Here is a 115,343-nt window from a genome sequence, read left to right as displayed (position 1 = left end):
TGGCAGGACAAGGACGCCCGCATCGCCGAGCTGAAGCGCAGCGTCTGATCGGCGCGGCGGGAGCGGGACGGCGCGGCCTGTTACACTTCGCGCCCGCCCTCCCCGCCAGGTTCGTCCCGTGACCACCGCCTTCGCCTCCCTGTCGCTGTCCGCCGCCATGCGCGACAACCTCGCCGCCCTCGGCTATGCCGAGATGACGCCGATCCAGGCCGCCAGCCTGCCGCTGATCCTCAAGGGCCGCGACCTGATCGCCCAGGCCAAGACCGGCAGCGGCAAGACTGCGGCCTTCGGCATCGGCCTGCTGCACCCGCTCAATCCACGCTTCTTCGGCTGCCAGGCGCTGGTGCTGTGCCCGACCCGCGAGCTGGCCGACCAGGTAGCCAAGGAACTGCGGCGCCTGGCCCGCGCATCGGACAACATCAAGATCCTGACCCTCTGCGGCGGCGTGCCCTTCGGCCCTCAGATCGGCTCGCTGGAGCATGGCGCCCACGTAGTCGTCGGCACCCCGGGACGCATCCAGGAACACTTGCGCAAGGGCACCCTGAAGCTCGACGGCCTCAACACCCTGGTGCTGGACGAAGCCGACCGCATGCTCGACATGGGCTTCTTCGACAGCATCGCCGAAGTCATCGAGCAGACCCCGGCGCGCCGCCAGACCCTGCTGTTCTCCGCCACCTACCCGGCCGGTATCGAGCAGCTGGCCGCGCGCTTCCTGCGTGATCCCGAGCGGGTGCAGGTGGAGGCTCTGCACGACGACGGTCAGATCGAGCAGCGCTTCTACGAGATCGACGGCAAGCAGCGCATGGAGGCGGTGATCCGCCTGCTGCGCCACTTCCGCAAGCAGCCGGCGGTAGCCTTCTGTGCCACCCGCCAGCAGTGCGACGAGCTGGCGGCGATTCTCGAGGCGGAGAAGATTTCCGCCGCCGCCCTGCACGGCGACCTGGAGCAGCGCGACCGCGATCAGGTGCTGACCCTGTTCGCCAACCGCAGCCTGAGCGTGCTGGTGGCCACCGACGTGGCCGCCCGCGGCCTGGACATCGCCGGTCTGGAGCTGGTGATCAACGTCGAGCTGGCGCGTGACGCCCAGGTGCATATCCACCGCATCGGCCGCAGCGGCCGCGCCGGCGAGAAGGGCCTGGCCGTGAGCCTGGTAGCCCCCAGCGAGGCCAGTCGCGCCCAGGCCATCGAGGACCTGCAGGGCAGCCCGCTGACCTGGCAGCTGCTCGGCGAACTGAAGGACAAGGGCGAGCCGCTGCTGCCGCCGATGCACAGCCTGTGTCTGGCCGCCGGGCGCAAGGACAAGCTGCGCCCCGGCGACATCCTCGGTGCGCTGACCGGCGATGCCGGCATCCCCGGCGACAAGGTCGGCAAGATCGCCATCTTCGATTACCAGGCCTACGTTGCGGTGGATCGCGACCTCGCCAAGCAGGCCATGCAGCGCCTGCAGAGCGGCAAGATCAAGGGCCGCGCGGTGCGCGTGCGGATGCTCTGAGGTCCTGCCCCTCTCCCTCAGGGAAAGGGTTGGGATGAGGAAGCTAGACCGCCGCAGGATGCCAAAGCCGAAGGCCGGGGTGATCTATCAACACGCCACTCCCTCACCGTCCTTCGGGCGCCCTCTCCGAAGGGAGAGGGAATCGCTCGCTAATCGCCGCTGGCCAGACCATGGCGCTGGAAGATACGCCGGTAGCCTCCGTCCGCACGCATCGCCGCGATATTGGCGTTGAACTCGCGGACGATCTGCTGGTGCATCGGGTGGCTACGGCGCACCAGAATGTGCAGGCCGTTCTCGCTCAGCGGCACCTCGACGAACTCTATTGCATCGCGCACCTCGCGCAGGTCGCGATTGAGGTGGTACTGCGCCACCAGCTCGTCTTCCAGGGTCAGCTGCACCCGCCCGGCGGCCAGCATGCGCGCGCCCATGGCGAACTCCAGCACCGGCACCTTGCTCAACCCCTGGGCGGCATCGAAGGCCGCGTCGTAGCTGTAGCCACGCACCACGGCAATGCTGTGCGGCTTCAGGCTATCCAGCCCGTCGTACTCGATGGGCATGCCGGCGCGGCGCAGGAAGCGGATGCGGTTGACCAGATAGGGATCGGAGAACAGCCCGAACTGGGTGCGCTCGGCGCTGTACCAGGCGGCCACGATCACGTCGTAGTCGCCCTGCTGCAGACCACGCAGCACCCGCGCCCAGGGCACCTCGACGTATTCGGTGGTATGCCCGGCACGCTGCAGCGCCGTGCTCACCAGGTCGGCAGCCAGGCCGTTGTTGGGCAGACGCTGATCGGTGAAGGGAGGCCAGGAGTCACCAGTAAGCCGCAGGTGCTCGGCCACCGCCGGCTCTCCCAGGAGCAGGGCGACCAGCAGCGCGATACCAGGGAACCGATTCATGCCCGACTTCCGACTACGAGGGACCTCCTAAGACTAGCCATCTCCCGGCTCACTCGCGCGACTGTCCGGCGGCGGGCGTGCAAGCGCTCACAACCCGCTCCCTGCATGCCCCTCCGCTGTGCGCCGCTCACCAATTCCGGGCGTTGCTGAAGACGCTGGCAGCAGGAAACCAGCCAAATGCGCTCCGTAATAAAACTGGCACACCTCATGCTTAGTATCAGGTAACTCCAGTTTTGGGGACCTTGGTACAGGCAGGCCGGGGAATCCCCTCTTTTACACCCCAGGCAAAAAGGCCGCCCCAGAGGCGGCCTTTTTGCTTTCCGAGACCCTGTTTCCGGACCTGGAGCCATTCAGGAGGCGGCAGCGCAGCACTTCGGCCGGGGATTTACTGCCGAATCGCTTCCTGACGGCACGTTCAGTTCTGGTGCAGGCCGCACCGATGCTGGTCAGCGATACAGCTCGCGGCGGAAGATCAGCGGGGTCGCACCCTTGTACGTACCGAAGCTGGCAAGACCACGCGCCTCGGTGCGACTCACGCCGTCCCAGGGATAGCGCAACCACGCCGCAGCGGTGTCGAAACGGGCCTGCACGCTACCGTCATTGCCGGCTCCGGGGGCACTGAGCGATATGTTCCAGCGGCCCGCCGCAATTTGCCCTGTCGTTGGCGTCGTCTCGCCCGCCGCCAGGTTGCCGTTGTAGCCGTCCAACGCCGCAGTGCCCAGCACGGTACAGGTATCCCCGGTTTCAGGCTGGAAGCTGCCGCCGGCGACGTTCTGCCAAGTCTCCAGCGTCACCGGCAGGCTCAAGCTCTGCAACTCCGAGCCGCTGGCATTGCCGATGCGCAGACGTCCCAGACGTATTTCGCTGCCGCCGAAATCGAAGCTGTAGGCATTGCAGACCGAGCCGCCGGCCATATAGCAGGCGCCATCGGCATCGGTCAGCGCTGCGATTGAGAACCCCTGCCTGATAGCGGCAGCCACGGGATAATCGTTGCCTTCTGGAAGAGTGACTGGATTGGTCAAGCCATATACCAGCTGCTCGCCTGCCCAGGAGAAGGTCTTAAGACCGTCCCCACCGGGGACGGTATCGATGACTGAAGTAGTCAATGTTCCTTGACTGGTCAGCCGCGCATTCAACCCGCTGCGCCCACTGATCACCGAAACATAGGCGTCACGCGCTGGGGTTGGCAGACGCCAGAAGCCGCCTCGGTCATAGTTCTGCGTAACCTGGCCCTGTCGGTTGTAGCCCGTTACCGTAAGCCTCGGCTCCTGACTGGTCGCGAAGCTGATCGACTGCCCCTGGTAACTGAATCCTCCGCAACTTGGCGTCAGCGCGGCCCCGCCGGACAATCCCAGGTATGCAGGGATGAAGCGTCCGACCCGGCCGCTTTGGCTTGACGCATGCGCCATCGAGGCTCCCAGGTATGTCGGGGGCGTTGCCGTCAGCCGGAACACACCCACCTCGGCTATGGAGCGGGAAATCGTTGTCGGTGCGTTGGGCGCACCGCTGGCGGCAAGCGGATGGTTGTACCTGTAGGGATCGGGGGTGGCGATATCGGCCCCGAGGATGCTGGCGACCCTGCCACCGACTGGCTCCAGAATCGCCAATCCCAAGGGCACGGAGGTCTGCTGATAGTTGGGCGTTCCCTCTATGGGGTTTGGCGGAACACTCTTGTCCCAGCAGATATTGTCCGCCAGCAAGGGTGGCGCCGCGTCGGTCTGGCTGGTCCAGATCACCGGCCGGATCTGCACGCCGAACAGGTCTCCCGCCCTGACATTGGCGAAGACTGGAGAGCTCGCCGAATAATCAGTCCCGGCCTGAGATCCCGTCATGATGCATAAGCCGTAGGGTCTACTGACGAACTGGTCGGTGCCGGTTATCAGCGGGTTCGCCGGGATATCGACGAGAGAAGCATTCAGCGTCATCAGCCCGGCATCGTTGTAGCGCACTTTCGGCTTCGGAGAGACCGTACTAGTTGCATCGAAATACAGACTGAACGTGGTCGGCGTGGCCGATGCGGCAGTGGCTACGGTCGTAGTGGTAATGGCGGTTCCGTTGATCACTACCGACTTGGTGCCTGTGGTCGGATCGCTGTAGGTCGCATTGAGGCGCACATCGCGAGTCACCCTATCGAAACTCGGCACACAGACCGCCGCGTTATCCGACTTGCGCACGGCCTGGATGGTAGCCTCTGCCTCCTTGCCGGCAATCAGGTCAGGCACAGTGATCAGGAAACCTGTGTCGGCGAACGTGATCTTGCAGCCACTGGTTGAACAGACCCTCTGACTCAGGGGGCGGACAGCCGGGATAGAACTCGACTCGCCGACCGTGACTTCCCCAGCCGCGCTGCGTAACTGTGCAGTCGCAGTGCCTCCGGAGAAGGTCAGAACGTTCCCACTCGAGATGGAGGCAGGAGCAGTTGCCGTCCAGGCAGCCGTCGGACTCAAAGTCACGATCACTGGATCGGTGTAGAGACTTGAGCAACTCGCGTTCTGACAGGCTTTGATAGTCACCGACTGCGGATTGCAAGTAAGCGCACTACCGGAATAGATGTACTCGAAGTGGTCTACCTGCTGCCCCACCGGATTCATCCGGTTAGCACATATCTGGAAGTCATCCAACTCGTGGATGTTGTTGGAGCCCCCGGTAGAGCCGGTCACCGACATGAAAAAGTCACTCGGCAAGTCTGCTTGTCCTGCCTGCGCCTGCGCATCAAAGGTCGGAATCAGTGTCACGAAACCAGATCCCGTATTGCGCTCGACCGTCACCATGGTCTTGCCAGTGGTCCGACTGTCGAGGGTGATGCGATAGGTATGCCCTGGACCTACGGCGGTGCTGGTGGAGTCGACCCCGGGGCTGAGATTGGCAGCAGTTCCCGACAGGTAGCGATAACCCGTCGTGCCTGCCCCGGAGCCACGAATCGATACCGAGTCCTGCCGCGCACCCGGGCCGCCGTTGCGAGTTTCCGTAGGGTTGGAGAAATTGCCGAATTCGTCCAGCGCGATTCCCAGCCAGCCGCCGGCAAACCCGCTGGTACCGTTCAGTTGCGCATAGCCCAGGGAGCCGCCATAGCCTCCGGGCTGCGGCGTCACCCCCGCGTCGGAGAACGTCACAGCGATACCATCGGCGCCGCTGCCGTTGTAGGCGTAGTACTTGAATTGCACCTGGACGAAGTTGTCGACTGCCGGAAGCAGACGCTGGAAGGTCGCGCCAGTGGCAACGTTCCCCGAGTTGTCGGTCAGGCGCAGGCGGTTGCTGATGATTCGTGGCACACCGAATGAGCCATTGCGGCTGGTCACGGCCCAGTCGTCGCTCCCCAGAGCACTACGGTTGTAGTTGTCCGTGAAACAGGTTGGTGTGGGTACCGCCTTGCACGCATTGGCAGGAGTCGAGTTGGGCAGGCAGGTACCGGTAACCGTGCTCGGGCTGTTGACGTAAATGGTCGAGTAATTAGGCGCTGTGAAGTCGCCGTAGGCCGTGGTGTTATTGAGGTTGACTGCTCCGCTTTGCGTGGTCACCGTCACCAAGGTGCCAGAGCTGCCCAACGTACTATTGGTAAAGGTTGCCGTACTGGCACCCGTTAGGGTGCCGCTGGTCATGGTCACTCCATTGAAGTTGGCGGCATTGTTGGCAGCATAGAAATCGCCCTGAATGGTGCCGCCGGTAATGCTCAATCCTGCAGAGTCCGAGCGTGCACCCGCCTGAAGGTTGGTGCCGCTGGTCGTAACCTGGCAGCAGCCGCTGCGAACCAACCCTGTGACACTGCCGCCGCCAAGGCTAACTGAGCCGTTAGTGCTGGTCAGCGTTCCGCCGAACGTGGTGCCGTTGATCGATGTAAGGTTACTGGAAGACTGCAGGTTGCCCGCCACGCTGCCAGCGTTGAAGTCCGCCGTTCCAGTAGTCGTCACGCTACTGCCGAAACTGGTTCCGGTGGCACTTAACGAGCTGCTGATATTCGCCGCGCCAGTGATGCTGCTGTTGGTCAGGTTATTCTGACCGCTGCTGGTCAGGGTGCCGCTGACCGACGTGCCATTGAGGGTGATGGAGCCGCTGTTGGACTGCAACGAGCCGTTAAGCGTTGTGCCCGCCAACGAGATGGCTCCGCTGCCGGACGTCACTGAACCATTGATGGTATTTGTCCCCGTTGCAGTGACGGTGCTGTAGTCCGTGCGCAGTGAGATGTTCTTGGCTGCAGTACCGATGGTATTGCCCACCAGGGTGAACCCACCAGTTGCCACAATGGTTATGCTGTCGAGCGGCTCGAGAAAGGCCGTCGACACTATCACCACATCTCCGGCGCCCAGCACTACCCTCCCACTACAGGCGTAGGTGCTGCCGCTGTTGCTCCAACTGCCGCTCTGGCAGGGCGGCGGATTGTGAGTGGAGAACCAGCCCTGGCCGAATGTATAGGTGGCAGCCTGCACCAGCCCCGGTAGCAGCAGACAGAAGAACATAAGCATCAGGCGCGAAAAGCGGAATCGCTGCGTGACCATCGCTATCTCTCGACTACTGCAGTCAATTGTCGGAAGGCATAGTCAGGGCGCCCTCCGGGCGCACCATTCTGTGCCGTGGCGGTAAAACGAAAAATGGTGATGGCCGTACCCTGCTCGTTGGTATAGCCGGAACTGGTGCAGGCGACCACCACGGCGAAGTCGCTCAGGTTGCCACCCGCCAGACTGGGATTGCCTGCAGCACAATTACCAGCATTTATAGCCTGAGTGATGCCCCAGTCCAGGCCTGACCTCGCGGCCTGATAGGCTCGCGCCTGCTGGATGGCCAGGCTGTTGGTGCCATGCTGAGCAGACGACAAGCGAGACATAGCGGCGATCACCAGCGCCACCACGATGATCAGGAACATGGCGGCCACCAGACCGAAGCCGGCCTGTCGACGGATCATGGATTCAGGGCGCATTGTCGACGTGGACCTGTTGCATCAGTTGCACGCTCTCGCCGGCCTGGCTGAGCTGCAGATTGAGGGCGAGCAACCCGGAGCGCTGGGTGCTGCCGGACTGGTAAACGAAACCGCAGCTAGCGACGTTGGCCGCAACCGGCTGCGGGTTGGAGCCCGCAGGCGGCGTATTCGGAATCGCCCCCAGCAGTTGGTTGTAGCTGTAGCGCAGCAACTGGCCGCCGCTGCAGCGATAGCCCACAACCGTCTGTGCCAGATAGAGACGCCGCTGCGGCGAAGCGAAAGTGAACTGGAAACCGCTGGCCGGGAGGTTGCCCAGAATGATCTGGCTCTCTCCCGCCGGAGCGGCATTGACCACGTTGAAGGTAGTGCCAGTAGGGGTGATCACCCCTGGATTACCCCCACCCCAGACGTTACTGCCCGGCTCAGGGACCCCACCCGACACGGCGCCAACGTTGTACAGCACCATCCAGTTGGCGCCGGCCGGATTGATGCCGGCATCCAACACCTGCACGCTGTCGCAGCGCCCACCAACAGTCGAGCTGCCACAGCTACCGGCGGCAGCGGTGGAGAAGCTCAGCCCCTCGCCGCCGGCTCGGTTGGGCCGATAACGCGCCGCGCTATGAATCAGCAACAGCTCCACCGCTTGTCCATTGGCCGAGACACGCAGTGAATTCGGAATGGCAAGACGCACATCGCGGCTCATGCGATTCAGCGCACCGGCGGCCTGATCCACCAGGATCGCCCGCCGGCTTTGGCCGGCAAAGCCCTCAAGCGGCCGCGACAGGACGGTGCTGATCATCAGCGCCACCAGCCCGGACAAGGCAATGACCATCACCAGTTCGACCAGTGTGAATCCACGGAGGCGCGACATCAGTATCGCGTCCTGTAGCTGCCAAGCTGCAGCGTCTGGCCGGCTGGATCGGTCACGGTTACCTGCACGTAGAGCGCATTGGCCGCAGCCAAGCCGGCCCAGGCCTGGGGCGCGACCGACACCTGTACGCGATAGCCCGCTAGCGCGGCGATGGACTGGCCACGAGCATCGCGAGCACCATTGTCATTGACGCCGTTATAGTCGCAGACGTTGTCGTAAGTGGCCCGACTGGCCGGGGGTGCCGGACATACCGCATTGCTCGGGTCGAGAAACGGCTGCAGCAGGACTTCTTCCAGATAAGCTTCGGCAATCGCCAGACTTTGCTGCCGCAACAGCGGGTCGGCAGAGCGCCCTGTAATGGCCGCCATGGCACTGAAAAGCGCGGCAGCGGCGATGCCGACAATCACGATTGTGATCACCAGCTCGATGAGGGTCATACCTGCCTGGCGCCTCATTGCACCATGCCTGTAGCTGCCGTCACATTGACGGAGAAACTGCCGATCGTGGCAGAGGCGGCCGCCGATGGTCGACCCTGCGAATCAAAAACCACTGGAAAACTGCTACCCGTGACAGCAATACCACTGGGTAACGCCTTGGCATAAGGAGCCTGACCATCAGGCGACTGCACTGCAGAGGTATATGCGCCGCTGGTACACGACGCTGCTTGTTGCACACTGTAACCCGCTGCCCCCAGATTCACTTGGATCAGACAGCCGCTGGCCACTGCCAGCTTCTGTCCGTAGCGCACGGCGGCCAATGCCTCTTCGTAATACAAGCGCTCGTCGAACACCTGCCTATTGAAGAAACGCGGCCCCACCACAACAGCGAGGATGCCGATGATGACGATCACCATCACCAACTCGACCAAGGTGAAGCCGCGCATGGGCTTAGTTGCAGTTAGCTGCGGTCAGCGCGCTCTCGGTTATGGTCGGAGCAGTGTCGGCCGCGGCCATCTTGTAGCTGAACGAGCACGCAGTCTTGTTCTTGGCCTGAACCTCGAAAGTATCGGCAGTGGTGGTGACGAAGGTGAAGTCGGTAGCACTCAGCTGTGCTGCTGCACCAATGCCGGCCGTTGTCGGCGCCGGATACTTGTTCACCATGGTGATGTTCGTACCCTCCAAGTTCACCGCGGCGTTAGCTGCGAGATTCTGAGCGAGAGAAGCGGAATGAGCGATGGCCGACGCCGACTTGACCGATCCCAGAGCGCCTTGCATGGCCGCAAGACGCGCGTTGCCTGACAGGTCTGCAAATCGCGGCAAAGCAAATGCCGCCAGAATGCCCAGAATCACGATGACCATGATCAGCTCGATCAGGGTGAAACCACTTTGTTGTTTTTTCATTTCTTCATATCCCCGGTTTGGATTATTCGGTGAAGACCGTGTTCACGGTGCCGTTGGTGGATTCGTAAGTGATGGTGTCGTTGCCGCCGTCCGCCTGATAGGTGTAGACGCAGTCATTACCACTACTGGTGGCGACATAGTCGATGCCGGTGCCGGCGGCAGCAGCGACGGTCGGAGCCGAACCCTGCAACAGGGCCGACCACAGCTGGACGCAGTTGAGCGCCCCTCCGGTCCCCAGAGGCCAGCCAGACGCGTTCACGTCGACCGTGCCGTCACCGAAACCTGCGACATTCGTGTTCGGATTAGCCACGCCCTTGCTGCGATTCACTTCCCACTGCGAACGTACCAGCACCACCGCCGAGGCCAGCGCTCCACCGGCGCCTTCCACCGCAGAGCGATGGGCATCCTTGGTGGCGTTCATGAAGCGTGGCAACGCCACCGCGGCAAGGATGCCGAGAATGACGATCACCACCACCAGTTCGATCAGGGTAAAGCCTTTGCTGTTCTTCATCTTTCTTCCTCTGTGACTCAAAACCCTTGCGCGGCCAATTCCACGGCAGGGACCGCTTCAAGCTCCAGGGCAAAGGCGCCTCGACCGGATTGTGACGCAGTCGGCATTCCTTCGGGAACTGCCAACAACCTCCAGGCGCGCACCTCACTCCCCTCCCTTGTCCATCCGTCGGCGAACCTGGGTCGATACAGCACCCAGGCCTGGTTCTGCAGCCAGTACCAGCAGCCATTCTGCGGCTCGCCGTCTGCGGCCAGCTCGCCGCAGTAGTTGTCCTGCTGCCAACGCAGCAGCACGAACGGATTCCTCTTTCTCCAGGCCTCGTCCAGCACCCGGTCCTTCGCCATCTGTTCCGCCGCCAGGCTGCTCAGGCTGGCGGCCAAATGTTCGCGGGTGGCCTGCATGGCCCGCTCCTCGCTGACCTCGGCGATCTTCCAGCCAAGCGCCAGCACCACGCCCACCAGCATGACCAGCGCCAGCCCCCAACCGAACAGCCGCGAGCGCCGCACCCAATAGTCGGCCTCGTAGTCCGGGCTCATCCGCCGCCCTTGGCCGCCGATGCCAGCTCCCACATGGGCAGGAACACGCCCAGGGCCAGGATCAGCACCATCACGCCCATGGCCACGATCAGGATCGGCTCGATGGCAGAAGCTAATTGTTTGAGGTCGTAATCGACCTCCTGTTCATAGAAGTCGGCGACCTCGATGAACAGGTCGTCCAGCGCGCCGGTCTCCTCGCCCACCGCCATCATCTGCAGCACCAGCGGGGTGAACAGGCCGCTGGCCGACGCCGTGCGGGTCAGCGCCTCGCCACGTTCCACGCCCTCGCGCATGCCGAGGATGGCTTGGCCGATATGCCGATTGCCGACGCTTGCGCTGTTGATCGACAGGGTCTGCAGCAGCGGCACGCCGGCCTTGTACATCATGGCGAAGGTGCGAGTGAAACGAGCCAGGGCGATGCGCTCGAAGATGCCACCCACTATCGGCAGGCGCAGCTTGATGCGATCCCAGCGCAGCGCGCCGTCATCGGTCTCGATCCACTTAAAGAAGGCGTAGAGCGCGCCGCCGAACAGGATCGCCAGCAACCACCAGAAGTCCTGGAAGAACTGCGAAGTGCCGATCAGCACCCGGGTCGGCCAGGGCAGGTCGGCCTTGAACTGTTCGAATACCTTGGCGAAGGCCGGGATGACGAACAGGTTGATCACCACCAGGGCCACGCCCATGGCGGCGAGCACGAACAGCGGATAACGGGTGGCCTGCTTGATGCGCTTGCGCGTCTCGCGCTCCAGCTCCAGATAGCTGGACAGCTGGCGGAAGGCCTGGTCGAGCTGGCCGGTGTTCTCGCCGACGCTGATCATGCTGATGAACAGGGTGTTGAACACCTTCGGGTGGGTATGCAGGGCCATGGCCATGCTCATGCCACCCTCGAGATCGGAGCGCACCGCCTGTAGCACTTCGCGGAAGTACTGATTGCGATGCGATTCGGCCAGACCGCCGATGGCGCGGATGATCGGCACACCGGCCTTGCTCAGGCTGTACATCTGCCGGCAGAAGATGATCAATTCTTCGAGATCGACGCTCTTGCGCCGCAGCTTTTCGCGCAGGCTGGCGAACACATCCTCGCCGGTCTGTTCGGCCTGTTCCTCGATGGTTAGCGGCGTGATCTTCTGCGCCAGCAGATCGCTGGCCACACTGTCGCTGCTGGCGCCCTGCAGGGTGCCAACGACCTTGCCACCCTGGGCATCGCGCCCGGTGTAGCGGAACTGGCTCACGCCTCAACCCTCATCACACCAGCACCTCGTCGGTGAGGGTGGCGCAGACCTTGAGCACCTCCTCCACACTGGTGACGCCGGCCAGCGCATAGTCCAGCGCACAGGCGGCCAGCGGACGATAGTTCGCACTGGCCTTGGCCGCCTCGGCGAAGCCCTGGGGATCGTTGCGCCGTAGCGCGGCGATCATGCCCTCGTCCATCTCCAGCAGTTCATAGACACCCAGGCGCCCGGAGTAGCCGGTGTTGTGGCACTGGTGGCAACCAGCACCGTGCTTGAAGGTACGGCCGGCCAGGGAAGTGCCGTTCAGGGCCTCCAGCCACGCCAGCTGTTGCGGCTGCGGCTGGTGGTCTTCCATGCAGTTCTCGCACACCCGACGCACCAGGCGCTGGGCCAGCACGGCGTTTAGCGAGGTGGCGACGAGGAATGGCTCGGCGCCCATGTCGATCAGGCGCATGGCTGAGGTCAGGGCGTCGTTGGTGTGCAGGGTCGACAGCACCAGGTGACCGGTGAGTGCGGCGCGCAAACCGATCTCGGCGGTTTCCTGATCGCGCATCTCGCCAATCAGCACGATGTCCGGGTCCTGGCGCAGGGCGGCGCGCAGTACGCGGGCGAAGGTCAGTTCGATCTTGGTGTTGACCTGCACCTGATTGATCCGCGGCAGGCGGTATTCCACCGGGTCTTCCACGGTGATGATCTTCTTCTCCGGGCTGTTCAGCTCGGCGAGGCCAGCGTACAGAGTGGTGGTCTTGCCCGAACCGGTGGGGCCGGTGACCAGCACCAGGCCGAACGGCCGCTGCAGCAGGCGACGGAAGCGCGCCAGCATGTCCGGCGGCATGCCGCCAGCGTCCAGGTTGGAGATGCCGGCGCTCTGGTCGAGCAGACGCATCACCACCGACTCGCCGAACTGCACGGGCATGGTCGACACCCGCACATCGATGTTGCGGTTCTTCACCCGGATATTGAAGCGGCCGTCCTGCGGTAGGCGCTTCTCGGAAATATCCAGGCCGGACATGATCTTCAGACGCATGACTAGTGCCGAGGCGATGCGCTGCTCCTTCATCACCTGCTCGTTGAGCACGCCGTCGATACGCTGGCGGATACGCACCACGCCCTCGTCCGGCTCGATGTGGATGTCCGACGCCTTCATCTGCACGGCGTCTTCGAACAGGGTCTGCAGCAGGCGCACCACCGGTGCGTCGCTGACGTTGTCGGCACCGAGCTTGGAGAGGTCGAAATCGCTGTCCTGCAGCTCGCCCTCCAGCTCGCCGGCGATCGAGGCGATCTCGCTGGTACGCCGATAGACCAGGTCGAGGGTGGCCAGCAGCTCCGCCTCGCGCACCACGGCCGGGTGCACGCGGGTCTTGAGGATGCGCTCCATCTCGTCGAGGGCGAACAGGTCGAGCGCGTCGGACATGCCGACCAGCACGCCGCCACCCTCGCGGGATAGGACGATGGCGCGGAAACGCCGGGCCATGGCCTCCGGCAGGGTCTGCACCAGTTGCTGGTCGAATTTGAAGTGCTTGAGTTCGATGAAGGGAATCTTCAGCTGCTCGGACAGCGCGGTGAGCAGCTTGACCTCGGCGACGAAGCCCATGTCGACCACGGTGCGGCCGAGCTTGGAGCCGGTACGCTTCTGCTCCTGCAGCGCCAGCTGCAGCTGGGTGTCGCTGATCAGGCCGGCCTGCACCAGCAGGTCGCCCAGGCGCACCTTGCGCTGACGTACGTCTTCAGTCATCCCCGACCTCCCAGCGCCGCGGCGCGTTCGCTGGCGAAGCGTCGGGCGCTCTCGTCCAGCCCCAGCCCCTGCAGGGCCAGGCGATAGTGACGGGCAGCCTCGGCCGACTGGTCGAGCTGCTCCAGAGCGATGGCCAGGCCCAGCTGCCAGGTGGACTGGCTGGGGCGCAGGGCAACCATCTGCCGGTAAAGCGCGGCGCTCTCCTGCCATTGCCCGGTCTGCTGGTAACTGGCGGCCAGCAGCGCGTGATAGGTCGGTTCCTGAGCCAGGGCCGGGGCGTTCTGTTCCAAGGTCGCCACGGCGCCCTTGGTGTCGCCGCCCTGCAACTGGGCGCGGGCCAGCAACAGGCGCAACTCGCTGTCGTAGGGCATTTGCGCCAGCTGCGCCGGCAGCCAGCCGAGCAGGCGCTGCTGCTGACCGTCGGCGAGGTAGGCGCGGGCCAGCCAGCGCAGCACTTCCGGGTCGCGCCCGCGGCTCTTCTGCAATTCCTCTAGCTCGGCGATGGCCTTGGCGTAGTCGCCGGCCTGGATCGCCTGACGCGCCTTGGCCAGGCCGTCCGGCCGATAGGGCTGGATCTTCACTTCAGGCGGACCGCTGGGCAGCTCGGCCGGCGGAGGCGCGGCGATCTGCTCGGGAGCATTGGCGGCCGGTACCGGCGCGGTGGCCCAGGCTGGGAGTGCCGGCTCACCCGGTTCCTCGCTGGCCGGAGCCGCGGCGGGCAGCTGATCCAGCGCCACTTCGTTTTCCGCCGGCACGGCGGGTTCGCTCAGCGGCACCTCGACCCACAGCAGCCAGCGATCACCGGCCGGCTCCATGCGATCGCTCACCTGCAGCCCCTCACCGAGGCCGACCAACAGTACCTGGACATCCGGCCCCTGTGCCTCGACCCGCCAGGACAGGCTGCGCCCATCGCGCTGCACGCGGCCGGACTGAGCCGCGCCGGCCAGCTGCACACCGGGCAGGCGCAGGCTGACCGCGCCACTCTCCTCGGTGCGCTGGTAGGGCACCGAGCGCTCCAGCAGCAGTTGCAGGGTCAGGCTGCGGCCGTTGTTCTGCGGCAGCACTTCGAGCAGGCGCGGTGCGGCGACCGCTGGCACGGCAGGCGCCTCCTCGCGCTTGGGCATCACGCCGCCCCAGGGAATCTGGCCATTGACCACCCGGCCGATCATCACGCCGATCAGCACGGCAATCAGCATTACCGCCAGGAACCAGATGGAGCCGCGGCGCAGGCGTTCGCTACGCTCGCGACGCGCGGCACCGGCTTCATCCACCGCCTGCAAGCCTTCCAGGGCCAGGCGTTCGGTGGGCGCGGCGCGGCGCTCTTCGAGATCACGCAGCATGTCGTTGACCAGGCTCATGGCAGCAACTCCCGCCACTGGCTGAGCCAGGGCCAGGCACCCACCGCCGCCAGCAGCGACAGGCTCACCGCGGCCAGGCCCCAACCCAGCCAGGCCGGGCGCCGCCGCAGGAATGGTTGCGCGCCTTCGGTATCCAGCTGTGCCCGGCGCACGTGCTCGGCACCGACCTGGCGACGGCCCTCGCCGAAGGCCACCATCAGCGCCTTGTGCGCGAGGATGTTGATCAGCCGCGGGATGCCGCCGCTACCACGCACCAGATGGCGGATGGCACGCGGGCCGAACAGCGGCTCGCCGCGATAACCGGCCACGGCCAGGCGTTCGTTGAGGTAGCGGGTACAGTCCTTCACATCCAGCGGGCGCAGCTGGTAGGAAAAAGTGATGCGCTGGCGTAGTTGGCGGAACTCGTCACGGGCCAGGGTGGCGTCCAGTTCCGGCTGGCCGAATAGCACCACCTGCAGCAGCTTGGCCTGCTCGGTCTCCAGGTTGGTCAGCAGACGCAGGGCCTCCAGGGTAGCGGTCGGCAGCGCCTGGGCCTCATCGATCAGCACCACGGTGCTGCGCCCCTCCGCGGCCAGCTGGATCAGCCGGCAGTGCAGGGCATCCAGCACGGCCTGGGCATCCAGCTCCTCGATATTCTCGATCAGCAGCTCGCGGGCCAGGGCCTGGCGCAGCCCGACCGGGCTCATGCCCGGGTTGGGCAGGTAGGCCAGCTGGTAACGCTCGCCATCCAGCTCATTGAGCAGGGCGCGGCACAGCAGCGTCTTGCCGGTGCCGACTTCGCCGGTCACCTTGATAAAGCCCTCACCCTCGCCCAGGGCCACGCGCAGCAGGTTGAGGCACGCCTGATAGGGCGCCAGCTGCACCAGGAAGCCGGTGTTGGGCGTCAGCGCGAAGGGTTTCTCGCGCAGACCGAAGAAGGCCTCATACATCGCCTTACCTCAGCTCCTTGAAGGTTTCCGCGCTGCGCTTGATCTCCTCGAGCCAGACGTCCTCGCTGACCACCTGCGGACGCATGAGAATCACCAGCTCACTCTTTTCCAGGGCCTTGCGCTGCTGCTTGAACAGGTTGCCGACGATCGGCAGGGTGCTGGCCCAGGGCACTTCGGCGTCGGTGTTCTGATTGTTGTTCTGCAGCAGGCCACCGATCACCACCACCTGGCCGCTGCGGGCACGCACGATGGAGTCGGACTGGCGCGAGGTGGACAGCGCCAGCGGCAGGTTGAAGACGTTGTCCTCGCCGAGGACGATGGTCTTGTTCTGGTCCACCACGCGGCTAACGGTCGGCCGCACGTGCAGGGTGACCACGTCGTTCTGGTCGATCTGCGGGGTCACGTCCAGCGAGATGCCGGAGAAGAACGGCGTCAGGGTCACGTCCTGGGTCGGCTGGGTAACGCCGGCGACGGTGGTGGTAGAGCTGTTGGACGAGACCTCGGTGACGAAGAACTCGTCGGTACCGACCTTGATCACAGCCTTCTGGTTGTTCAGCGTGGAGATGCGCGGGCTGGACAGCACGCGCACCTCGCCCTGGGTCTGCAGCAACTGGATCAGCCCGGTGAAGTCGCCGAAGCTGAGCACCGTGCTGAACACGCCATCGATGTTGTTCGGGCCGTCGATGGTGTCGCCATCGATACCCGCACTGACGTCACCGCCGATCTTTTCCCAGCTGATGCCGGCCTGGAAGCCGTCGTTCAGCTGCACCTCGAGGATCTTGGTCTCCAACACCACCTGGCGCTGCAGGTTGCGCTGGGCCTGTTCGAGGAAGCGCACGACGTTTTCCTGGTCGGCGCTGTTGGCGCGCACCACCAGCAGGCTGGCCTGCGGATTGACCACCACGCTGTTGCCCTCCTCGCCGCCGACTATGGCCTGCACCACGCCCTCGACTTCCTTCCAGAAGTCGACGTTGCTGGTGGTCACTACCTTGCTGGCGTTGAGGGTGGTCACCGAACGATCGCTGCTGGAGCTGCCGCCATCGTCGCTGGAGCTGGAGTCGCTCTCGGTGCTTTCCACCTGGCCGGAGCTGACCCGGGTGTCCGACTCGCCCAGGCGCTGCAGGTTGAGGTAGTTGAGGTCGTAGCTGCGGGTGACCACCTTGTTCGGCAGGATCTGGTAGCCGTAGCTGGTGCGACGGTAGTCATAGCCGTAGCTGTCGCGCACGGCGGCCAGGACTTCTTCCAGGGTGACCCGGCGCAGGCTGAAGGTGATGGTGCCGGTCACTTCGGGATGCACCACCAGGTTCTGCCCGGCACCTTCCATCAGGCTGAGGAAGAACTCGCGGGCCGGCATGTCCTTGGCGGCCACGTCGAAGCGCGGGCCACTGCTGAAGCTGGTACTGCTGGTCAGCGGCGGGATCAGGGCGGCCTGCACGGCGGGCGGCGGCGCCACCTTGCCCTGGGCCTGCTGCAGGCTCTCGTCGAGCAGCTTGCCGCTTTGCTCGTAGAGCTGCTTGTCGCCATCGATGAAGGTCTGGCAGGCGCTGAGCAGGCATGCCAGGCCTAGCAGCAGGCCTCGTTTCGGCAGTATCGGAGTCATGGGCATCATCGGCTCGGCTTCATAACGGGTTCGGCCAGGCGCAGCAATTCACGCTGCCCCTGGCGCTCGATCAATACGGAATGCGGATGGATGGCCAGTACGCGCAGGCCGGCGTGTTCTTCGCCGACGCGCAGGCTCTGGCCATCGATGACCGCGCGGCTGCCCTGGGCGCCGCGCAGGATGGCCTGCAGGACCAACGCGGCAGGCGCCTCGGCGGCGCTGCTGGCCGGGCGCAGATTGGCCGGCGGCTGGGTCGGATCGACCGCCGCCTGGACCGCGGCGCAGCCCAGCAGCAGACTGAGGAACAAGGCTCTAGACACCGACCCATCCTGCCTTGCGGCTCAAGGTGAAGAGTTTCAGGCTGATCTGCGCGCGGCTCGGGCCGGCCTCGCCGACCTCGTAGTCGAGGCTGTCCCAGTTCAGCTTCCAGCCGCTCTGCTGCACGGCCTGCAGGTACTGCAGCAGGTCGAAGTAACCGCCCTCCAGCTGAAGTACCAGGCCGTGACGGTAGAGGGTGGCCGGCAACGGCGCCGGGGCCTCAACGGCCTGACCGGGAATGGCCACCGGCTGGCTGGCGTCGGGCAGCTGCACGGGCTCGCTGAAGCTGCGCATGCCCACCAGGCTCAACCCCTGCTGGGCCTGCAGCAGGCTCTCCAGCACCGATTTCATCTTCTCCGGTGTCACCAGCTCGGCGGTGCTGGTGTCGATCTGGCGGATCAGCTCCTCGCGGCTGGCCGAGGCCGCCAGCAAAGCGCTGCGATAGGGAATGTTGGGGTCGGCAGCGAGCCGGGCCTGCAGGTCGGCGATGCCGCTCTGCGCCTCGGCGACGCGCCCATTGGCGAGCTGGACGGCTGCCTCACGGCTGGCCAGGCGAGCGGCCAGTGGGTCGCCGACCAGCAGCAGGTAGAGCATGCCCAGCACCGCAATACCGACGCCATAGGTCAGCCATTGCTCACGAGCGGCCATGCCCTGCCAGCGTTGCAGCCACTTATTCATCGTCCTTCTCCTGATCGGCGGGCCGCGAGGACAGGTCGAAGTCGAGCAACTGGTCCTCGCCGCGCTGCACATCCAGGCGCGCGAACTCGCGCCCCTTGAATACCGGGCTGCGTCCCAGGGCATCCAGGTATTGCGGTAACAGTTGCTGGTTTTGACTGCGTCCCTGCAGGCGCAGTTGCAGGCCACCGTCCTGCAGATGAATGCCGTTGAGCCACAGGCCGCCCTGCGGGTGATGCTCGGCCAGTGCCGTGAGCGGTGCGACGAAGCCTGCGCTCTGCTGCTCCGAGAGCACCCTCAGATAGGCGATCAGGCGCTGCAGCTGGCGATTGCCCGTCTCGCTGGCCGCCAGCTCGCCGGGCAGGCGATCGTCCAGCTGCGGCTCGACGAAGCTGGACTTGGCTGCCGCCAGCAGCGTCTCCTGCTCTTGGGCTGCCGCCTCGGCGGCGGCCAGACTCTGCCCGCCCCGATGCAGCTGCCAGCCCTGCCAGGCGGCGTGCAGCAGGCAGAGCAGCACCAGTACGCCCAGACCGAGCAGCATCTGTGCCTTCTGCGGGCCGGCACGACGCTGGCGCTCGAGCTGATAGAGGTTGAGGTTCTGCATCAGAGAACCTCCTGGCGCAGGGCGGCACCGACCGCCGCCATGCAGTAGGCCTGCTGGGAGTCATCCAGCTCGGCGCTGGCCTGGCCGGGGAAGAGTTCGCGCAGGTCCAGCGCCTGCAGCTTGACCGCCAGGCCGGCAGTCAGCGCCTGCAGCGCCGCAGCGCCGTTGCGCTTGGCCGGCAGCAACAGCAGGCGGTTGATATAGCCCTTGCCCAGCTGGCTCTCGAAGTAGTCGAGCGAGCGCTGGATCTCCAGGGTCACGGCGCCGTAATCGCCGCTGGCCTTTTCCAGGCCCTGTTCGATGCGGCGCGCCATATACAGGTCCGCGCCGTTCTGCACGCAGATCAGGCCTTCGCTGGAACGCAGGCGCAGCAGGGCGATATTCATGCCCTCGGCCCCGGCCAGCAGGCCGAGGTTGCGGAAAGCCATCTCGGTGACATCGATGCTGCGCAGTTCCAGCCCGGCCTGGCCGATCAGATCGCCCCAGGCCTGCATGCGCGCCCGGCCCAGCACGGCGCAGTAGGCCATGCGCGAGCGACCGCGATAGGCGTCGTCGGGCAGGGTGAAGGCATCCACCACCACCTGTTCAAGGGATTCGGCGATCAGGTCCTTGACCCGCCAGCGCATGGCATCGCGCAGCTCTTCGACGGGCACGTCGGGGGCGTCGAGCAGGAGCATCTGGTAGGTGGCCGGGTGCAGCACAAGGTTGACCGCCATGCCGGCGAGGCCGCGTTCGGCCACCAGGCTTCTCAGCACGGCAGGCTGCTCGGCCGGCGCGGCCGGATGGAACAGGCAGTCGAGCAGACGCGGCGCCTCACCGGGCATGCGCTGGACCCGCGCCAGGGCGATGCCCTCAGGACCGGTCTCGATACCCAGTAATCCGTCCGCTGTCTTTCTTTTTCTCGCGAACCACACCAACTGCGATGTCCCCCTGCGTCCTGCCGTCGCTTGCCCTGCATGGGCGAGTCGCGTCAGGTGCATTGTAGAATGGTGGCTACAGACCTATCTGAGCCCGATCAATGTTCCATGTCGTCCTGTTCCAGCCGGAGATCCCACCGAATACCGGCAACATCATCCGCCTGTGCGCCAACACCGGCTGCCACCTGCACCTGATCGAACCACTGGGTTTCGACCTGGATGACAAGCGCCTGCGCCGCGCCGGCCTGGACTACCACGAATACGCGACATTAAAACGCCATCATTCGTTGGACGACTGTATCACAGCCATCCGCCCCGACAGAATATTGGCATTCACCACTAAAGCTAGTCACAGCTACGCGCAAATGGAATACCAAGCGGGCGATATGCTGCTGTTCGGCCCGGAAAGCCGCGGCCTGCCTGCCGAAGTGCTGGCGCAGATTCCCGACGAACAGCGCCTGCGCATGCCGATGCGGCCGCAGTGTCGCAGCCTGAATCTGTCCAACGCGGTGGCCGTGGTGGTCTATGAAGGCTGGCGCCAGCTGGATTTCACCGGCTCCTGAAACGAAAAAGCCGCCTCGCGGCGGCTCTTCGCATGCGACGCCGATCAGGCCTGCTCGGTGGCCTGTTGCTGGCGCTGCAGCTCCTGGGCGTACAGGGCGTCGAAGTTCACCGGCGACAGCATCAGGGCCGGGAACGAGCCGCGGATCACCAGACTGTCCAGCGCCTCGCGGGCGTAGGGGAACAGGATGTTCGGGCAGAACGCGCCGAGGGTGTGGCTCATGGACGCGGCGTCCAGGCCCTTGATCAGGAAGATGCCGGCCTGCTGCACTTCGGCGATGAAGGCGATCTCTTCACCGGTCTTCACGGTCACCGAGAGGGTCAGCACCACTTCGTGGAAGTCGCCGTCCAGGTGCTTCTGCTTGGTGTTGAGATCCAGAGCGACGCTCGGCGCCCACTCCTGACGGAAGATTTCCGGGCTCTTCGGCGCTTCGAAGGACAGGTCCTTCACATAGATGCGCTGCAGGGAGAACTGTGGGCCTTCGTTGCCGTTGCTTGCTGCTGCTTGTTCGGTCATGGCGATTCTTCTTGTTTCGGGTTTCTGAAAGGGTTCAGGCGCCGAGCAGGGCGTCGAGCTTGCCGGCGCGCTCCAGGGCAAAGAGGTCATCACAGCCACCGACATGGGTCGCGCCGATCCAGATCTGCGGCACCGAGGTGCGCCCGGCCTTGCGTGTCATCTCGGCACGGACCTGCGGCTGGCCGTCCACGCTGATCTCGCGGAACGCCACACCCTTGCCGCTGAGCAACTGCTTGGCGCGGATGCAGTAGGGACACCAGGCGCTGGAATAGACGACCACCTCGTTCATGTCACTTGACTACCGGCAGGTTGTCGCTGCGCCAGCTGGCGATGCCGCCACCCAGCTTGGCCGCCGTAAAGCCGGCTTTCTTCAGGTCGCGAGCGACACTGCCGGCATGCTGGCCCATGGCGTCGACCACGATGATGGTCTTGGCCTTGTGCTTCTCCAGTTCGGCGATACGGCTGGCGACCTTGTCGAACGGGATATTCAGGGCATCGACGATATGACCGCCGGCGAAATCCTTGCTGTTGCGAATGTCCAGCACCACACCCTCGTCGCGGTTGACCAGCGCGGTCAGCTCGCGGCTGGACAGGCTCTGCCCGCCCTTGCGCAGCTCGGTGACCAGCAGCAGCACCGCCAGCACGACGAAGCAGCCGGCCAATGCATAGTGGTTAGTGGCAAATTCAATCAGTTGGGCCAACATCGGGAGGTTCCAAAGCCTTAAAATGGCGGCCAGTATACACAGCACGCCCATCGGGCCAAGCCCCGCCCGGCGGTGACGCGGCGGGCTTCCGCCGCTAAAATGCGCGACCTTTTTTGATCATCCATAGCGAGCCAGCTTTCATGAGCGCCACGCCCAAACCCCTGGTCCTGATCATCCTCGACGGCTTCGGCCACAGCGACAACCCCGAGTACAACGCCATCCACGCGGCCAACACACCGGTCTACGACCGCCTGCGCGCCACCTATCCGCACGGTCTGATCTCCGGCAGCGGTATGGACGTGGGTCTGCCGGACGGGCAGATGGGCAACTCCGAGGTCGGCCACATGAACCTCGGCGCCGGCCGCGTGGTGTACCAGGACTTCACCCGGGTGACCAAGGCGATCCGCGACGGCGAGTTCTTCGAGAATGCCGAGATCAATGCCGCGGTGGACAAGGCGGTCGGCGCCGGCAAGGCCGTGCATATCCTCGGCCTGCTGTCCGACGGCGGCGTGCACAGCCACCAGGACCATCTGGTCGCCATGGCCGAACTGGCCGCAAAACGCGGTGCCGAGAAGATCTACCTGCACGCCTTCCTCGACGGCCGCGACACGCCGCCCAAGAGCGCCCAGCCCTCCATCGAGCTGCTCGACGCTACCTTCGCCAAACTCGGCAAGGGCCGCATCGCCAGCCTCACCGGCCGCTACTTCGCCATGGACCGCGACAACCGCTGGGACCGCGTCGAGCAGGCCTACCACCTGATCGTCGAAGGCCAGGGCCAGTTCAATGCCGCCAGCGCCGTGGAAGGCCTGCAGGCCGCCTACGCCCGCGACGAGAGCGACGAATTCGTCAAGGCCACCACCATCGGCGAGCCGGTGAAGGTCGAAGACGGCGACGCCGTGGTGTTCATGAACTTCCGCGCCGACCGCGCCCGCGAGCTGACCCGCGCCTTTGTCGAGGCCGACTTCAAGGAATTCGAGCGCAAGCGTGTGCCGCAACTGGCCGGCTTCGTCATGCTCACCCAGTACGCGGCGAGCATCCCGGCGCCCAGCGCCTACAAGCCGGAGCCGCTGACCAACGTGCTCGGCGAGTACCTGGCCAACAACGGCAAGACCCAGCTGCGCATCGCCGAGACCGAGAAGTACGCCCACGTCACCTTCTTCTTCTCCGGCGGCCGCGAAGAGCCCTTCGCCGGTGAAGAGCGCATCCTCATCCCGTCGCCGAACGTCGCCACCTATGACCTCAAGCCGGAGATGAGTGCGCCGGAAGTCACCGACAAGATCGTCGACGCCATCGAGCACCAGCGCTTCGACGTGATCATCGTCAACTACGCCAACGGCGACATGGTCGGCCACACCGGCGTGTTCACCGCCGCCGTGGCCGCCGTCGAAACCCTGGACACCTGCGTCGGCCGCATCGTCGCGGCGCTGGACAAGGTCGGCGGCGAAGCGCTGATCACCGCCGACCACGGCAACGTCGAACAGATGGAAGACGAGTGCACCGGCCAGGCGCACACCGCCCACACCTGCGAGCCGGTACCCTTCATCTATGTCGGCAAGCGTGCCGCGACCATCCGCGCCGGTGGCGTACTGGCCGACGTGGCGCCGACTCTGCTGACCCTGATGGGCATGCCGGTGCCGGCGGAGATGACCGGCAAGACCATAGTCGAACTGCAATAACCCGGAGCAATCCGTGAAGCGCTCGCCGGCTGCCGCCGGCGGGCGTTTTTTTTGCCCGGCGCCACGGGCATACTAGGCCCCTTCCCCGCCCCAGGTGCCGCATCGCCCATGTTCCGCGCCCTCACTCTCGTCCTCCTGTCCTGCTTGCTCGCTCCGGCCTTCGCCGACGAGAAGGCAGAAACCCAGAAGCAGCTGGAAGCCGCCCGCACCGACGTGGCCGAGCTGAAGAAGCTGCTGGAGAAGCTGCAGCAGGAGAAATCCGGCGTGCAGAAGGAGCTCAAGCGCACCGAGAAAGAAATGGGCGGCCTGGAGAAGCAGGTCAAGGGCCTGGAGGGGGAGCTGAAGAAGAGCGAGGAGGAGCTCAAGCGCCTCGACAAGGAGAAAAAAAAACTCCAGCAGTCGCGCCTTGAACAGCAACAGCTGATCGCCATCCAGGCCCGCGCCGCTTACCAGAGTGGCCAGCAGGAGCCGCTGCGCCTGTTGCTCAACCAGCAGCAACCGGAACAGTTCGCGCGCACCCTCACCTACTACGACTACCTCGGCAAGGCGCGCCTGGAGCAGCTGAGCACCTTCAACGAAACCCTGCGCCAGTTGGCCAACGTGGAAGCCGATATCGCCAACCAGCAGAACCAACTGCTGGAGCAGAAGGGCGCACTGGACAGCCGCCGCGAGGCCCTCGCCACCGTGCGCAAGGAGCGACAGGCCGCCCTGGCCAAGCTGAACAAGGAGTACGGCGCCGGCGACCGCAAGCTCAAGGCACGCGAGCAGCAACAGATCGAGCTCGCCCGTGTTCTCAAGACCATCGAGGAAACCCTGGCCCGTCAGGCCCGCGAAGCCGAAGAAGCTCGCCGTCTGGCCGCCCTGGAAGAACAGCAGGCACGCAATCCCAACAGCAAGCCACTGCCACTGGGCCCTGCGGTCTCCAGCGACGGCGCCGGCTTCGGCGGGCCCTTCGCCAAGGCCAAGGGCAAGCTGCCCTGGCCGGTCAATGGCCGGCTGGTGGCGCGCTTCGGCTCCACCCGCGATGGCGATTCCCGGGCCAAATGGGACGGCGTCATGATCGGCGCCAGCGCCGGTAGCCAGGTGCATGCAGTGCACGGCGGGCGCGTGGTGTTCGCCGACTGGTTGCGCGGCGCCGGCCTTCTGGTCATCCTCGACCACGGTAATGGCTACCTGAGCCTGTACGGCCACAATCAGAGCCTGTTGAAGGATGCCGGCGACATCGTCAAAGCCGGCGAGGCCATCGCCACGGTCGGCACCAGCGGTGGCCAGGACACCCCGGCGCTGTATTTCGCCATTCGCCAGCAGGGTCGCCCGAGCGATCCGGCGCAATGGTGCCGCGCCCAGGGATGACAGCCTTAGCCTGTCAGCGCCTCATTACATTGGGAGTTCACATGCAGCAATTCCGTCGTCTCACCCCCCTCGCCCTGGCTCTTGGCCTGCTGCTCGGCAGCCCCGCCGCACTGGCCGCCGAAGCTGCCGAGGCGCCTGCCGCCGCGGTCAACGGCAAGGCGCCGCTGCCGCTGGAAGAGCTGCGCACCTTCGCCGAGGTGATGGACCGCATCAAGGCCGCCTATGTAGAGCCGGTGGACGACAAGACCCTGCTGGAAAACGCCATCAAGGGCATGCTCAGCAACCTCGACCCGCACTCCGCCTACCTGGAGCCGGAGGCCTTCGCCGAGCTGCAGGAGAGCACCAGCGGCGAGTTCGGCGGCCTCGGCATCGAGGTCGGCACCGAAGACGGCTTCATCAAGGTGGTCTCGCCGATCGACGACACCCCCGCCTCCAAGGCCGGCATCCAGCCGGGCGACCTGATCGTCAAGATCGATGGCCAGCCGACCAAGGGCCTGTCGCTGATGGAAGCGGTGGACAAGATGCGCGGCAAGGCCGGCAGCAAGATCAACCTGACCCTGGTACGCGAGGGCGGCCGCCCATTCGACGTCGAGCTGACCCGCGCGGTGATCAAGGTCAAGAGCGTGAAGAGCCAGCTGCTGGAAGACGGCTACGGCCTGATCCGCATCACCCAGTTCCAGGTCAACACCGGCGAGGAAGTCGGCAAGGCCCTGGCCAAGCTGCGCAAGGACAACGGCAAGAAACTGCGCGGCCTGGTGCTGGACCTGCGCAACAACCCCGGCGGCGTGCTGCAGGCCGCGGTGGAAGTCTCCGACCACTTCCTCAAGAAGGGCCTGATCGTCTACACCGAGGGCCGCATCGCCAACTCCGAGCTGCGCTTCAACGCCGATCCGTCCGACGCCAGCGAAGGCGTGCCGCTGGTGGTGCTGATCAACGGCGGCAGCGCCTCGGCCTCGGAGATCGTCGCCGGCGCCCTGCAGGACCACAAGCGCGGCGTGCTGATGGGCACCGACAGCTTCGGCAAGGGCTCGGTGCAGACCGTGCTGCCGCTGAACAATGACCGTGCCCTGAAGCTCACCACTGCCCTGTACTTCACCCCGAACGGCCGCTCCATCCAGGCCCAGGGCATCGTGCCGGACATCGAAGTGGCGCGTGCCAAGCTGACCCGCGAAGAAGGAGGCGAGCTGATCAAGGAAGCCGATCTGGCCGGCCACCTGGGCAACGGCAACGGCGGCGCGGACAAGCCCAGCAATGACAAGAAGAAGCACGATCCACGTCCACAGGACGACGACTATCAGCTGAGCCAGGCGCTCAACCTGCTGAAAGGCCTGAGCGTCACCCGCGGCGATTGATGCCGCCTGTGGCAATAAAAAACCCGGGCAAGCCCGGGTTTTTCATGTGCGCAGAACTTACTGCACGTAGCTCTGGAAGATCTGGTCGACCTTGCCGCTGGCGCGCAGATCATCCAGCGCCTTCTGCAGGCGCTCGACTACCTCGTCCGGGGTTTCCGGGTTCAGGGCCAGGTACAGCTGGGCGCTGTCGAAACGCAGGACGGTCTTCAGTCCGGTGATGCCTTCCTGCTTAGCCAGGTAGCGGCCGGCGGGATCGCCAGTGGCCCACAGGTCGATCTTGCCTTCCTGCAGCTTGTGCGCGTTCTCCTGGTCGCGGAACGAGCTGACCGGCTCCAGGCCCTGCTTGATCAGATGCTCCTCGATGGCGTCGCCCTTATAAGCACCGACGCGGTAGGACTTGGCCTGCTCCAGGCTGATCAGGTTGATAGTGCTATCGGCCTTGGCCAGCATGACCCAGTCGTCCGGGCCGATGGGGCCGACCCACTTGAACAGCTTCTCGCGCTCCGGCAGCTTGGCCATCACGAACGCGCCGTTGTTGGGCGTTTCCAGGGCCATCTTGTAGACCCGGGCCCACGGGAAGCGCAGGGTCATGGTGTACGGGATGCCGGCCGCCTTGAAGGTTTCGCGCACCACGTCCACGGCGATGCCGGTGAGGTTCTCCTCACGGGCGAAATTCTTGCCGTTGGTCGCCATGTTGTAGGGCGGGAAGTTCTCGGTTTGCAGCACCACCTTGTAGTCGGCGGGCAGCTCGGCTCGCGCCAGGGTGGACAACAGCAGGCCCATGCCCAGCAACACCATGGTCAGTCGCTTCAACAACATATCCGGATCCTTGACAGTCGGGAGAGGCGGGAGAGCATGCGCCCTCCGGTGCCCGCAAGGCGGCTGAGGCCACGGGGCGGCAGAAGGTTAGCACGAACCGGGAAGCAGTGGCGGTGTGCCGCCACTGCTAGGCGGAAGGGCGCCAGTGGCGCCCGGAAGGCTTACAGATAGTTGTTGGTGATCTCGTCGACGAAGCCTTCGCCGCGCAGCTCATCCAGGGCCTTCTGCAGGCGCTCGACCACCTCGTCCGGGGTCTCCTTGTTCAGCGCCAGGAACAGCTCGGCACTGTTGAAGCGCAGCACCACCTGCAGGCCGCTGGCGCCTTCCTGCTTGGCCAGGTAACGGCCGACCGGATCGGTAGTGGCCCACAGGTCGATCTTGCCGCTCATCAACTTGGCCACGTTCTCCTGGTCGCGCAGGGAGTTGATCGGGGTCAGGCCCTTGCTCTCAAGATGCTGGCTGACGGCGTCGTTCTTGTAGGCGCCGACATTGTACTTGCGCGCCTCTTCCAGGTTGTTGACCTTGATCGTGCTACCCGGCGCGGCGAGCAGTACCCACTCGCTCTTGGCCAGCGGGCCGACCCACTTGAACAGCGGCTTGCGCTCTTCGGTGAAGGTGGTGGAGAACAGCCCGTAGTTGGCCTTGTCCAGAGTCAGGCGATAGATGCGGTCCCAGGGGAAGCGAAGGCTCAGGTTGTAGCCAATGCCGGCACGCTTGAACATCTCGCGCACGATATCGGCGCTGATGCCATCGATGCTGTCGTCACGGGCGAAGTTCTTGTCGTCGATGGCCATGTTGAACGGCGGGAAATTCTCCGTCAGCAGGACCACCTTGTAGTCTTCGGAGATTTCGGCTCGTGCGCCGCCGGCCAGTATCAGCAGGCCGAGAAACAGCCCCTTGTGCAGATATTTCAACATTGCAGTACAGCTCCAGAGTTATGGTTGTTTGGGCGACTTCTCTGCAAGTGGCCGACCACGGGCGTTGCACCCTGGGCGGCTCCGACCGGCACACTGACCGGCGCAGTTGGAAGCGCGCATAGTGCCACGCCATCGACCAACTACGTTGAACTGCGTCACGCCGGCCGTCGCCGAGGAATCGCTCGCGGCGCAAAGGCACGCAAGAAGCGAACCAACCCCGGGACGGCGGTTGAGCATGTCAGGTGGTTGCTTGATCAGTACTTCTGGGCGATGGCCTGCAGCTCACCCTCGCTGCGCAGCTGCTCGAGGGCGGTGCGCAGCTTGTCCACGGTGGCGTCCGGCGTCTGCTTGTTGAGCGCCAGGTAGAGGTCGCCACGACCGAAGGTCAGGACCACGCGGAAGTCCTTGTAGCCCTGCTGGCGGGCCAGGTACTGGCCGGCGATCGACGAGGTTACCCACAGGTCGATCTGACCCTCGGCCAGGCGCACCGGGTTCTCCTTGTCGTACAGCGACTGCTGCACGTCCAAGCCGGCCTCGACCACCTTCTCGCTGGGCGCGTCACCCTTGTAGCCACCCAGCCGGTACTGCTTGGCCTGGTCCAGGCTACTCAGCTGGATCGACGAATCGCCACGGGCGAGCAGCACCCAGTCTTCGCTGGCGATGGGTCCGACCCACTTGAACAGCTCTTCACGCTCCGCCGTACGCGCCACCGAGAACAAGCCGTAGCCGGCATCCTTGAGCGCCTGGTTGTAGACCCGCTCCCAGGGGAAGCGGAGAATCTGCTGGCACTCGATGGCCGCGCGCTGGCAGACCAGACGCATGGTCTCGGAGTTGATGCCATTGATGCCCTCGTCGCGGGCGAAGTTGCCGCCACTGACGGCCATGTTGAAGGGTGGAAGATTTTCCGTGAGCAGCACCAGCGACTCGGCACGCGCCTGGGTGGTGCCGACCAACAGCAGGAACAGGGCCAGCATCCTTGGGAACAACATAGAAACTCCTTGCAGATAGGGGCGTTCGCGAGCGCGAACTGACCCGGGCATTTTAGCCGTCCCCCTTGCAGGTGGTTAACGACTCCCGCACAGCCGCCGATGAAGGGCCTGCAGCATGCCCATTCTCGGCCGATAATGGCATCATGCCGCGAATGATCGAGTGACCACCCCGCCCCTATGCGCTTACGCCTTGACCCTACCCGTGATATCGATGCCGCCTTGTTGCGGTACCGCAGCCTGTTCTGGGTAATCGCCCTGTTCAGCGGCGTGATCAATCTGCTGACCGTGGTGCCGGCTATCTACATGATGCAGGTGTTCGACCGGGTGATGGCCAGCCGCAACGAGATGACCCTGCTGCTGCTGACCCTGCTCGCGCTGGGCCTGTTCCTGCTCAGCTCGCTGGTGGAATGGATACGCGGCCAGGTGATGATCAAGATGAGCGTCGGCATCGATCTCGATCTCGGCGAGCGCCTGTTCGGCGTGGCCTTCCAGAAGAGTCTGAAGGAGCACAACGCCAACCCGGCGCAGGTGCTCAGCGATCTCAATGCCCTGCGCCAGTTCCTCACCGGCTCGGCGCTGATCTCCCTGCTCGACCTGCCGTGGATGCCGATCTTCCTCATCGTCACCGGCCTGCTGCACCCCTGGCTTGGCCTGTTCACCCTGCTGGGCGCGCTGATCCTGTTCTGCCTGGCGATCTGGAACGAGCACGCCACCCGCAAGGGCCTGGACGAAGCCAACCAGATCTCCGTGCACTCGGCCAAGTACGTCAACAGCACCATGCAGAACGCCGAAGTGATCCAGGCCATGGGCATGCTCAGTAACCTGCAGAAGCGCTGGGCCGGCCTGCAGCAGCGCCTGATCGGCGCGCAGACCGCGGCCAGCGATCAGGCCGCGCGCATTTCCACCATCACCCGCCTGGTGCGCACCGCCTGGCAGTCCCTGGCGATGGGCGTCGCCATGCTGCTGATCCTCGAAGGGCAAATCACCGGCGGGGTGATGATGGCCGCCGGCTTCCTGATCAGCAAAGCCATGCTGCCGGCCGAACAGGCCATCAGCTCCTGGAAGCAGCTGGACAACGCCAAGGCCAGCTATCGCCGCCTGTGCCAGCTGCTCGAAGAATTCCCGCGCAAGGCCGAGCGCATGAGCCTGCCGGACCCGACCGGCGCCATCCGCATCGAACGCCTGGTGGTGACTCCGCCGGGCAGCAAGCGCCCGGCGGCCAACGGCATCGACCTGGCGCTGAACAAGGGCGAAGTGCTGGCGGTGATCGGCCCCAGCGCTTCGGGCAAGTCGTCCCTGGCCCGCGCCATGGTCGGTGTGTGGCCATCCAGCTATGGCTCCGTGCGCCTGGACGGCGCCGAGATAAGCCAATGGGACCCCGAGGCCCTGGGCCCGCATATCGGCTACCTGCCGCAGGATATCGAGCTGTTCGACGGCACCGTGGCGGAGAACATCTCGCGCTTCGGCGAGACCGACTCGGCCAAGGTCATCGAGGCCGCCACCCTGGCCGGTATCCACCAGATGGTGCTGCGCTTCCCGCAGGGCTACGACACCCCGCTGGGCCCGGGCGGCCTCGGCCTGTCCGGCGGTCAGAAGCAGCGCATCGCCCTGGCCCGCGCGCTGTACGGCAAGCCGGCGCTGGTGGTACTGGACGAGCCCAACTCCAACCTCGACGACGCCGGCGAAGCTGCTCTGGTCGCCGCCATCGACGCCCTGCGCAAGCATGGCTCCACCGTGGTGCTGGTGACCCACAGGCCAAGCGTGCTGGCCGTGGTCGACAAACTGCTGGTGCTGCAGGAAGGCACGCAGAAGATGTTCGGCCCGCGCGACCAGGTCCTCAAGGCGCTGCTGCCGGCCAATGCCCAGCCCAACGCCACTTCCAGCACCCAGACGAGCTGATCCATGTCCGCAGCCCCACCCAAGCCACCACTACCGGCCGATATCCGCGACGCCGCCAGGACCGCCAAACTCGGCATGTGGATCATCGCCGTCGGCCTCGGCGGCTTCCTCATCTGGGCCGCCCTGGCGCCCCTGGCCCAGGGCGTCGCCGGCAATGGTACGGTGGTGGTGGCTGGCGAGCGCAAGACCGTACAGGCCCTGGCCGGCGGTGCAGTGGAGGATATCCTGGTGCGCGAGGGCGACCGGGTACAGGCCGGCCAGCTACTGGTTCAGCTCAACACGGTGCAGGCCCAGTCACAGCTGGAAGTCGCCCTCGGCCAGTGGTTCTCCGCCCGCGCCAGCGAAGCGCGCCTGAGCGCCGAGCGCCATGGTCTGGAAAGCATCGTCTGGCCTGATGACCTACGGGCACGTGCCGACGACCCTCGGGCCAAGCGCAACATGGAACTCCAGGGCACGCTGTTCGAGACCCGCCGCGCCGAGCTGACCAGCCGCCAGCAGATCCTCGGCAACCAGGCCGCCTCGCTGCAGGAACAGTTGCGCGCCTACGAACAGATCAAGAACCACCTGGACACCCAGCTCGACTATCAGCGCCAGGAGCTGGCCGGCCTGCGCCAGCTGGCAGCGGAAGGCTACGTGCCGCGCAACCGCCTGTTCGAGGCCGAGCGCAACTCGGCGCAGCTCAGCGCCCAGCTGACTTCCGGCGTCGCCGATATCGGCAAGACCCGGCAGAGCATCGCCGAGAGCAAACTGCAGGCCCTGCAACTGCAGCAGAGTTTTCGCATCGAGGCCGAGTCGCAACTGGCTAGCGTCGCCGCCGAGGCCTCCAGCCTGGGCGAACGGATCAAGGCCCTGGAATTCGAGGTGAACAACGCTGCCATCCGCGCACCGGTGGCCGGCCAGGTGATCGGCCTGTCGGTGCACACCGAAGGCGGCGTGATTCCCGCCGCGCAGCCGTTGATGGACATAGTCCCGCTCGGCTCGGCATGGATCGTCAAGGCCAAGTTCGAACCCGTGGTGGCCGACCGCCTGAAGATCGGATTACCGGTCAACCTGCGCTTCTCGTCGCTGACCAGTGCAACTCTGCCGGTGGTCGAAGGCAAGGTACTGACCGTGTCCGGCGACCAGTTGCTGGACGAGCAAACCGGCCTGCCCTACTTTGCCGTCGAGGTCGAGGTCGGCCCCGAGGCCGTGGCCAAACTGCTGGCCCACGGCCTGGAGGTGAAGCCCGGGATGCAGACCGAAGTGCTGGTACAGACCGGTGAGCGCACCTTTCTCAACTACCTGCTCAGCCCGCTGGAAAAACGCATCCGCGGCGCCCTGAAGGAAGAATGAGCATGCGTCTGGCCCTCGCCCTGTGCGCCCTGCTGAGCCTGCCGGCCCTGGCCCAGGAGGCGCCTCCGCTGTCGCTGCTGGATGCCTACGACAACGCGCTGTACAACGACCCCACCTTCCAGGTCGCCACCGCCGACTTCCAGGCCAGCCAGCAGGAAGAGGCCATCGGCCTGGCGCCGCTGCTACCGCAGCTGGGCGCCAGCGGCCGCTACGGCAGCACCCGCCAGCTCAGCGGCCGCGACCTCGACGGCAGCAACGAGGACCCGCGCTTTACCAGCACCGGCCTCAGCCTGAGCGCCCGGCAGATCCTCTACGACCGAGCCCGGGCTGCCTACTACACCCAGGCCAAGGCCCGCGGCAGGCTGGGCGAGTCGATCTACGACGACGCCTTCCAGGAGCTGTTCCCGCGGGTGGTCGAGGCCTACTTCGAGGTGGCCCGGCAGGAGAACGAGCTGAGCCTGAGCCAGCAACAGAAGATAGCCATCGAGGGTCTGGTCAAGCAGACCCGGCGCCTGTTCGAGGTGGGCGACGGCACCATCACCGATACCGAGGAGGCCCAAGCCCGCCTGGACCTGGTCAAGGCCCAGGAGATCGAGGCCAGCGCCCGCCTGCAAGCGGCCCTGCACGCCCTCGGCGGGCGCACCGGCACGCCGGTCGAGCGCATCGCCGCGATGCGCGAGGAGCTGCCGGCCGCGGCACCGCTGCGGGAGGAAGAAGATCTGATCTTCTGGCAGCAGCAGGCACGCACCGCCGCGCCGCGCCTGGACGCGCGGCGCGACTCGGTGGCGGTGGCCGAGGCCGAGCTGCGCGCGCAACGGGCCGGGCACTACCCCAGCCTGTCGCTGGTCGGCGAGCTGAATCATTCCGATCGCGACGACCTGGCCGACGACTTCCGCCGCCAGTCCAGCTCCTACCTGGGCCTGTCGCTGGATGTGCCGCTGTACGCCGGCGGCGGAGTGAATGCCTCGTCGCGCAAGTCGCAGTTCGCCCTGTCCAGCGCCCAGGCCCAGCTGGACGACGAGACCCGTCAGCTGTCCGAGGACATCGAGCGCAACTACCTTGGCGTGGTCAGCGGCTATGCCAAGTGCAAGGCCCTACAGACCGCCGTGCACTCCAACCAGCGCGCTCTCGAATCCGCCGAGAAGGGCTACCAGGCCGGTGTGCGTTCGACGGTGGATATCCTCAATGCCCAGCAGACCCTGTTCATGGCGCGCCGCGACCTGCTCAACAGCAAGCTGCTGATGCTGCAGAGCCTGGTGACCCTGCACGCGCGCAGCGGGCTGATGCACCGCGGCGTGCTGCAGCAGGTGGAGGCGCTGTTCTAGTTCTAGCCAGGCTCCGGCCTAAACGCCCGGCACGTAGCTGCGCTCGCCGCTCTTCACCAGCAGATTGAGCTGGCCGGTGTGGCGGCTAAGCCAGTCACCGTTGCTGCTCGGCAGGCGGCGCAGCTGGCGCAGCAGGTAGTAGCTGCCCAGGCGCTCGGCGCAGAACGCCCACACACGAGCCTGCACGTCAGGCCGCTGGGTCGGGTGCAGCTCCACGCAGCGCCGCACCACCGCCTCGACGGCAGAGATGTGCGGCAGCCAGAAGTCCGCCGGCAGCACGCCCAGCTCGATGCCGCCGGGGAAGAAGATCTTCTCGTCGAAGAAGGGAATCACTTCCTGGCGATCCAGCACACCGAGCTCCACCGCCACCGCGGTGAAACGCAGCAGGTCCTCGACGTGGTGCACGTCCTTGTACTGATACAGATAGCCGTGGTTGACCCCGTTGAGGGTGAACTGGCCCGGCTTGCCGATCAGGTAGTCGGAAGCCTGCGGCAGCATCTGCTCGCTGAGCACCTGGCGGTCGATCTGCTCAGTCGAGAGCACATCCATCACCTGGTAGTTGTCGGCCTGCACGCCGATGCGCTCGCGGGTCATGAACTTGCGGTACTGGCAGATGCCCACATGCGTCACACCGGGGCGCTGCAGCAGCAGGTTCTTCAGGGCGAAGGCGCCGGCGATCGAGCCCAGTACCGGGTGATGGGGCTCCCACTCAGGCGCCAGGTCGCGCAGGTTTAGACGCCCCGGCCCCTGGGCCTCGCCCATGTAGATGGGGGTGACGTAGTCCGGATAGTCCACTTCCAGCGGCACATGAGTCAGGCAGGCATAGAGCACCGAGGACGGATTTCCGCTCACGACCGAGCCCCCTTGGCACCCAGCAACGCCTCTTCGAAGCTGCGCACGAAGCGCGGCATGTCGAACAGCAGCGAGGTCTCGCGCCCCTGCTGCAGACGCTGGCGCAGGCCGCGCAGCTGCTCCGGATCACGGGCCAGTTCGATAGCACGGCGCTCGTAGTCGGCCAGGTTGTCGGTGATCAGCTCCGGCAGTTCGAGGGCAGTGAGCAGGCTGCCGGCCATGCGCGAGGCGAAGGTGCGCCCTGAGCGGGTCAGCACCGGCAGGCCCATCCACAGCGCGTCGTTGGCCGTGGTGCCGCCATTGAACGGGTAGGCATCGAGGAACAGGTCGGCGGTGGTGTAGCGCGCCAGATACAACTCCGGCGCCACCCGCGGGGCAAACACCAGGCGCTCGGCGGCCACGCCATGGCGCTCGGCGCAGGCGATCAGGTTGGCCTGCGACCACTGGTTGTCGGCCAGCAGCCAGAACAGGCTGTCCGGCACGGCGGCGAGGATGCGCATCCAGCAGGAGAACACTTCCTCGTTGAACTTGTAGTTGTTGTTGAAGCAGCAGAATACGAAGCGATCATCCGGCAGACCGCACTCGGCGCGGCTCGGCAGAGGTGCCACCGGGCGCTGGCGGTCGCTGCACTGGAACACCGGCAGGTACAGCGGCTTCTCGCTGTAGAAGGGCTTCTCGTCTTCCGGGATCAGGTAGCGGTCGGCGATCACATAGTCGACGCAGGGCAGCCCGGTCGGCCCCGGGAAGCCCAGGTAGGTGAGCTGCAGCGGCGCCGGGCGGTAGGCCAGGATGTTGGCCCGGGCGCCCGAGGTGAGCCCCTGCAGATCGACCAGGATATCGATCTCGTGCTGGCGGATCAGCTGGGCGGCACTGGCGTCGTCCAAACCACCGATGGGAATGAAATGATCCATGGCCGCCTTCACCCGCGCGCGCAGCGCCGAGCCGTCCTCGCGGCTCCAGCAGAAGCCGTAGACCTCGAAACGCTCACGGTCGAGCAGCTCGAACAGCTCCACCGTCAGCAACGAGACGGCGTGCAGACAGAAGTCCGAGGACAGGAAGGCGATGCGCGTGCGGCCGTGGGTATAGCCACCGGCCGGCGCCAGTTCCGGCACCCGCTGATCGATGCGCTCGGCGACGAAGTGCATGGCGGTGGCCAACTGCAGGCCCGGGTCATCGCTGGCCGAGAGCATGGCCAGTGGCGAGGTGGCCTTGAGCAGGTCGCCTCGTGATAACCCCTTGGGCGGCACGAACACCGGCCATTCGCACTGCTTCTGGCGCAGATGCACCCAGTGCTGGATTACCTTGGGCTGGTCCGGGTCCACTTGCAGGCTGGCCCGCAGCTTCTCCTCCGCCGAATGCAGCTGGCGGATCTCCTCCATCAGCCGGCCCATGGCGTTGAGCACCATGACGTACAGCTCGTGATTGAGCTCCGGTCCCACCAACGGGTGGTCGAGCATCGACTGCCAGATGGTCAGAGCATTCTCCGGGCGCCCCTGGCGCTCGATCACCGCGCCCAGGTTGAACCAGGCCTGGGTGAAGTCCGGCTTGCGCTGGATCGCCCCGCGATAGGCCTGCTCGGCAGCCGGCAGCTGTTCCAGTTGTGACAGTGTCACCCCCAGATTGAACTGCACGATGTAGTCGGCACTGGAGGTGCAGTGGCCCAGCCAGGTCTGGTACAGGCGCACCACGTCGGCCGGACGGCGAGCCTGACCGAGGCGTTCGGCCACGGCGATCAGCTGCATCGGTTCCAGCGCGGCTTTTTCGGCGAACTGCAGCGCGGTCAGTAGGGCGACGTCGAGATTGGAGCTTTCGAGAGGGTTGGCGGACATGCAGACGCCTTATCGGAATGGGTGGCACAGCAACCCCACGGTGGCGCCTATGGCGTCACCGTGAGGCATGCTCCAGCAGCTACTCAGGAGTAGAAGCTGGTGTGCACGTTGCTGGCAACCAGCAGCTGGATATCGCCGTCGTTGTACACGTCATAGCTGGTGCCGTCGACCTGTACGCTGCCCGCAGCCTGCCACTGCTCGGCGGAACCGGCGATCTGCACGCTGTCGTTGGCATCACCGCTGACAACCAGCTGCACCGGCTGCGAGGCACCCAGACCGGTGGTGTCCACCAGGCCGACCTGGCCGAAGTGGCTGATGCTTTCCGCATCCAGCTTCAGCGTGCTGGCGTGGCCGGCATCGGCGCCCAAGTCGATACGGCTCAGGCTGTGCACGCTGATCGACTGGTAGTCGAGCTGGGTCAGGTCGATGTCCTGGCCGGCCTCACCACTGCGGAACCAGGCGTCGACGATGCTGTGCACCTCGCCGTCGACGGTCTGGTAGCTGCCGTGCAAGCCGATCCAGTTGCCGTTGTTCAGCTCGCTGGTCTGCTGCGCCTCCAGGTTGATGCTGGCAATACCCAGGCTCGACAGGCTGTACAGCTCGCCACCCTGGCTCACGCCATCCTTGTTGGCATCCATCCACACCCGCAGCGAGGCGAAGGCCTCGTCGCCAGCATCGATGCGGCCATCATGGTTGCTGTCCAGCTCGGCCAGAGCGGCGAAGCCGTCCGGCGCTCTGCTGCCATCACCCAGAACGGTGGCAGTACCGAACAGCTCGCGGCCGTCATTGATAGTGCCATCGTTATTGCGATCCAGCGCCAGCAGGCCATCACCCTCACCGACCCAACCGGTCTGGTCGAGATCGCTGTCGCCGTCGATATCGAAGTGGGTGTTGGCCGCCCAGTGCAGGGTCTGCACACCGTCGCCGTTCAGATCGAGGATCAGCGGCGAAGTGGTCAGCACTGCCAGCTGGTCGGTGCTCATGGCCGCCAGCTGCGACGCCGTGAAGGCGTCCGCTTGGGTCATGCTCAGCCCCGTCAGCTGGTCGGTGGTCAGCGCGGCGATATCCGCCACGTCGATGGCCGCCAGTTGCGCGGTGTTGAACTGGGCGAAGTCACCGGCCTCGATGGCACCGATCTGTGCCGAGGTCAGCGCTACCACATCGGAGGTTTCCAGGGCGCCGATCTGGTCGCTAGTCATCGCGGCGATCTGATCGGTGGTCAGCGCCTTGATCTGCGACGTGGTCAGGGCCTGGATCTGCGCAGTGGTCAGCGCCGGGATCTGATCGGTGGTCAGGGCCGACAGGTCGGAGTTCTGCATCGCCTGGATCTGTGCGGTTGTCAGCGCCGCCAGGTCCGCAGTCTCCAGCGCGGCCACCTGGGCGGTGGTCAGGCCGTAAACCTGCGAGGCAGTCATCGCCTGGATCTGCGCCGTGGTCAGGGCCTCGATCTGGGCGGTGGTCAGCGCTGCCAGATCGGAGATCTGCATGGCCTGGATCTGCGCGGTGGTCAGCGCCGCCACCTGGACCAAGGTCAGCGCCTCGGCCTGGGCAGTAGTCAGCGAGACGATCTGCGAGGTGGTCAGCGCCTGCACCTGGCCGACAGTCAGGGCCTGGATCTGGGCGGTGCTCAGTGCCGCCAGATCGGAGCCCTGGATGGCCTGGACCTGGGCGGTGCTCAACGAGGCCAGATCACCGACCTCCATGGCCGCGAACTGGTCACTGGTCAGGGCGACGATCTGCGCCGTGGTCAGCGCCTGCGCCTGGGCCACGGTCAGGGCGACGATCTGGTCGGTGGTCAGCACCGCCACGTCAGCACCCTGCATGGCCGCCACCTGCTCAGTGGTCAGCGCCTGCAGCTGATCGGTGGTCAGCGCCTGCACCTGGGCAGTGGTCAGCTTGACCACCTGGTCGGTGGTCAGCGCGCCGACCTGGGTGACGGTCAGCTCCACCAACTGAGCGGTGCTCAGCAGCGCCAGGTCGGTGGCGTCGATGGCACGGATCTGGTCGGTGCTCAGGGCAGCCAGGTCAGCGGTTTCCAATGCCTCGACCTGAGCGCTGGTCAGGCCCTTGATCTGCGCCGTGGTCAGCGCCTGGAACTGGTCGCTGGTCAGGTTGCGGATCTGCGCCGTGGTCAGCGCCGCGATATCGCGGGTCTCCATGGCCTGCAGCTGGTCGGTGGTCAGCGCCTGGATCTGGTCGCTGGTCAGCGCCGCCGCCTGGGCGGTGGTGAGACCGATGATCGCCAGGGTGGACAGCGAGGCCAGGTCGCCGACCTGCATCTGTACCAGCTGGGTGGTACTCAGCGCCGCCAGCTGGGCGGAACCGAGTGCACCGGCCTGGGCACTGGTCAGCGCCACAATCTGCGCGGTGGTCAGCGCGGCCACGTCGGCGGTTTCCAGAGCGGCGATCTGCGCGGTGGTCAACTCAGCGAAGTCGGCCACTTCCAGCGCGGCCACCTGAGCGGTGGTCAGCGCCTGCACCTGGGCGGTGGTCAGCGCGGCGACCTGATCGCTGCCGAGGGCGACGATCTGCGCAGTGGTCAGCGCCGCCAGGTCAGTGGTCTTGATGGAGACCAGCTGATCGGTGGTCAGCGCGGCGACCTGGGCAGTGGTCAGCGCAGCTGCCTGCTCGGCGTTCAGGCCTTGCAGGGTAGCCGTAGTGATGGCCACCAGATCGGCCGTCTCGATGCGGGTCAGCTGAGCCGTGGTCAGGGCCGCCAGCTGGGCAGAGGTCAGAGCCTCGGCCTGCTCGGTGGTTAGAGCCACGATCTGCGCACTGGTCAGCACCGCCACGTCGCGGGTCTGCAGAGCCTGGATCTGCGCCGTGCTGAGCAGGGCGAAGTCGGCGGCGTCCAGAGCCGGAACCTGATCGGTGGTCAGCGCGACGATCTGCGCAGTGGTCAGAGCTTGCACCTGGTCACTGGTCAGCGCCGCGATTTGTGCGGTATTGAGCACGGCCAGATCGCGAGTCTCCATGGCACGGATCTGCGCGGTGGTCAGGGCCGCCAGATCGGCGGTTTCCAAGGCCTGGAACTGGGTGGTGGTCAGCGCCTGGACCTGGGCAGTGGTCAGCGCCGCCACCTGCTCGGTGGTCAGGGCGACGATCTGCGCGGTGGTCAGGCCGCTGATATCGGCCGTCTCGATCGCACGAATCTGCACAGTGTTGAGCAGAGCCAGATCGGCAGTCTCCAGCTGCGACAGCTGGGTCTTGGTCATGGCCTGGATCTGCTCGGCGGTCAGCACCTTCACCTGATCGCTGGTCAGGGCCACCAGTTGGGCACTGGTCAGGGCTGCGACGTCCTGCGCCTCCATGCCAGCCACCTGGGCCGTGGTCAGGGCCTGGATGTCGGCGGTCTCCAGTGCAGCCACCTGGGCCGGGCTCAGGGCCTGAATCTGGTCGTTGCTCAGCGCCCGCACCTGGGCAGTGGTCAGGGCGACGATCTGCGCAGTGCTCAGCGCCGCCATCTGATTCAGCTGCAGGCCGGCCAACTGGGCACTGCTGAGCAGGGCCAGGTCGGCGGTTTCCAGGGCGCGCACCTGGGCGGTGGTCAGCGCACCGATCTGATCCTGGGTGAGTGCCTGTACCTGGGCCGAAGTCAGCTGCGGGATCACGGTGGTGGACAGTGCGGCCAGGTCCTGCGGCTCCAGCGCGGCGATCTGTGCGGTGGTCAGGTTGATCAGCTGGGTCGCGGTCAGCGCGGCCACCTGAGCACTGGACAGTAGCTGGATCTGGTCGACGGTCAGCGCGGCGATATCCGCGGTCTCCATCAGCACGATCTGGTCGGTGGTCAGGGCTGCCAGCTGTTCGAACACCAGCGCCTTCACCTGGGCGGTGGTCAGCGCCACCAGCTGAGCGGCACTCAGGGACTGGATGCTAGCGGTGCTCAGCGCGGCGATCTGCGCAGCCGACAGACTGGCGAACTGGGTGGTGCTCAGCGCGCCGGTCTGCAGCGTGGTCAGAGCCCCTACCTGCTCTTCGGTCAGGGCCGCGATATCCGCGGTGGCCAGAGCCTCGATCTGGGTGGTGGTGAGCTTGCTGATCTGCGCCGCCGAGAAGCCGTTGGCGAACTGCGTCGGCGTCAGCGCGACAATCTGCGCGGTCGTCAGCGCCTGCACCTGAGCACTGCTCAGCGCGTCGAGCTGATTCACCGTCAGGGCAGCCACGTCCTCGGTGCTCAGCGCCTTGATCTGCGCGGTGCTCAGGGCTACGACCTGTGCATCGGTCAGGGCGGCAACCTGCACGCTGGTTAGCGCCGTGATCTGCTCGTTGGTCAGAGCCTGCAGGTCCTCGGTCTCGATGGTCGCGATCTGATCGGCGCTCAGCGCGGCAAGATCGGCGGTTTCCATGGAGCGGATCTGCGCCGTGGTCAGCGCGGCGATCTGCACCTCGGTCAGCGCGGCGATCTGCGCCGTGGTCAGACCCTGAATCTGCGCTGCACTGAGGGCGGCGATCTGCTCGGTACTGAGCCCGGCGATGCGGCCGGCACTCAGAGCGGCCAGGTCGGCCACCTCGAGTGCGCGAATCTGCGCGGTGCTCAGGGCGTCGATCTGGCTATCGGTCAGCGCCGCGGCCTGCGCCGTGGTCAGCGCCACCAGTTGAGTATTGCTCAGCGCCGCGACGTCCTGGCTTTCCAGCGCAGCGATCTGCGCGGTGGTCATGTTGGCAATCTGCGCGGTGGTCAACGCCTGCATCTGCGCGGTGGTCAGCGCCTGTACCTGGGCACTGGTCATCGCCGCGATGTCCTGCGTCTCCATGATGCGAATCTGCCGGGTGGTCAGGGCCTCGATCTGAGCGGTGGTCAACGCCGGCACGTTGTCGGTGGTGAGCGAGTTGATGAACTCGATCTCGGCCGCAGTGAGTGCCTCCGGATCGAGCGCAGCCAGCTGCTCGTCATTGAGCGCGGCGAGCTGCGCGCTGGAAAGCGCAGCAGCCTGCTCCGTGGTGAGCTCGGCCAGTTGCTCCGGCGTCATGGCGGCAAGATCTGCCGTCTCCAGGGCGACGATCTGGCTGCTGGTCAGCGCAGCGACCTGGGCCAGGGTCAGGTTGGCCGCCTGGGCGGTAGTCAGGCCGACGATTGCGGCAGTGGACAGCGCCGCAAAATCCGCAACTTGCAAGGCGGCGACCTGGTCTGCACTGAGCGCAGCGATCTGCGCGCCAGTCAGCGCGGCAGCCTGGGCAGTGGTCAGGGCGGCCAGTTGCACATCGCTAAGCGCGGCAAAGTCGACGGTCTGCAGAGCCGCTACCTGGGCGGTGGTCAGAGCCGCAATCTGCGATACAGACAGCAACTCGATCTGAGCCGTGGTCAGGGCAACCACCTGAGCGGTACTCAGCGCGGCAACCTGCGCCGTGCTCAGAGCAGCCACTTGTGCAGCGCTCAGAACCGCGATGTCGGCGGTCTCCAGGGCACGTACCTGGGCGGTGGTCAGAGCGGCCAGATCGGCCACCTCAAGGGCGGCTACCTGGGCGGTGGTCAGAGCGACTATCTGGTCGGTGGTCAGAACAGCACTCTGGGTCGGGGTCAGGGCCACTACCTGCTCGGTGCTCAGCGCAGCGATATCGGCAGTTTCCAAGGCACGTACCTGGGCGGTGGTCAATGCCGCCACCTGCTCGCCAGTCAGTGCCCGCACCTGATCAGTACCCAGAGCAACGATCTGGGCCGTACTCATCGCTTGCAGATCACCGCTTTGCAGGGCAGCTACCTGAGCGGTGGTCAGCGCCGCTACCTGGGCGGTGGTCAATGCTGCCGTCTGCGCCGAGGTGAGCGCGGCAACCTGCTGTTGGCTCAGGGCCACCAGATCGGCGGTCTCCAGGGCGCGGATCTGCGTGGTGCTCATGGCGGCCAGATCGGCCGTCTGTAGCGCAGCCACCTGGGCCGAACTGAGACCGACCACCTGGGCGGTACTCAGGGCGGCGACCTGATCGCTAGTCAGCGCCACCACCTGAGCGGTGCTTAGAGCCTGAATGCTGGCCGTCGACAGTGCGGCAACGTGGGCGGTACCCAGCGCAGCAATCTGCTCGACGCTCAGAGCACGAACCTGGGCGGTGCTCAGTGCCTGCAGCTGGGCGTTGGTCAGCGAGGCCAGGTCGGCGGTCTCGATGGCCGCCACCTGGGCGGTGGTCAGCGCCACCATTTGGGCGGTGCTCAGCTTGGCCAGTTGAGCGCCACTCAGCGCGGCGATCTGCTCGACCGTGAGGGCTGCCAGATCGGCGGTTTCCAGCGCCGCTAGCTGCGCACTGGTCAGAACCGCCACGTCCGCGATTTCGAGAGCCGAGACCTGGGAGCTGGTCAGGGCGACTATCTGTGCAGTGGTCAGGGCTTGGACCTGCGCCGTGGTCAGTGCAGCCAGCTGGTCGCTGGTCAGGACCGCCACATCGGCAGTTTCCAGAGAGCGAACCTGGGAGGTGCTCAGGGCAGCGACCTGAGCCTGGGTCAGGGCACGCACCTGGGCGGTGGTCAGCGCTACCAGCTGCGCGGCGCTCAGAGCCTGCACGTCCGCCACGTCCAGAGCAGCAACCTGGATGGTGGTCAGCGCAGCCAGCTGAGCGGTAGTCAGTGCCGCAACCTGGGCGCTGGTCAATGCGACGATCTGGTCGGCGCTGAGCGCCACGAGATCGGCCGTTTCAAGGGCGGCGACCTGCGCAGTGGTGAGCGCAGCGACCTGGGCATCACTGAGGGCGCCGATCTGAGCCACGGTCAGGCTGGGAATAACCAGCGCACTGATAGCGGCCAGGTCGGCGGTTTCCAGGGCGGCGATCTGGTCGATGGTCAGAGCAGCCAGCTGAGCGGAGGTCAGCGCCGCAGCCTGGGCGGTGCTCAACGCAACGATCTGTGCTGCGGTCAGGGCAGCCACATCGGCTGGTTGCATGGCTTGAATCTGCGCAGTGGTCAGCGCAGCGACCTGGTCGGTGGTCAGAGACTCGACCTGGGAAGTGGTGAGCGCCACCAGTTGGGCCGAAGTCAGGGCCTGGATCTGCGATGCGCTCAACTTGTTCAGTTGGTTACCGCTGAGCGCGGCCAGATCGGCAGTCTCGATCGCCTTGATCTGCGCAGCGGTAAGCGCCTGCAGCTGGCTGCTGGTCAGCGCGACCAGTTGCGCCGAGCTCAGAGCCACTATCTGGGCGGTTCCCAGAGTAGCCAGATCGGCGGTTTCCAGCGCGCTCATCTGGGCCGGCGACAGGGCGGCCACCTGAGCAGTGGTCAATGCCGCCACCTGGGCAGTGGTCAACGCAACCAACTGATCATTGGTCAGGGCAAACAGGTCCGCGGCATCGATCGCGCGGATCTGTGCGGTACTCAGTACATGCAGGTCCGCCGTACTCAGGGCAGCCAGCTGATCGCTGGTCAGTGCGGCGATCTGCGAGGTCGTCAGAGCTGCCGCCTGGGCGGTGGTCAGCACGGCGATCTGCGCGACCTGCAATGCTGCGATGTCGGCGGTTTCCAGTTTGGCAATCTGGCTGGCGCTGAGCGCCACCACATCGGCGGTTTCCAATGCCGCAATCTGGGCGGTGGTCAGCGCCTGCAGCTGAGCGCTGGTCAGCGCAGCCACCTGGGCAGTCGTCAGCGCCTCGATCTGATCGGTACGCAACGCGGCTAGGTCGGCGGTTTCCAGGGCCACCAATTGGGCGGTGGTCAGCGCCTGGATATCGGCAAGCTCAAACGCCTGGATCTGCGCCGAGGTCAGCGCCACCAGCTGCGCAGTGCTCAGGGCCTGGATCTGGGCCGTGGTCAGCGCAGCGATCTGCTCGGCAGTCAGCACTGCCACGTCGGCGGTTTCGATGGCACGGACCTGGGCCGTGGTCAGCGCAGCGATCTGCGCCGCACCCAGAGCCTGGATCTGCGCAGAGGTGAGCGCGACTATCTGCTCGGTGCTCAGTGCACGCAGGTCGGCGCTCTCCAGCGCGGCGATCTGGCCGGCGGTGAGTTTGCTGATCTGTGCGGTGGTCAGCGCGGCGACCTGGGCAGTGCTCAGGGCGGCGATCTGGGCATCGGTCAGGGCAGCCAGATCGGCGGTCTCCAGCGCACGGATCTGCGCGGTGCTGAGCGCAGCCAGATCGGCAACTTCCAGCGCGGCCACCTGAGCGGTGGTCAGAGCCTGGATTTGGGCCGTGGTCAGGGCGGAGACCTGCAGACCGGTGAAGGCGGCCACCTGATCGGGAGTCAGCGCGGCAACATCGGCGGTCTCCAGGGCCCGCAGCTGCAGGGTGGTCAGCGCCGGAATCTGCTCCAGCGTCAACGCCTGCATCTGCAGCGTGGTCAGCGCAACGATCTGGGCCGTGGTCAGATTGACCAGATCGGCGGTCTGCAGGGCCGCGATCTGGGCAGTCGGCAGGCTGGCGATCTGGGCGGTGGTCAGCGCAGTCGGCTGCGAGCCACTCAGGGCGAGCACCTGTTCCTGGCTCAGGGCGGCCAGATCCGCGGTCTCCAGCGCCGCGATCTGGGCGCTGGTCAGCTGGGTGATCTGGGTGGTGGTCAGGGCCTGGATCTGCGCGGTGGTCAGCGCAACGATTTGGGCCGTGGTCAGCGCCCGCAGGTCACTGCTTTCCAGAGCGGCGATCTGGGTCTGGGTCAGGCTAGCGACCTGAACACTGCTCAGCGCAACCACTTGCTCATTAGTCAGCGCCTGGATCTGGGCAGTAGTCAGAGCGGTCAGGTCGACGGTTTCCAGTGCGCGAATCTGCGCAGTCGTCAGTGCCTGAACCTGGCTGCCGGTCAATGCGGCCACTTGCTGGCTGGTCAGCGCAGCGATCTGTACGGTAGTCAGTGTCACCAGTTGAGCGGTGCTGAGTGCAGCGATCTGCTCGGTAGTGAGTGCGGCCAGATCCTCAGTCTGCAGGGCCTGCAGCTGGATGCTGCCCAAGCCCGCCAGATCCGCCACCTCGATAGCGGCCACCTGGGCGGTGGTCAGCGCCACCACCTGAGCCGTGCCAAGCGCAGAGATCTGATCCTGGGTCAGTGCAGCCACCTGATCGGTGGTCAGCGCAGCCAGGTCCTCGGTGGCGAACGCACGAACCTGCGCAGTGGTCAGCGCCTGCAGCTGGTCGGCATTCAATGCCCGTACCTGCGCAGTGGTCAGGGCCACTATCTGGGCGGTGCCGAGCGCCTCGACCTGGGTGGTCGACAGGGCGGCAATACGGTCAGTAGCGAGAACGGCAAGATCGGCGGTCTCCAAGGCGCGGACTTGAGCGGTGCTCAAGACGGCAATCTGGTCGACCGTCAGCGCCGCGGCCTGGGCGGTGGTGAGGGCCACCAGCTGGGCAGCACTCAGACCGGCGATGTCGCCGTCCTCCAGCGCGACTACCTGCGCCGTAGTCAAGGCCGCAATCTGGGCAGTCTTCATGGCGGCGATCTGGGCCGTTGTCAGAGCCTGCAACTGGTCGGTGCTAAGAGCGACCAAGTCCTGAGTCTCGATGGCGGCGACCTGCACGCCACTCAGCGCGTCGAGCTGCTCAGCCGACAGCGCACGCACCTGGGCGCTGGTCAGCGCGGCAATCTGCGCGGTGGTCAGCGCAGCGACCTGCGCGGTGTCGAGGCCGGCGATCTGAGCCGTACGCAGCGCAGCCACATCCTCGGTTTCCATCGCACGAATCTGCGAGGTGCTCAGCGCCGCAAGCTGGCCGAGCGTCAGCGCAGAAACCTGTGCGGTGGTCAGCGCGACGATCCGGGTATTGCTCAGGGCAGCCACGTCCGTCGCATCGAGTGCCACGATCTGAGCAGTGCTCAAGGCAGCCACCTGGACCGCGCTCAAGGCGGCAACCTGATCAGCAGAAAGGGCCGCGACCTGGGCAGTACTCAGGCCGGCCAACCCGGCTGTGCTCAACGATCCCATCTGGGCAACGGTCAACGCCCCTACCTGCTCGATGCTCAGGGCAGCCAGCTGTGCCGAAGACAGCGCGGAGACGCTGATGGTGGTGAGCCTGGACAGGTCTGCAGTTTCCATCGCTGCCAGCTGCACGGTGCTCAGGGAAGCCACCTGCGCCGAAGTGAGGCCTCTCACCTGCCCCTGGGTCAGCGCCACGATCTGCTCGGTGCTCAGGGCAGCCAGATCGGACGCATCAAGAGCGGCAATCTGATCAGAGGTAAGTGCCGCGATCTGCGCGGTGTTCAATGCCGCCATCTGCACCGAGCTGAAGCCGGCGAGGGTCGACGGTGCAACGGCGGCCAGATCGGCCGGATCGAATGCCGCAATCTGTGCAGTGCTGAGGGCCGCCATCTGAGCACTGGTCAACGCCGGTACCTGATTCTCGGTCAGCGCGGCAATCTGTGCGGTGGTCAGAGCCTGAGTCTGGGCGACGGTCAGACCGGCAATGGCTGCGCTGGTCAGCGCCGCCAGGTCCTGCACTTCCAGTGCGCGAATCTGGTCGGTGGTCAGCGCCGCCAGTTGGGCAGAACGCAGGGCGACGACCTGATCTTCAGTCAGCGCGGCAATCTGCGCCGTGCTCATGGCGCGAATATCGGCAGTCTCCAGGGCACCCAGCTGGTCGGATACCAGGGTGGCCACCTGCTCGGTGGTGAGTGCGGCAACCTGCGCGGTATTCAATGCAACGATCTGTGCAGTGCCGAGCAGAGCGAGATCCTCAGCATCCAGCGCAACCACCTGAGCAGTACTCAGGCTGGCCACCTGGGCAGAGCTGAGCGAGGCCACCTGGGCTCCGGTCAGAGCCTGCACCTGCTCGTTAGTCAGGGCTTGAACCTGGGCACTGGTCAGGTTGCGAATGACTGCAGTGGACAGCTGTTGCAGATCAGACGTCTCGATGGCCGCGATCTGCGCGCTGTTGAGCGCGGCGAGCTGACCGGAGCTCAGAGCCGCCATCTGCTCGTTGGTCAGCGCCACAATCTGCGCGGTACCCAGCGCAGCAATATCCTGGCTATCCAGCGCAGCGATCTGGGCACTGGTTAGTGCCGGCAGCTGGTCGCTGGTCAGTGCAGCAACCTGATCGCTGGTCAGCGCCTTGATGCTGGCCGTGGAGAGAAGGATAAGGTCATCGACTTCCAGCGCCGCGATCTGGGCACTGGTCAGTGCTGCAATCTGGGCGGTGGTCAGTGCCACTACCTGCGCGGTGGTCAGTGCCTGGATCTGCTCGGCACTCAGGGCCCGCAGGTCAACGCTCTCCAGGGCTCTGATCTGCGCGGTGGTCAGCACCTCGACCTGCTCGGTACCTAGGGCAGCAACCTGTGCCGTGCCCAAGGCAACAACCTGCGCCGTACTCAGGGCCCGTAGTTGGGCACTGCTCAATGCCAGCAGTTGCTCCTGGCTCAGAACAGAAATGTCCACGGTATCCAGGGCTGAGACCTGAGCGGTACCCAGCGCGGCAACCTGGTCGCTGGTAAGGGCTGCCACCTGGACGGAGCTCAGGGCCTTGATCGCGTCGGTGGTCAGTTGCTGCAGATCCGCCGTTTCAATGGCAGCAACCTGCTCGGCATTGAGCAAGCCAATCTGTTGCGAACTGAGCGCCTTGAGCTGAGCACTGGTCAGCGCGGCGATCTGCTCCGAGGTCAGTCCCTGGATCTGCGAACTGAGCAGAGCCGCGATACTGGCAGTGGCCAGCACTGCCAGGTCAGCCGTCTCCAGAGCCGCCAGTTGGGCAACCGTCAGTGCACGAATCTGCGTGCTGGACAGGGCTGCGGCCTGCTCCGTGGTAAGCGCAGCCAGCTGCTCCTCGCCGAGGGCGCGCAACTGCGCGGTCGACAGCACCCTGAGGGCTGCCAGCCCCAGACCAGCAATATCTTCTGCCTCCAGCGCAGCCATTTGAGCGGTAGTCAGACTGACGATCTGCGCGCTGGTCAGCGCCGCGACCTGGGCACTGCTCAAGGCAGCAATCTGGTCTTCGCTGAGGGCGGCAAGATCGGCCGACTCGAGGGCGGCCACCTGGGCGGTGCCGAGCGCCGCCACCTGGGTGGTGGTCAGCTCTGCGACCTGACTGGAGGTCAGTGCCTTGATCTGCAAGGCGGAAAGCTTGGTCAGATCCACGGTCTGCAGCGAAGCGATCTGCTCCGGCGTCATGCTGGCGATCTGCGTCGTGGTCAGCGCCATCACCTGCGCAGTGGTCAGCGCGGCAATCTGGGCGCTATCGAGCACGACAAGATCGCTAGTCTGCAGGGCGGCAATCTGGGCAGTGGTCAGAGCAGCGACCTGGGCAGCGCTCAGCGCCGCGACTTGGGTGTTGGTCAGGCTGACGATGGCCGCCGTGCTGAGAGCCGCCAGATCCTGAGTCTCAATCGCTGCGACCTGGCTGGTAAGCAGCTTGGATATCTGGTCGGTGGTCAGGGCTGCCACCTGGCTGGAACTGAGGCTGGCGATCTGCGCAGAGTTGAGCTGACGCAGATCGGCGGTTTCGATGGCACGTACTTGCGCGGTAGTCAGCGCAGCCAGTTGAGCGGTCTTCAGCGTAGCGAAATGGGCACTGGTCAGCGCGGCGACGTCGGCGGTCTGCAGGGCGCGAATCTGCGCCGTATCCAACGCGGCCACCTGTGCGGTGGTCATGGCCTTGAAGTCTTCGCTTTCCAGGGCGGTGATCTGTGCCGTACTGAGCGCTGCAACCTGGGCACTGGTAAGGGCGGCGACCTGCTTGCTGGTCAGGGCAGTGACCTGTGCAGAGCTCAGGGCTGCGATCTGCGAGGTGCTGAAGGCGGCGACCTGGGCAGTGGTGAGCGCCACCACATCGGCGGTCTCCAGGGCGACGATCTGGGCAGAGCCCAGCGCAGCGAACTGGGCGGAACTCAGTGCCTGCATCTGGGCGGTGCTCAGTGCCTTCACCTGAGCAGCAGTCAGAGCCTGCATCTGGGTGGTGGTAAGCGCCGCGACCTGGGCCGGGCTGAGCGCGGCGACCTGAGTGGCAGATAGCTTACTGATTGCCGTGGCATTAAGGGCAGCGAGGTCCGCAGCCTCGAGTGCACGGATCTGGACGGTGGTCAGAGCCACCACCTGCGAGCTGTCCAGCGCAGCCGCCTGAGAGGTAGTCAGCGCCACAACCTGGGCGGTGGTCAACGCCGGCACGTCCGCGACCTCGATTGCACGAATCTGCGCAGTGGTCAGCGCCGCCAGCTGGGCATTGGTCAGCTTGGATACCTGGGCGGTGCTCAGTGCCTTGACCGCCTCGTTGGAAAGAGCACGGATATCGACGGTCTCGATAGCGCGAATCTGGGCGGTGGACATTGCGGCGACCTGGGTAGTCGACAATGCCGCAACGTGCGCGGTGTTCCAGGCAGCGATCTGGGCGGTGGTCAGCGCCTGAATGTTGGCAGTGGTCAGCGCGCCGATCTGGCGGGCAACCAGCTGCGACGCGCTCAAGGGCGAAGTCAGGGCACTGATCTGCGCAGTGGTCATGGCGACCAGCTGAGGAATGGTCAGCGACGCGACCTGGGGCGCCGTCAGCGCGCCCATCTGCGCCGCGGTCATGACCTTGATATCACCTGTTTCGATGGCCTTGATTTGCGCCACGGTCAGGTTATCCACCTGCGAAACCGCGATGCTGGCGATCTGCGAGCTGCTCATGCCGGCGATGACCGAGGTGGACAATGCCGCCAGGTCGGCCGTTTCCAGCACGCCGATCTGGGAGGTCTTCAGGCCCGCGATCTGGGTCGAGGTCAATGCCGCGGCCTGAGCGGTGGTCAGCGCAGTCAGCTGGCTGTTCGTCAGGCCTGCCATCTGGGAACTGGTCAGGCCCTTGAGGGCCGCCGTCGACAGCGCTGCGAAATCGGCCGCCTCCAAAGCGCTCAGCTTGCTGGTCGGCAGAGCCGCGATCTGGGCGGAGGTCAGCGCTGCTGCCTGGGCGGGGCTAAGCGCCACGAGCTGCGCAGGGGTCATTGCAGCGACATCCGCCGGCTCCAAGGCAGCGACCTGGGCAGTGGTCAGAGCAGCCAGCTGTGCGGTGGTCAGCGCGGCTACCTGTGAGGTGCCAAGCGCCTTCAGGGCAGCGATGGAAACACTGGGAATATCGGCCGGGGCAATCGCCTGGATCTGCGTCGTGCTCAATGCCGCGATCTGCACCGCAGTGATTGCACCTACCTGCGCAGCGCTAAGCAGGTCGATATCGGCGGCGCTCAGCGCCTTGAAGTCCCCTGCCTCCATGCTGGCGATCTGAGCGGTGGTCAATGCCTGCAACTGTGCATTGGTCAGGGCAACGACCTGAGCACTGGTCAGGCCAACGATGGCAGCCGCCGAAAGTTTGGCGATATCGGCCACTTCCAGAGCGGCGATCTGCGCGGTGGTCATGGCACCGACCTGCGGACCTGTCAGTGCCGCAGCCTGAGCGGTGGTCAGCGCGGCCAACTGGGCGTTGGTCAGTGCGCGGATCTGGGTGGTTGTCAGCCCGGCGATGGTGGCCGAGGCGAGTGCAGGCAGATCGGCAGCATCGATGGCCTGAATCTGCGCGGTGGACAACACGGCAATCTGTCCGGCGGTAAGCGCACCGATCTGCGCCGATGTCAGCGCTGCGATGCTGGCAGAGCTGAGGGCCGCCACATCAACGGCGTCCATGGCACGAATCTGCGCCGATGTCAGCGCAGCCACCTGTGCGTTGGTCAGAGCCTGGACTTGAGCGGTACTCAGGCCCTTGATGGCGGTGGTGTTGATAGCCGCGAAGTCGGCGACTTCGATGGCCGCCACACTAGCAGTAGCCAGCGACGCCAGTTGAGTTGCATTCATCGCCTGAGCTTGCGCAGTGGTCATGGCCACCAGCTGGGCAGCGCTCAGCTTGGAGAACTGGGCACTGCTCAGGGCGGCGAAAGCAGCCGTGCTCAGGGAGGCAATATCGGCAACCTCCAGGGCCTGGATCTGGGCAGTGGACAGCGCCAGCACCTGGGCGGAAGTCAAGGCAGCGACCTGGCTGCCGCTCAGCGCAGCGACATGCGCATTGGTCAGGGCTCGGACATCAGCAGTTTCGAGACGCTGTATCTGCGCGGTATTCAGTGCCTGCACCTGGCCCACGCTCAGCGCAGCAATTTGTGCAGTGGTGAAACCAATGATGGCAGCAGTCGACAGGGCAGAGACGTCAGCAACCTCCATCGCCTGGATCTGCGAAACACTGAGACTGCCCAGCTGAGCCGCGGACAGCTTGCCGATCTGTAGCGTGGTCAGCGCCTGGATTTGCGCCGTGCTCAAGGCAGCCATATGGGCGGTATTCAGCGCCGCCACGGCAGCCGTGCCCAGAGAGGAGATATCGGTGCCTAGGGCAGCCACCTTGGCAGGGCTCAGCGCCACTACCTGGGTAGCGCTCAGCGACGCGACCTGCCCGGCGCTCAAGGCGGACAGCTGGGCGGTACCGAGTGCGGAGAAATCGGCTGCCTCCATTTTCTGCAGTTGTGCGGTGGTCAGCGCGGCTGCCTGGGTGGCGGTCAGTGCGGCGGCCTGGGCAGTCGTCAGTCCTACTATCTGCGCGGTGGTCAACACGGCAGTCTGGCCGGCATCCAGGGCAGAAACCTGGACGGTGGTGAGCGCAGCGAAATCGGCTACTTGCATGGCCTGCAGCTGGGCACTGTCGAGCGCCTGGATGCTCTCAGTGGAGAGCACCTGAATCTGGGCGGTGGTGAAGGCGACCATCTGCGCCGTGCTCATGCCCGCGATATCTTCGGTGGTCAGCGCGGCGATGGTTGCGGTCGGCAGTGCGGCAACCTGGGCGGTAGTGAGGCCAGTGAAGATGCTGCTCATTTGTTTTTGTACCTGCACAGAGTGGAGAGCCGCCTCAGCCCTGCCACCCAGGCATGCCGTCGCGGAAATAGAGAAACCCGTTTGTATAGTGGCGGCAGAATCCCCTAAACCTTGAGACCAGGGGAAAGAACCTTTCGGAATTGAATTGCTTCAGATGCCGAATTTTTGACAACGTTTTTCCGCCGCCACGCCTAGCATGCTGGCAGAAAGCCATTTTGACTATAGCCGTTTAGCCGAAGAAGCGCTCAACAGAAGAGATAGAAGCGTTGGCCAGTAAAAGACCGAAACGTTCTAGGTGAAATTACCCAGCATCCATCAGTAGCCGTCTCGTGGGGCGCATTGCACGCCCCAGTCACATCTATACGGGTCAGCGCACCACGATGCCGCGGCTGGCCAGGTAGGCCTTGGCTTCCGGCACGCTGTATTCGCCGAAGTGGAAGATGCTGGCGGCCAGCACCGCATCCGCCTTGCCTTCGAGGATGCCCGCGGCCAGGTGTTCCAGGTTGCCGACGCCGCCGGAGGCGATCACCGGGATGCCCACCATCTCGCTGATGGCGCGGGTCACACCCAGGTCGTAGCCGCTCTTCACGCCGTCCTGGTCCATGCTGGTCAGCAAGATCTCGCCGGCGCCGAGGTCTTCCATCTTCTTCGCCCAGAGCACGGCGTCCAGGCCGGTCGGCTTACGCCCGCCATGGGTGAAGATTTCCCAGCGGCCCGGCTCGCCCGGCGCAGAGACGCGCTTGGCGTCGATGGCGACGACGATGCACTGGGAGCCGAAACGATCGGCGGCCTCGCCGACGAATTCCGGATTGAACACCGCAGCGGTGTTGATCGAGACCTTGTCCGCGCCGGCATTGAGCAGGTTGCGGATGTCCTGCACGGTACGCACGCCACCACCAACTGTGAGCGGGATGAATACCTGGCTGGCCATGCGCTCCACCGTATGCAGCGTGGTGTCGCGGCCGTCGACGCTGGCGGTGATGTCGAGGAAGGTGATCTCGTCGGCGCCCTGCTCATTGTAGCGGCGGGCGATTTCCACCGGGTCGCCGGCGTCGCGGATGTTCTCGAACTGGACACCCTTGACCACGCGGCCGTTGTCCACGTCGAGGCAGGGGATGATGCGCTTTGCCAGTGCCATGCTATAGCTCCGTCGACTTACTCGACCTTGTTCTTCAGGTCGCAGATGGCCTGGGCCTCGGCCACGTCCAGGGTGCCTTCGTAGATCGCGCGACCGGTGATGGCGCCGATGATGCCGCGATTGTTGGTGTCCAGCAGGGCCTGGATGTCGCCGATGTTGTGGATGCCGCCGGAGGCGATCACCGGGATGCGGCTGGCGTTGGCCAGAGCCACGGTCGCCGGGATGTTGCAGCCCTGCATCATGCCGTCTTTGGCGATGTCGGTATAAACGATGGCGGACACGCCGTCGGCCTCGAAGCGCTTGGCCAGGTCGGTGGCCTGCACGGTCGATACCTCGGCCCAGCCGTCGGTGGCGACGAAGCCGTCCTTGGCGTCCAGGCCGACGATGACCTTGCCCGGGAAAGCCTTGCAGGCATCGGTGACGAACTGCGGATCTTTCACCGCCTTGGTGCCGATGATCACGTAGCTGACGCCGGCCTTGACGTAGTGCTCGATGGTTTCCAGGGTGCGGATGCCGCCGCCGATCTGGATCGGCAGGTTCGGGTAGCGCTTGGCGATGGCGGTGACCACTTCACCGTTGACCGGCTGGCCTTCGAAGGCGCCATTCAGGTCGACCAGGTGCAGACGGCGGCAGCCGCCCTCGACCCACTTGGCGGCCATGCTCACCGGATCGTCGGAGAACACCGTGGAGTCTTCCATGCGGCCCTGGCGCAGACGTACGCAGGCGCCGTCCTTGAGATCGATAGCGGGGATAATCAGCATCGGTTGAACCTGCTCAAGTCGTGAATTCGGTGAAGGGTCAGCTCTTCTCGAGCGCCCACAGGTCACTCTCCAGGCTGGCGAAGCGGTCGGACAGCACCGCCTGCACATCGGAGATCGCCTTGTTGTAGTAGTGCGGGGCAATGTCGCGGCTGATCAGGTCGAGCACTTCCTGCACCTCGAACGAGCCCAGCTCGAGCTCGAAGCGGTCTTCCAGAAAACGCCCCAACACCTGCAATGCCGCCTGCTGCTGAGCACCTTCGAGCTCCAGCTGCGCAGTCTTCTTGCCCCGGCTCATTTACCTGCGGCCATCCCAGGTGACGAAGTTCTGCAGCAGCTGCAGGCCATGGGTATGGCTCTTCTCCGGGTGGAACTGCACGGCGAAACGCGAGCCGTCGGCCAGCGCCGCAGCGAAATCCTTGCCGTAATGGCCGCCACCGACCACTTGCGCCGGGTTGCCGGCCTCGATGTAGTAGCTGTGCACGAAGTAGAAGCGGCCGTGGTTCGGAATCTCGTGCCACAGCGGGTGGTCGACCACCTGGGCCACTTCGTTCCAGCCCATGTGCGGCACTTTCAGGTGCTCGCCGCCTTCATGCAGGTCCTTGCCGAAGAAGCGCACCTGGCCGGGGAACAGGCCGATGCAATTGACACCACCGTTCTCCTCGCTGCGCTCCAGCAGGGCCTGCATGCCGACGCAGATACCGAGGAACGGGCGATCCTGGCTGACTTCGCGCACCAGGCTGTCGAAGCCCAGGCGCTTGATCTCGGCCATGCAGTCGCGGATCGCGCCGACGCCGGGAAACACCACGCGGTCGGCCTCGCGGATCACAGCGGCGTCGCTGGTGACGATCACTCGCCCGCCGCCAACGTGCTCCAAAGCCTTGGCCACCGAGTGCAGGTTGCCCATGCCGTAGTCGATGACGGCAACCGTCTGCATCAGAGCACGCCCTTGGTCGACGGCATCTGCCCGGCCATGCGCGGGTCCAGCTCGACGGCCATGCGCAGGGCGCGACCGAAGGCCTTGAACACCGTCTCTATCTGGTGGTGGGTATTGGTGCCACGCAGGTTATCGATGTGCAGGCTGACCAAGGCATGATTGACGAAGCCCTGGAAGAACTCCTGGAACAGGTCCACGTCGAAGCCACCGACCACCGCGCGGGTGAAGGGCAAGTGCATCTGCAGGCCCGGGCGACCGGAGAAGTCGATCACCACGCGCGACAGCGCTTCGTCCAGCGGCACGTAGGAATGGCCGTAGCGGGTCATGCCCTTCTTGTCGCCCACGGCCTTGGTGAAGGCCTGGCCGAGGGTGATGCCGACGTCTTCCACGGTGTGGTGGTCGTCGATGTGCAGGTCGCCCTTGCACTGGATGTCCAGATCAATCAGCCCGTGACGGGCGATCTGATCGAGCATGTGCTCGAGGAATGGCACGCCAATATCGAACTTGGCCTTGCCAGTACCATCCAGGTTGATCGAGACCTTGATCTGGGTCTCCAGGGTGTTGCGCTCGACGGATGCCGTACGTTCGGCCATCACCAGCTCCCGAAAGTGCCTGTGGAAAAGGCGGCCATTATAGGCGGGCCGTGGCTTGGACGGCTACCGGCGGTGGTCGGGGTCGTGGCTATCGGCGCGATTGAGCTGGCTTTACACTGCGCAGCCTGCTCTTGCGAGGAAGTTCGTCATGCCCGTTCTGGTCGAAATCGTCAGCCGCCCGTCCGCCCAGGACCACACCGACCTGGGCAAGGTCTACGCCGACGCGCCGGACTGGCTGCTGGAGCCCTACACCAGCGTCGACGCCCTGCTCGCCGACGGCATCGGCAGCGGCAAGCTGATCGCCGGGCGCTTCAACGATCGCCTGCTGGGCGCCGCCCTGCTGCAGCGCGGCGAGACGCACTGGCGCCTGTCGCACCTGTGCGTGCGCAAGCTCACCCGCAAGCGCGGCGTGGCCCGGCGCATCCTCGACGAAGCCAGGCGCCTGGCAACCGAGGCCGGCAAGCCGCTGCACCTGGCCGCTCCCAAGGATCACCTGGAGAGCCAGGCCCTGGCCGCGCGCACCGGCCTGCCGCTGGACAATCTGTAAGACCTAGGACGCCTGCGCCACCTGCGGCCGCGCCGCCAGCCACACCAGCCATAGCAGGCTGGCCAGGCAGATACCGGCCAGGCCCAGCCCCAGTGCCAGCTGCTGCTGCGCCAGCCACAGCACCCAGGCCAGCGCCGCGCCCGCCATCAGCACCTGACGCCCCGCCTCCACCTTCCACAAGGCGCGCCTGCCCTCGAACAGCAGGCCCAGGCCAACGCACCCTGCCAGCACCAGCGGCACCAGCAGCAGCGCGTGCCACAGCTCGGCGCGCTTGACCGCCGCCAGATAGCTCAGGGCCATGGCGTTGATCACCACGAACTGGATAAAGGCGTACCACTTCAGGCTCGCCGGATAGACGCAGTCGAACTTGTCCGCGCCCATCTTCGGCCAAGGACGCTCGGCCACGTCCGCCGGGCGCCAGCCGGTGGGCATCCACCACAGGCGCAGCTTGTCCCACCAGGAGCGTGTCGCCATGGCGTCGGCCCACAGCAGGCGCCACCAGGAGAACTGCAGGCGGATCGGGTCGAAGGTGCGCACCGGGGTGGTCACGCCGTAGCGCACCGGCTCGTCCTCGTCGGCATAGGTGCCGAACAGGCGGTCCCAGATCAGGAAGACGCCGCCGTGGTTCTTGTCGATGTAGCGGTCGTTCTGCCCGTGATGCACGCGGTGGTTGGTCGGCGTGACCATAAACCACTCCAGCACGCCCAACCGGCCGATATGCTGTGAATGAATCCAGAACTGGTACACCAGCTGCGCGCCGAGCAACACCAGGAACAGCGGCAACGGCAGACCGAGTAGCGCCAGCGGCAGGTAGAAAGGCCAGTCGAAGGCGGTCTGGAAGGCACCCTTGCGCAGCGCGGTGGACAGATTGAAGTCCTCGCTGGAATGGTGCGGCTGGTGTGCGCCCCACAGCAGGTTGTAGCGGTGCAGGCTGCGGTGCGCCCAGTAGAAGCAGAAATCCACGGCGATGAAGCCGAGCAGCCAGGTCCAGGGCGAGGCCGGATCTAGCGTCCACAGCCGCACATGCTCGTACAGCCAGGCATAGGGAATCACCAGCAGCAGGCGCAGCGGCCCCTCCAGCAGCACGCGCAGCACCGCGGTGTTGATGCTGGTGGTAGCGTCTGCCAGGCGATAGGTGTGGCGGCCGCTCCAGCGCTCATAGGCGAGCTCCAGCAGCATCAGCAGGATATACAACGGCACGGCCATCACCACGATATTCATCACCACCTCACAGGCGAATCCTTGTTGTTATGCTGGCAGCCTAACCCCGGAACGCCGGCGGCGGATGGGCCGTCGCTGCCAAAACGGCTTTCCCCGCGCGCCATCGCAGGCACGCGCCGCAGGGGAACCGCTCGTCGACTGGGTCATCCAACCCCCTGCCACGCATGGCGCTCGCCGCGCCACACGGCGGCGGTATACTCCCGCCCCTATATAAAAGAACCCCACACAAGGACTGGTCCATGAAAGCCATTGGCAAAATCCTGGGTCTGGTATTTCTCGGGCTGCTGCTGATCATCGTCGGCCTCGGCTTCGCCCTGACCCACCTGTTCGACCCCAACGACTACAAGGACGAGATCCAGCAACTGGCCCGCGACAAGGCCAACCTCGAGCTGAAGCTCAATGGCGACATCGGCTGGAGCCTGTTCCCCTGGCTCGGCCTGGAGCTGACCGACGCCACCCTGGCCAGCGCCGACACCCCGGACAAGCCCTTCGCCGACCTGCGCCTGCTCGGCCTGTCCGTGCGCGTGCTGCCGCTGCTGTACCAGGAAGTGCAGATGAGCGACATCCGCGTCGATGGCCTCAACCTGACCTTGCAGCGCGACGAAAAAGGCCGCGGCAACTGGGAAGGCGTCGGCCAGCCGGCCAAGCCCGCGCCCAGCGAACCAGCGCCAAGCGCAGCGAACGAGCCTAGCGACACCACCGCGCAGACCAGCGACGAGAGCGGCAAGCCGGTCAAGCTGGACATCGACAGCCTGACCATCAGCACGTCGCGCATCGACTACCACGACGCCAAGAGCGGCAAGCAGTTCAGCGCCGAGGGCATCGAGCTGTCCACCGGCGCCATCCGCGAGGGCGCCGACATCCCGATCAAGCTGCTGGCCTTCCTCGGCACCAACCAGCCGGTAATGCGTGCCAAGACCGAGCTGCAGGGCCTGCTGCGCTTCGACCGCGGCCTCAAGCGCTACCAGCTGCAGGACCTCAAGCTGGCCGGTGAAGCCTCCGGCGAGCCACTCAACGGCAAGACTCTGACCTTCTCCAGCCAGGGCCAGCTGCTGCTCGACCAGTCCGCCCAGGTGGCCGAATGGACCGGCATCAAGCTCTCCGCCAACCAGCTGCGCGCCCTCGGCGAGCTGAAACTGCGCGACCTGGACAAGACCGCCCAGCTGGAAGGCAATCTGTCGCTGGCGCAGTTCAACCTGCGCGAATTCCTCGACGGCATCGGCATCGCCCTGCCCGCCATGCGCGACGGCAGCACCCTGAAGAGCCTCGAGATGTCTGCCCGCCTGGCCGGCACGCCGAGCAGCGTCAACTTCAACGACCTCAGCCTGAAGCTCGACGACAGCGCCTTCACCGGCACCCTGGCGGTCAGCGACTTTGCCAAACAGGCCCTGCGCGTGCAGCTCAAGGGCGACAAGCTCGACCTCGACCGCTACCTGCCGCCCGAGAACAAGGACGCCGACTCCGGCGCGGCACGCAAGGGTGAAGTCAAGGAGGCCGTGGCCGCCGCCGGCAAGAGCGGCACCTCGCAACTGCCCAGCGCGCCGACCCAGCAGGCCTGGAGCAGCACGCCGCTGCTGCCGCTGGAGACCGTGCGCAAGCTCGACATCGAGGCCGCCATCAGCCTCGGCCAGCTGACTTTGAGCAAGCTGCCAGTCGAGGACGCGCGCATCAACCTGACCGCCAAGGGCGGTGTGATCGACCTCAAGGAGCTGCGCGGCGATCTGTACGGCGGCGAATTCGCCGTGCGCTCGCAGCTCGACGCCCGCCAGGCCATCCCGCTGCTGACCGCCAACAAGCAGCTCAAGCGCATCCCCGTCGAGAAGCTGATTGAGGCTCGCGGCGAGAAAGCGCCGGTCCGCGGCCAACTCGACCTGAGCGCCGACGTGCGCACCCAGGGCAACAGCGAGAAGGCTTGGATCGACGCCCTCAACGGCACCGCCCGTTTCAGCCTGAGCGACGGCGTGCTGGTCGACGCAAACCTCGAACAGCAGCTGTGCCAGGGCATCGCCACCCTCAACCGCAAATCCTTGTCCGGCGAGCCGCGCGGCAAGGACACCCCGTTCGAGGAGCTGCACGGCAACCTGAAATTTACCAACGGCGTAGCCAGCAACCCGGACCTCAAGGCACGCATTCCCGGCCTGACGGTGAACGGCGACGGCGATCTCGACCTGCGCGTGCTGGGCATGGACTACCGCGTCGGCATTGTCATCGAGGGCGACAAGGGCGCCATGCCGGACCCGGCCTGCCAGGTCAACGAACGCTATGTCGGCCTGGAATGGCCACTGCGCTGCCGCGGCCCGCTGGAACTGGGCGCCAAGGCCTGCCGCCTGGACAAGGACGGCCTCGGCAAGATCGCCGCCAAGCTGGCCGGCGACAAGCTCAACCAGAAGCTGGAAGAAAAGCTCGGCGACAAGGTCAGCCCGGAACTCAAGGACGCACTGAAGGGCCTGTTCAACCGATGAGCCCCGAGCAGTTCAATGGCGCCGTGCTGGCCTGGTATGACGTGCACGGCCGCAAGGACCTACCCTGGCAACAGGGCATCACCCCCTACCGGGTGTGGGTCTCCGAGATCATGCTGCAGCAGACCCAAGTCAGCACCGTGCTCGGCTACTTCGACCGCTTCATGGACGCTCTGCCCACGGTAGAAGCGCTAGCCGCGGCGCCGGAAGACGAGGTGCTGCACCTGTGGACCGGCCTCGGCTACTACACCCGCGCGCGCAACCTGCACAAGGCGGCGAAGACGGTGGTGGAGCAGCATGGTGGCGAGTTCCCGCGCTCGGTCGAGCAGCTCGCCGAACTGCCCGGCATCGGTCGCTCCACCGCCGGCGCCATCGCCAGCCTGAGCATGGGCCTGCGCGCGCCGATCCTCGACGGCAACGTCAAACGCGTACTGGCCCGCTACAAGGCCCAGCACGGCTACCCGGGCGAACCCAAAGTGGCCGACCAGCTGTGGCAACTAGCCGAACAGCTGACCCCGCATGAGAGGGTCAACAACTACACCCAGGCGATGATGGACCTGGGCGCCACCCTCTGCACTCGCAGCAAGCCGAGCTGCCTACTGTGCCCAGTGCGTGATGGCTGCCGCGCGCACCTGCTCGGCCGCGAGACCGACTTCCCCGAATCCAAGCCACGCAAGGCGCTGCCGCAGAAGCGCACGCTGATGCCGCTGCTGGCCAACCACGAAGGCGCCATCCTGCTCTACCGCCGCCCCTCCAGCGGCCTGTGGGGCGGTCTGTGGAGCCTGCCGGAGCTGGATGATCTGGCCGGCCTCGCGCCACTGGCCAGCCAGCACTCGCTACGCCTCGGCGAGCCGCGCGAACTGGCCGGGCTGACCCATACTTTCAGCCACTTCCAGCTGGCCATCGAGCCCTGGCTGGTGCCCGCCGAGCAGGCCAGCCCCGTCGTGGCCGAGGGCGACTGGCTCTGGTATAACCTCGCCAGCCCGCCGCGCCTGGGCCTGGCCGCCCCGGTGAAGAAGCTCCTCAAGCGAGCCGCGGAAGCACTGAATGCAGGAGAAATCTCATGAGCCGTACCATCCATTGCCGCAAGTTCAACGAAGACCTGCCCGGCCTCGATCGCCCGCCCTACCCCGGCGCCAAGGGTGAGGACATCTACAACAACGTGTCGAAGAAAGCCTGGGACGAGTGGCAGGCGCACCAGACCATGCTGATCAACGAGCGCCGGCTGAACATGATGAATGCCGAGGACCGCAAGTTCCTCCAGGCCGAGATGGACAAGTTCCTCTCCGGCGAGGACTACGCCAAGGCCGACGGCTACGTGCCACCGAGCGCCTGATGCGGATGCGGGCCGGAAACGGCCCGCGTCACCCCGAAAACTCGTAACCGCCCGTCTGTACTGAAATTTTTTTAATCCTCTGGCTTGACACTGTCCGGCCAAATCCGTTTAATTGCGCCCCGTTGCCCAGATAGCTCAGTTGGTAGAGCAGGGGATTGAAAATCCCCGTGTCGGCGGTTCGACTCCGTCTCTGGGCACCAAAATATAGAAACCCCTGATTCCGCAAGGTCTCAGGGGTTTTTGCTATCTACGGCGCAGGAACCGCGCCCATGCTTCGGCGAGTGGAGCCCAGATGGAATTCATCCAGCTTGTCATCGACTTCATCCTGCACATCGACCGCCACCTGGCGGAACTGACCGCCGCCTACGGGCCGTGGATCTACGGCATCCTGTTCCTGATCATCTTCTGCGAGACCGGCCTGGTGGTGACGCCCTTCCTGCCCGGCGACTCGCTGCTGTTCGTCGCCGGCGCCATTGCCACCCAGGACGCGATGAACGTGCACATCATGGTGCCGCTGCTGATCATCGCCGCCGTCCTCGGCGACGCGGTGAACTACAGCATCGGCCGCTTCTTCGGCGCCAAGCTGTTCGCCAACACGGACTCGAAGATCTTCCGCCGCCGCTACCTGGAAGTGACCGAGGCCTTCTACGACAAGCACGGCGGCAAGACGATCATCCTCGCCCGCTTCGTACCCATCGTGCGCACCTTCGCCCCCTTCGTCGCCGGCATGGGCCACATGCCCTACCGCCGCTTCGCCACCTACAACGTGATAGGTGCGGTCGTCTGGGTCACGCTGTTCAGCTATGCCGGCTACTTCTTCGGCAACCTGCCGGTGGTGCAGAGCAACCTGCACTACCTGATCGTGGCGATCATCTTCGTCTCGATCCTGCCAGGAGTAATAGAAATATTCCGCCAGAAAGCCAAATCCAGCATTAACAGCCCACGCCACTAACCATCAATCGATAGTCAGGAAGGAACCATGGCAATAATCAACGGAACAACTAGCAATGACATTCTTGCTGGCTCTTTACAATCCGATGAGTTTGTTGGCGGACAAGGCAGTGACACTATCACCGGAGGCCCTGGCACTGACATCGCCCACTATAGCGGAGTTTCCTCTGACTATAGTTTTACATGGGAAAATGGCTATCTAGTCAGCACCGATATCAATCTAGCCGATGGCGACGACGGCACAGACAAGCTCACGGGGATTGAGCAGTTAAAGTTCCTTGACACCACCCTCAACGTGAAAGCTGGCGGAGTCACTCTAGTAAACACGACCACCGCTGAAAATCAGCAGATGGCCAACATCATAACGCTCTCCGATGGAGGCCGCGTAATCGCTTGGAGCGGCCAAGGCCGGGACGATGCCAACGGTATATATATACAGCGTTATGACGCCGCCGACATTCCAATCGGAGGCGAGGTACTTGTAAACACCACCACTATCTTTACCCAGAAGTCTCCCGCCCTAGCGCCAATGCCAGGCGGCGGCTGGTTAGTTGCCTGGGTTGGCGACAGCACAGCCAATAGCAACGACATCTATCTGCAACGCTACAATGTCGATGGAAGCCCAAACGGCACCGAAACCCGGGTGAACTCCCACTTGCAAGGAAACCAAGAATTCCCACAGATAACTATCCTATCAGATGGGGGATGGGTAGTTTCTTGGCAAGGGTGGGACCAAAATTCCAACTGGAACACCTTCTTCCAGAGATATGATTCAAACGGAATCGCTCTCGGAAGCGAGTTTCAACTGAACAGCGCCACCACCGCTTACAACGCAACTAATACGGCTTTGCAAGATGGAGGCTGGCTGACAGCCTGGTACGAGAGGAACTCCATTCACACCCAGCGCTATGATGCAGATGGAAATAAGATAAATAGCGAGGCAATAGTAAGCGGAACAACCCCAACTCCCACCATCTATGAGCCCTCCGCGATTACGCTCCCCGATGGGGGCTGGCTAATTGCGTGGTGGACCGGGGTAGACCCAACAACAACCCAACCCAAGCTTTATACCCAACGATATAATGCAGACGGTAATTCGATAGGCAGCGCAACGCTTTGCGCGACAGGCTCGATGATGGAGGGCGCACCTACAAGCCTTGCCTCCCTTGCAGACGGAGGCTGGGTAATAGCCTGGGAGGATGCCTACCCCAATAGAATCGTTCTCCAACATTACAATGAAGATGGCGACCTATTAGGCAGCCCAATAGCTTTAAACCCCCAAAATATATTGGTTCACAGCCCTAGCGTATCTGCACTACCAGACGGAGGCTGGATTGTGACATGGCAATCTGGAGATCCCAGCACTGCACATCAAACCCTGTATTACGGTGAAATTTATAGCCAACGCTATGATGCGTCAGGGCAGCCTCAATTGGCAGAAATCCAAGGAGATCATGGAGCAAACAGCATCACGGGCAACGGAGATATAACGCTAGCAGGAGGCTTAGGAGATGACACCTATACGATAATTGACAATCGCACACAAATCCTGGAGCTATCCAATGAAGGGCTTGATACAGTTCTATCTTATGCTCGCGACCACACGCTATATTTGAATGTCGAGAATGGCCGAATTCTTGCCAGCGGTGCGGCCAACCTAGCAGGCAATGACCTTAATAATACTATTTACGCGAGCACCGACGACAATATATTGAATGGAGGCTCAGGCATAGACACAGTCTCTTATATAGGCTCCAATAGCGCTATATCTGCAGACCTTTACATCACCTCGACTCAATCGACTGGCGGCTCCGGCTTTGACACTCTTATCTCCATCGAGAATCTGATCGGCTCCAACTATAACGACAGACTCTACGGCGACTCAGCTGAAAATTGCTTGATTGGCCATATGGGCGACGATGTTTTAAATGGTCAAGCGGGCGCAGACAATATGATCGGCGGCGATGGATCTGACACCTACTACGTTGACCACATTAACGATGTAGCCGACGAAACCAATGCCGACCTCAGCATTGGCGGCATAGATATTGTCTACAGTTACGCCACCAACTATAGCCTCGGCGCCAACATCGAAAATGGACGCATCATAGCTACCGACGCGTCCAATCTCACCGGAAATAATCTCAATAACATTCTCTACGCAGGAATGAATAACAACATCCTGATTGGTGGCAGCGGCACAGATACGGTCTCCTACCAAGATGCTGATAGCGCAATCACTGCAAGCCTGGCTATCACCTCCACGCAAGCAACAGGCGGGTCCGGCTTGGACACCCTAAGCGACATCGAAAATCTGACCGGCTCCCACTACAACGACAAGCTGACCGGCAATTCCGCCAGTAACAAGCTCAGCGGCGGCCTCGGAAATGACACTCTTGATGGAGGAGTTGGCGCAGACAGCTTGATCGGCGGCGATGGCTCAGATACCTACTGCATAGACCACGCCAGCGATGAGACTATCGAGACAACTAGTGACGCCAGTATTGGCGGCACTGACATCGTGTACAGTTACCTGACCAATCACACCTTGGGCAACAATATAGAGAACGGGCGTATCGCGACAAATGATAGCGCCAACCTCACAGGCAACAGCCTCGGCAATATTCTCTACGCCGGCGCCGGCAACAATACTCTCAACGGTGGAAACGGTACCGATACCGCGACTTATGTTTACGCCACCAGCGCAGTAACTATCAGTCTGGCAATAGCCACGGCGCAGCTTACTGGCGGATCAGGGGCCGACACTCTAATAGCCATTGAAAATCTAAGTGGCTCTACCTATAACGACAACCTGACCGGCAACTCTACCAATAACAGGCTAATCGGCGATCGTGGCAATGACACCCTTAACGGGGGAGCCGGCGCGGACACTATGATAGGCGGCGATGGCTCAGACGCTTACTTTATCGACAATATCGGCGATGCAGTAAGTGAGATTAACGCAGACAAAACTGTCGGCGGGACCGATCTTATATTGAGCTACCTTAACAGCTATACTTTGGGAGCGAATATCGAAAACGGGCGAATTCTTGCATCAAGCTCAGCCAACATCACTGGTAACGACCTCGATAACGTGCTAACTTCCGGCATCGGGAGCAATATATTGAATGGCGGTAGCGGACAGGATACCGCCTCTTATATTTACTCCAGCAGCGCCATTACAATAAATCTTTCCAGCGCAACAGCTCAGGCCACTGGCGGCTCTGGCTCTGACACGCTGATATCTATCGAAAGCCTTATAGGCTCCAATTACAATGACATCTTGGTCGGCAATACCTCTAATAACATATTGAATGGAGGTTTAGGCAACGACACATTGAATGGAGGCACTGGCGCCGACTCCATGGTTGGTGGCGATGGTTCAGATACGTACTACGTAGAAAATGCCGGTGATGTCGTCAGCGAAACTAATGCGAATATCACCCAGGGAGGCACCGATACAGTTTTTAGTTATCTCGCCAACTGCACTCTAGGCACCAATATAGAGAACGGCCGGGTCCTATCGGTTGTTTCGTCCAATTTGATTGGCAATGGACTGAACAACACACTAAGTGCAGGCATCGGCAACAACATACTGAACGGCGGAAGCGGCACTGATACCGTCTCCTATAGCTATGCTAGTAGTGCCGTTACGGTGGACCTATCCAACACCAGCATCCAGACTACCGGGGGCTCGGGCTCAGACACCCTGATATCAATCGAAGACCTTGTTGGATCTGGCTACAACGATACTTTAACGGGGAGCGCGGGCAACAACGCGCTGTACGGCGGAGCTGGTAATGACCGTTTGACCGGCGGCGGGGGGAAAGACTTCCTAGTCGGTGGCGCTGGCAACGATACTTTCGCTTTCAGCACCTTGTCAGATAGCGGGATAACCAGCACAAGCTGGGACGTCATCCATGACTTCCTGAGCGGTACCGACAAGATTGACCTGTCCAAGCTGGATGCCAATACCGCCGCCAGCGGTGACAACGCCTTCACCCAAGTGATAGGCAGCACTGCCGCCTTCACGGCAGCAGGTCAGCTGAAGCTGAATGGCGGAGTGCTTTACGGCAACATCGACACAGACGCAGACGCCGAGTTCGCCATCCAGCTGGTCGGCGTCACCAGCGCCTCACTGGCCGATTTCATCGCCTGAGTCCAGCCGGGGAGGCCACCCTCCCCGTCTGGCAGCCGTATCTGGTTAGCCCCAGCCAGCGGTGCAATACTCTGGGGAGCGTCGAGTCGGCGCGCCGCCGAGGGTAATCAGTGATGACAGCCAGTTCTACGGTGGGGCATAGCCCACTCTTTGCAGGAACCGGCCTGCACACGCGGCTCACCCATGCCGGGGTAACCCTGCGCGAGGTGACGCAGGCTTCCGAGCTGCAGCCCGACAGCCTGGAAGTGCTGCTGCTGGATGCCAGTCTCCTGCGCGCCGACGATCTGAGCGCCTGGCAGGCCTGCGGCGCCAGCCTGGTGGCCTTCGATGCGCCGGCCGGGGTGCTGCCGCTGCCGTCCGCCGCCAGCGAGGACGAGCTGATCGCCCTGCTCGGCTTCGCCGCCGAGCAGTTCCGCCTCAAGCAGAAGACCGACCAGTTGGCCGCTGCTCTGCAGAACAAGGATGGCGACCTGCAGAAGCTGGTCGATGTCGGCCTCGCCCTGTCCGCCGAGAAGGACCTGGAGCGCCTGCTGAGCAAGATCCTCACCGAGGGCCGGCGTCTGTCCAACAGCGATGCCGCCTCGCTGTTCCTGGTGGACAAGAAGGGCGACCAGCCCCAGCTGCTGTTCAAGCTGACCCAGAACAGCTCGATGCCGACCCGCTTCCAGGAACAGCGCATGCCGCTGACCAAGGCCTCGATCGCCGGCTACGTGGCGCTGACCAGCACCGAGCTCAACATCGTCGACGCCTACGCCATTCCCAGCGACGCTCCCTACCGCTTCAACCGCTCGTTCGACATGCAGGTGGGCTACCGCACCATGTCGCTTCTGGCGATCCCCATGCTCAACCACCGCCACGAGGTGGTCGGGGTGCTGGAGTTCATCAACTGCCAGAACGTCCAGGGCGCGGTGATCGCCTTCGACGAGGTGATGGCCGCCTCGCTGCGCGCCCTGGCCAGCCAGGCCGCGGTGGCCATCGAGAACCGCCAGCTGCTGGACGACATCAGCCAGTTGTTCGACGGCTTCGTGCAGGCCTCGGTGTTCGCCATCGAGCAGCGCGACCCCACCTCCGCCGGTCACTCGTTCCGTGTCGCCGACCTGTGCATCGCCCTCGCCCGCCAGCTGCCCATGGCGCCGCAGGCCCACCTGCGCAACCAGGCACTGGGCGACGAAAGCCTGCGCGAGCTGCGTTACGCCGCACTGCTGCATGACTTCGGCAAGGTCGGCGTGCGTGAGCATGTGCTGACCAAGGCCAAGAAGCTGCCGGAGCCGGTGATCGACAACCTGCGTTACCGGGTGGCGCTGGCCAAGGAGAGCCTGCAGAACCAGACCCTACGCCGCATGCTGCAGGCCTATCGGCAGTACGGCGCGCTGGACGAGCAACTGCGCCTGCAGTGGGAGACCGAACTTGCTATCGAGTGTGAGCGCCTGGACCAGTACCTGCGCGACATCCTCAAGGCCAACGAGCCGAGCGTACTGACCGAGGGCGACTTCCATCACCTGCAGGAAATCCAGGGCCATGTGGTGAAGAACCACGACGACAGCCTGATCGGCCTGCTCTCGGAGAGCGAATTCTGCGCCCTGGCCATCCGTCGCGGCAGCCTGACTCAGGAGGAGCGCGCGGAGATCGAGCGCCACGTGGTGCACACCCGCGACTTCCTCAAGCTGATTCCCTGGACCCCTGCCCTGCAGGGCATCCCGGAAATCGCCGCGGCACACCACGAGAAGCTCGACGGCAGCGGCTATCCCAAGGGCCTGGCCGGCGAGCAGATTCCTTGCGGCTCGCGGATCATGACCATCTGCGACATCTACGACGCGCTGACCGCCTCGGACCGCCCCTACAAGCCGGCGGTACCGGTGGAGCACGCCCTCGACATCCTGCAATCGGAAGTGAAGAGCGGCCTGCTGGACGGCGACCTGGTCAAGGTGTTCATCGACTCGCGCTGCTACCTCAACCCGACGCAGACACCCGCCCTGGCGGCACCTGCTACGCCGCAGAGCAGTGCGCCGGTGTATGCCCATCACGTCTGCGACTACGAGCCCTGCGACAAGCACCCGCATTGAAAAAGGGCGGCTCATGGCCGCCCTTTTTCATCCTTACTTGGCCGACAGGGCCTTCTGGTAACGCGGCTCCAGGGTCTGCTGGCTGCCGCCGACGGCGGCCTTGTCCAGGTACAGGTAGGTAGGCTCCAGCTGCTTCAGGCGGTCGCCGATATTCGGGTGCACCTTGAGGAAGGTCACCAGGGTGGCGTCGTCCTGCTTCATGGTGCCCAGCCCCTGCAGCACGTTGGCCAGGCCGTAAGGGTCGTAGCCGGCGCGGGCGGCTATCACCGCGCCCATCTCGTCCGCCTCGTACTCGTCGCCGCGATCCAGGCCACGGGTATAGAGGTTAGTCACTAGCTGGTCGAACTTCTGAGTGGAGGCCGGATCGGTGCTGGTCGGGGCGCTGGAACTGGCCTGGCTGGCCTGCAGGGCGAAGCGCGAGACGTTGGCCAGCAGGCCGGCACCGGCCTTCTGCTTGATCGCCTCCAGATGGTGCTTCTGCACCACGTGCGCCACCTCGTGGGCCAGCACGCCAGCCAGTTCGGCTTCACTATTCATCTGCACCAGCATGCCGCTGGTGATGAACACGTAGCCGCCAGGCGCCGCATAAGCGCCGACCACGCTGCTGTCGAGCACGCCGAAGCGCCAGGGCAGGTCGGGACGCTCGCTGTTCAGGGCAACCCAGCGACCGACCTGGTTGACGTAGGCCTGCACGCCGGCGTTGTCCAGCAGCGGTGCCTGCTTGAGCAGCAGCTCGGCGGTGCTGGCACCGATCACCAGCTCTTCGTCCTGGGTCTTCTCGCCCATGTCGCTGAGGTTGCGCCCGGCGCTGGCCAGGGGCGACAGGTCGACACCTTGGATCTGTACACCCTCGAGGGCCTGCAGGTTCTCGCAGGCAGGCAGTGCAGCGCAGATGGCAGCGAGCAGGGCGGTACGGCAAACAATCTTGTGCATGACTCGGCTCCGGCTCACTGGGGATAGGCGATGGATTGGCTGCGCAGGCCGCCCTGCTGGGCGAAGGCGCGGGCGCTGCCCGGGGTCACCGCATAGCGGTCGAGCTGCTGCAGGGACAGACTGCCGGAGCCACCGCCAGTGCCGCCGACCTGGTCGTCGCTGATGCCACGCACGCCGGTGGCCACGCCACTGGCCGGTTCCACCGCGGTGCTGCCTTCCAGCAGCGAGCCGATATTGCCGCCCTTGGCACCGACGGACTTGTCGAAACGCACCGCCAGCAGCGCCACCCAGCCTTGCTGGCCGGCGCCGGTCTGCACCTGGTACCAGCCACCCTGGCGCTTGAGGATGCTCACGCGAGTCTGCGCCGGCAGCTGTTGCAGCACGGCGGCACTGGCCGCGCCGCCATCGCGCAGCGCCGTGGCCTCGACGGTGATGCCGCTGCGCACTTCGGCCAGCGCCACGGCGCTGCCCAGCCAGCCCGCCAGAATCAGCAGGGCAGCGGTAAGGGTACTTCTCATAACGTCTTTCTCCTGGGTTCGAAGAGGGTCACCGGCTCGACACGGCCCTTCACCTGGAAGTCGCCGTGAGGAATGAAATCGAAGGCATCGCCGCAGGCCTGCATGGTGGCGGCCGATACCAGCAGGCGCGCACGGCCCTTGGTCAGCCCCTCGATGCGGCTGGCCAGGTTCACCGTGTCGCCAATGGCAGTGTAGTCATAGCGCTTGCTGGTCCCGACCATGCCGACCACCGCCGGTCCGGTGTGCAGGCCGATGCCGATGTCGAAGTCCGGGTGGTCGAAGTCGCGCTGGTAGCGTTCGACGTTGTCGATCATCTCCAGCGCCGCATTGACCGCGTCCACCGCCTGGTTGGGGTTGTCCTGCGGCGCGCCCCAGAAGGCCATGATGGCGTCGCCAATGAACTTGTCGAGGGTCGCGCGGTGCTTGAACAGCACATCCACCTGGCCGCCGAAGTAGTTCTCCAGGATCTGCATGATCTCCTGGGCACTGTGCCGCTCGGACATGGTGGTGAAGTTGCGGATGTCCGAGAACAGCACCGTGAGCTGGCACTCGCGGCTGCTCAGCAGCGCCTGCGGGTCCTCGCGGGCCACCAGCTGGGCCACCACCTGCGGGTCGAGGAAGCGGCTGAACATGCTGATGGTGTTGGACAGCTGCTGGCGCCGGCGCCGGTAGAACACCGCCAGGGCCAGGGCCAGCAGCAGCCACAGCGCCAGCAGGCTGGGCAGCACATTGAGCAGCACACCCTGCAGTATCAATAGATAGGAGCCGAGCAGCAGCGCCAGGCTCGCGCCCAGGGTCAGCAGGCTGGCCGGCAGCAGGCGCTCGCGCAGCAGCAACAGCTGCAGGCCGAGCAACAGGGCGATGCCCAGCAGCGCCATGGACCAGGCCGGCGCCGCCTGCAGCTGCTGGCCGTTGAGCAGGTTGTCGATGCCGGTGGCGAGGATGAACACTGCCGGATAGAGATCGTCCAGCGGCGTGCGGCGCAGGTCGTAGAGGCCGGCGGCGGTGGTGCCGATCACCACGATCTTGCCGGCGAAGTAGCCGGCGGGCAGCTGGCCGGCCTCGCCACGCGCCTGGGCCAGAGCCGCGGCGAAGGGAATGCGCGGATAGGGCACCCGCGCCTCGCTGCCCCAGTCGAGCAGGAAACTGTCGGCGGCCGGCAGTACCACGCCGCGATCCTGAGCTACCCGCGCCGGCAGCGACGGCATGCGCCAGTCGCCGAAGCGTCTATAGATGTCATAACGGCGGCCGACGCCGTCGGCGTCCTGGGTGAAGTTGATGGTGCCGGTCTTCCAGTGCGCGGGGTCGACGGCACGGGGCAGCAACAGCACGCCGCGCTGCTGTGGATCACCGCCCGGCAGCAGGCCGGTACGCGGCGGGTAGTCGGCCAGCAACGGCGCCTTGGCCGGGTCGCTGGCCTGCTGCTGCAGGGCGGCCAGGTAGACCCTGTCGCTGCCGGCCAGCACTTCGCCGAAATAGGCGTCGGCATCGGGGTGGAAGCGGTCGGCCTCGCTGAACAGTACGTCGAACACCACCGCCTCGGCCTTCTGCGCCAACAGGTGCTCGAGCAGCTCGGCATGCACCGAACGCGGCCAGGGCCACTTGCCCGCCTCGCCGACCAGGGCCTGCAGACTGGTGTCGTCGATGTCGACCACGACGATGCGCGGGTCGGGCGTCTGCTGCGCGGCGCGCTGGCGGATCAGCCAGTCGCCGTGGGCGTTGCTCCAGCGCTGCACCGGCGTCCACAGGTGCAGCAGCGGCACCAGCAACAGAACCAGGGCGCAGACCAGCCACAGGCTGGCCCGAAAGGCCCTGGATGACTGCGGCGCCTGCGACATGAAGGAACTCCCTGGAGATTGGTCGAGCTCGACCCGATCCCCTGGGGAGCTGCGCAGACTCTAGCAAGAAGCGCCCCACCCTGGCCATTCGCCAGCGCGCCGCGCCCTTCACCTGGCCGGGGTGCTCCAGTACACTGCGCGCCGCCCGGCCGACGCCCTGCGCGGTCATGCACTCGAAGCCCGACCATGTCTCGGGCTTTTTGTTTGGGCGACACACAACTGTCACGATGCGACACCGCGCCACGACCACGGTTGGCGGGGCCGGAACCCGGCTTGGCGCTCCGCTGACGCTATGCTAGGTTCAGCCGCACGCTAGGAAGGCGGCCAGCAGCCGGAGCGCATCCGCATAACAAGAGGACACCCCATGGCCGAGGCAACGCCCGCGCTGGAAATCCGCAACCTGCACAAACGCTACGGCGAACTCGAAGTGCTCAAGGGCATTTCGCTGACCGCCCGCGACGGCGACGTGATCTCCATCCTCGGCTCCTCCGGGTCCGGCAAGTCGACCTTCCTGCGCTGCATCAACCTGCTGGAAAACCCGCACCAGGGCCAGATCCTGGTGGCCGGCGAAGAACTCAAGCTGAAGGCCGCGAAGAACGGCGACCTGATCGCCGCCGACAACAAGCAGATCAATCGCCTGCGCAGCGAGATCGGCTTCGTGTTCCAGAATTTCAACCTGTGGCCGCACATGACCATCCTCGACAACATCATCGAGGCTCCCCGTCGCGTGCTCGGCCAGAGCCGTGCCGAGGCCACCGAGGTGGCGGAGGCGCTGCTGGCCAAGGTCGGTATCGCCGACAAGCGCCACGCCTACCCGAATCAGCTCTCCGGCGGCCAGCAGCAGCGCGCCGCCATCGCCCGCACCCTGGCCATGCAGCCCAAGGTGATCCTGTTCGACGAGCCGACTTCGGCCCTCGATCCGGAAATGGTACAGGAAGTGCTTAACGTGATCCGCGCGCTCGCCGATGAAGGCCGCACCATGCTGCTGGTCACCCATGAAATGAATTTCGCCCGGCAGGTGTCCAGCGAAGTGGTATTCCTTCACCAGGGTCTGGTGGAGGAACAGGGGTCGCCCGAGCAGGTCTTCACCAACCCGCAATCGGCACGCTGTAAACAATTCATGTCCAGCAATCACTAACGGAGCAACACGCATGCAGAACTATAAGAAGATCCTGCTGGCCGCCGTCGCCACCCTGGCCTTCGGCACCCAGGCAGTCGCCGCGGACAAACTGAAGATCGGCACCGAAGGCGCCTACCCGCCCTTCAACCTGATCGACGCCAGCGGCAAGGTCGGCGGCTTCGACGTGGAAATCGCCCAGGCCCTGTGCGCCAAGATGGGCGCCGAGTGCGAAGTGGTCACCTCCGACTGGGACGGCATCATCCCGGCCCTGAACGCCAAGAAGTTCGACTTCCTCGCCGCCTCCATGTCGATCACCGAAGAGCGCAAGCAGGCGGTGGACTTCACCGAACCCTACTACACCAACAAGCTGCAGTTCATCGCCCCGAAAAGCAGCGACCTGAAGGCCGACAAGGCCAGCCTGAAAGGCAAGGTCATCGGTGCCCAGCGCGCCACCATCGCCGGTACCTGGCTGGAAGACAACCTGGCCGACACCGTCGAGATCAAGCTGTACGACACCCAGGAAAACGCCTACCTCGACCTGTCCTCGGGCCGCCTCGACGGCGTGCTGGCCGACAAGTTCGTCAACTGGGAATGGCTGAAGAGCGACGCCGGCAAGGACTTCGAGTTCAAGGGCGAGCCGGTGTTCGACAACGACAAGATCGCCATCGCCGTGCGCAAGGGCGACCCGCTGCGCGAGAAGCTGAACACCGCGCTGAAGGCCATCGTCGAAGACGGCACCTACAAGCAGATCAACGACAAGTACTTCCCGTTCAGCATCTACTGATGCGTCCGACCGCCGCCGCCCACGGGCGGCGGCCGTCATTCTGCAGTAGCCTCCCATGACCCTCGATCTGCACGGCTTCGGCCCCGCCCTCGCCGCCGGCACGCTGGTGACCATCCAGCTGGCCCTGTCCGCCCTGGCCCTCGGCCTGGTACTCGGGCTGCTCGGCGCCCTGGCCAAGACTTCCCCGAACAAGTTCCTGCAGGGACTTGGCGGTATCTATTCGACCATCGTTCGTGGCATCCCCGAACTGCTCTGGGTGCTGCTGATCTATTTCGGCACCGTCCAGGGCCTGGCCGCCCTCGGTGAATTCCTCGGCGTCGGCAGCCTCGAGCTGAACCCCTTCGCCGCCGGCACCATCGCCCTCGGCCTGTGCTTCGGCGCCTACGCCACCGAAGTGTTCCGCGGCGCCATCCTGGCCATTCCCAAGGGCCACCGCGAGGCCGGCATGGCCCTCGGCATGTCCAAGGGCCGCATCCTGTGGAAGCTGATCCTGCCGCAGATGTGGCGCATCGCCCTTCCCGGCCTGGGCAACCTGTTCATGATCCTGATGAAGGACACCGCCCTGGTCTCGGTCATCGGCCTTGAGGAAATCATGCGCCGCTCGCAGATCGCCGTGACCTCCAGCAAGCAGGCCTTCACCTTCTATATGGTCGCCGCCTTCATCTACCTGGGCCTGACCATCATCGCCATGATCGGCATGCACTTCCTCGAGAAGCGCGCCAGCCGCGGCTTTATCCGGAGCGCCTGATGAACTGGGAAGTGATCGTCAAATACCTGCCCAGGCTGCTCGAAGGTGCCGCGCTGACCGTAGAACTGGTGGCCTTCGCCGTGCTCGCCGGGCTGATTCTCGCCCTGCCCATGGGCATCGCCCGCGCCTCGCGCCACTGGTACGTGCGCGCCCTGCCCTACGGCTACATCTTCTTCTTCCGCGGCACGCCCCTGCTGGTACAGCTGTTCCTGGTCTACTACGGCCTGGCCCAGTTCGACGTGGTGCGCCAGGGCCCGCTATGGCCGTACCTGCGTGATCCGTACTGGTGCACCGTCATCACCATGACCATGCACACCGCCGCCTATATCGCCGAGATCCTGCGCGGCGCCATCCAGGCCGTGCCGCCGGGGGAGATCGAGGCGGCCCGCGCGCTGGGCATGTCGCGCGCCCAGGCGATGCTCTACATCATCCTGCCGCGCGCCGCGCGCATTGGTCTGCCGGCCTACAGCAACGAAGTGATCCTGATGCTCAAGGCCAGCGCCCTGGCCAGCACCGTGACCCTGCTGGAGCTGACCGGCATGTCGCGCACGATCATCGCCCGCACCTACCTGCCGGTGGAGATCTTCTTCGCCGCCGGCATCTTCTACCTGGTCATCGCCTACGTGATGGTGCGCGCCTTCAAGTTGCTGGAGCGCAAATTGCGCGTCGACGCCTGCCAGGGCCGCTAAGCCCCTTCGCCCCTCTCCCGGACACGGGAGAGGGATAGAATGCGCGGCATCTCCGCCCGTCATCGCCGCCCATGATCCTCACCGGCCCCGCCCTGCACGAACGCTTCCAGGCCCTGGACGACTTCCTCGTCGCCCACCAGCACCTGTGGCGTCCCAAACCCTTCTCCTGCCTGATCCTGCCCTGGGAGGCCGAACATCCCGAGCTGGGCGCCTGGTTGCGCGGGCGCAGCCTGGAACAGGCCGAGGCTGAGCACAACAGCCCCGAGCGGCTGCAGGCGCCCGCGCCGTTTCCCCAGCTGGCCAGCCGCGCCGCCGCGCTGAGCGAGATCGGCGAGCTGCCGGCGCACGAACTGGGAGCGCACCACGCGCGACTGGATGTCGACGTACCCGGGCGCAAATGGCAGCAGATCGAGGCCTTTGCCAGCCGCCTGCAGTTCCAGCGCGCACCGACCCACTGGCTGGACTGGTGTTCCGGCAAGGGCTATCTGGGCCGCCTGCTGGCCCAGGGCGGCCAGCAGCTGACCTGCCTGGAATACGACGAACACCTGGTTGCCGCCGGCCAGCACCTCAGCCAGCGACTGCACATGAACGTCCGGCACCTGCTGCAGGACGTGCTGGCCGACAATGCCGGCCGACGCCTAAACGCCGAACACAGCCCTGTGGCCCTGCATGCCTGTGGCGACCTGCATGTGCGCCTGCTGCAGCTGGCCAGTGCCGCCGGCTGCAGCCAGCTGGCCGTGGCGCCCTGCTGCTACAACCGCATTGCCACCCCGCACTACCAGGCGCTATCCGAGCCAGCCCGACAATCGCAACTGCAGCTGTCACTGGACGATCTACGCCTGCCCCTGGCGGAAACCGTTACCGCCGGCCAACGCATGCGCCGCCAGCGCGACCAATCCATGGCCCGGCGCCTGGCCTTCGACTTGCTGCAGCGCCAGCAACGTGGCGTGGACGAGTATCTGCCGACCCCCTCGCTGCCGGTCAGCTGGCTGAGCAAGGACCTGTCCCGCTACTGCCGCGACCTGGCCGAGATGAAGGGCATCGAGCTATCCGGCGATATCGACTGGCCTGCGCTGGAGGCCAGCGGCTGGCAGCGCCTGACCGAGGTGCGCAATCTGGAACTGGTCCGCGGCCTGTTCCGCCGCCCGCTGGAGATTTGGCTGCTGCTCGACCGCGCCCTGTATCTGCAGGAGCAGGGCTACCAGGTACGCCTGGGCACTTTCTGTTCCCACCGGCTGACACCGCGCAACCTGCTACTGCTCGCCGAACGGGCCTGAGCCTCATCCACAAAAGCTGTGGATAACTCTGTGCGTAGTTTCTGCAGAACTCGCCGCGAAGCCGGCCACGCGGGCCCTGACGAGCTCTGTAGATTTTTTGACCATGGACAAAAAATCCATAAAAAACATGCCGTTATGCAAAAACACGGCACACCGCACAAAACCCGTGCAGCACGCCAGTAGCCCAGCTTCTGTTTGTGCATAAACAAATAGCTGCTGATATCCGGCTCCGGTTGCACCACGCCCGCCGCCCCTCGAATGCGCTCACCGCGCAGGCGAAAGAAACAGATTGCGCGGTCCGGTTTACAGGGTCGAAGCAATGGCTATAATGGCTGCCCCTTCGCCGGTATAGCTCAGCTGGTAGAGCAACTGACTTGTAATCAGTAGGTCCCGGGTTCGATTCCTGGTGCCGGCACCATGACACTTGAAGGCCCGCAGCGATGCGGGCCTTTTTGCTTCTGCATCAGAATCTTCTAACGCTCCCCATGGGCAACACGTTGATTTTTTTATAAAAGCCCCATGACTACATGCTCAGCTTTATAGCCTGCCGCGTTACCCACCCATTGTCTGCAAAGCTCATGCTAGCTATAGTTTGAACAGGCTCACGCTGGTCGAGATCTGCACCAACACCCAATCTCTGACCTCGGATGCGTGGGGTCACTGCAACCACATGGTTGTGTCCCAGCTGAATCTGGGGGCGACTCATAAGACATTGAGCTCGATCTGTAAGCTCCGGAGAGAACCCCCTTCAGTTCAGCCCTTCAATATTTCATCCGCGGTTAAACCGCGGAATGCCCTGAAGGGAACACAGTCCAACACACATAAATGTAACCACTCTTTAATACTCTGCTTTGTAGGGAGCGCAATGGCTATTCAACTCTTTGTACCTAATTTCCGTATTGATGAATGCCTAAGCGAAATTCGCGAGTGCCTTGAAAAAGGCTGGACGGGCCTCGGCTTCAAAACAGCCGCCATGGAAGAGGCCTGGAAGGACTACACTGGGCTAACTCATGCGCACTTTCTCAGCTCTAACACCGTAGGGCTGCATCTAGCTTTAGAACTTTTCAAAACGAAGTATGGCTGGGGGGACGATGCAGAGGTAATCACAACTCCTCTAACATTTATTTCTACCAACCATGCAATTCTCTATGCCGGCATGCAGCCAGTCTTCGCTGACGTTGATCAGTATCTGTGCCTTGACCCTGAGAGCGTTATTTCTCGAATCACCCCTAAAACCAAAGCACTAATATTTGTAGGTATTGGCGGCAACATTGGTCAATACGAAAAAATCGTAAAAATATGCCAAGAGAACAACATTAAGCTCGTTCTCGATGCAGCCCATATGGCTGGCACAAGGCTATACGGCGAACATGTAGGCCGCGAAGCCGACGTTGTAGTGTTCAGCTTCCAAGCAGTCAAAAACCTACCAACCGCCGACTCTGGGATGATCTGCTTTAAAGAGAGTGCGGATGACGAACGCGTGCGCAAACTTACTTGGCTAGGAATCAATAAAGACACTTATGCACGCACCGCTGCCCAAGGCGCGTACAAGTGGATGTACGACGTGGAAGAAGTTGGATATAAGTACCATGGCAATTCGATTATGGCTGCAATTGGATTGGTTCAACTTAAGTACCTAGACCAAGACAACGCCTACCGCCGTCAATTGGCTCGCTGGTATCGCGAAAATCTTTCCAACCAGCACGCCATTAGAATCATAGATATTGCCGAAGGCTGTGAGTCTTCATCACATCTACTGCAGATACGAGTCAATAATCGCGACGCGCTGATGCTCGCACTGAATGAGCACCAGGTTTATCCTGGCGTCCACTACAGAGATAATACCGAGTACCGTATGTACTCCTATGGCGCAGGAACCTGCCCACGCGCCGCTCTGGCCAGCCAGGAAATTATGTCCCTTCCTATGCACCTTGGCTTGAGCCGTCAGGATGTGGACACCGTGTGCGAACTGCTTATTCGCTACGCAAAATGAAGCGCAGAGTTCTTCCGTTCGGCAACCAAGCTATTCTGCTACGCCCGATCGAAGAGAGCGATCTAGAAACAACGCTCTCTTGGCGAAACAGAAATGAAGCAAGAGTTTGGTTCAAGAGCCCAGACCCCATCAGCCTCGAACAACATCGGAACTGGTTTTTCCGATATCTGGAAAAAGACGATGATTTTCTTTTCGTCATTGAGGCTGATGGTGTGATTGTAGGTCAAGCGGCAGTCTATGATATTGACTTCACCTTACGCACGGCAGAGGTCGGACGCTTCCTTGTAGCCCCCGCATCCACTGGCAAAGGTTATATCCGCAGTGCCTGCAACGAATTAGTACACTTCTGCAATAGCGTCTTGGGGCTAGATTACGTTTTTCTAGAAGTGTTCGAGCACAACGAGCGAGCTATCGGACTGTATCTACGCAGCGGCTTCGTTGAAGAGCAACGCTATGACGGACTTATCCGCATGGGACGCCATACAGCAGGCTGCGTATGACAGTTTTTTCTAAGCTGCTTTTGGACAGCACTCGCACCCTACAACTATGGCGGGTGTGGTGCTTTTTGGGCATACAGGACATAAAAGTAAGATTCCGCAGATCCTTTTTTGGCCCTCTCTGGATACTTATCAGCACCGCCTTCTTTGTTGGCGGTGTGGGACTTGTTTATGGCCTCCTGTTTGGCCTGCCCGTACACGACTTCCTGCCATACCTAGCGTGTGGATTTGCGGTCTGGGGATTTATTGTCTCCTCTATTACAGACGCGGGCAGCGCCTTTATTCGCGCAGAAGGATATATCAAGCAATTCTCCTATCCCAAGCAAATTTATTTGCTGCGCAACCTGGTATCCGGGACAGTTGTTGTTCTGATCGGCATGTCTGTAGTAGTTCCGGTGCAATTGTTCTTTGATCAGTTCAAAGCTGTGGGCTGGCTATTAGCCATTCCTGGATTCTTGATTTTGTTGCTAGGCGCGCTTGGTCACATAACCATCAGCGCCTACATAGGAACAAGATTTCGAGACTTCCCCCACGCCATGGGGCTTGCACTACAAATGCTTTTCTTTGTCACCCCTATAATGTTTCCTGCACGCATCCTGCAGGAGAAGGGGCTCAGCATCATTTTCCAGCTAAATCCGCTCTATTATCTCATCGACGTCGTCAGGCACCCAATCCTGCTAGGAGAGCTAGCACTTCCTGAAAATTACTTATATGCAGCGCTTTATGTTCTATGCACATGGCTGGTTGCGCTACTGGTTGCGCTACGCCTTGACTCACGCGTGGTTTTTCTTCTATGACCCAAGCCCACCTGCACCTAAAGAATGTGGACATTACTTTCAACGGCCAATTGAACAGCCACGAAGGGTTCAAAGGCTGGCTGAGACAACTCGTTGCCGGAAAAAAAACCAATGCGAGCTACCAAATCGAAGCGCTGAAAAACATTGACATAGAGATAAACCAAGGAGAGAGAGTCGGACTCATTGGTCTCAACGGTGCGGGCAAAAGCACTTTACTTAAAGTCATGGCTGGCATTTATCCTCCAACAGGGGGCAATGTGAAGATAAAAGGCCATGTCTGCCCCATGTTCGAATTTGCCACCGGATTCGAAATGAGTCAGTCTGGCTGGGATAATATTCGGATCCGCGGAATGCTGCTGGGAATGTCTCCAGAGGCGATCGAAGCAAAGCTACCGGAAATAGCCGAGTTTACCGAGCTGGGAGAATTTCTAGACTACCCAGTCCGCACTTACTCATCAGGGATGTTTATACGGCTAGCTTTTGCCGTATCAACTAGTATTAATCCCGAAATACTGCTTATTGATGAAGTCATGGGCGCCGGCGATATTGCTTTTGCCGAGAAAGCAAAGCGAAGAATGTTCGAATTTATGGAGCAGGGTAAGATTCTCGTCTTTACGACCCACAATTTCGGTCTGCTAAACGATTTTTGCAGTAGAACCATTTGGCTACATAAAGGGAAAATTGTCGCCGACGGTCCAACCGCAGAAATAGTCAAGCGTTATAACGACACCCACGCCAGGGGTGTCAAAATACCCACTTGACGTAGAGAGCCGCGACAGAAACTGAAGCCATGAAAGACAATCTAACTCCAGTGAAAATACAGACACTGCGATTAACGCCTCACTCATGGACCTCATTCAGCACTCGGTTTATTTTCCCACATTCTTTTTGGCAAGATCGAATACTGACTATATAGACGCAAAGCACCCTGAATTATTGATTCGCTTCTACCACCTCAGAATCATCTCTACCGCAAGCTGCCTTGGATAATCGATGAAATTTTCAGACTTCTCTTCAGACCTGAGCATTCAAGCTCAAGCAACCGCCCCCAAGGCTCCTAAGGTCACAGTAATTCTTCCGACTTTTGCACGAGGATATGGCCCGCTACAGGAGTCCATAGATAGCGTTCTGGCGCAAAGCTTTACGGACTTCGAATTAATTATTGTGGATGATGGGTCAAAGGACGGAACTGCAGCTATTCTTAAAGAATATATGCTCCGAGATCCACGAGTGGTAGTCCACTCTTATCAGAGAAACAGTGGCTTGCCAGGACTACGGGTAAACCAAGCAGCCTTGCATGCCAAAGGCAAGTACATTGCGTACCAGTTTGATGATGATCAATGGCCCGAAGACAGCCTAGATGTTCGGGTAGAAGAGCTTGACAAACACGACAAGCCGACTGTCGTTTATGGAAACGCCAGAATGGAAGTTGCGCTGCCCGATGGCAGCCAACAAACCAGGATGCTGGGCGGAGCATTTAACTACGCTTTGCTCATGAATGGGAACTACATTGCTAATAATACAGTCATACATCATAAAGAGCTGTTTGATGTTGCCGGCATGTACGACCCGCATATCATCTTGCGGCGCTACTGTGATTATGACCTGTGGTTACGCTTTGCTAAGCACGCCGAATTCGTTTGGATTGATCATGTCATCTCCCATGTACGCGCCAACATGGACGGATCGCTTGGCAAGGACATCCCCATGTTCTTTACTCGCTACCGTAAGCATATAGCCCTCAACCGCAACAGTGCTCTAAAGCCAACCACCATCGCTGAATACGATGTAATTGATGTTAGTCAATTTTCGCACTCGCTTACTGACGAAGAAATCATAGAGTACCGCCGACTAGAAGCAATTCCGTTCCTCACAAAGTTTAATGACTACTGCAGTGAGTCCGAGCTACTAGTAGCTGCAGGCATGCGAGGCAAGCGCTTGCATCTCCTGACGGTAAAGCCCGACTACTCAACCTCTGTCGATGTAACTATTGGAAACTTTGTACAGCTACCTCATCAACAAGCCATTACTAGCACCTATGTCAAAGAGCGCGACCTAGAGCATGTCGATCTATCCAAGTTTGATGTTGCCGTGCTCTATCGAACCGTGGGAGATTCAGGTAACGCGGTAGTAGATGGGCATTCTGGCAGAATACCCTCTGTCTACTTGATGGATGACAATATGCTGCACTTCCATGAGGTAGGCCCTGAACATATTGGCTTGGCTCCTGGCATGCCAAAATACAAATGCCTGACTCACCAAATCACCAATGCTGATGCGTGCATTGGCTACAGCGACGTCATCATCGATGACCTGCGAAAACTCAATACCCGCAGCATCAGATTAAACACAAATATCGGCCAGCAACATGTACTACCCAAAAACTATGAACGCAGCTCACGATTGAGGATTGCGGTACTTAGCGGCCCGGTGCGAAAAGATGTGCTTCGCCATCTGTGGCCCGCGCTGGAAAGCTTCGCGGCGCAGCATTCAGATACTGTAGAATTTCATTTCTGGGGCATTAATCCCGAAGAATTCGGCAGGCTTGAGTGCCCAGTCTACTTCAAGCCGTTCACGCACTCCTATGAAAGCTACCTGCGGAACCTGCACGGCAGTACGTTCGATGTAGCTCTCGTGCCGTTGGATCACAGCACCCGAGCAGCTCGTAGCAAAAGCCCAGTCAAAATACTTGAGGCCGCGGTTGCTGGGGCGATTTGCATATTTACTGATGCACCGCCTTACTCCCAATTACCGGAAGAATGCTGCATCAAAGTCGCTAATACGACCGCATCTTGGGAAATGGCCCTTAATTCCGCCTATACCCTAGGCGAAGCGGGCCGCACTACCATGCTTGAAAATGCGCGTGCTCTAATTGAGCAGCAATTCACTACCGAATCGCAGTTCTATGACGTGCTTGCGGCCTTCGAGTCTGTTCGGCTTCATGCGCGAGTCAAGAAGGGTACCATTGTGTACGCCTTCCATGAGCCTGCGCTGGGAGGGGCGACACTTCACCTTATCCGGCATGCCGCTCTAGTCGCCTCATTAGGCTTCAAGGTCGTTGGTCTAGTTCCTAGAAATGCCAAATACGCCAATGTCTTCCGAGATCGATGGAACATGGCGACCGGGGAAGCTAAGCTCTTTGAAGAAAGTTGGCCGTCTGGATATGTTCCCGGCCTACCTCTGCAAAGAGAAGCTGAAGATCAGGATCATGCTGCCGCAGCTAGGCTTGCCGAACTCATGAGCCAAGAACAAGTGCGCTTCGTGCATTTCGCCACTTGGTCTCCGACCATTAGCCTGCTAGCAGAAAAGCTAGGCGTACCATGCGCCGCCAGTGTGCATCAATACTACGAAGGCGCCGAGAGCTCCATCGAGCACTTTGCTGATGCAATTCATTGCTCTTCTCTCACGCACGGGGCCATGTGGGCCAGCATGGCCATAAGCCCGGTGCGGCGAATTGTTTGCCCGGTAGATCACGAGTACTTCAATAGTTATAAAACCAATCTGGCACGCGCATGCGTCGCTGGAAAGCCGATGCGAATACTAGTTTCGGGCACTTTCCAGCCTCGCAAAAATCAGCTCGCCGCCATTCAAGCTGCGTTGCAACTCAATCAGGCGGGATATGACGTCCACATGGACCTGATTGGCTATACAGAGTTCTATCAGGACTATGTAGCCGAGTGTCGCCAGATAGTAGAGGACAATGACCTTTCCGAAAAGTTCGTCTTTCATGGCTTCATCCATGACCCCAAGAGCTTCTATGACACCGCAGATCTGCTTCTAATATCTGCTATTGACGAGTCTATGCCGCAAACCATGCTGCAGGCGATGGCCGCCGGCGTGCCAGTTGTTTCCACTAATGTGGGAGGAGTCGGCGAGATCATCAAACATCGCTATAGCGGATTCTTGTGCGAAGACGACTCCCCCGTCGCGATGGCATCTGCTATAGAAGCATATATCACTCTCCCTGCAGAGCAGCGGACCGAAATGATCGAAAGAGCGCAGCGAGCAATGCGCTTATTGGCCCGCCCATCTTATGTTCGCTATGAGCTGATGGAGCTATATAACCAGGCTTTCGTTGAATGGGAAAAGCGTAAGACTCCTCAATCTAAAGGACCAGCTAGGCCAATGGGGAAAAAAAACCCAATTCCCACCTCAGAGAAAATCACAAGCAATAGGTTCCATGCCGAAGCAAGCCATGTACTACAGAGCCTTTCTAGCGAACTCGTAGCATGCCGAACTTCTCGAGCAACACGCATACTCTCGATATTCAGAAACAATAGCAGTCTCTGGAATGAGGTCTCACCACTTTTTGAACCTCTAAAATCATACTCTTGGGAAAATCTGCGGCAAGCAAGGAATGCTAATCTCATTCTTGGAGAGGATCTTCGCGCACTCCCTTACCGCGAGTATCAAATGCCCCTCGAAGTGCTTAATCTGAATCAGATTAGACTGGCAGTACGCCCTCTTCTTCAAGCCACACGAGGTACAGTGGGAGTAGAGATTGTTTCAGAGCATCAGGAAGTCCTGGCTCAGTGCCTAATTCCTCTCACCACAGTAAATCCGAACACACCCACCAACTTCCCGATGCCCTATCCAATTGGTAAGTTAGGGCGAAACTGGCTTCTACGCGTTTTCGTCAGAGATGCTGACGTCCCGATAAGCCTCTACGAGCAGAGCTTCCACTCCTCACTAAAGCGGACGATTAAGTACTCCCCCTTTGCGCAACTTCAATAGTTTTGAGCAATACCAAAATGAAGCAAGACATTGATGTTCTAATGGTGATCGAGGGAGAGATCGCAACAACCCAACTGATTGAGCAAGTTCTTTTTGCTGGTAAGGAGCATGGTATTCACTATCGCAAGATATTGCTTTCCGAGCTTTCGCTAGAAGACTTTAAAGAAAATACAGTCCCACTGTTTGTGCGCTGCGGCGATCCTGGACTTGAGTTGTGGATCGACTGCCTAATATCAGCAAATTACCCCTATCTTTATTACATAGATGATAATTTTTGGAAAATTGAAGGCGATTCACTGATAGCGCACTACTATCAACACCCCTTGGTGCGCCGCTCTCTGGAGCTAGCTGTTTCAAATGCCTATAGTTTATTAACCAGCTCAGATGTATTGGCTGCTTTTCTCAGGAAATTTAACAAATCCACGAAAATACTAACGCCATTCTTCGACTTTTCATTACTGGAAGAAACGACATCCAGCACTTCAAATGAAGTACGAATAGGCTTTGCCGGAAGCCCTTCCAGAGCTGATGACTTGAATATTCTAATAGACGTAATACCGTCTATTCTAGACAGCTATCCAAATGCCATCTTTGAATTTGCCGGAGTCAAACCGGAGGGTATCGCGGTATCTGATAGAGTCCGCTTCTACCCTCACATAACAGACTATAACGATTTCATAAAATTCAAGCAGACACGACAGTGGTCTATTGGATTGGCGCCGCTTGCGGATACTGAAGCCAATCGATGTAAAACAAATAACAAGTACCGAGAGTACTCCGCCTGCCACATAGCAGGTATTTATTCCGACGTAGCACCCTATCAGGACTGCGTAAAACCAGGAATCAATGGACTGCTGGTAAAGAACACTTCGAGCGACTGGCGAGCGGCCATCAAGCTCCTGCTTGACTCCCCGGAAAAGATTCAAGTCATTGCAGATAATGCTTATTCCGATGTACGCGAAAACTACTCCGTCGAGCATGTCGCGAGCAGCTGGATAGAAGAGATAAGAAAGCTACATGGAAGTCTTTATCTTACTAGAAGCGGCACGCTTCGCCCCGCAATGACTCGAATGATCATCAAGCGTAATTTTCTTCGCCTAGAGTCGATTTTAGTTCGACTTTCGGCGATCTATTCGCAGGATGGACTCCTTGGTTTGTTTAGAAAACTAGCGAACCGAATCAAGCGAAGCATCCGATCTACTGACCAGTCATAGCCAAGAAAATATCCCGAATCTTTAGGACGAATAGAATCATGAAAATAACTATTTTCGGTACAGGCTATGTAGGGCTGGTCACGGGAGCCTGCCTGGCCGATGTAGGCCACCATGTAATCTGCGTCGATGTAGATAAGTCAAAAATTGACGGCCTGAAGAAAGGAATTATTCCTATCTATGAGCCTGGCCTTGAAGCCATGGTTAAGCAGAACAGCTCCCAAGGACGCCTTCGCTTCACTACAGATGCTGCTGACGGAGTGCAGTTTGGTGATATTCAAATTATTGCCGTTGGTACACCACCGGATGAGGATGGCTCGGCCGATCTGCAGTACGTCCTAGCGGTTGCCAAAACCATCGGTGTCTACATGAGCGATTACAAAGTAATCGTCAACAAGTCGACGGTCCCTGTAGGGACTGCAGATAGAGTTCGACAAACCGTATCGTCAGCACTTAAGACGCGCAATGCCTTTGTTGAATTCGACGTATGCTCCAACCCCGAGTTCCTTAAAGAAGGCTCAGCAATTGAGGACTTCTCAAAAGGCGCTCGAATCATCGTAGGGACAGACTCGGATCGAGTGAAAACTTGCATGCGCGAATGCTATGCGCCTTACAGCCGTAACCATGACAAGCTGATTTTTATGGACATCCGTTCTGCCGAGCTAACCAAGTACGCTGCAAATGCCATGCTCGCGACAAAAATCAGCTTTATGAATGAGATATCTCAAATAGCCGAACGCCTTGGCGCAGATATAGAGCAAGTTCGCCTAGGTATTGGATCAGATCCTCGGATCGGTTACCAATTCATCTACCCAGGTTGCGGTTACGGAGGATCATGCTTCCCGAAAGATGTACAGGCATTGGCAAGAACTGCCAGCGAGACCGGCTACAGGCCACAGCTACTGGATGCGGTAGAGGCGGTTAACAATCGCCAAAAAAATGTCCTGTTCGATAAATTGCAAAATGCTTTTGATTCTAATCTTTACGGCAAGACCATTGCCGTCTGGGGGCTAGCCTTCAAGCCCAACACCGATGACATGCGCGCAGCTCCCAGCCGCAATCTTATTGAGTCCATTTGGAAAGCGGGAGGCGTAGTGCGAGCCTATGATCCAGAAGCGAGAAAGGAGGCTCTTCGGATTTACGGTGAGCGCCCCGACTTTATATTGGCAGTAAGCCCTGAAGATGCATTGCTTGGTGCGGATGCGCTTGTGATCTGCACCGAATGGAAGCAGTTTCGAACTCTCGACTTCCATTGGCTTAAAGAGCAGCTGAAAAGCCCTGTCTTAGTGGACGGTCGCAATTTATTCGAACCATCTGCAGTCAAAGCTGCAGGACTCATGTACTACGCAATCGGCCGCGCCGACTCTCTCGTTGATCTCAACTAGGTCTGATGATGAAAATACTGGTAACAGGGGCCGCCGGCTTTATTGGCTTTCATACTGCCCGCGCACTCTTAGAGCGGGGCGATGAAGTAACTGGAATCGATAACCTCAACGACTATTACGAGGTATCCCTCAAAGAGGCCAGGCTTGCAGAGCTAACGCCTTATGCAAACTTTAGCTTTCAGAAAATGGATATTTCTGATCGTGAGCAGATGAGTCAGCTCTTCTCTTTCGGTCGATTTGATCGGGTGGTACACCTTGCAGCACAGGCTGGTGTCCGGTATTCCCTAGAAAACCCGCATGCCTATGCTGACAGCAATCTGGTTGGTTTCCTGAATGTACTAGAGGGCTGCCGCCAACATCAGATTGCTCATCTCGTATACGCCTCATCTAGCTCGGTGTATGGCGCAAACGAAACGATGCCATTTAGCGTCCACGACAACATTGACCATCCAGTTTCTTTGTATGCTGCGACCAAAAAATCCAACGAACTGATGGCTCACGCTTATAGCCATCTCTACGGTATTCCGGCGACCGGGCTTAGGTTCTTTACGGTCTACGGTCCTTGGGGCCGGCCGGATATGTCGCCGTTCCTTTTCACCAGAGCAATACTTGGCGGGCGCCCATTGCAAGTATTCAACCAAGGTAAGCATCGACGAGATTTTACCTATATAGACGATATTGTTGAAGGCGTTATCCGCGTACTTGCCCGCGCTCCCTCTGCCAACTCCGAATGGTCAGGTCTATCTCCTGACCCAGCCTCAAGTAAAGCCCCTTGGCGAGTCTACAACATTGGCAACAGCCAGCCTGTTGAGCTGCTGACCTATATTGAGTTGATCGAGAATGCTTTAGGCAAAACGACCACCAAAACGCTACTACCGCTACAGCCTGGCGATGTAGAGCACACTTATGCCGATGTTTCTGAACTGATCAAGGATATCGGCTACGAGCCTAAGACGTCCGTTGAGGATGGAATTGAGAAGTTTATTTCTTGGTATCGGAGCTTCTACAAAGTCTAATTCAGCACCGATAACCCCCTGAGGATGCCCCCTCACCCAAAAAACACCTTTAGAATTAGATTCTTAGCCTTATTACCTTTGGCAGAGACACAGAGTTCTAGCTGACCCTTAAGCCTCGCTCAGGTAGTATTGCCAAAGCCTCAACCACCCAACATCTGCAGCTAGCTTTCCGCAGAAGGTAATCAATATGCGCATACTCGTAACCGGTGGTGCCGGATTCATTGGCTCAGCCGTCATACGGCACCTGCTTGCAGAGACCGAGCATGAAGTCCTCAATCTTGACAAGCTCACCTATGCCGGCAATCTCGAATCCCTGATAGACGTCGCGACCAATCCGCGCTATCACTTCGTTCAGGCCGACATTGCAGATAGCACACTGGTCACCGCAACGCTTGCGCGCTTTCAGCCTGATGCGGTGATGCATCTGGCCGCAGAGTCGCACGTGGACCGCTCAATTGACGGCCCAGCGGCCTTTATTCAGACCAATATCGTTGGAACGTATAGCCTCTTGGAGGCGGTACGGGCGTACTGGTCGAAATTGAGTGAGCAGGGCAAAGATGGGTTCCGCTTCCATCACATATCGACCGATGAAGTCTATGGCGACTTGCACGGTGTTGATGATCTCTTTACCGAACTTACACCCTATGCACCTAGCTCACCCTATTCCGCGAGCAAGGCAGCATCTGACCATCTGGTTCGGGCATGGCATCGAACCTACGGGCTCCCAATACTCGTTACAAACTGCTCAAACAATTACGGCCCGTATCACTTCCCCGAGAAGCTGATACCGCTGATGATTCTGAACGCTCTGGAAGGCAAGCCCCTGCCGGTATACGGCGATGGCAAGCAAGTACGCGACTGGCTGTTCGTCGACGATCATGCTCGTGCTCTGGTAGAAGTGGTCACTCGCGGCACCGTAGGCGAGACCTACAACATTGGCGGACACAACGAGCAGAAGAACCTTGAAGTAGTACGCAGCATCTGCGCTCTTCTGGAGGATCTGGCACCAGCCAAACCCCAAGGCGTGCAACGCTTCGATGAGTTGATAACCTTCGTTAAAGATCGCCCAGGACATGACCAGCGCTACGCAATCGATGCAGGCAAGATCGAGCGGGACTTGGGCTGGGTTCCCAGAGAGACCTTTGAATCCGGACTGCGGAAAACAGTGGAATGGTATCTCGCTAATTTGGAATGGTGCCGCCGCGTTCAGGACGGCAGCTATCAGCGTGAGCGACTCGGAGCATCAGCATGAAAGGTATTATTCTCGCCGGGGGCTCTGGCACTCGCCTGCACCCAATTACCCTAGGGGTGTCGAAGCAGCTGCTACCGATCTATGACAAGCCAATGATCTACTACCCGATCTCCGTGCTCATGCTGGCAGGGATCCGTCAGATTCTGGTTATCTCGACCCCACATGACTTGCCACATTATCGTAGCCTTCTTGGGGACGGCTCCCAGTTTGGTGTCGAATTCAACTATGCAGAGCAGCCGTCTCCAGATGGATTGGCTCAAGCCTTCCTGATTGGCGAAGACTTCATCGGTAGTGATTCTGTATGCCTGATCTTGGGCGACAATATCTTTCATGGTCAGCATTTCAGCGAGCAGTTGAAGCGAGCAGCAAGCACCCCGGCTGGAGCCACGGTTTTTGGTTACAGAGTTAAAGACCCTGAGCGTTTTGGTGTTGTCGAGTTCGATGAAAATGGCAAAGCCATATCTATTGAGGAAAAGCCTGTACAACCGAAGTCCAGCTACGCCGTGACCGGCCTGTATTTCTACGACAATGATGTTGTAGGTATCGCTAAGGCAGTCAAACCCTCCCCGCGCGGTGAGTTGGAAATAACTGATATCAACAATGCCTATCTACAGCGTGGCGACCTCCAAGTCGAACGCTTGGGTCGCGGATTCGCTTGGCTTGATACAGGTACTCACGATAGCCTGCTGGAAGCATCCCAGTACGTTCAGACTATCGAACACCGCCAAGCTCTCAAGGTAGCCTGTCTTGAAGAGATCGCTTATCAGAATGGCTGGATCGACAACGATCAATTGCTCAAGCAGGCCCGCGCCTTTGGCAAAACTGGGTATGGCCAATATCTGCTTAAGCTGGCAGGGGAACCTCATTGAACGTACTACAAACAGCAATACCCGACGTTCTCATCCTGGAGCCGAAAGTCTTTGGGGATGATCGCGGCTTCTTTTTCGAAAGCTTTAATGCACAAGCGTTTGAATCCGCTACGGGGCTGAAGCGTAATTTCGTACAGGACAATCACTCACGCTCGCAGCGCGGCGTGTTACGTGGTTTGCACTATCAACTGCAACAAGCTCAGGGCAAGTTGGTCCGGGTGACTCAAGGCGAAGTCTTTGATGTGGCCGTTGATATTCGCCGCAGCTCGGCAACATTCGGACACTGGGTTGGCGTCAATCTCTCAGCCGACAACAAACGTCAACTTTGGGTTCCGGAAGGCTTTGCTCACGGCTTTCTCGTGCTCAGCGAGTCCGCCGAATTTCTCTACAAGACCACTGATTACTATGCCCCCCAGTACGAACGTAGCATCCGCTGGGATGATCAATCGCTGGCTATTGATTGGCCATATGCCGAAACCCCTCAGCTATCCGCCAAGGATCTGGCAGCTCTTGAGTTGAAGGATGCAGAGCTTTTCCCATGAAAATTGTATTGTGCGGAAAGAGCGGTCAGATCTCTCGAGAGCTGCAACTGAGTCTATCTAAGCTTTGCAAGCAACTTATCTGTCTTGATAGATCAGAGATGGACTTCACTCAATTGGAAAGCATCCGCTATCAGCTCAGTAAACATACACCAGACCTGATCATCAACACCGTAGCTCATACTGCAGTTGACCGCGCCGAAAGCGAGCAAGATCTTGTCTTGGCAATCAATGCAGAGGCTGTGGGTGTCATTGCAGAAGAAGCCAATAAGCTTGGCGCCCCACTCATCCACTACTCGACAGACTATGTTTTCGATGGCGAGAAAACCACTCCATATACCGAAGAGGATGAGCCGAATCCACTTGGCGTATATGCGCGGAGCAAATTGGCCGGCGAACTAGCAATTCAGGCAGTTACTGGTGAGCATCTAATTCTGCGAACCAGCTGGGTTTACTCACAGCAAGGACATAACTTCCTACTGACAATGCAACGCCTGCTGCAAGAGCGCGAGGAGCTCAAGGTGGTCGATGACCAAATTGGCGCACCCACTTGGGCCGGTAGCATTGCTCAAGCTACAGCGCAGATGATCCAACAGTGGCAGGCAGGCTCTGCCAAATGGGGCACTTACCATCTAACCGCCGCAGGCGAAACCTCATGGTTTGGCTTCGCAAGCGCTATTTCTGAGCAGCTGCGTCTTCAAGGAAAAGAGTGCGCACACTTGCTACCTATAGCTTCGAGCGAATACCCCACCCCAGCCAAAAGACCGCTCAACTCACGCCTGGATTGCAGCAAATTGCAAGCGGACTGGCACATTTCTATGCCTGATTGGAAATCAGCTCTCGCTGAATGCTTAAGCAACCCGCGCTAATGCGGAGCGCTGGCTGACTATTTCACAGGCTATAGCGCCGGTAGCGCTCAACGAGGGGGGCATAGAATATGAACCCAGCAAGCGTCTATCGCCCACGCTGGCGCAGCCTGGCTCTGTTGGCCCTGCTACTGGCTCCGCTGCTGTGGCCGCTGCAGTTCTTCGCTGAGCGCTATTACCGCGGCGAGCTGCTCGAGCAGAATCGCCAGACCTTCGACCTGTATGTCGCCAACCTGTTCGGCACGCTGCGCCGCTACGAGGTGCTGCCGAATATCCTCGCCGACCTGCCGCCACTGCGCTCATTGCTCGCCGCGCCGACCGACAAGGCGCTGCAGGAGCGGGCCAACCGCCTGCTGACCCAGGTGCGCGAGGAAACCGGCGCTGACGTGATCTACCTGATGAGCCCCGCGGGCATCACCCTGACCTCGTCGAACTGGGACCAGGCGGACAGCTTCGTCGGCCGCGACTTCACCTATCGTCCGTACTTTCGCGAGGCGCTGGCCGGCAAGCCGGGGCGCTTCTTCGGTCTCGGCACCACCTCGCGCAAGCGCGGCTATTTCTTCTCCAGCCCGGTGCGCGACGGCGAGCGGGTGATCGGAATTCTGGTGGTCAAGGTCGACCTGGACGACTCCGAGGCGCTGTGGGGCAACACCCCGGAGCAGCTGATGGTGACCGACAGCAACGGCGTGGTGATCATCTCCTCGCGCAGCGACTGGCGCTTCCGTGCCACCCGCGAGCTGGACAACGCCGAGCGCGCCGCCATCGCCGCCAACCAGCCCTACCCGACCCAGGCGCCCACGCCGCTGCAACTGGACGACAGCGCCTGGCTGATCCAGAGCCGCGAGCTGCAGGAGACCGGGCTGACCGCCAGCATCCTCGCCCCGCGCCAGCTGGTCGATCGCCAGGTACGCACCACCCTGGCCGTGGGTGGCGCAGCGCTGCTGGCGGGCCTGCTGATGCTGGGCCTGCTGCTGCAGCGCCGACGTCACTACATCGAGCGCATCGCCCTGGATGCCCGCGCCAAACGCGAGCTGGAGATGCGCGTGCTGGAGCGCACCCGCGACCTGGAGACGCTGAACAATCGCCTCAAGGACGAGGTGCTGGAACGCGAGCACGCCCAGCAGGAGCTGCTGCGCACCCAGGACGAGCTGGTCCAGGCCGGCAAGCTGACGGCGCTGGGCACCATGAGCGCCAGCATCAGCCATGAGCTCAACCAGCCTCTGGCGGCGATCCGCAGCTATGCCGACAACGCCGGCGTATTGCTCGACCATCAGCGCACTGACGATGTGCGCGGCAACCTCAAGCAGATCAGCGAACTGACCGGGCGCATGGCCTCGATCATCGCCCACCTGCGCGCGTTCGCCCGGCGCGACAGGCATGCGCCGGAGAGCGTGGCCCTGCAACCGGCGCTGGACGATGCACTGGCCCTGCTGGCCAAGCGTCGCCGGACGCTGGACGTGGAGCTGATTCGCGACCTGCCGGATGCCACCCTGTGGGTGCAGGCCGGCGAGACGCGCCTGCGCCAGGTGCTCGGCAACCTGCTGGCCAACGCCCTCGACGCGCTCAGTGAAAAGGCTCCGCCACGGCGCCTGTGGCTAAGTGCCGAACTCACCGGGAATGGCGTCAACCTGCTACTGCGCGACAATGGTCCCGGCTTCTCCGAGCAGGCCCTGGCCCATGCGCGCGAGCCCTTCTTCACCACCAAGACCAGCACCCAGGGCCTCGGCCTCGGCCTGGCCATCTGCGAGACGCTGATGCAGGCCCTGGGCGGCGAGCTGCTGCTGGCCAATCACCCGGATGGCGGCGCGCTGGTCACCCTGCAGCTGCGCAGCGCCGCACCCGGCGCCAACTTGCAACCGCCCGAGGAGTTTTCATGAGCGCCATTGACGCCCGCACCCAGGTTCTGCTGATCGACGACGACGAGCACCTGCGCCAGGCCCTGGCACAAACCCTCGACCTGGCCGGCCTGCGCGTGGAAACCCTGGCCGACGCCCGCGGCGTGGCCGAGCGCATCGCCGCGGACTGGCCGGGCGTGGTGGTCAGCGACATCCGCATGCCTGGCATCGACGGCCTGCAACTGCTGGAGCAACTGCACCAGCAGGACGCCGAGCTACCGGTGCTGCTGATCACCGGCCACGGCGACGTGCCACTGGCCGTGCAGGCCATGCGCGCCGGCGCCTACGACTTCTTGGAAAAACCTTTCGCCAGCGAGGCCCTGCTCGATGGTGTGCGCCGCGCCCTGGAGCTGCGCCGCCTGGTGCTGGAGAACCGCAGCCTGCGCCTGGCTTTGGCCGACCGCAATGAGCTGGGCGCGCGCCTGATTGGCCAGTCCGCCCCCATGCTGCGCCTGCGCGAGCAGGTCGGTGCACTGGCGGCCATCCACACCGATGTCCTGATCCTCGGCGAGACCGGCGCCGGCAAGGAAGTGGTGGCGCGTGCGCTGCACGACCTCTCCGCACGCAAGAAGGGCCCGTTCGTGGCAATTAACGCCGGCGCCCTGGCCGAGTCGGTGGTGGAGAGCGAGCTGTTCGGCCACGAGCCCGGCGCCTTCACTGGCGCGCAGAAACGCCGTATCGGCAAGTTCGAATTCGCCAACGGCGGCACCCTGTTCCTCGACGAGATCGAGAGCATGAGCCCAGATATTCAGGTCAAGCTCCTGCGCCTGCTGCAGGAGCGAGTGGTCGAGCGCCTCGGCGGCAACCAGCTAGTCCCCCTGGATATCCGCGTGATCGCCGCAACCAAGGAAGACCTGCGCGTGGCCGCCGACCAGGGGCGTTTCCGCGCCGACCTCTATTACCGGCTGAACGTGGCGCCGCTGCGCATTCCACCGCTGCGCGAGCGTGGCGCCGATATTCTGCTGCTGTTCCAGCACCATGCCGAGGCCGCCGCCCAGCGCCACGGCCTGCCGATCCGCGAGCTGCAGTCAGGGCAGCGTGCGCAACTGCTCAGCCACGCCTGGCCGGGCAATGTGCGCGAGCTGCAGAACGCCGCCGAGCGCTTCGCCATGGGGCTGGATATCGGCCTGGATCTTCCGGGTGGAGGGGCGCTGGCCGAAGCCAGCGAGCAGAGCCTCGGTGAGCGGGTCGAAGCTTACGAGCGCGCGCTGATCGCCGCCGAGATGGCCAAGGGACACAACTCCCTGCGCAGCCTCGCCGAGGCCCTCGGCCTGCCGCGCAAGACACTGCACGACAAGCTGCGCAAGCACGGCCTGGATTCGGACGGCGACGAAGACTAGTGCAGCATCGCTTCACCGCGATCGAGCAAGAATCGCTCCAGGTCTACCGGCTCGCCAGGGTCGGCACGTAGCTGGCGGCGCAGGTCGGCGAATACCCGGTTGTAATCCTCGTGGAAGGCGAACAGCGCCGGGTGCGCCGGCTTGATGCCGCGCCGGCGCAGGCAGCGCCCGGCACTCTGCAGGAAGTTGTAGGCCACGTCGCGACGCAGGCTGAAGCCATCGTGCACTGGTTGCCCGGCCACATCGCCGTCCAGCTCGAAATCGACGTGGCAGCCATCTTCATCGCGGCATACCCGGTATTCCAGGCTCAACTGAAAGCCGGGCTCACCGGGTGCAGGTTCGCGGCGTAGTTCGACATGTCCTGGGCGGAACATCGCAACCCCCTTGGCATTGCTGTCAACTTATAAGAATTCGAAGTAACTAGCCTCGAATTAATCTCGAATAAGCAGAAAGCAACTTGCCATTACGCATAAGAGACATCTTGCTGAAACTTGAAAGCGATAAAAGTTCGACTAGTTTCCTCTATGCCCGACCAGAACGGGTAGAGGCCGTCTAAGACGAGGTTTCTTCGCTATACCCAAGATATGTCCTGAGTAGTTCTGGCAAGACAGGGACAGTATTGCCGAGCAATGGATAGCGAGCTATTGATTGAGATCAATACCCCACTCTCCCGTAGCGAGCCCAATGCTCCTAACTCCACTCCGCTATTGGAGATATCAAAATGTCCGACTCTGCAAACAAACTTCGCCTGGGTGCGTTGATTGCCCTGGTGGTCGGCTCCATGGTCGGCGGCGGGATCTTCTCCCTACCGCAGAACATCGCCAACAGCGCCAGCGCCGGCGCCACCCTGATCGGCTGGCTGATCACCGGGGTCGGCATGCTGACCCTGGCCTTCGTCTTCCAGACCCTGGCCAACCGCAAGCCCAACCTGGATGGCGGGGTATATGCGTACGCCAAGGCCGGCTTCGGCGACTACATGGGTTTCTCCTCGGCTTGGGGCTACTGGATCAGCGCGTGGATCGGCAACGTCAGCTACATGGTGCTGCTGTTCTCCACCCTCGGTTATTTCTTCCCGGTATTCGGTGAGGGCAACACCCTGCCGGCGGTGATCTGCGCCTCGGTGCTGCTCTGGCTGCTGCACTTCCTGGTGCTGCGTGGGATCAAGGAAGCCGCCTTCATCAACACCATCACCACCATTGCCAAGATGGTACCGCTGGCACTGTTCATCGTGATTGCCGCCATCGCGTTCAAGATGGACGTGTTCACCAGCGACTTCTGGGGCGCCGGTAACACCGAGCTCGGCAGCGTGATGGACCAGGTGCGCAAGATGATGCTGGTTACCGTCTGGGTGTTCATCGGCATCGAGGGCGCCAGCATCTTCTCCGCCCGCGCCGAGAAACGCAGCGACGTGGGCAAGGCCACGGTGATCGGCTTCGTAGGCGTGCTCCTGCTGCTGGTTCTGGTCAACGTGCTGTCCCAGGGCATCCTGGCCCAGGCCCAGCTGGCCGGGCTGAAGAACCCGTCGATGGCCGGTGTGCTGGAGCATGTGGTCGGCCCCTGGGGCGCCCAGCTGATCAGCATCGGTCTGCTGGTTTCCCTGGCCGGGGCCCTGCTGTCCTGGACCCTGCTGTGCGCCGAGATCCTCTTCGCCAGCGCCCGTGACCACACCATGCCGGAGTTCCTGCGCAAGGAGAACGCCAACCAGGTGCCGGTCAACGCGTTGTGGCTGACCAATGCGCTGATCCAGCTGTTCCTCATCATCACCCTGTTCAACAGCTCCACCTACCTCAGCCTGCTGTACCTGGCCACCTCGATGATCCTGGTGCCGTACTTCTGGTCGAGCGCCTATGCGGTGCTGCTGGCATTCCGCGGCGAGACCTACGAGAACGCCGGCGGCGAACGCAACAAGGACCTGTTCATCGCCCTGGTGTCCACCCTCTACGCCGTCTGGCTGGTGTATGCCGCCGGCATCCAGTACCTGCTGCTGTCCGCCCTGCTCTATGCGCCTGGCGCCATCCTGTTCGCCAAGGCCAAGCGCGAGCTGGGCCAACCCATCTTCACCGGCATCGAGAAGGTCATTTTCCTCGTCGTGCTGATTGGCGCCGTCATTGCCGCCTACGGCCTGTATGACGGTTTCCTGAGTCTGTAAGAGAAGGAGTTCGATATGTCCAAGAAAGCCCTCGGCGTCCATTCCGAAGCCGGCAAGCTGCACAAGGTAATGGTCTGCTCACCCGGTCTCGCCCACCTGCGCCTGACCCCCAACAACTGCGACGAGCTACTGTTCGACGACGTGATCTGGGTCAGCCAGGCCAAGCGCGATCACTTCGACTTCATGACCAAGATGCGCGAGCGCGGCATCGACGTGGTGGAGATGCACAACCTGCTGGAGCAGACTGTCAGCAACAAGGACGCGCTGGCCTGGATCCTCGACCGCAAGCTCACCCCCAACAGTGTCGGCCTCGGCCTGCAGAACGAGGTTCGCTCGTTCATCGAGGGGCTTGAGGCACGCAAGATTGCCGAGTTCCTGATAGGTGGCGTATCGGGCGCCGACCTGGCCAAGCACAAGAGCTCCGAGGTGGCGAAGATGTTCAATGCCTACCTCGGCGAGTCCAGCTTCATCTTCCCGCCGCTGCCCAACACCCAGTTCACCCGCGACACCACCTGCTGGATCTACGGCGGCGTCACCCTCAACCCGATGTACTGGCCGGCACGCCGCCAGGAAACCCTGCTGGCCAGCGCCATCTACAAGTTCCATCCGGACTTCGTGAATGCCGACTTCCAGATCTGGTACGGCGACCCGGACGTCGACCACGGCGCCGCGACCCTGGAAGGCGGCGACGTGATGCCGATCGGTAACGGCACCGTGCTGATCGGCATGGGCGAGCGTTCCTCGCACCAGGCCATCGGCCAGGTGGCCCAGGCCCTGTTCAAGGCCGGCGCCGCCGAACGGGTGGTAGTCGCCGGCCTCGGCAAGTCGCGCGCGGCCATGCACCTGGACACCGTGTTCAGCTTCTGCGACCGCGACCTGGTCACCGTCTTCCCGGAAGTCGCCTACCAGATCGTGCCGTTCGTACTACGCCCGGACGAGAGCAAGCCAGGCGGCATCGACGTACGCCGCGAGGACAAGTCGTTCCTCGACGTGGTCGCCGAATCCCTCAACCTGAAGAAACTGCGCGTGGTGGAAACCGGCGGCGACAGCTTCGAGGCCGAGCGTGAGCAGTGGGACGACGGCAACAACGTGGTCTGCCTGGAACCTGGCGTGGTGGTCGGCTATGACCGTAACACCTACACCAACACCCTGCTGCGCAAGGCCGGGGTCGAGGTTGTCACCATCAGCGCCAGCGAACTTGGCCGCGGCCGCGGCGGTGGTCACTGCATGACCTGCCCGATCATCCGCGATCCGATCGACTACTGATCAAGCCACCCCGGCGGCCATCCGCCGCCGGGCGCGGTTTCCCATACCCACGAGGAGAAAGAACCATGGCTTTCAACATGCACAACCGCAACCTGCTCAGCCTGATGCACCACAGCACTCGCGAGCTGCGCTACCTGCTGGACCTGTCCCGCGACCTCAAGCGCGCCAAGTACACCGGCACCGAGCAGCCTCACCTGCTGCGCAAGAACATCGCGCTGATCTTCGAGAAGACCTCCACCCGCACCCGCTGCGCCTTCGAGGTCGCCGCCTATGACCAGGGCGCCAACGTCACCTACATCGATCCAGGTTCCTCGCAGATCGGCCACAAGGAGAGCATGAAGGACACCGCCCGCGTGCTCGGCCGCATGTACGACGCCATCGAGTACCGCGGCTTCAAGCAGGAGATCGTCGAGGACCTGGCCAAGTACGCCGGCGTGCCGGTGTTCAACGGCCTGACCGACGAATACCACCCGACCCAGATGCTCGCCGACGTGCTGACCATGCGCGAGCACAGCGACAAGCCGCTGCACGAGATCAGCTACGCCTACCTCGGCGACGCGCGCAACAACATGGGTAACTCGCTGCTGCTGATCGGCGCCAAGCTCGGCATGGATGTGCGCATCGCCGCACCCAAGGCCCTGTGGCCGACCGACGAGCATGTCGCCGCGTGCCAGAAGTTCGCCGAGGAAAGCGGTGCGCGCATCACCCTCACCGAAGACGCCAAGGCCGCGGTCAAGGGCGTCGACTTCGTCCACACCGATGTCTGGGTGTCCATGGGCGAACCGGTGGAAGCCTGGGCCGAGCGCATCAAGGAGCTGATGCCCTACCAGGTCAACGCCGAGCTGATGAAGGCTGCCGGCAACCCGCGGGTGAAGTTCATGCACTGCCTGCCGGCCTTCCATAACAGCGATACCAAGGTCGGCAAGCAGATCGCCGAGCAGTACCCGCATCTGAAGAATGGCATCGAAGTGACCGACGACGTATTCGAATCGCCCTGGTGCATTGCCTTCGAGCAGGCGGAAAACCGCATGCACACCATCAAGGCGATCCTGGTCTCAACCCTGGCCGATGTCTAACCGCCGATGCGGGCCGGCACCGATGCCGGCCCGCACGGCAGCTCAAGGAGAATCAACATGCGACTAGTCATCGCCCTGGGCGGCAACGCCCTGCTGCGGCGTGGCGAGGCCATGACCGCGGAGAACCAGCGCGTCAATGTGCGCATCGCTTGCGAACAGATCGCCAAGGTGGCGCCCGGTAACGAACTGGTGATCGCCCACGGCAACGGCCCGCAGGTCGGCCTGCTGGCCCTGCAGGGCAACGCCTACGACGCGGCCAACCCCTACCCGCTGGATGTGCTCGGAGCCGAAACCGAAGGCATGATCGGCTACATGATCGAACAGGAGCTGGGCAACCTGCTGCCGTTCGAAGTGCCTTTCGCCACCATTCTCACCCAGGTCGAAGTGGACAGCGGTGACCCGGCGTTCAGAACGCCGACCAAGCCGATCGGCCCGGTCTACAGCAAGGAAGACGCCGAGCGCCTGGCCGCCGAGAAGGGCTGGAGCATTGCCCCGGATGGCGACAAGTTCCGCCGCGTGGTGGCCAGCCCACGGCCGCAGCGCATCTTCGAGATCCGCCCGGTGAAGTGGCTGCTGGAGAAAGGCTCGGTGGTGATCTGCGCCGGCGGCGGTGGCATCCCGACCATGTACGACAATGGCAAGCTCAAGGGCGTGGAGGCTGTGATCGACAAGGACCTGTGCTCGGCATTGCTGGCCGAGCAGCTGGATAGCGATCTACTGGTGATCGCCACCGACGTCGATGCCACCTACATCGACTGGGGCAAGCCGACGCAGAAGGCCATCGCCGAGGCCCATCCGGACGAACTGGAGCGTCTAGGCTTCGCCGCCGGCTCCATGGGACCGAAGGTCCAGGCCGCCTGCGAGTTCGCCCGCAATACCGGCAAGGTCGCGGTGATCGGCTCGCTGGCCGATATCGAGGCCATCGTCAAAGGCACCGCCGGCACCCGCGTCAGCACCAGCGCCACCAGTACGCAATACCGCTGATCCGCGTTAACCCAGCGGCAGGCTCCCCTGCCGCTCCTCAACCTCTCCTCCACCTGCGACTCGCCGCGCCGTTACCCGCACGCCTGTACGGATGACCAGCAAGCAGCAACGTGACTTGCCGGTCAGACCCCGCGTCAACCCGATACCCCCGATTCATTTGAGTCGCCATCCGGCATATGCCGCCTGGCAGGGAGCGCTGTTGTCGCCGAGCATCCGCCCGCTACTTCGCGCCCGCCCCGCCTGGCATGAAGGTCGATTGTAGGAGTTCTGTGTGATGTCTCGTCTTCCCGTCATCGTCGGCTTCGGCGGCTACAACGCCGCGGGCAGAAGCTCGTTCCACCATGGCTTCCGCCGCATCGTCCAGGAATCGCTGGATGCCGCCAGTCGCCAGGAAACCCTGGCCGGCCTGGCCGTGATGATGAAGCTGGTGCAGGTAGTCGACGGCCAGTTCCGCAGCCTCGATGGCCAGCCCCTGAGCCCGGCCGAGATCGAGGCCCGGCATGGTGCCGAGATCCTCGCCGGCACCCTGGTACGACGCATCGAGAAACGCCACCTGGACGTGGACGCTGCTCACTGGCAGAAGAACATCGCCGTGAGCGCCGCCCAGTTCACCACCCTGCGCAAGCAACTGCCCGAGCCGCTGCCGAGCAGCTGGCAGGTGGAAGAGCTGGACGAGCAGCAGGTGCGCGTCACCCTGCAGGAGAGCAGCGAGTTCAAGGTCGACAGCTATCGCGCCCTGCCGGTGAAGTCCGCCGGCCAGTTGCCCACCGGCTTCGAGCCGGGCGAGCTGTATCACTCGCACTTCCATCCACGCGGCCTGCAGATGACCGTGGTTGGCGCCACCGACGCGCTGCGCTCCACCGGCCTGCCCTGGACCGACATCCTGGCCAAGGTGCAGCCGGACCAGGTCGCCGTGTTCGCCGGCAGCGGCATGAGCCAGATGGACGACAACGGCTTCGGCGGCATGCTGCAGTCGCGCCTCAAGGGCAACCGGGTCACCGCCAAGCAGTGCCCACTGGGCCTCAACAGCATGCCGGCGGATTTCATCAACGCCTATGTGCTGGGCAGCGTCGGCACCACCGGCAGCGTTACCGGCGCCTGCGCCACCTTCCTCTACAACCTGCAGAAGGGCGTCGAGCATATCGCCAACGGCCAGGCGCGCGTGGTGCTGGTGGGCAACAGCGAGGCGCCGGTCACCCAGGAATTCATCGATGGTTACGGCGCCATGGGCGCCCTGGCCACAGAGGAAGGCCTGCGCAAGATCGAGGGCCGCGACGAGGTGGACTTCCGCCGCGCCAGCCGGCCGTTCGGCGACAACTGCGGTTTCACCCTGTCCGAGTCGGCGCAGTTCATCGTGCTGATGGATGATGAGCTGGCCCTGGAGCTGGGCGCCGATATTCATGGCGCCGTGCCGGATGTGTTCATCAACGCCGACGGCTTCAAGAAATCCATCTCCGCCCCCGGCCCCGGCAACTACCTGACCGTGGCCAAGGCCGTGGCCAGCGCCGCCCAGCTGGTCGGCATCGATGCCGTGCGCAACCGCAGCTTCGTGCATGCCCACGGCTCCAGCACCCCGGCCAACCGGGTCAGCGAATCCGAACTGCTGGATCGGGTCGCTGCCGCCTTCGGTATCGAGCAATGGCCGGTGACCGCGGTGAAGGCCTTCGTCGGCCATTCCCTGGCACCAGCCAGCGGCGACCAGCTGATCGCCGCCCTGGGCACCTTCCGTCACGGCTTGCTGCCGGGGCTGAAGACCATCGATCAGGTGGCCGACGACGTGCACCGCCAGCACATCAGCCTGGATGTCCGCGACCGCCAGGTGGCAGGCATGGAAGTGTGCTTCCTCAACTCCAAGGGCTTCGGCGGCAACAACGCCACCGGCGTGCTGCTCGCTCCACAGGTGGCCGAGCGCATGCTGCGCAAGCGCCACGGTGAAGCCGCCTTCAGCGCTTGGCAGGCCAAGCGCGAAACGACTCGCGCCACCGCAGCCGCCTACGACCAGCGGGCGCTACGCGGCCAGTTCGACATCCTCTACAACTTCGGTCACGACCTGATCGACGACCAGCAGCTGCAATTCAGCGCCGACGGCATCCAGGTGCCGGGCTTCGCCCAGCCGTTGCTGTACAGGAAGGACGAGCGCTACAGCGACATGCTGTAAGCGCCCGCTGCGAACGGGGCGGACTTCAGCGGTGCAGCACGTAGTGTCCGCTGAAGCGCACCGCCTCGACGTCGCCAGCGAGGATGCGGCTGTGCAGCTTCAGGCGCGCCAGGCCGCGGCGCCGGTACAAGGCCAGGAACTTCTCCCACTCGGCCGGCGATGGCGCCGCACAAACGGCGATCGCATCGCTCACCACCGGCTGCGGATAGTCGATCTGGCCCTGCTGGATGACGATATGGCCGTCCGTGATCCCCACCTCGCGCAGGCTCAGATGCAGCCAGCCCCAACCGGCCAGCACCGTGCCGCAATACAGGCTGCCGCCGAACATGCTGCTCTTGTGATTGAGGTTGGCCGCCAGCGGCAGGCTCAGGCGTAACTCACCACCCTGCCAGCCCAGTACACCCAGGCCGAGGGCTTGGGTCAGGGGAATGTCCTGGTGCAGCAGTTGCTCCAGATAGGCGCGGTCATCAGTCATATTCTGAACTCATGCAATGGCCTGCGAGCTAGAGCCCTGCTATTCACACAGCCAAGCCGAAGCGCAGCAGACCCTGCGAGTGACTCAATCCAGCGCGCGAGCCAGCTGGACAAGCTCGGCGCGCCACTCGGCGGCCTGCGGCAAGCCGAGGAAGGACGGGTTGAGGTAGCTCTCGCGAGCCTCGTAGGTCAGCGCCTCGCCCTGGAGGTCCAGCACTTCGCCGCCGGCACCCTCCAGCACGCCCTGAGCCGCCGCCGTGTCCCACTGCGAGGTGGGTGCCAGGCGCGGGTAGCAGTCGGCATTGCCTTCGGCCAGCAGGCAGAACTTCAGCGAGCTGCCGATATTGGCCAGTTGAAGGTCGCCGAAGCGCTCGGCCAGACCGGCCAGCAGGCGCTCCTGGGCCGGGCTGGAGTGGCGCTTGCTGGCCACCAGGGTGAAGGCCTCGGCCGGCGCCAGGCGCACGCCGATGGCCTGCGGCTCGCCACCTGGCTCCTGGCGCCAGGCGCCCAGACCGGCGCCGCCGAAGTAGCAGCGACCATTGGCCGGCACGCCGACCACACCGAACACCACGCGGCCGCGCTCGATCAGCGCGACATTGACGGTGAACTCCTCACTGCCGGAGATGAACTCCTTGGTCCCGTCCAACGGGTCCACCAGCCACCAGCGCTGCCACTCGGCGCGCTCGGCGAAGGCGATGCCGGCATCCTCTTCGGACAGCACCGGAATCTCCGGCGCCAGCTCGCGCAGACCGGCGGCGAGAATCTCGTGAGCGGCCAGGTCGGCGGCGGTGACAGGCGAGGCGTCGGCCTTCTCGGTGACGGCCACGTCGTTGCGCCAGTGCGGCAGGATGGCCTGGCCGGCGCGCTGCGCCAGGGCGATCACCGCCGGCAGATAGGGATGACTCACGGTTTGAATTCTCCACGTTGGGTCAGCAGGTCGCGGACCAGATAGAGGGCGGCCAGGGCGCGGCCTTCGGTGAATTGCGGATGCTGGGCCAGGGCGCTGAGCTCACGCAGGCTGACCTGGTCCACCCGCAGCGGCTCGGGCTCGTCGCCCGGCAGGCTTTCTTCGTAGAGGTCGCGGGCCAGCACCACCTGGATCTTCTGGCTCATGTAGCCGGGTGACAGGCTCAGCTCGGCGATCAGCTCCAGGCGCTCGGCACCGAAGCCGGCCTCTTCCTTGAGCTCGCGGTTGGCGGCCACCAGCACGTCTTCACCGGGTTCGATCAGGCCCTTGGCCAGCGACAGCTGGTAGTCGTCGGTGCCGGCACAGTATTCCTCGACCAACACCGCGTGCTCGGCATCGAGCATGGCCACCACCATCACCGCGCCATAACCGGCGCCCTTGCTCACCAGGCGTTCGTAGGTGCGCTCGACGCCATTGGCGAAGCGCAGCTGCAGCTCTTCGACGCGGAACAGGCGGCTGCTGGCGACTATCTCGCGGGCCAGCACCTGGGGTTTATCACGCATCATTCGCTCCTTGATTCGAACGGGTATCATACCCCGCTCCCTCGAAATATCCGCGCCGGATATTCGCTCCCCGTCTGTTTCCGGACTTTGCCATGCATCAGCTGCCCTGGGCCGATATCGATACCGTCCTGCTCGACATGGACGGCACCCTGCTAGACCTGCATTTCGACAATCACTTCTGGCTGGAACACCTGCCGCTGCGCTACGCCGAGCTGCACGGCATCAGTCGCGAAGCAGCCAACGCCGAGCTGCTGCCGCTGTTCCGCGCCCACGCAGGCACCCTGCCTTGGTACTGCACCGACTTCTGGAGCCGCGAGCTGAACCTCTCGGTACGCGACCTCAAGCGCGAGGTGGCCCACCTGATCGCGCTGCGCCCGGAGGCGGACACCTTCCTCGCCGCCCTGCGCGCAGCCGGCAAGCGAGTGGTGCTGATCACCAACGCGCACCGCGATTCTCTGTCGCTGAAGCTGGAGAAGATCGAGCTGGCGCCCTACTTCGACCGCCTGATCAGCTCCCACGACTACGGTTTTCCCAAGGAGGACCAGCAGTTCTGGTTCGCCCTGCAGCAGGACTTCCCCTTCGAGCCTGCGCGCAGCCTGTTTATCGACGACAGCCTGCCGATCCTGCGCAGTGCCGGACGCTATGGCATCGCCCACCTGCTCGCGGTGCGCCAGCCGGACAGCCGCGGCGCGGCCAAGGACACCGAGGAGTTCGCCGCCGTCGAGGACTATCGCCAGCTCAGCGCCCAGCTCGCCCCGCCAGCCTGAAGCGCCGCCGACCGCCCGGCAGCCGGGCGGTTCGTCGGCTGCGCCATTTTTTGCACAGGTCGTGACACTGCTCGCAGTGCCGCCAAATGCCACTTGCCCAGCGAAGCGGCGCTGGCAGCATGTGCACCATTCCCCAACGGAGGTCCGTAATTAATGAAGTATTCCTCTCTGCTCCTGCTCTCTCTCGGCCTGGCCAGCGCCACCGCTCTGGCCGGCAACACCTCGGCCGGCGTCGGCGGCGCCCTGGGCGGCGCCCTGGGCACCGTGGTCGGTGAGCAGATCGGTGGCAGCACTGGCGCCACCATCGGCGCCGGTGTCGGCGGCGCGGCCGGCAGTGCGGTAGGTGCCGACAAGGGCGCCCGCGCCGAGGCGGCCATCGGCGGAGGTATCGGCGCGGCCGGCGGCCAGGTGATTGGCAGCAAGGTCGGCGGCAGCACCGGCGGCGTGATCGGCGCCGCGGTCGGCGGCGGTGCCGGCGGCGCGCTGGGCAATGCCTACGGCGGAGACGACGATGACGACCATGACCACGACGATCGCCGCTACCGCGATGGTCATTACCATGATCACGACGGGCACCCCGGCCGCGCCCTCGGTCACAAGAAGCACAAGTGGCACAAGAAGCACCACTGAGCCACAAACGACAAGGCCCGCATCATGCGGGCCTTGTGTTTTGCGGAGCCTGAAACCGGGCGGTATCAGATACCTTCGCTGCGCAGGGCGGCGGCGGTGAAGTCGCTCTTCTTCAGTTGCACGTTGAAGTCGTACATCGGCTCGTTGTTGTCCAGGCCGTCGACGAAGTAGCGGCTGCCGGCGAAGTCGTAGATGGTCTCCAGGGTGCTGAGGAACATCGGTACGTCGTAGTAGCTGATCGGGTGGGCTTCCTGCAGGCCGACCAGTTCGCCGCTCTTGTTGTACAGGTCGACGGCGAGGATCTGCCAGCTGTCCTCGTCGATGTAGAAGCGACGCTCGGCGTACGGGTGGCTATGGCCCTTGCGCAGCTTGGCGTCGACGACCCATACGCGGTGCAGCTCGTGGCGCAGCAGCTCGGGGTTGACGTGCTTCTCCTGGAGGATTTTCTCGTAGGGAATGCCCTTCTGGTGCACGGCATAGCTGTTGTATGGCACCAGCATTTCCTGCTTGCCGACCAGGGTCCAGTCGTAGCGGTCCGGCGCGCCGTTGTAGGCGTCGACCACGTCGGCGGTGGCCATGCCGTTGGTGTCCGGCTGCATGGCGTCATAGGCCAGCATCGGCAGGCGACGCACGCGACGCTCTCCACGGTTGAAGCGCCAGGCCTTGCGGATAGCCAGGACCTGGTCGAGGGTCTCCTGCACTACCAGGGCGGAGCCTGCCAGCTTGCTCGGCGAGGTCACCACGTACTTGTAGAAGAACAGGGTGTTGTCCAGGTCCGCCGGGGTCACGCCTTCGCGGCCGTAGACGAACAGGATGTCGCGCTCGCGCTTGACCAGTACGTAGTCACCGCCCTTGAGCACCGCCGCATGGTTGGTGATCATCCGGGTCTGCTCGCCGCGGTAGCGGGCGATGTGGTTCCAGATCGCTTCCTGACCGTTCTGCGGGATCGGGAAGGGAATGCCTGCGGCGGTGCCTTCGATGCCGTTACCGCCAGCGATCAGCGAGGCGTTGGCTGCGTTGTAGCGGATCGCGTCGTAGATGCGCTGCGGCGAGGCGGCGCTGCGGCGGGTCGGGAACACGCGCAGGAAGTAGTCCGGATTGGTTTCCAGCAGCTTCTGGTAGCCCGGGGTCAGCAGCGCCTTGTACTGAGCGATGTTGCTCTTGTCGACGCGGTACAGCTCCTTGTCCGCGGCAAAGGGATCCGGGTGGTGCATGCCGGGCTGGTAGTTGGCCGGCGGTGTGGCGACGCCACCCTCCCAGGACGGAATGGTGCCCGCGGCATTGCCGGCGCGCTCCCCGCCCAGCGGCATCAGGTCTTGCCCGAGACGGGCGGCCTGGGCAGCATCGACGCGGGCTTGCGCCGGCAGGCTGACAGCGGCTGCCAGCGACAGGACTGCAATAGTTCTCAGCACAGCTTTCTCCTCGCGACGCACTCAAGCGCCGCTGTTCTTATCCGTGCGACCGATCTAGGTCGCGCTCGCAGATTGCCGTTGGGTGAGGCAGTGGCCATCCTGGCGCCGGGTGGTCCCGGTCATGGTCGCTCCGCCTCCAGCGGGGCTTTGGGTACTTATGCGTCGCGCTGGAACTTGAGATCCCACACGCCGTGGCCAAGGCGCTCGCCACGTTTTTCGAACTTGGTCACCGGCCGTTCGCTGGGCCGCTCCACATAACCGGCGCCCCCCGCCACATTATGGTAGCCCGGCGCCCGCGACATTACCTCCAACATATGTTCCGCATATGGCTGCCAATCGGTGGCCATGTGCAGCACACCGCCGACCTTGAGCTTGCTGCGCACCAGTTCGGCGAAGCTCGCCTGGACAATGCGGCGCTTGTGGTGGCGGGCCTTGTGCCAGGGATCAGGGAAGAACAGCAGGACGCGATCGAGGCTGGCATCGGCCACGCAGTCACGCAGCACTTCCAGGGCGTCGCAGCTGTACACGCGGATGTTGGAGAGGTTCTGCGTGAGCATGCCGTTGAGCAGGGCGCCGACGCCCGGCTTGTGCACTTCCACGCCGATGAAGTCCTGCTCCGGCGCGGCAGCAGCCATCTCCAGGGTGGCGTGGCCCATGCCGAAGCCGATCTCGAAGGTACGCGGCGCACTGCGCCCAAACACCTGGTCGAAATCACGCAGGCCATCCTCCAGCTGCAGGCCGAATTTCGGCCAGCCCTGATCCAGGCCGCGCTGCTGGCCCTCGGTCATGCGCCCGGAGCGCATGACGAAACTCTTGATGCCGCGCAGCGGCCGCTCGGCAGCGCCTTCGTCCGCCGGCTCGATGATGTCGCTCATGAAGTTCTCTTAGCCTGTTTAGGTGGCTTACTTGATCAGGCCGTCCAGCGGCGAGGATGCACTGGCATACAGCTTCTTCGGCATGCGCCCGGCCAGGTAGGCCATACGCCCGGCGATGATCGCGTGCTTCATCGCCGCGCCCATCAGTATCGGGTCCTGGGCGTGAGCGATGGCGCTGTTCATCAACACCGCCTCGCAGCCCAGTTCCATGGCGATGGTGGCGTCGGACGCGGTGCCCACGCCGGCATCGACCAGCACCGGCACGGTGGCCTCTTCGAGGATGATGCGCAGGTTGTAGGGGTTGCAGATACCCAGACCGGTGCCGATCAGGCCGGCCAGCGGCATCACCGCGATGCAGCCCATCTCGGCCAGCTGGCGGGCGATGATCGGGTCGTCGCTGGTGTACACCATCACGTCGAAGCCTTCCTTGACCAGCACTTCGGCGGCCTTGATGGTCTCGATCACGTTGGGGAACAGGGTCTTCTGGTCGGCCAGCACTTCCAGCTTGACCAGCGTGTGGCCGTCGAGCAGCTCGCGGGCCAGGCGGCAGGTGCGCACCGCTTCCTCGGCGTTGAAGCAGCCGGCGGTGTTGGGGAGGATCGTGTACTTGTCCGGCGAGATCACGTCGAGCAGGTTCAGCTCGCCCGGGTTCTGCCCGATGTTGGTCCGGCGCACCGCCACGGTGACGATCTCGGCACCCGAGGCCTCGATGGCCAGGCGGGTTTCCTCGAGATCCTTGTACTTGCCGGTGCCCACCAGCAGGCGCGACTCGTAGGTGCGGCCGGCCAGGGTGAAAGGCTTGTCGGTGATGGCGCTCATGGCAGTTCCTCGGGCGACTAGCCGCCGCCGATGGCGTGGACGACTTCCAGCTGGTCGCCGTCGTGCAGGATGGTGGCGCCGTGCTGGCTGCGCGGCACTATGTCCAGATTGAGTTCGACCGCCACCCGCTTGCCGGTCGCATCCAGGCGCGCGAGCAGGTCGGCGACGCTGGCGCCGTCGGGCAGCTCGAAGGGTTGGCCGTTCAACTGGATATGCATGGCTGGGCGGTCAGATCATGAAAGGGTCGGCATTCTAGCCCGATCGACCGGATCGACCAAGGTACGCGCGTGCCATCTGTCAGGCCCGCACGGCACGCCAGGCCACTAGGCCCAGGCACAGCCAGCCGGCGAGGAAGCACAGGCCACCCAGCGGGGTGATCATGCCGAGCTTGCCCAGGCCGCTCAGGGTCAGGGCATACAGGCTGCCGGAGAACAGCAGGATGCCGACGGCGAAAAGGTTGCCGGCGGCGGTCAGCAGACGCCCCGGCAGGCGCTCGGCGAGCAGCGCCACGCCGAACAGCGCCAGGGCATGCACCAACTGGTAATGCACGCCGGTCTGAAATACCGCCAGGTACTCCGCGCTCAGCTGGCCCTTGAGCCCGTGGGCGGCAAAGGCGCCCAGTGCCACGCCGGTGAAGCCGGCTAGAGCCGCCAGCAGCAGAAAGACTCGTAACATGATTGACTCCCGGACAGGCTCGATGCGGCCGCTATAATGGCCGCTCCCTCAGACCGGGCCAAGCCATGCTGCGCAACCTGTTCCGCCGCCTGACCAAATTGCTGCTGTGGTTCGCCGCCGTCTCGGCGCTGGTGGTGCTGGCCTTGCGCTGGATCGACCCGCCCGGCACGGCGCTGATGGCCGAGCGCAAGATCCAGTCCTGGGTCGACGGCGAACCCATCGACCTGCAGCGCACCTGGCGGCCCTGGCGCGAGCTGCCGGACGACCTGAAGGTCGCGGTGATCGCTGCCGAGGACCAGAAGTTCGCCGAGCACTGGGGCTTCGACGTCGCGGCCATCCGCCAGGCCCTGCAGCACAACGCCGATGGCGGCAACCTGCGCGGCGCCAGCACCATCAGCCAACAGGTGGCCAAGAACCTCTTCCTCTGGTCCGGCCGCAGCTGGCCGCGCAAGGCCCTGGAAGCCTGGTTCACCGGCCTGATCGAGCTGCTCTGGCCGAAGCAGCGCATCCTCGAGGTGTACCTCAACAGCGTGGAATGGAGCGATGGCGTGTTCGGCGCCGAAGCGGCCGCACGCCACCACTTCAGGGTCGGCGCGCCCTACCTGTCACGCCAGCAGGCCTGCCTGCTGGCCGCCGTGCTGCCCAATCCACGGGCCTGGAACGCCGGCCGCCCGGGACCGCATGTGCAGCGCCGGGCCAGCTGGATCCGCCGGCAGAGCTACCAGCTCGGCGGCAGCCACTACCTCAACCAGCTGTCCGCGCCTCTGTCGCCGGCGCAGTGGTGGCCGCAGTGGTTGCCGAAGCTCTGAGCCGCAACAAGCCCCAGGCGATCAGGGCCTGACCGCTGAAGTAGCAGGTCACGATCACCAGCACCGCATGGGGGAAGGGCTGGACGAACTTGTTCACCCCGATCAGCGAATCCGCCACCACGAACAGCATCGCGCCCAGCCACAGCGGCCCCGGTCTGACCTCGACGCGCCCCGCCAGGATCGCCATGGCCAGCAGACAGCTCAGGTAGATCGCCACCGGAACCTGCAGGGCACCGGCCGCCGGCAGCATCCAGGCCGACATCGCTGCCGCATACAGCACGACCGGCACCGAGCGCCACCAACGCCATGGCTGGCCACGCCCGAGCAGGCCGAAGGCCACAATGAAGGCCAGCTGGTTGACCAGGAAGGCCAGCAGCGCCTGGATGAACAGGCCGTCGCGATCACCGAAATCGAGGAAGAAATCCCCGGCCGCCGCCGCGCCGTAGCCCAGCGCCAGCCAGCGTCCGACCGCACCGGGGAATGTCCGCCAGGCCAGCACGGCGAACAGCAGCATGGGCAGCGGCTTGAGCAGCCAGCCCAGCGGATAGGGTTTGAGCGGCAACAGCAGCAGGTAGAGCAGGCCCAGACCGAGGGCGGCGATAAAGCAACGGCGCTGGAAGGCGGTCATATGAGACTCCCTGTTCGAGACGAGTCCCGATCCTGCCGGCAAACCCCGCTCCCGCCAAAACCCCAAGCGCCAGAAGCGCCGGCCGCAGGCGTCAATGGCTGAGCAGGCGGCGCGGCACCACGCGCAGCAGCTGCAGGCGTTCCTCCTTGAGGTGGGCGGTCAGGCCCAGCTGCGGATAGATCCAGGCCTCGCCCTCCGGCAGCTGCAGGCGCAGACGTGGCGCACCCAGGCTGGCGCTGAGCGTGGCAGCGGATATGACCTGCTGCGGCTGCAGGTTGAGCGCCTCGATGCGTTGCCCGGCCAGCTGCTCCTGCATCTGCGCCGACTGCGGCTGCTCCGCATCGTTGGGTTTCACGCCGCTGGCGGTAGCCAGGCTGTCGCGCTGGGCGGCGGTGAGCGCCAACTCCGCCTCCAGCACCCAGGCACCCGACTCCAGGCCCTGCGCGTCGCGCAGCAGCAGGCGCGGGCCATCCAGGCGCGGCTGCAGCCACAGCTCGGCCTTGGGCAGGCGGTCATCGAGCTGGCCCAGGGTCAGGCTATCCTCGGCCAGCGGCTGCAGCACCTCGGCCTGCCACTCGCCGAGCCAGGGCAGCGGCTCCGCCTTTTCCTCGCGCGGCACCAGCCACCAGTAGCCGAGCAGGCAGCTGGCCAGGGCCACGACGGTGAACAGCAGGGCGGGCGGACGACGCTTCATGACAATGCTCCGGGCAGAAAAAAGCCGCACCTGGGTGCGGCTTTTCGAGGTGGTGCTGCTTACGCCTGGATCGAGCCTTTCAGCTTGTTCATGGCGTTCTTCTCCAGCTGGCGAATACGCTCGGCGGAGACGTTGTACTTGGCGGCCAGGTCATGCAGGGTCGCCTTCTCCTCGGCCAGCCAGCGCTGGTAGAGAATGTCGCGGCTGCGCTCATCCAGGCCTTCCAGCGCCTCGTGCAGGCTGGCGCTGGAACTGTCGCTCCAGTCGGCATCCTCGAGCTGCATGGCCGGGTCGTAGCGATGGTCTTCCAGGTAGTTGGCCGGCGACTTGAACGCGCTCTCGTCGTCGTCTTCCGCGGCCGGGTCGAAGGCCATGTCCTGTCCGGATAGGCGGCTCTCCATCTCGCGCACTTCGCGCGGCTCCACGCCCAGGCTCTCGGCCACCGCATGCACTTCGTCGTTGCTCAGCCAGGCCAGACGCTTCTTCTGGCTGCGCAGGTTGAAGAACAGCTTGCGCTGGGCCTTGGTGGTGGCGACCTTGACGATGCGCCAGTTGCGCAGAACGAACTCGTGGATCTCGGCCTTGACCCAGTGCACGGCGAAGGACACCAGGCGCACACCCATTTCCGGGTTGAAGCGCTTGACCGCCTTCATCAGGCCGACATTGCCTTCCTGGATCAGGTCGGCCTGGGACAGGCCATAGCCGGCATAGCTGCGGGCGATGTGCACGACGAAGCGCAGGTGGGCCAGAACCATCTGGCGCGCGGCTTCCAGGTCTTGCTCGTAGTAGAGACTCTCGGCCAGCTCGCGCTCCTGCTCTGGGGTCAACAGCGGAATGCTGTTCACCGCATGCACATAAGCCTCCAGGTTGGCGCCTGGGACCAGAGCATGAACAGGTTGCAGGGAAGTGGTCATTAAAACCTCCGGTATTACAAAGCGGGGAGCAGTCTAGCACTGCCCTTTCTGAGCTGGGAACCCGTGGAAAAGTTCCCTTACAGTTGCTCAGAAAATGATCGAAATCAATGAATTGCTAACGTGGTGCGAGCTCGCTCAAATGGCGGGCCACCGCCAGCCAGGCGCCAATATAGCCGAGGAAAACCGCGCCCAACAGTAGTGACAGACCATCGGCGGCCGGCACCCCGCCCAGGGCGAAGTCGCTGCCGTAGAGCCCCGCCAGGCGCACTACCGCTTCGTTCAGCCAGTCCAGGCCGAAGGCCAGCAGACCCCAGGCCAACAGGCCGGCACCCAGGCCATACAGCGCCCCCATATAGAGGAAGGGGCGACGCACATAGCCGTCGGTGCCACCAACCAGCTTGATCACCTCGATCTCGCTGCGTCGGTTCTCGATGTGCAGACGGATGGTGTTGCCGATCACCAGCAGCAGCGCCATCACCAACAGTAGGGTCAGACCGAAGACGAAACGGTCACCCAGGCCGAGGATGGCAGTCAGGCGCTCCACCCACTGCAGGTCGAGCTGCGCCTGGTCGACGCCGGGCAGCTCGGCCAGGCGCTGGCGCAGGGCTTCCAGCGCGGCCTTGTCGATTTCGTCCGGAGTCACCACCACCACCGCGGGCAGCGGATTGTCCGGCAGTTCGCGTAGGGCCTGGCCGAGGCCGGACTGCTCCTCGAACGCGGCCAGGCCCGCCTCGCGGCCGATGAATTCGGCTTCGGCCACGTCGGCCATGGCGGCGATCTCCTCGCGCAGCTGCAGGCCGGCGTCGTCACCGGCCTCCTGCTTGAGGTACAGGGAAATCTGCGCGGCCTGCTGCCAGGAGCCGCCGAGGCGCTCGACGTTGTCCAGCAGCAGGGCCAGGCCCATGGGCAGCGACAGCGCCACGGCCATCACCAGGCAGGTGAAGAAGCTGCCGATCGGCTGGCCGACCAGGCGGCCAAGGCTGTCGATCAGGCTGGCGCGGTGGCTCTCGACCCAGGCGGCGAACAAGGTGGAGAAGTCCGGGCCCTGCTTGATCGGCTTGTCGGCCTTGCTCTGCACGGCGCCGACGCGCTCGGCAGCCTTGATATTGCGTTGCTTGTCGCTCATCAGCCGGCCTCCCCATCGCCGATCAGGCGGCCACGTTGCAGGGTCAGCATGCGATGGCGCATGCGGGCGATCAGGGCCAGATCGTGACTGGCGATCAGCACGGTGGTACCGAGGCGGTTGATGTCCTCGAACACACCCATGATCTCGGCGGCCAGGCGCGGGTCGAGGTTACCGGTGGGTTCGTCCGCCAGCAGCAGGGCCGGACGGTGGACCACGGCGCGGGCGATGCCGACACGCTGCTGCTGGCCGGTGGAAAGGTCCGCTGGGAACTGCTCGACCTTGTCCGACAGCGATACGCGCTCCAGCGCCGCGCTGACCCGCTTGGCGATGTCCGGCTTGGACAGTCCGAGGATCTGCAGCGGCAGGGCGACATTGTCGAACACCGTGCGATCGAACAGCAGCTGGTGGTTCTGGAACACCACGCCGATCTGCCGACGCAGGAAAGGAATCTGCGCGGTGGTGATCTGCGACAGGTCCTGGCCGGCCAGCAACAGCTTGCCGGTGGTCGGCCGCTCCATCGCCAGCAGCAGGCGTAGCAGGGTGGACTTGCCCGCACCGGAGTGGCCGGTGACGAAGAGGAACTCGCCGCGGCGCACGCCAAAGCTCAGTTCGTGCAACCCGACATGGCCGTTGGGATACCGCTTGCCGACCTGCTCGAATCGAATCATCCCTTTTCCTTCTCAGCAAAGAGTGCCTGGACGAAGTCCGCGGCGACGAAGGTGCGCAGATCGTCGATACCCTCGCCGACGCCTATATAGCGGATCGGCAGGCCGAACTGCTTGGCCAGGGCGAAGATCACCCCGCCCTTGGCAGTGCCATCCAGCTTGGTCAGCGCCAGCCCGGTGAGGGCCACGGCCTGGTTGAACTGCTTAGTCTGGTTGATCGCGTTCTGCCCGGTGCCGGCATCCAGCACCAGCAGCACTTCGTGGGGCGCGGTCTCGTCCAGCTTGCCAATGACCCGACGGACCTTCTTCAGCTCCTCCATCAGGTTGTCCTTGGTGTGCAGACGCCCGGCGGTGTCGGCGATCAGCACGTCGACGCCACGGGCCTTGGCGGCCTGCACCGCATCGAAGATCACCGAGGCGGAATCGGCGCCGGTGTGCTGGGCGATCACCGCAATCTGGTTGCGCTCGCCCCACACCTGCAGCTGCTCGACGGCCGCGGCGCGGAAGGTGTCGCCGGCGGCGAGCATGACCTTCTTGCCCTCGCCCTGCAGCTTCTTGGCCAGCTTGCCGATGGTGGTGGTCTTGCCAACGCCGTTCACGCCGACCACCAGGATCACGTAGGGCTGCTTCTCGGCATTAATGACCAGTGGCTGCTCGACCGGCTTGAGCAGGCCGCCCAGCTCTTCCTGCAGCGCCTTGTACAGCGCGCCGCTGTCGGCCAGCTCCTTGCGCGCCACGCGCTTGGTCAGGCTGCCAATGATGGTACTGGTGGCCTCGACGCCAACATCGGCCATCAGCAGGCGGGTTTCCAGCTCGTCGAGCAGGTCGTCGTCGATGGCCTTCTTGCCGAGGAACAGGCTGGCCATGCCCTCGCCCAGGCTGGCGCTGGTCTTCGACAGGCCCTGCTTGAGGCGGGCGAACCAGCCGCCCTGGTTGTCGCCGGGCTTGCTCTGCTCGACCACGGCGGGCGCGGCAATCGGCTCTGGCTGCGGCGCGGGTTCGACGGGCGCTTCGTGGACCGGATGGGTGACTTCGCTGCCGGCATTGATGCGGAAGCGCGAGAAAGCTGGCTTGGGCTCTTCGGCCAGCGGCGCGGCCTCGACCACGGGCAGGTGCTCGATCGGCGGCTGCACGACTACCGGTGCGGGCACCGGCTCAGGTGCGGCAGCAACAGGCTCGGGCACGGGTTCGACAACCGGCTCTGCGGCGGGCGCCACCACGATGGGCTCGGCGCTGGTCTCGCCTAGCGGTGCAGGGTTTGCGGCAGTCGCGGGCTCGACCGGAGCAGTGCTCAGCTCAGCCGCTGGCGCGGGTTGAGGCTGCTCGGCAGCGCCCGGAGCTTCCGGCTTCTTGCGCAGCCAGCCAAACAGGGATTTCTTCTCGCCGGGTTGCTCCGGCGATGGCTTGTCGTCTTGGGAACCAAACATGGGTCGCTTGATCTCAGGGGAGCCGCACGGATCGCCGCGCCGCCCCGGAAAAGGATGCGGTATCCTAGCACCTCTTCGCCCGCCGGCGGTACGATCGGCCGGGCCGTCCGACAGGTCAAGAGCCCCTATGACACGACTCGCCCGCCGCTGCGCCGGCTTGCTCC

General features: G+C 63.2%; 94 protein-coding genes, 2 tRNA genes and 1 pseudogene (2 of these 97 running past the window's edge). 46 read left to right on the top strand and 51 right to left on the bottom strand.

From position 1 onward, the window contains the following. Nucleotides 1-48 carry the final stretch of an acyltransferase gene (locus IB232_RS18220; protein ID WP_192399997.1) on the top strand. Its footprint begins 840 nt before the window's first position, so only the last 48 of its 888 coding nucleotides appear in the window; its start codon lies beyond the left edge, outside the window; its stop codon occupies nucleotides 46-48. A gap of 109 nt (nucleotides 49-157) precedes the next feature. Next, nucleotides 158-1,492, top strand: a complete 1,335-nt coding sequence (gene dbpA / locus IB232_RS18215) for an ATP-dependent RNA helicase DbpA (protein WP_192400077.1) — start codon at nucleotides 158-160, stop codon at nucleotides 1,490-1,492. A 149-nt stretch (nucleotides 1,493-1,641) separates the two neighbouring features. Here dbpA and IB232_RS18210 read toward each other — a convergent pair whose 3' ends face one another. The 18 genes from IB232_RS18210 to IB232_RS18125 all read right to left on the bottom strand — a co-directional run bounded on the left by IB232_RS18210 (nucleotide 1,642) and on the right by IB232_RS18125 (nucleotide 19,833). Next, nucleotides 1,642-2,388: a substrate-binding periplasmic protein gene (locus tag IB232_RS18210; protein ID WP_192399996.1), complete on the bottom strand. Its 747-nt coding sequence runs from the start codon at nucleotides 2,386-2,388 to the stop codon at nucleotides 1,642-1,644. 446 nt (nucleotides 2,389-2,834) lie between these two features. Then, nucleotides 2,835-6,881 carry a DUF6701 domain-containing protein gene (locus IB232_RS18205; RefSeq protein WP_192399995.1) on the bottom strand — a complete coding sequence of 1,349 codons (4,047 nt, stop codon included), beginning with the start codon at nucleotides 6,879-6,881 and terminating at the stop codon, nucleotides 2,835-2,837. Between the two features lie 2 nt (nucleotides 6,882-6,883). Then, the gene (locus IB232_RS18200; protein WP_225592385.1) at nucleotides 6,884-7,246 is read right to left on the bottom strand and encodes a hypothetical protein; all 363 of its coding nucleotides are present in this window, start codon (nucleotides 7,244-7,246) and stop codon (nucleotides 6,884-6,886) included. Between the two features lie 43 nt (nucleotides 7,247-7,289). Continuing rightward, nucleotides 7,290-8,171: a type II secretion system protein J gene (locus IB232_RS18195; protein WP_192399994.1), complete on the bottom strand. Its 882-nt coding sequence runs from the start codon at nucleotides 8,169-8,171 to the stop codon at nucleotides 7,290-7,292. Continuing rightward, entirely contained in the window at nucleotides 8,171-8,626 is a 456-nt protein-coding gene (locus IB232_RS18190) for a prepilin-type N-terminal cleavage/methylation domain-containing protein (protein WP_192399993.1), read from the bottom strand. The genes IB232_RS18195 and IB232_RS18190 overlap by 1 nt, the downstream gene beginning before the upstream one ends. Then, nucleotides 8,623-9,054 (bottom strand): prepilin-type N-terminal cleavage/methylation domain-containing protein, encoded by a 432-nt coding sequence (locus IB232_RS23695; RefSeq protein ID WP_192399992.1) that lies wholly within the window; start codon nucleotides 9,052-9,054, stop codon nucleotides 8,623-8,625. The genes IB232_RS18190 and IB232_RS23695 overlap by 4 nt, the downstream gene beginning before the upstream one ends. Nucleotides 9,055-9,058: 4 nt before the next feature. Beyond that, a complete protein-coding gene (locus tag IB232_RS23770) occupies nucleotides 9,059-9,511 on the bottom strand; it encodes a pilin (protein ID WP_192399991.1) in 453 nt (150 codons plus the stop codon). Nucleotides 9,512-9,533: 22 nt separating this feature from the next. Continuing rightward, on the bottom strand, nucleotides 9,534-10,022 hold the full coding sequence (locus tag IB232_RS23690; protein ID WP_192399990.1) for a type II secretion system protein: 489 nt from the start codon (nucleotides 10,020-10,022) through the stop codon (nucleotides 9,534-9,536). A 17-nt stretch (nucleotides 10,023-10,039) separates the two neighbouring features. After that, entirely contained in the window at nucleotides 10,040-10,558 is a 519-nt protein-coding gene (locus IB232_RS18170) for a hypothetical protein (protein WP_192399989.1), read from the bottom strand. Continuing rightward, a complete protein-coding gene (locus IB232_RS18165) occupies nucleotides 10,555-11,790 on the bottom strand; it encodes a type II secretion system F family protein (protein ID WP_192399988.1) in 1,236 nt (411 codons plus the stop codon). Before IB232_RS18165 ends, IB232_RS18170 begins: the two co-directional genes overlap by 4 nt. Nucleotides 11,791-11,803: 13 nt before the next feature. Next, complete coding sequence (locus IB232_RS18160) at nucleotides 11,804-13,525, bottom strand: GspE/PulE family protein (protein WP_192399987.1); 1,722 nt, start codon at nucleotides 13,523-13,525, stop codon at nucleotides 11,804-11,806. Continuing rightward, on the bottom strand, nucleotides 13,522-14,883 hold the full coding sequence (locus IB232_RS18155) for a tetratricopeptide repeat protein (RefSeq protein ID WP_192399986.1): 1,362 nt from the start codon (nucleotides 14,881-14,883) through the stop codon (nucleotides 13,522-13,524). Before IB232_RS18155 ends, IB232_RS18160 begins: the two co-directional genes overlap by 4 nt. Continuing rightward, a complete protein-coding gene (locus IB232_RS18150) occupies nucleotides 14,880-15,812 on the bottom strand; it encodes an ExeA family protein (RefSeq protein ID WP_192399985.1) in 933 nt (310 codons plus the stop codon). The genes IB232_RS18155 and IB232_RS18150 overlap by 4 nt, the downstream gene beginning before the upstream one ends. A gap of 4 nt (nucleotides 15,813-15,816) precedes the next feature. Then, nucleotides 15,817-17,412 carry a pilus (MSHA type) biogenesis protein MshL gene (locus IB232_RS18145; protein WP_225592384.1) on the bottom strand — a complete coding sequence of 532 codons (1,596 nt, stop codon included), beginning with the start codon at nucleotides 17,410-17,412 and terminating at the stop codon, nucleotides 15,817-15,819. A 5-nt stretch (nucleotides 17,413-17,417) separates the two neighbouring features. Further along, nucleotides 17,418-17,732, bottom strand: coding sequence for a Type II secretory pathway component (locus IB232_RS18140; RefSeq protein WP_318652286.1), 315 nt, complete (start codon nucleotides 17,730-17,732; stop codon nucleotides 17,418-17,420). Continuing rightward, nucleotides 17,725-18,408 (bottom strand): type II secretion system protein GspM, encoded by a 684-nt coding sequence (gene gspM / locus IB232_RS18135; protein ID WP_192399983.1) that lies wholly within the window; start codon nucleotides 18,406-18,408, stop codon nucleotides 17,725-17,727. Before gspM ends, IB232_RS18140 begins: the two co-directional genes overlap by 8 nt. After that, nucleotides 18,401-19,009 carry a PilN domain-containing protein gene (locus IB232_RS18130; RefSeq protein WP_192399982.1) on the bottom strand — a complete coding sequence of 203 codons (609 nt, stop codon included), beginning with the start codon at nucleotides 19,007-19,009 and terminating at the stop codon, nucleotides 18,401-18,403. Before IB232_RS18130 ends, gspM begins: the two co-directional genes overlap by 8 nt. Beyond that, nucleotides 19,009-19,833, bottom strand: a complete 825-nt coding sequence (locus tag IB232_RS18125) for an MSHA biogenesis protein MshI (RefSeq protein WP_225592383.1) — start codon at nucleotides 19,831-19,833, stop codon at nucleotides 19,009-19,011. Before IB232_RS18125 ends, IB232_RS18130 begins: the two co-directional genes overlap by 1 nt. 194 nt (nucleotides 19,834-20,027) lie before the next feature. Here IB232_RS18125 and trmL point away from each other — a divergent pair, with 194 nt between their 5' ends. Then, the gene (gene trmL / locus IB232_RS18120; protein ID WP_192399980.1) at nucleotides 20,028-20,489 is read left to right on the top strand and encodes a tRNA (uridine(34)/cytosine(34)/5-carboxymethylaminomethyluridine(34)-2'-O)-methyltransferase TrmL; all 462 of its coding nucleotides are present in this window, start codon (nucleotides 20,028-20,030) and stop codon (nucleotides 20,487-20,489) included. 44 nt (nucleotides 20,490-20,533) lie between these two features. Here trmL and secB read toward each other — a convergent pair whose 3' ends face one another. Genes secB through IB232_RS18105 form a run of 3 tightly spaced genes read right to left on the bottom strand, consistent with a single transcriptional unit; the run spans nucleotide 20,534 to nucleotide 21,708 of the window. Beyond that, entirely contained in the window at nucleotides 20,534-21,004 is a 471-nt protein-coding gene (secB, locus tag IB232_RS18115) for a protein-export chaperone SecB (protein ID WP_192399979.1), read from the bottom strand. Between the two features lie 34 nt (nucleotides 21,005-21,038). Then, complete coding sequence (gene grxC / locus IB232_RS18110; RefSeq protein ID WP_137974759.1) at nucleotides 21,039-21,293, bottom strand: glutaredoxin 3; 255 nt, start codon at nucleotides 21,291-21,293, stop codon at nucleotides 21,039-21,041. Nucleotide 21,294: 1 nt separating this feature from the next. Continuing rightward, entirely contained in the window at nucleotides 21,295-21,708 is a 414-nt protein-coding gene (locus IB232_RS18105) for a rhodanese-like domain-containing protein (protein WP_192399978.1), read from the bottom strand. Between the two features lie 140 nt (nucleotides 21,709-21,848). Here IB232_RS18105 and gpmI point away from each other — a divergent pair, with 140 nt between their 5' ends. The 3 genes from gpmI to IB232_RS18090 all read left to right on the top strand — a co-directional run bounded on the left by gpmI (nucleotide 21,849) and on the right by IB232_RS18090 (nucleotide 26,089). Then, a complete protein-coding gene (gene gpmI / locus IB232_RS18100) occupies nucleotides 21,849-23,384 on the top strand; it encodes a 2,3-bisphosphoglycerate-independent phosphoglycerate mutase (protein WP_192399977.1) in 1,536 nt (511 codons plus the stop codon). 108 nt (nucleotides 23,385-23,492) lie between these two features. Continuing rightward, entirely contained in the window at nucleotides 23,493-24,737 is a 1,245-nt protein-coding gene (locus IB232_RS18095) for a murein hydrolase activator EnvC family protein (protein WP_192399976.1), read from the top strand. Between the two features lie 41 nt (nucleotides 24,738-24,778). After that, nucleotides 24,779-26,089 (top strand): S41 family peptidase, encoded by a 1,311-nt coding sequence (locus IB232_RS18090; protein WP_192399975.1) that lies wholly within the window; start codon nucleotides 24,779-24,781, stop codon nucleotides 26,087-26,089. Between the two features lie 57 nt (nucleotides 26,090-26,146). Here the strand turns inward: IB232_RS18090 and IB232_RS18085 are convergent, their stop codons facing one another. The 3 genes from IB232_RS18085 to IB232_RS18075 all read right to left on the bottom strand — a co-directional run bounded on the left by IB232_RS18085 (nucleotide 26,147) and on the right by IB232_RS18075 (nucleotide 28,814). Next, complete coding sequence (locus IB232_RS18085; RefSeq protein ID WP_192400074.1) at nucleotides 26,147-26,905, bottom strand: substrate-binding periplasmic protein; 759 nt, start codon at nucleotides 26,903-26,905, stop codon at nucleotides 26,147-26,149. 164 nt (nucleotides 26,906-27,069) lie between these two features. Beyond that, nucleotides 27,070-27,825: a substrate-binding periplasmic protein gene (locus tag IB232_RS18080; protein WP_192399974.1), complete on the bottom strand. Its 756-nt coding sequence runs from the start codon at nucleotides 27,823-27,825 to the stop codon at nucleotides 27,070-27,072. Nucleotides 27,826-28,079: 254 nt separating this feature from the next. Further along, nucleotides 28,080-28,814 carry a substrate-binding periplasmic protein gene (locus IB232_RS18075; RefSeq protein ID WP_192399973.1) on the bottom strand — a complete coding sequence of 245 codons (735 nt, stop codon included), beginning with the start codon at nucleotides 28,812-28,814 and terminating at the stop codon, nucleotides 28,080-28,082. Nucleotides 28,815-28,991: 177 nt separating this feature from the next. Here IB232_RS18075 and IB232_RS18070 point away from each other — a divergent pair, with 177 nt between their 5' ends. The 3 genes from IB232_RS18070 to IB232_RS18060 are packed head-to-tail and all read left to right on the top strand — an operon-like array spanning nucleotide 28,992 to nucleotide 33,370. Further along, nucleotides 28,992-30,713, top strand: a complete 1,722-nt coding sequence (locus tag IB232_RS18070) for a type I secretion system permease/ATPase (RefSeq protein ID WP_192399972.1) — start codon at nucleotides 28,992-28,994, stop codon at nucleotides 30,711-30,713. A gap of 3 nt (nucleotides 30,714-30,716) precedes the next feature. After that, the gene (locus IB232_RS18065; protein WP_192399971.1) at nucleotides 30,717-32,045 is read left to right on the top strand and encodes an HlyD family type I secretion periplasmic adaptor subunit; all 1,329 of its coding nucleotides are present in this window, start codon (nucleotides 30,717-30,719) and stop codon (nucleotides 32,043-32,045) included. A gap of 2 nt (nucleotides 32,046-32,047) precedes the next feature. Further along, nucleotides 32,048-33,370 carry a TolC family outer membrane protein gene (locus IB232_RS18060; RefSeq protein ID WP_225592382.1) on the top strand — a complete coding sequence of 441 codons (1,323 nt, stop codon included), beginning with the start codon at nucleotides 32,048-32,050 and terminating at the stop codon, nucleotides 33,368-33,370. Between the two features lie 18 nt (nucleotides 33,371-33,388). Here the strand turns inward: IB232_RS18060 and IB232_RS18055 are convergent, their stop codons facing one another. From IB232_RS18055 to hisB, 8 genes are all read right to left on the bottom strand, one after another. Further along, nucleotides 33,389-34,222, bottom strand: coding sequence for a hypothetical protein (locus tag IB232_RS18055; protein ID WP_192399969.1), 834 nt, complete (start codon nucleotides 34,220-34,222; stop codon nucleotides 33,389-33,391). Further along, nucleotides 34,219-36,051: an acetylglucosamine transferase gene (locus tag IB232_RS18050; RefSeq protein WP_192399968.1), complete on the bottom strand. Its 1,833-nt coding sequence runs from the start codon at nucleotides 36,049-36,051 to the stop codon at nucleotides 34,219-34,221. Before IB232_RS18050 ends, IB232_RS18055 begins: the two co-directional genes overlap by 4 nt. Before the next feature lie 83 nt (nucleotides 36,052-36,134). Next, the gene (locus IB232_RS18045) at nucleotides 36,135-51,698 is read right to left on the bottom strand and encodes a hypothetical protein (protein WP_192399967.1); all 15,564 of its coding nucleotides are present in this window, start codon (nucleotides 51,696-51,698) and stop codon (nucleotides 36,135-36,137) included. Between the two features lie 367 nt (nucleotides 51,699-52,065). After that, complete coding sequence (hisF, locus tag IB232_RS18040) at nucleotides 52,066-52,836, bottom strand: imidazole glycerol phosphate synthase subunit HisF (RefSeq protein ID WP_192399966.1); 771 nt, start codon at nucleotides 52,834-52,836, stop codon at nucleotides 52,066-52,068. A 17-nt stretch (nucleotides 52,837-52,853) separates the two neighbouring features. Continuing rightward, on the bottom strand, nucleotides 52,854-53,597 hold the full coding sequence (hisA, locus tag IB232_RS18035) for a 1-(5-phosphoribosyl)-5-[(5-phosphoribosylamino)methylideneamino]imidazole-4-carboxamide isomerase (protein ID WP_192399965.1): 744 nt from the start codon (nucleotides 53,595-53,597) through the stop codon (nucleotides 52,854-52,856). Nucleotides 53,598-53,634: 37 nt separating this feature from the next. After that, complete coding sequence (locus IB232_RS18030) at nucleotides 53,635-53,892, bottom strand: DUF2164 domain-containing protein (protein WP_192399964.1); 258 nt, start codon at nucleotides 53,890-53,892, stop codon at nucleotides 53,635-53,637. Further along, on the bottom strand, nucleotides 53,893-54,531 hold the full coding sequence (hisH, locus tag IB232_RS18025; protein WP_192399963.1) for an imidazole glycerol phosphate synthase subunit HisH: 639 nt from the start codon (nucleotides 54,529-54,531) through the stop codon (nucleotides 53,893-53,895). Further along, on the bottom strand, nucleotides 54,531-55,124 hold the full coding sequence (hisB, locus tag IB232_RS18020; RefSeq protein ID WP_192399962.1) for an imidazoleglycerol-phosphate dehydratase HisB: 594 nt from the start codon (nucleotides 55,122-55,124) through the stop codon (nucleotides 54,531-54,533). Before hisB ends, hisH begins: the two co-directional genes overlap by 1 nt. A 148-nt stretch (nucleotides 55,125-55,272) precedes the next feature. Between hisB and IB232_RS18015 the strand changes: the two genes are divergently transcribed. Beyond that, on the top strand, nucleotides 55,273-55,671 hold the full coding sequence (locus tag IB232_RS18015) for an acetyl-CoA sensor PanZ family protein (RefSeq protein ID WP_192399961.1): 399 nt from the start codon (nucleotides 55,273-55,275) through the stop codon (nucleotides 55,669-55,671). Between the two features lie 3 nt (nucleotides 55,672-55,674). Here the strand turns inward: IB232_RS18015 and IB232_RS18010 are convergent, their stop codons facing one another. Beyond that, nucleotides 55,675-56,892: a sterol desaturase family protein gene (locus IB232_RS18010; RefSeq protein WP_192399960.1), complete on the bottom strand. Its 1,218-nt coding sequence runs from the start codon at nucleotides 56,890-56,892 to the stop codon at nucleotides 55,675-55,677. A gap of 239 nt (nucleotides 56,893-57,131) precedes the next feature. Between IB232_RS18010 and IB232_RS18005 the strand changes: the two genes are divergently transcribed. From IB232_RS18005 to IB232_RS17975, 7 genes are all read left to right on the top strand, one after another. Further along, nucleotides 57,132-59,354 carry an AsmA family protein gene (locus IB232_RS18005; protein WP_192399959.1) on the top strand — a complete coding sequence of 741 codons (2,223 nt, stop codon included), beginning with the start codon at nucleotides 57,132-57,134 and terminating at the stop codon, nucleotides 59,352-59,354. Further along, nucleotides 59,351-60,418, top strand: a complete 1,068-nt coding sequence (gene mutY / locus IB232_RS18000; RefSeq protein WP_192399958.1) for an A/G-specific adenine glycosylase — start codon at nucleotides 59,351-59,353, stop codon at nucleotides 60,416-60,418. The genes IB232_RS18005 and mutY overlap by 4 nt, the downstream gene beginning before the upstream one ends. Further along, nucleotides 60,415-60,687: an oxidative damage protection protein gene (locus IB232_RS17995; protein WP_192399957.1), complete on the top strand. Its 273-nt coding sequence runs from the start codon at nucleotides 60,415-60,417 to the stop codon at nucleotides 60,685-60,687. Before mutY ends, IB232_RS17995 begins: the two co-directional genes overlap by 4 nt. A 124-nt stretch (nucleotides 60,688-60,811) precedes the next feature. After that, nucleotides 60,812-60,887 (top strand) — tRNA-Phe (locus tag IB232_RS17990). A gap of 92 nt (nucleotides 60,888-60,979) precedes the next feature. Further along, nucleotides 60,980-61,639, top strand: coding sequence for a DedA family protein (locus IB232_RS17985; protein WP_192399956.1), 660 nt, complete (start codon nucleotides 60,980-60,982; stop codon nucleotides 61,637-61,639). A 27-nt stretch (nucleotides 61,640-61,666) separates the two neighbouring features. After that, the gene (locus IB232_RS17980; RefSeq protein ID WP_192399955.1) at nucleotides 61,667-65,797 is read left to right on the top strand and encodes a beta strand repeat-containing protein; all 4,131 of its coding nucleotides are present in this window, start codon (nucleotides 61,667-61,669) and stop codon (nucleotides 65,795-65,797) included. Nucleotides 65,798-65,910: 113 nt separating this feature from the next. Further along, nucleotides 65,911-67,860, top strand: coding sequence for an HD family phosphohydrolase (locus IB232_RS17975; RefSeq protein WP_192399954.1), 1,950 nt, complete (start codon nucleotides 65,911-65,913; stop codon nucleotides 67,858-67,860). A 33-nt stretch (nucleotides 67,861-67,893) separates the two neighbouring features. Here IB232_RS17975 and IB232_RS17970 read toward each other — a convergent pair whose 3' ends face one another. Genes IB232_RS17970 through IB232_RS17960 form a run of 3 tightly spaced genes read right to left on the bottom strand, consistent with a single transcriptional unit; the run spans nucleotide 67,894 to nucleotide 71,149 of the window. Next, a complete protein-coding gene (locus IB232_RS17970; RefSeq protein ID WP_192399953.1) occupies nucleotides 67,894-68,793 on the bottom strand; it encodes a M48 family metalloprotease in 900 nt (299 codons plus the stop codon). 14 nt (nucleotides 68,794-68,807) lie between these two features. After that, nucleotides 68,808-69,311: an SH3 domain-containing protein gene (locus IB232_RS17965; RefSeq protein ID WP_192399952.1), complete on the bottom strand. Its 504-nt coding sequence runs from the start codon at nucleotides 69,309-69,311 to the stop codon at nucleotides 68,808-68,810. Next, the gene (locus tag IB232_RS17960) at nucleotides 69,308-71,149 is read right to left on the bottom strand and encodes an adenylate/guanylate cyclase domain-containing protein (RefSeq protein ID WP_192399951.1); all 1,842 of its coding nucleotides are present in this window, start codon (nucleotides 71,147-71,149) and stop codon (nucleotides 69,308-69,310) included. The genes IB232_RS17965 and IB232_RS17960 overlap by 4 nt, the downstream gene beginning before the upstream one ends. A 364-nt stretch (nucleotides 71,150-71,513) precedes the next feature. Between IB232_RS17960 and IB232_RS17955 the strand changes: the two genes are divergently transcribed. From IB232_RS17955 to IB232_RS17860, 20 genes are all read left to right on the top strand, one after another. After that, nucleotides 71,514-72,287, top strand: coding sequence for an ABC transporter ATP-binding protein (locus IB232_RS17955; protein ID WP_137974737.1), 774 nt, complete (start codon nucleotides 71,514-71,516; stop codon nucleotides 72,285-72,287). 13 nt (nucleotides 72,288-72,300) lie between these two features. Next, nucleotides 72,301-73,053, top strand: a complete 753-nt coding sequence (locus IB232_RS17950; RefSeq protein ID WP_192399950.1) for an ABC transporter substrate-binding protein — start codon at nucleotides 72,301-72,303, stop codon at nucleotides 73,051-73,053. 55 nt (nucleotides 73,054-73,108) lie between these two features. After that, on the top strand, nucleotides 73,109-73,801 hold the full coding sequence (locus IB232_RS17945) for an ABC transporter permease (RefSeq protein WP_192399949.1): 693 nt from the start codon (nucleotides 73,109-73,111) through the stop codon (nucleotides 73,799-73,801). Further along, the gene (locus tag IB232_RS17940; RefSeq protein ID WP_192399948.1) at nucleotides 73,801-74,490 is read left to right on the top strand and encodes an ABC transporter permease; all 690 of its coding nucleotides are present in this window, start codon (nucleotides 73,801-73,803) and stop codon (nucleotides 74,488-74,490) included. Before IB232_RS17945 ends, IB232_RS17940 begins: the two co-directional genes overlap by 1 nt. A 71-nt stretch (nucleotides 74,491-74,561) precedes the next feature. Further along, nucleotides 74,562-75,767, top strand: a complete 1,206-nt coding sequence (locus IB232_RS17935) for a methyltransferase (protein WP_192399947.1) — start codon at nucleotides 74,562-74,564, stop codon at nucleotides 75,765-75,767. 342 nt (nucleotides 75,768-76,109) lie between these two features. Beyond that, nucleotides 76,110-76,185, top strand: a tRNA-Thr gene (locus IB232_RS17930). Between the two features lie 447 nt (nucleotides 76,186-76,632). Next, nucleotides 76,633-77,760: a DegT/DnrJ/EryC1/StrS family aminotransferase gene (locus IB232_RS17925; protein WP_192399946.1), complete on the top strand. Its 1,128-nt coding sequence runs from the start codon at nucleotides 76,633-76,635 to the stop codon at nucleotides 77,758-77,760. Next, complete coding sequence (locus tag IB232_RS17920; protein WP_192399945.1) at nucleotides 77,757-78,260, top strand: GNAT family N-acetyltransferase; 504 nt, start codon at nucleotides 77,757-77,759, stop codon at nucleotides 78,258-78,260. The genes IB232_RS17925 and IB232_RS17920 overlap by 4 nt, the downstream gene beginning before the upstream one ends. Continuing rightward, nucleotides 78,257-79,054 carry an ABC transporter permease gene (locus IB232_RS17915; RefSeq protein ID WP_192399944.1) on the top strand — a complete coding sequence of 266 codons (798 nt, stop codon included), beginning with the start codon at nucleotides 78,257-78,259 and terminating at the stop codon, nucleotides 79,052-79,054. Before IB232_RS17920 ends, IB232_RS17915 begins: the two co-directional genes overlap by 4 nt. Next, the gene (locus IB232_RS17910) at nucleotides 79,051-79,815 is read left to right on the top strand and encodes an ABC transporter ATP-binding protein (RefSeq protein WP_192399943.1); all 765 of its coding nucleotides are present in this window, start codon (nucleotides 79,051-79,053) and stop codon (nucleotides 79,813-79,815) included. Before IB232_RS17915 ends, IB232_RS17910 begins: the two co-directional genes overlap by 4 nt. A gap of 232 nt (nucleotides 79,816-80,047) precedes the next feature. Beyond that, nucleotides 80,048-83,788: a glycosyltransferase gene (locus IB232_RS17905; protein ID WP_192399942.1), complete on the top strand. Its 3,741-nt coding sequence runs from the start codon at nucleotides 80,048-80,050 to the stop codon at nucleotides 83,786-83,788. Between the two features lie 17 nt (nucleotides 83,789-83,805). After that, on the top strand, nucleotides 83,806-85,002 hold the full coding sequence (locus IB232_RS17900) for a glycosyltransferase (protein WP_192399941.1): 1,197 nt from the start codon (nucleotides 83,806-83,808) through the stop codon (nucleotides 85,000-85,002). 38 nt (nucleotides 85,003-85,040) lie between these two features. Continuing rightward, nucleotides 85,041-86,384, top strand: coding sequence for a UDP-glucose dehydrogenase family protein (locus IB232_RS17895; protein ID WP_192399940.1), 1,344 nt, complete (start codon nucleotides 85,041-85,043; stop codon nucleotides 86,382-86,384). Between the two features lie 8 nt (nucleotides 86,385-86,392). Continuing rightward, nucleotides 86,393-87,400 (top strand): NAD-dependent epimerase, encoded by a 1,008-nt coding sequence (locus IB232_RS17890; RefSeq protein ID WP_192399939.1) that lies wholly within the window; start codon nucleotides 86,393-86,395, stop codon nucleotides 87,398-87,400. A 187-nt stretch (nucleotides 87,401-87,587) separates the two neighbouring features. Beyond that, nucleotides 87,588-88,652 (top strand): dTDP-glucose 4,6-dehydratase, encoded by a 1,065-nt coding sequence (gene rfbB, locus IB232_RS17885; RefSeq protein ID WP_192399938.1) that lies wholly within the window; start codon nucleotides 87,588-87,590, stop codon nucleotides 88,650-88,652. Further along, nucleotides 88,649-89,521 carry a glucose-1-phosphate thymidylyltransferase RfbA gene (rfbA, locus tag IB232_RS17880; protein ID WP_192399937.1) on the top strand — a complete coding sequence of 291 codons (873 nt, stop codon included), beginning with the start codon at nucleotides 88,649-88,651 and terminating at the stop codon, nucleotides 89,519-89,521. Before rfbB ends, rfbA begins: the two co-directional genes overlap by 4 nt. Beyond that, a complete protein-coding gene (rfbC, locus tag IB232_RS17875; RefSeq protein ID WP_192399936.1) occupies nucleotides 89,518-90,063 on the top strand; it encodes a dTDP-4-dehydrorhamnose 3,5-epimerase in 546 nt (181 codons plus the stop codon). The genes rfbA and rfbC overlap by 4 nt, the downstream gene beginning before the upstream one ends. Continuing rightward, on the top strand, nucleotides 90,060-90,929 hold the full coding sequence (gene rfbD, locus IB232_RS17870) for a dTDP-4-dehydrorhamnose reductase (protein ID WP_192399935.1): 870 nt from the start codon (nucleotides 90,060-90,062) through the stop codon (nucleotides 90,927-90,929). The genes rfbC and rfbD overlap by 4 nt, the downstream gene beginning before the upstream one ends. 68 nt (nucleotides 90,930-90,997) lie before the next feature. Next, nucleotides 90,998-92,803: a sensor histidine kinase gene (locus tag IB232_RS17865; protein WP_192399934.1), complete on the top strand. Its 1,806-nt coding sequence runs from the start codon at nucleotides 90,998-91,000 to the stop codon at nucleotides 92,801-92,803. After that, complete coding sequence (locus IB232_RS17860) at nucleotides 92,800-94,161, top strand: sigma-54-dependent transcriptional regulator (protein WP_192399933.1); 1,362 nt, start codon at nucleotides 92,800-92,802, stop codon at nucleotides 94,159-94,161. Before IB232_RS17865 ends, IB232_RS17860 begins: the two co-directional genes overlap by 4 nt. On the opposite strand, the gene IB232_RS17855 is transcribed toward IB232_RS17860, so the two are convergent. Next, entirely contained in the window at nucleotides 94,158-94,535 is a 378-nt protein-coding gene (locus IB232_RS17855) for a DUF5064 family protein (RefSeq protein ID WP_192399932.1), read from the bottom strand. The genes IB232_RS17860 and IB232_RS17855 overlap by 4 nt on opposite strands. Nucleotides 94,536-94,882: 347 nt before the next feature. Here IB232_RS17855 and arcD point away from each other — a divergent pair, with 347 nt between their 5' ends. From arcD to IB232_RS17830, 5 genes are all read left to right on the top strand, one after another. Beyond that, on the top strand, nucleotides 94,883-96,310 hold the full coding sequence (gene arcD / locus IB232_RS17850) for an arginine-ornithine antiporter (protein ID WP_192399931.1): 1,428 nt from the start codon (nucleotides 94,883-94,885) through the stop codon (nucleotides 96,308-96,310). Nucleotides 96,311-96,325: 15 nt separating this feature from the next. Further along, nucleotides 96,326-97,576 carry an arginine deiminase gene (gene arcA, locus IB232_RS17845; RefSeq protein WP_192399930.1) on the top strand — a complete coding sequence of 417 codons (1,251 nt, stop codon included), beginning with the start codon at nucleotides 96,326-96,328 and terminating at the stop codon, nucleotides 97,574-97,576. Nucleotides 97,577-97,641: 65 nt separating this feature from the next. Continuing rightward, nucleotides 97,642-98,652 carry an ornithine carbamoyltransferase gene (locus IB232_RS17840; protein ID WP_192399929.1) on the top strand — a complete coding sequence of 337 codons (1,011 nt, stop codon included), beginning with the start codon at nucleotides 97,642-97,644 and terminating at the stop codon, nucleotides 98,650-98,652. 57 nt (nucleotides 98,653-98,709) lie between these two features. Beyond that, entirely contained in the window at nucleotides 98,710-99,636 is a 927-nt protein-coding gene (gene arcC, locus IB232_RS17835; RefSeq protein WP_192399928.1) for a carbamate kinase, read from the top strand. Between the two features lie 274 nt (nucleotides 99,637-99,910). Further along, nucleotides 99,911-101,794, top strand: a complete 1,884-nt coding sequence (locus tag IB232_RS17830; protein ID WP_192399927.1) for a beta-ketoacyl synthase — start codon at nucleotides 99,911-99,913, stop codon at nucleotides 101,792-101,794. Nucleotides 101,795-101,819: 25 nt separating this feature from the next. Here the strand turns inward: IB232_RS17830 and IB232_RS17825 are convergent, their stop codons facing one another. The 3 genes from IB232_RS17825 to nudE form a co-directional block, all read right to left on the bottom strand. Beyond that, nucleotides 101,820-102,269, bottom strand: a complete 450-nt coding sequence (locus tag IB232_RS17825; RefSeq protein WP_192399926.1) for a thioesterase domain-containing protein — start codon at nucleotides 102,267-102,269, stop codon at nucleotides 101,820-101,822. A gap of 84 nt (nucleotides 102,270-102,353) precedes the next feature. Then, a complete protein-coding gene (gene cysQ, locus IB232_RS17820; protein WP_192399925.1) occupies nucleotides 102,354-103,175 on the bottom strand; it encodes a 3'(2'),5'-bisphosphate nucleotidase CysQ in 822 nt (273 codons plus the stop codon). Continuing rightward, nucleotides 103,172-103,738, bottom strand: coding sequence for an ADP compounds hydrolase NudE (gene nudE / locus IB232_RS17815; protein ID WP_192399924.1), 567 nt, complete (start codon nucleotides 103,736-103,738; stop codon nucleotides 103,172-103,174). Before nudE ends, cysQ begins: the two co-directional genes overlap by 4 nt. Before the next feature lie 92 nt (nucleotides 103,739-103,830). Here nudE and yrfG point away from each other — a divergent pair, with 92 nt between their 5' ends. Both yrfG and IB232_RS17805 read left to right on the top strand, forming a co-directional pair. Then, nucleotides 103,831-104,505: a GMP/IMP nucleotidase gene (yrfG, locus tag IB232_RS17810; protein ID WP_192399923.1), complete on the top strand. Its 675-nt coding sequence runs from the start codon at nucleotides 103,831-103,833 to the stop codon at nucleotides 104,503-104,505. Between the two features lie 153 nt (nucleotides 104,506-104,658). Further along, nucleotides 104,659-105,135 carry a hypothetical protein gene (locus IB232_RS17805; RefSeq protein ID WP_192399922.1) on the top strand — a complete coding sequence of 159 codons (477 nt, stop codon included), beginning with the start codon at nucleotides 104,659-104,661 and terminating at the stop codon, nucleotides 105,133-105,135. Nucleotides 105,136-105,200: 65 nt separating this feature from the next. On the opposite strand, the gene IB232_RS17800 is transcribed toward IB232_RS17805, so the two are convergent. From IB232_RS17800 to IB232_RS17780, 5 genes are all read right to left on the bottom strand, one after another. Next, on the bottom strand, nucleotides 105,201-106,544 hold the full coding sequence (locus tag IB232_RS17800; RefSeq protein ID WP_225592412.1) for a DUF1329 domain-containing protein: 1,344 nt from the start codon (nucleotides 106,542-106,544) through the stop codon (nucleotides 105,201-105,203). Between the two features lie 158 nt (nucleotides 106,545-106,702). After that, entirely contained in the window at nucleotides 106,703-107,374 is a 672-nt protein-coding gene (trmB, locus tag IB232_RS17795; protein ID WP_225592411.1) for a tRNA (guanosine(46)-N7)-methyltransferase TrmB, read from the bottom strand. A 75-nt stretch (nucleotides 107,375-107,449) separates the two neighbouring features. Beyond that, on the bottom strand, nucleotides 107,450-108,241 hold the full coding sequence (locus IB232_RS17790; protein WP_192399919.1) for a thiazole synthase: 792 nt from the start codon (nucleotides 108,239-108,241) through the stop codon (nucleotides 107,450-107,452). 17 nt (nucleotides 108,242-108,258) lie between these two features. Continuing rightward, nucleotides 108,259-108,459 (bottom strand): sulfur carrier protein ThiS, encoded by a 201-nt coding sequence (thiS, locus tag IB232_RS17785; RefSeq protein ID WP_192399918.1) that lies wholly within the window; start codon nucleotides 108,457-108,459, stop codon nucleotides 108,259-108,261. Nucleotides 108,460-108,538: 79 nt separating this feature from the next. Continuing rightward, nucleotides 108,539-108,916 (bottom strand): DUF423 domain-containing protein, encoded by a 378-nt coding sequence (locus tag IB232_RS17780; RefSeq protein ID WP_192399917.1) that lies wholly within the window; start codon nucleotides 108,914-108,916, stop codon nucleotides 108,539-108,541. 65 nt (nucleotides 108,917-108,981) lie between these two features. Between IB232_RS17780 and mtgA the strand changes: the two genes are divergently transcribed. Continuing rightward, nucleotides 108,982-109,725 carry a monofunctional biosynthetic peptidoglycan transglycosylase gene (mtgA, locus tag IB232_RS17775; protein WP_192399916.1) on the top strand — a complete coding sequence of 248 codons (744 nt, stop codon included), beginning with the start codon at nucleotides 108,982-108,984 and terminating at the stop codon, nucleotides 109,723-109,725. Here mtgA and IB232_RS17770 read toward each other — a convergent pair. From IB232_RS17770 to ftsY, 6 genes are all read right to left on the bottom strand, one after another. Beyond that, complete coding sequence (locus IB232_RS17770) at nucleotides 109,661-110,353, bottom strand: lysoplasmalogenase (protein ID WP_192399915.1); 693 nt, start codon at nucleotides 110,351-110,353, stop codon at nucleotides 109,661-109,663. The genes mtgA and IB232_RS17770 overlap by 65 nt on opposite strands. Nucleotides 110,354-110,444: 91 nt before the next feature. Beyond that, nucleotides 110,445-111,047 carry a hypothetical protein gene (locus IB232_RS17765; protein ID WP_192399914.1) on the bottom strand — a complete coding sequence of 201 codons (603 nt, stop codon included), beginning with the start codon at nucleotides 111,045-111,047 and terminating at the stop codon, nucleotides 110,445-110,447. A 59-nt stretch (nucleotides 111,048-111,106) separates the two neighbouring features. After that, nucleotides 111,107-111,961, bottom strand: a complete 855-nt coding sequence (gene rpoH / locus IB232_RS17760; protein ID WP_192399913.1) for an RNA polymerase sigma factor RpoH — start codon at nucleotides 111,959-111,961, stop codon at nucleotides 111,107-111,109. 115 nt (nucleotides 111,962-112,076) lie between these two features. Further along, a complete protein-coding gene (ftsX, locus tag IB232_RS17755; RefSeq protein ID WP_192399912.1) occupies nucleotides 112,077-113,087 on the bottom strand; it encodes a permease-like cell division protein FtsX in 1,011 nt (336 codons plus the stop codon). Next, the gene (gene ftsE, locus IB232_RS17750; RefSeq protein WP_192399911.1) at nucleotides 113,087-113,755 is read right to left on the bottom strand and encodes a cell division ATP-binding protein FtsE; all 669 of its coding nucleotides are present in this window, start codon (nucleotides 113,753-113,755) and stop codon (nucleotides 113,087-113,089) included. Before ftsE ends, ftsX begins: the two co-directional genes overlap by 1 nt. Next, nucleotides 113,752-115,179, bottom strand: a complete 1,428-nt coding sequence (gene ftsY / locus IB232_RS17745; protein ID WP_192399910.1) for a signal recognition particle-docking protein FtsY — start codon at nucleotides 115,177-115,179, stop codon at nucleotides 113,752-113,754. The genes ftsE and ftsY overlap by 4 nt, the downstream gene beginning before the upstream one ends. A gap of 127 nt (nucleotides 115,180-115,306) precedes the next feature. On the opposite strand from ftsY, the pseudogene IB232_RS17740 reads away from it, so the two are divergent. Then, nucleotides 115,307-115,343 (top strand): annotated as a pseudogene (locus IB232_RS17740) (M16 family metallopeptidase) (its annotated part continues 1,329 nt past the right edge of the window); the annotation flags it as partial.

It is taken from the genome of Pseudomonas sp. PDM15, from assembly GCF_014851565.1.
Classification (GTDB): Bacteria; Pseudomonadota; Gammaproteobacteria; order Pseudomonadales; family Pseudomonadaceae; genus Aquipseudomonas.
Note: the sequence above shows the minus strand (reverse complement) of the source record. Positions and strands in the feature narration are given on the sequence as shown.

Coding starts and splice junctions, on each gene's coding strand:
- dbpA (WP_192400077.1), top strand. CDS start 158: ATGCGCGACAACCTCGCCGCCCTCGGCTATGCCGAGATGACGCCGATC.
- IB232_RS18210 (WP_192399996.1), bottom strand. CDS start 2,388: ATGAATCGGTTCCCTGGTATCGCGCTGCTGGTCGCCCTGCTCCTGGGA.
- IB232_RS18205 (WP_192399995.1), bottom strand. CDS start 6,881: ATGGTCACGCAGCGATTCCGCTTTTCGCGCCTGATGCTTATGTTCTTC.
- IB232_RS18200 (WP_225592385.1), bottom strand. CDS start 7,246: ATGTTCCTGATCATCGTGGTGGCGCTGGTGATCGCCGCTATGTCTCGC.
- IB232_RS18195 (WP_192399994.1), bottom strand. CDS start 8,171: ATGTCGCGCCTCCGTGGATTCACACTGGTCGAACTGGTGATGGTCATT.
- IB232_RS18190 (WP_192399993.1), bottom strand. CDS start 8,626: ATGAGGCGCCAGGCAGGTATGACCCTCATCGAGCTGGTGATCACAATC.
- IB232_RS23695 (WP_192399992.1), bottom strand. CDS start 9,054: ATGCGCGGCTTCACCTTGGTCGAGTTGGTGATGGTGATCGTCATCATC.
- IB232_RS23770 (WP_192399991.1), bottom strand. CDS start 9,511: ATGAAAAAACAACAAAGTGGTTTCACCCTGATCGAGCTGATCATGGTC.
- IB232_RS23690 (WP_192399990.1), bottom strand. CDS start 10,022: ATGAAGAACAGCAAAGGCTTTACCCTGATCGAACTGGTGGTGGTGATC.
- IB232_RS18170 (WP_192399989.1), bottom strand. CDS start 10,558: ATGAGCCCGGACTACGAGGCCGACTATTGGGTGCGGCGCTCGCGGCTG.
- IB232_RS18160 (WP_192399987.1), bottom strand. CDS start 13,525: ATGACTGAAGACGTACGTCAGCGCAAGGTGCGCCTGGGCGACCTGCTG.
- IB232_RS18155 (WP_192399986.1), bottom strand. CDS start 14,883: ATGAGCCTGGTCAACGACATGCTGCGTGATCTCGAAGAGCGCCGCGCC.
- IB232_RS18150 (WP_192399985.1), bottom strand. CDS start 15,812: ATGTATGAGGCCTTCTTCGGTCTGCGCGAGAAACCCTTCGCGCTGACG.
- IB232_RS18145 (WP_225592384.1), bottom strand. CDS start 17,412: ATGACTCCGATACTGCCGAAACGAGGCCTGCTGCTAGGCCTGGCATGC.
- gspM (WP_192399983.1), bottom strand. CDS start 18,408: ATGAATAAGTGGCTGCAACGCTGGCAGGGCATGGCCGCTCGTGAGCAA.
- IB232_RS18130 (WP_192399982.1), bottom strand. CDS start 19,009: ATGCAGAACCTCAACCTCTATCAGCTCGAGCGCCAGCGTCGTGCCGGC.
- IB232_RS18125 (WP_225592383.1), bottom strand. CDS start 19,833: ATGCCCGGTGAGGCGCCGCGTCTGCTCGACTGCCTGTTCCATCCGGCC.
- trmL (WP_192399980.1), top strand. CDS start 20,028: ATGTTCCATGTCGTCCTGTTCCAGCCGGAGATCCCACCGAATACCGGC.
- secB (WP_192399979.1), bottom strand. CDS start 21,004: ATGACCGAACAAGCAGCAGCAAGCAACGGCAACGAAGGCCCACAGTTC.
- grxC (WP_137974759.1), bottom strand. CDS start 21,293: ATGAACGAGGTGGTCGTCTATTCCAGCGCCTGGTGTCCCTACTGCATC.
- IB232_RS18105 (WP_192399978.1), bottom strand. CDS start 21,708: ATGTTGGCCCAACTGATTGAATTTGCCACTAACCACTATGCATTGGCC.
- gpmI (WP_192399977.1), top strand. CDS start 21,849: ATGAGCGCCACGCCCAAACCCCTGGTCCTGATCATCCTCGACGGCTTC.
- IB232_RS18095 (WP_192399976.1), top strand. CDS start 23,493: ATGTTCCGCGCCCTCACTCTCGTCCTCCTGTCCTGCTTGCTCGCTCCG.
- IB232_RS18090 (WP_192399975.1), top strand. CDS start 24,779: ATGCAGCAATTCCGTCGTCTCACCCCCCTCGCCCTGGCTCTTGGCCTG.
- IB232_RS18080 (WP_192399974.1), bottom strand. CDS start 27,825: ATGTTGAAATATCTGCACAAGGGGCTGTTTCTCGGCCTGCTGATACTG.
- IB232_RS18075 (WP_192399973.1), bottom strand. CDS start 28,814: ATGTTGTTCCCAAGGATGCTGGCCCTGTTCCTGCTGTTGGTCGGCACC.
- IB232_RS18070 (WP_192399972.1), top strand. CDS start 28,992: ATGCGCTTACGCCTTGACCCTACCCGTGATATCGATGCCGCCTTGTTG.
- IB232_RS18065 (WP_192399971.1), top strand. CDS start 30,717: ATGTCCGCAGCCCCACCCAAGCCACCACTACCGGCCGATATCCGCGAC.
- IB232_RS18060 (WP_225592382.1), top strand. CDS start 32,048: ATGCGTCTGGCCCTCGCCCTGTGCGCCCTGCTGAGCCTGCCGGCCCTG.
- IB232_RS18050 (WP_192399968.1), bottom strand. CDS start 36,051: ATGTCCGCCAACCCTCTCGAAAGCTCCAATCTCGACGTCGCCCTACTG.
- IB232_RS18045 (WP_192399967.1), bottom strand. CDS start 51,698: ATGAGCAGCATCTTCACTGGCCTCACTACCGCCCAGGTTGCCGCACTG.
- hisF (WP_192399966.1), bottom strand. CDS start 52,836: ATGGCACTGGCAAAGCGCATCATCCCCTGCCTCGACGTGGACAACGGC.
- hisA (WP_192399965.1), bottom strand. CDS start 53,597: ATGCTGATTATCCCCGCTATCGATCTCAAGGACGGCGCCTGCGTACGT.
- IB232_RS18030 (WP_192399964.1), bottom strand. CDS start 53,892: ATGAGCCGGGGCAAGAAGACTGCGCAGCTGGAGCTCGAAGGTGCTCAG.
- hisH (WP_192399963.1), bottom strand. CDS start 54,531: ATGCAGACGGTTGCCGTCATCGACTACGGCATGGGCAACCTGCACTCG.
- hisB (WP_192399962.1), bottom strand. CDS start 55,124: ATGGCCGAACGTACGGCATCCGTCGAGCGCAACACCCTGGAGACCCAG.
- IB232_RS18015 (WP_192399961.1), top strand. CDS start 55,273: ATGCCCGTTCTGGTCGAAATCGTCAGCCGCCCGTCCGCCCAGGACCAC.
- IB232_RS18010 (WP_192399960.1), bottom strand. CDS start 56,892: ATGAATATCGTGGTGATGGCCGTGCCGTTGTATATCCTGCTGATGCTG.
- IB232_RS18005 (WP_192399959.1), top strand. CDS start 57,132: ATGAAAGCCATTGGCAAAATCCTGGGTCTGGTATTTCTCGGGCTGCTG.
- mutY (WP_192399958.1), top strand. CDS start 59,351: ATGAGCCCCGAGCAGTTCAATGGCGCCGTGCTGGCCTGGTATGACGTG.
- IB232_RS17995 (WP_192399957.1), top strand. CDS start 60,415: ATGAGCCGTACCATCCATTGCCGCAAGTTCAACGAAGACCTGCCCGGC.
- IB232_RS17985 (WP_192399956.1), top strand. CDS start 60,980: ATGGAATTCATCCAGCTTGTCATCGACTTCATCCTGCACATCGACCGC.
- IB232_RS17980 (WP_192399955.1), top strand. CDS start 61,667: ATGGCAATAATCAACGGAACAACTAGCAATGACATTCTTGCTGGCTCT.
- IB232_RS17975 (WP_192399954.1), top strand. CDS start 65,911: ATGACAGCCAGTTCTACGGTGGGGCATAGCCCACTCTTTGCAGGAACC.
- IB232_RS17970 (WP_192399953.1), bottom strand. CDS start 68,793: ATGCACAAGATTGTTTGCCGTACCGCCCTGCTCGCTGCCATCTGCGCT.
- IB232_RS17965 (WP_192399952.1), bottom strand. CDS start 69,311: ATGAGAAGTACCCTTACCGCTGCCCTGCTGATTCTGGCGGGCTGGCTG.
- IB232_RS17960 (WP_192399951.1), bottom strand. CDS start 71,149: ATGTCGCAGGCGCCGCAGTCATCCAGGGCCTTTCGGGCCAGCCTGTGG.
- IB232_RS17955 (WP_137974737.1), top strand. CDS start 71,514: ATGGCCGAGGCAACGCCCGCGCTGGAAATCCGCAACCTGCACAAACGC.
- IB232_RS17950 (WP_192399950.1), top strand. CDS start 72,301: ATGCAGAACTATAAGAAGATCCTGCTGGCCGCCGTCGCCACCCTGGCC.
- IB232_RS17945 (WP_192399949.1), top strand. CDS start 73,109: ATGACCCTCGATCTGCACGGCTTCGGCCCCGCCCTCGCCGCCGGCACG.
- IB232_RS17940 (WP_192399948.1), top strand. CDS start 73,801: ATGAACTGGGAAGTGATCGTCAAATACCTGCCCAGGCTGCTCGAAGGT.
- IB232_RS17935 (WP_192399947.1), top strand. CDS start 74,562: ATGATCCTCACCGGCCCCGCCCTGCACGAACGCTTCCAGGCCCTGGAC.
- IB232_RS17925 (WP_192399946.1), top strand. CDS start 76,633: ATGGCTATTCAACTCTTTGTACCTAATTTCCGTATTGATGAATGCCTA.
- IB232_RS17920 (WP_192399945.1), top strand. CDS start 77,757: ATGAAGCGCAGAGTTCTTCCGTTCGGCAACCAAGCTATTCTGCTACGC.
- IB232_RS17915 (WP_192399944.1), top strand. CDS start 78,257: ATGACAGTTTTTTCTAAGCTGCTTTTGGACAGCACTCGCACCCTACAA.
- IB232_RS17910 (WP_192399943.1), top strand. CDS start 79,051: ATGACCCAAGCCCACCTGCACCTAAAGAATGTGGACATTACTTTCAAC.
- IB232_RS17905 (WP_192399942.1), top strand. CDS start 80,048: ATGAAATTTTCAGACTTCTCTTCAGACCTGAGCATTCAAGCTCAAGCA.
- IB232_RS17900 (WP_192399941.1), top strand. CDS start 83,806: ATGAAGCAAGACATTGATGTTCTAATGGTGATCGAGGGAGAGATCGCA.
- IB232_RS17895 (WP_192399940.1), top strand. CDS start 85,041: ATGAAAATAACTATTTTCGGTACAGGCTATGTAGGGCTGGTCACGGGA.
- IB232_RS17890 (WP_192399939.1), top strand. CDS start 86,393: ATGAAAATACTGGTAACAGGGGCCGCCGGCTTTATTGGCTTTCATACT.
- rfbB (WP_192399938.1), top strand. CDS start 87,588: ATGCGCATACTCGTAACCGGTGGTGCCGGATTCATTGGCTCAGCCGTC.
- rfbA (WP_192399937.1), top strand. CDS start 88,649: ATGAAAGGTATTATTCTCGCCGGGGGCTCTGGCACTCGCCTGCACCCA.
- rfbD (WP_192399935.1), top strand. CDS start 90,060: ATGAAAATTGTATTGTGCGGAAAGAGCGGTCAGATCTCTCGAGAGCTG.
- IB232_RS17865 (WP_192399934.1), top strand. CDS start 90,998: ATGAACCCAGCAAGCGTCTATCGCCCACGCTGGCGCAGCCTGGCTCTG.
- IB232_RS17860 (WP_192399933.1), top strand. CDS start 92,800: ATGAGCGCCATTGACGCCCGCACCCAGGTTCTGCTGATCGACGACGAC.
- IB232_RS17855 (WP_192399932.1), bottom strand. CDS start 94,535: ATGTTCCGCCCAGGACATGTCGAACTACGCCGCGAACCTGCACCCGGT.
- arcD (WP_192399931.1), top strand. CDS start 94,883: ATGTCCGACTCTGCAAACAAACTTCGCCTGGGTGCGTTGATTGCCCTG.
- arcA (WP_192399930.1), top strand. CDS start 96,326: ATGTCCAAGAAAGCCCTCGGCGTCCATTCCGAAGCCGGCAAGCTGCAC.
- IB232_RS17840 (WP_192399929.1), top strand. CDS start 97,642: ATGGCTTTCAACATGCACAACCGCAACCTGCTCAGCCTGATGCACCAC.
- arcC (WP_192399928.1), top strand. CDS start 98,710: ATGCGACTAGTCATCGCCCTGGGCGGCAACGCCCTGCTGCGGCGTGGC.
- IB232_RS17830 (WP_192399927.1), top strand. CDS start 99,911: ATGTCTCGTCTTCCCGTCATCGTCGGCTTCGGCGGCTACAACGCCGCG.
- IB232_RS17825 (WP_192399926.1), bottom strand. CDS start 102,269: ATGACTGATGACCGCGCCTATCTGGAGCAACTGCTGCACCAGGACATT.
- nudE (WP_192399924.1), bottom strand. CDS start 103,738: ATGCGTGATAAACCCCAGGTGCTGGCCCGCGAGATAGTCGCCAGCAGC.
- yrfG (WP_192399923.1), top strand. CDS start 103,831: ATGCATCAGCTGCCCTGGGCCGATATCGATACCGTCCTGCTCGACATG.
- IB232_RS17805 (WP_192399922.1), top strand. CDS start 104,659: ATGAAGTATTCCTCTCTGCTCCTGCTCTCTCTCGGCCTGGCCAGCGCC.
- IB232_RS17790 (WP_192399919.1), bottom strand. CDS start 108,241: ATGAGCGCCATCACCGACAAGCCTTTCACCCTGGCCGGCCGCACCTAC.
- thiS (WP_192399918.1), bottom strand. CDS start 108,459: ATGCATATCCAGTTGAACGGCCAACCCTTCGAGCTGCCCGACGGCGCC.
- IB232_RS17780 (WP_192399917.1), bottom strand. CDS start 108,916: ATGTTACGAGTCTTTCTGCTGCTGGCGGCTCTAGCCGGCTTCACCGGC.
- mtgA (WP_192399916.1), top strand. CDS start 108,982: ATGCTGCGCAACCTGTTCCGCCGCCTGACCAAATTGCTGCTGTGGTTC.
- IB232_RS17770 (WP_192399915.1), bottom strand. CDS start 110,353: ATGACCGCCTTCCAGCGCCGTTGCTTTATCGCCGCCCTCGGTCTGGGC.
- IB232_RS17765 (WP_192399914.1), bottom strand. CDS start 111,047: ATGAAGCGTCGTCCGCCCGCCCTGCTGTTCACCGTCGTGGCCCTGGCC.
- rpoH (WP_192399913.1), bottom strand. CDS start 111,961: ATGACCACTTCCCTGCAACCTGTTCATGCTCTGGTCCCAGGCGCCAAC.
- ftsX (WP_192399912.1), bottom strand. CDS start 113,087: ATGAGCGACAAGCAACGCAATATCAAGGCTGCCGAGCGCGTCGGCGCC.
- ftsE (WP_192399911.1), bottom strand. CDS start 113,755: ATGATTCGATTCGAGCAGGTCGGCAAGCGGTATCCCAACGGCCATGTC.
- ftsY (WP_192399910.1), bottom strand. CDS start 115,179: ATGTTTGGTTCCCAAGACGACAAGCCATCGCCGGAGCAACCCGGCGAG.